General features: G+C 38.7%; 110 protein-coding genes, 2 pseudogenes and 1 other annotated feature (2 of these 113 running past the window's edge). Of the genes and pseudogenes, 10 read left to right on the top strand and 102 right to left on the bottom strand.

What is annotated here, in order from left to right; all coding sequences use genetic code 11:
• The 57 genes from BO15_RS0108935 to BO15_RS0108655 all read right to left on the bottom strand — a co-directional run.
• Window positions 1–4,006, bottom strand: partial view of a PolC-type DNA polymerase III gene (locus BO15_RS0108935; protein WP_033154011.1) — the 5' portion only. It extends 440 nt beyond the left edge of the window; 4,006 of the gene's 4,446 nt are visible here — the first part of the coding sequence; the start codon lies at window positions 4,004–4,006; its stop codon lies beyond the left edge, outside the window.
• 4 nt (window positions 4,007–4,010) lie between these two features.
• A complete protein-coding gene (ispG, locus tag BO15_RS0108930; protein WP_033154010.1) occupies window positions 4,011–5,063 on the bottom strand; it encodes a flavodoxin-dependent (E)-4-hydroxy-3-methylbut-2-enyl-diphosphate synthase in 1,053 nt (350 codons plus the stop codon).
• A 10-nt stretch (window positions 5,064–5,073) separates the two neighbouring features.
• Window positions 5,074–6,108 carry an RIP metalloprotease RseP gene (gene rseP, locus BO15_RS0108925; protein ID WP_033154009.1) on the bottom strand — a complete coding sequence of 345 codons (1,035 nt, stop codon included), beginning with the start codon at window positions 6,106–6,108 and terminating at the stop codon, window positions 5,074–5,076.
• A gap of 3 nt (window positions 6,109–6,111) precedes the next feature.
• The gene (locus BO15_RS0108920; protein WP_033154008.1) at window positions 6,112–7,260 is read right to left on the bottom strand and encodes a 1-deoxy-D-xylulose-5-phosphate reductoisomerase; all 1,149 of its coding nucleotides are present in this window, start codon (window positions 7,258–7,260) and stop codon (window positions 6,112–6,114) included.
• A 12-nt stretch (window positions 7,261–7,272) separates the two neighbouring features.
• Window positions 7,273–8,076, bottom strand: coding sequence for a phosphatidate cytidylyltransferase (locus BO15_RS0108915; RefSeq protein WP_033154007.1), 804 nt, complete (start codon window positions 8,074–8,076; stop codon window positions 7,273–7,275).
• A gap of 12 nt (window positions 8,077–8,088) precedes the next feature.
• Window positions 8,089–8,787, bottom strand: a complete 699-nt coding sequence (locus tag BO15_RS0108910; RefSeq protein ID WP_033154006.1) for an isoprenyl transferase — start codon at window positions 8,785–8,787, stop codon at window positions 8,089–8,091.
• Window positions 8,788–8,851: 64 nt separating this feature from the next.
• On the bottom strand, window positions 8,852–9,406 hold the full coding sequence (gene frr, locus BO15_RS0108905; protein WP_033154005.1) for a ribosome recycling factor: 555 nt from the start codon (window positions 9,404–9,406) through the stop codon (window positions 8,852–8,854).
• Window positions 9,406–10,110, bottom strand: a complete 705-nt coding sequence (gene pyrH, locus BO15_RS0108900) for a UMP kinase (protein ID WP_033154004.1) — start codon at window positions 10,108–10,110, stop codon at window positions 9,406–9,408. The genes frr and pyrH overlap by 1 nt, the downstream gene beginning before the upstream one ends.
• Before the next feature lie 22 nt (window positions 10,111–10,132).
• Complete coding sequence (locus BO15_RS0108895) at window positions 10,133–10,909, bottom strand: polymer-forming cytoskeletal protein (protein ID WP_033154003.1); 777 nt, start codon at window positions 10,907–10,909, stop codon at window positions 10,133–10,135.
• 20 nt (window positions 10,910–10,929) lie between these two features.
• Complete coding sequence (locus BO15_RS0108890) at window positions 10,930–11,844, bottom strand: polysaccharide deacetylase family protein (protein ID WP_033154002.1); 915 nt, start codon at window positions 11,842–11,844, stop codon at window positions 10,930–10,932.
• Between the two features lie 114 nt (window positions 11,845–11,958).
• Complete coding sequence (gene tsf, locus BO15_RS0108885; RefSeq protein ID WP_033154001.1) at window positions 11,959–12,882, bottom strand: translation elongation factor Ts; 924 nt, start codon at window positions 12,880–12,882, stop codon at window positions 11,959–11,961.
• 2 nt (window positions 12,883–12,884) lie between these two features.
• A complete protein-coding gene (gene rpsB / locus BO15_RS0108880; RefSeq protein WP_033154000.1) occupies window positions 12,885–13,616 on the bottom strand; it encodes a 30S ribosomal protein S2 in 732 nt (243 codons plus the stop codon).
• A gap of 158 nt (window positions 13,617–13,774) precedes the next feature.
• The gene (locus tag BO15_RS0108875; protein WP_033153999.1) at window positions 13,775–14,344 is read right to left on the bottom strand and encodes an endolytic transglycosylase MltG; all 570 of its coding nucleotides are present in this window, start codon (window positions 14,342–14,344) and stop codon (window positions 13,775–13,777) included.
• Window positions 14,344–15,006 (bottom strand): DUF6115 domain-containing protein, encoded by a 663-nt coding sequence (locus BO15_RS13270; protein ID WP_157752333.1) that lies wholly within the window; start codon window positions 15,004–15,006, stop codon window positions 14,344–14,346. Before BO15_RS13270 ends, BO15_RS0108875 begins: the two co-directional genes overlap by 1 nt.
• A gap of 78 nt (window positions 15,007–15,084) precedes the next feature.
• Entirely contained in the window at window positions 15,085–15,411 is a 327-nt protein-coding gene (locus BO15_RS0108865; RefSeq protein ID WP_033153998.1) for a hypothetical protein, read from the bottom strand.
• 44 nt (window positions 15,412–15,455) lie between these two features.
• Window positions 15,456–16,220, bottom strand: coding sequence for a FliA/WhiG family RNA polymerase sigma factor (locus BO15_RS0108860; protein WP_033153997.1), 765 nt, complete (start codon window positions 16,218–16,220; stop codon window positions 15,456–15,458).
• Between the two features lie 35 nt (window positions 16,221–16,255).
• On the bottom strand, window positions 16,256–16,558 hold the full coding sequence (locus BO15_RS0108855; protein WP_033153996.1) for a hypothetical protein: 303 nt from the start codon (window positions 16,556–16,558) through the stop codon (window positions 16,256–16,258).
• A 28-nt stretch (window positions 16,559–16,586) separates the two neighbouring features.
• Window positions 16,587–17,075, bottom strand: a complete 489-nt coding sequence (locus tag BO15_RS0108850) for a chemotaxis protein CheD (protein WP_033153995.1) — start codon at window positions 17,073–17,075, stop codon at window positions 16,587–16,589.
• A gap of 13 nt (window positions 17,076–17,088) precedes the next feature.
• Window positions 17,089–17,703, bottom strand: a complete 615-nt coding sequence (locus BO15_RS0108845; protein WP_033153994.1) for a chemotaxis protein CheC — start codon at window positions 17,701–17,703, stop codon at window positions 17,089–17,091.
• A gap of 12 nt (window positions 17,704–17,715) precedes the next feature.
• The gene (locus BO15_RS0108840) at window positions 17,716–18,183 is read right to left on the bottom strand and encodes a chemotaxis protein CheW (RefSeq protein WP_033153993.1); all 468 of its coding nucleotides are present in this window, start codon (window positions 18,181–18,183) and stop codon (window positions 17,716–17,718) included.
• A gap of 14 nt (window positions 18,184–18,197) precedes the next feature.
• On the bottom strand, window positions 18,198–20,294 hold the full coding sequence (locus BO15_RS0108835; protein ID WP_033153992.1) for a chemotaxis protein CheA: 2,097 nt from the start codon (window positions 20,292–20,294) through the stop codon (window positions 18,198–18,200).
• 1 nt (window position 20,295) lies between these two features.
• Window positions 20,296–21,501, bottom strand: a complete 1,206-nt coding sequence (gene cheB, locus BO15_RS0108830; RefSeq protein ID WP_033153991.1) for a chemotaxis-specific protein-glutamate methyltransferase CheB — start codon at window positions 21,499–21,501, stop codon at window positions 20,296–20,298.
• A 3-nt stretch (window positions 21,502–21,504) separates the two neighbouring features.
• Window positions 21,505–22,248 carry a flagellar brake protein gene (locus BO15_RS0108825; RefSeq protein WP_033153990.1) on the bottom strand — a complete coding sequence of 248 codons (744 nt, stop codon included), beginning with the start codon at window positions 22,246–22,248 and terminating at the stop codon, window positions 21,505–21,507.
• Window positions 22,249–22,251: 3 nt separating this feature from the next.
• Complete coding sequence (locus tag BO15_RS0108820; protein ID WP_033153989.1) at window positions 22,252–23,127, bottom strand: MinD/ParA family protein; 876 nt, start codon at window positions 23,125–23,127, stop codon at window positions 22,252–22,254.
• Window positions 23,128–24,516: a flagellar biosynthesis protein FlhF gene (gene flhF / locus BO15_RS0108815; protein ID WP_033153988.1), complete on the bottom strand. Its 1,389-nt coding sequence runs from the start codon at window positions 24,514–24,516 to the stop codon at window positions 23,128–23,130. It abuts the gene before it with no gap.
• Window positions 24,517–24,521: 5 nt separating this feature from the next.
• A complete protein-coding gene (gene flhA / locus BO15_RS0108810) occupies window positions 24,522–26,573 on the bottom strand; it encodes a flagellar biosynthesis protein FlhA (protein ID WP_033153987.1) in 2,052 nt (683 codons plus the stop codon).
• Window positions 26,574–26,600: 27 nt separating this feature from the next.
• Window positions 26,601–27,734 carry a flagellar biosynthesis protein FlhB gene (gene flhB / locus BO15_RS0108805; protein ID WP_033153986.1) on the bottom strand — a complete coding sequence of 378 codons (1,134 nt, stop codon included), beginning with the start codon at window positions 27,732–27,734 and terminating at the stop codon, window positions 26,601–26,603.
• Entirely contained in the window at window positions 27,734–28,513 is a 780-nt protein-coding gene (locus BO15_RS0108800; RefSeq protein WP_033153985.1) for a flagellar biosynthetic protein FliR, read from the bottom strand. The genes flhB and BO15_RS0108800 overlap by 1 nt, the downstream gene beginning before the upstream one ends.
• 4 nt (window positions 28,514–28,517) lie before the next feature.
• Window positions 28,518–28,787: a flagellar biosynthesis protein FliQ gene (fliQ, locus tag BO15_RS0108795; RefSeq protein ID WP_033153984.1), complete on the bottom strand. Its 270-nt coding sequence runs from the start codon at window positions 28,785–28,787 to the stop codon at window positions 28,518–28,520.
• Between the two features lie 23 nt (window positions 28,788–28,810).
• Window positions 28,811–29,665: a flagellar type III secretion system pore protein FliP gene (fliP, locus tag BO15_RS0108790; protein WP_033153983.1), complete on the bottom strand. Its 855-nt coding sequence runs from the start codon at window positions 29,663–29,665 to the stop codon at window positions 28,811–28,813.
• An 18-nt stretch (window positions 29,666–29,683) separates the two neighbouring features.
• A complete protein-coding gene (locus BO15_RS0108785; RefSeq protein WP_157752332.1) occupies window positions 29,684–30,010 on the bottom strand; it encodes a flagellar biosynthetic protein FliO in 327 nt (108 codons plus the stop codon).
• Between the two features lie 41 nt (window positions 30,011–30,051).
• A complete protein-coding gene (locus BO15_RS0108780; RefSeq protein ID WP_028236293.1) occupies window positions 30,052–30,414 on the bottom strand; it encodes a response regulator in 363 nt (120 codons plus the stop codon).
• A gap of 22 nt (window positions 30,415–30,436) precedes the next feature.
• A complete protein-coding gene (gene fliY / locus BO15_RS0108775) occupies window positions 30,437–31,612 on the bottom strand; it encodes a flagellar motor switch phosphatase FliY (protein WP_033153981.1) in 1,176 nt (391 codons plus the stop codon).
• A 1-nt stretch (window position 31,613) separates the two neighbouring features.
• Window positions 31,614–32,594: a flagellar motor switch protein FliM gene (fliM, locus tag BO15_RS0108770; protein WP_033153980.1), complete on the bottom strand. Its 981-nt coding sequence runs from the start codon at window positions 32,592–32,594 to the stop codon at window positions 31,614–31,616.
• 43 nt (window positions 32,595–32,637) lie between these two features.
• A complete protein-coding gene (locus BO15_RS0108765; RefSeq protein ID WP_033153979.1) occupies window positions 32,638–33,150 on the bottom strand; it encodes an SPFH domain-containing protein in 513 nt (170 codons plus the stop codon).
• 11 nt (window positions 33,151–33,161) lie between these two features.
• The gene (locus BO15_RS0108760; RefSeq protein ID WP_033153978.1) at window positions 33,162–34,064 is read right to left on the bottom strand and encodes an OmpA/MotB family protein; all 903 of its coding nucleotides are present in this window, start codon (window positions 34,062–34,064) and stop codon (window positions 33,162–33,164) included.
• A complete protein-coding gene (locus BO15_RS0108755; RefSeq protein ID WP_334291137.1) occupies window positions 34,064–34,870 on the bottom strand; it encodes a motility protein A in 807 nt (268 codons plus the stop codon). The genes BO15_RS0108760 and BO15_RS0108755 overlap by 1 nt, the downstream gene beginning before the upstream one ends.
• Before the next feature lie 236 nt (window positions 34,871–35,106).
• On the bottom strand, window positions 35,107–36,753 hold the full coding sequence (locus BO15_RS0108750) for a flagellar hook protein FlgE (protein WP_033153976.1): 1,647 nt from the start codon (window positions 36,751–36,753) through the stop codon (window positions 35,107–35,109).
• 89 nt (window positions 36,754–36,842) lie between these two features.
• The gene (locus tag BO15_RS0108745) at window positions 36,843–37,244 is read right to left on the bottom strand and encodes a TIGR02530 family flagellar biosynthesis protein (protein ID WP_033153975.1); all 402 of its coding nucleotides are present in this window, start codon (window positions 37,242–37,244) and stop codon (window positions 36,843–36,845) included.
• Between the two features lie 15 nt (window positions 37,245–37,259).
• Entirely contained in the window at window positions 37,260–38,213 is a 954-nt protein-coding gene (locus BO15_RS13265; protein WP_052169864.1) for a flagellar hook assembly protein FlgD, read from the bottom strand.
• Between the two features lie 16 nt (window positions 38,214–38,229).
• Entirely contained in the window at window positions 38,230–39,675 is a 1,446-nt protein-coding gene (locus BO15_RS0108735) for a flagellar hook-length control protein FliK (RefSeq protein WP_033153974.1), read from the bottom strand.
• Window positions 39,676–39,723: 48 nt separating this feature from the next.
• Complete coding sequence (locus BO15_RS0108730) at window positions 39,724–40,584, bottom strand: MotE family protein (protein WP_033153973.1); 861 nt, start codon at window positions 40,582–40,584, stop codon at window positions 39,724–39,726.
• A 3-nt stretch (window positions 40,585–40,587) separates the two neighbouring features.
• Window positions 40,588–41,043 carry a flagellar export protein FliJ gene (fliJ, locus tag BO15_RS0108725; RefSeq protein WP_033153972.1) on the bottom strand — a complete coding sequence of 152 codons (456 nt, stop codon included), beginning with the start codon at window positions 41,041–41,043 and terminating at the stop codon, window positions 40,588–40,590.
• A 13-nt stretch (window positions 41,044–41,056) separates the two neighbouring features.
• The gene (gene fliI, locus BO15_RS0108720; protein WP_033153971.1) at window positions 41,057–42,349 is read right to left on the bottom strand and encodes a flagellar protein export ATPase FliI; all 1,293 of its coding nucleotides are present in this window, start codon (window positions 42,347–42,349) and stop codon (window positions 41,057–41,059) included.
• 28 nt (window positions 42,350–42,377) lie between these two features.
• Window positions 42,378–43,265 carry a FliH/SctL family protein gene (locus tag BO15_RS13260; protein WP_052169863.1) on the bottom strand — a complete coding sequence of 296 codons (888 nt, stop codon included), beginning with the start codon at window positions 43,263–43,265 and terminating at the stop codon, window positions 42,378–42,380.
• The gene (gene fliG / locus BO15_RS0108710; protein WP_033153970.1) at window positions 43,258–44,265 is read right to left on the bottom strand and encodes a flagellar motor switch protein FliG; all 1,008 of its coding nucleotides are present in this window, start codon (window positions 44,263–44,265) and stop codon (window positions 43,258–43,260) included. The genes BO15_RS13260 and fliG overlap by 8 nt, the downstream gene beginning before the upstream one ends.
• 3 nt (window positions 44,266–44,268) lie before the next feature.
• Window positions 44,269–45,879, bottom strand: coding sequence for a flagellar M-ring protein FliF C-terminal domain-containing protein (locus BO15_RS0108705; RefSeq protein ID WP_033153969.1), 1,611 nt, complete (start codon window positions 45,877–45,879; stop codon window positions 44,269–44,271).
• Between the two features lie 26 nt (window positions 45,880–45,905).
• The gene (gene fliE, locus BO15_RS0108700; RefSeq protein ID WP_033153968.1) at window positions 45,906–46,208 is read right to left on the bottom strand and encodes a flagellar hook-basal body complex protein FliE; all 303 of its coding nucleotides are present in this window, start codon (window positions 46,206–46,208) and stop codon (window positions 45,906–45,908) included.
• 17 nt (window positions 46,209–46,225) lie between these two features.
• Window positions 46,226–46,681, bottom strand: a complete 456-nt coding sequence (gene flgC, locus BO15_RS0108695; RefSeq protein ID WP_033153967.1) for a flagellar basal body rod protein FlgC — start codon at window positions 46,679–46,681, stop codon at window positions 46,226–46,228.
• 31 nt (window positions 46,682–46,712) lie between these two features.
• A complete protein-coding gene (gene flgB / locus BO15_RS0108690) occupies window positions 46,713–47,108 on the bottom strand; it encodes a flagellar basal body rod protein FlgB (RefSeq protein WP_033153966.1) in 396 nt (131 codons plus the stop codon).
• Between the two features lie 288 nt (window positions 47,109–47,396).
• The gene (gene codY, locus BO15_RS0108685; RefSeq protein ID WP_033153965.1) at window positions 47,397–48,173 is read right to left on the bottom strand and encodes a GTP-sensing pleiotropic transcriptional regulator CodY; all 777 of its coding nucleotides are present in this window, start codon (window positions 48,171–48,173) and stop codon (window positions 47,397–47,399) included.
• 137 nt (window positions 48,174–48,310) lie between these two features.
• A complete protein-coding gene (gene topA, locus BO15_RS0108680; RefSeq protein WP_033153964.1) occupies window positions 48,311–50,383 on the bottom strand; it encodes a type I DNA topoisomerase in 2,073 nt (690 codons plus the stop codon).
• A gap of 125 nt (window positions 50,384–50,508) precedes the next feature.
• On the bottom strand, window positions 50,509–51,606 hold the full coding sequence (dprA, locus tag BO15_RS0108675; protein ID WP_033153963.1) for a DNA-processing protein DprA: 1,098 nt from the start codon (window positions 51,604–51,606) through the stop codon (window positions 50,509–50,511).
• Window positions 51,606–53,141 (bottom strand): YifB family Mg chelatase-like AAA ATPase, encoded by a 1,536-nt coding sequence (locus BO15_RS0108670; RefSeq protein WP_033153962.1) that lies wholly within the window; start codon window positions 53,139–53,141, stop codon window positions 51,606–51,608. Before BO15_RS0108670 ends, dprA begins: the two co-directional genes overlap by 1 nt.
• Window positions 53,142–53,226: 85 nt before the next feature.
• Window positions 53,227–54,234: a tryptophan--tRNA ligase gene (gene trpS, locus BO15_RS0108665; protein WP_033153961.1), complete on the bottom strand. Its 1,008-nt coding sequence runs from the start codon at window positions 54,232–54,234 to the stop codon at window positions 53,227–53,229.
• A gap of 15 nt (window positions 54,235–54,249) precedes the next feature.
• The gene (locus BO15_RS0108660) at window positions 54,250–54,786 is read right to left on the bottom strand and encodes a DUF5662 family protein (protein ID WP_033153960.1); all 537 of its coding nucleotides are present in this window, start codon (window positions 54,784–54,786) and stop codon (window positions 54,250–54,252) included.
• 7 nt (window positions 54,787–54,793) lie between these two features.
• Window positions 54,794–56,641, bottom strand: coding sequence for an alpha-amylase family glycosyl hydrolase (locus tag BO15_RS0108655; protein WP_033153959.1), 1,848 nt, complete (start codon window positions 56,639–56,641; stop codon window positions 54,794–54,796).
• Between the two features lie 130 nt (window positions 56,642–56,771).
• On the opposite strand from BO15_RS0108655, the gene BO15_RS0108650 reads away from it, so the two are divergent.
• Complete coding sequence (locus BO15_RS0108650) at window positions 56,772–57,083, top strand: DUF1292 domain-containing protein (protein WP_033153958.1); 312 nt, start codon at window positions 56,772–56,774, stop codon at window positions 57,081–57,083.
• Here the strand turns inward: BO15_RS0108650 and BO15_RS0108645 are convergent.
• Window positions 57,056–58,882 carry an ATP-dependent helicase gene (locus BO15_RS0108645; protein WP_033153957.1) on the bottom strand — a complete coding sequence of 609 codons (1,827 nt, stop codon included), beginning with the start codon at window positions 58,880–58,882 and terminating at the stop codon, window positions 57,056–57,058. The two genes, BO15_RS0108650 and BO15_RS0108645, sit on opposite strands and share 28 nt — an antisense overlap.
• A gap of 60 nt (window positions 58,883–58,942) precedes the next feature.
• Window positions 58,943–60,394 carry a glutamate--tRNA ligase gene (gene gltX / locus BO15_RS0108640; RefSeq protein ID WP_033153956.1) on the bottom strand — a complete coding sequence of 484 codons (1,452 nt, stop codon included), beginning with the start codon at window positions 60,392–60,394 and terminating at the stop codon, window positions 58,943–58,945.
• Window positions 60,395–60,548: 154 nt separating this feature from the next.
• Here gltX and BO15_RS13255 point away from each other — a divergent pair, with 154 nt between their 5' ends.
• Window positions 60,549–61,610, top strand: a complete 1,062-nt coding sequence (locus tag BO15_RS13255; protein WP_081828611.1) for a GGDEF domain-containing protein — start codon at window positions 60,549–60,551, stop codon at window positions 61,608–61,610.
• A gap of 46 nt (window positions 61,611–61,656) precedes the next feature.
• Here the strand turns inward: BO15_RS13255 and galT are convergent, their stop codons facing one another.
• The gene (gene galT, locus BO15_RS0108630; RefSeq protein WP_033153955.1) at window positions 61,657–63,150 is read right to left on the bottom strand and encodes a UDP-glucose--hexose-1-phosphate uridylyltransferase; all 1,494 of its coding nucleotides are present in this window, start codon (window positions 63,148–63,150) and stop codon (window positions 61,657–61,659) included.
• Between the two features lie 295 nt (window positions 63,151–63,445).
• On the opposite strand from galT, the gene BO15_RS0108625 reads away from it, so the two are divergent.
• Together BO15_RS0108625 and BO15_RS0108620 are read left to right on the top strand one after the other, a co-directional pair.
• Window positions 63,446–65,443, top strand: a complete 1,998-nt coding sequence (locus tag BO15_RS0108625) for a methyl-accepting chemotaxis protein (protein ID WP_033153954.1) — start codon at window positions 63,446–63,448, stop codon at window positions 65,441–65,443.
• Window positions 65,444–65,472: 29 nt separating this feature from the next.
• Entirely contained in the window at window positions 65,473–65,952 is a 480-nt protein-coding gene (locus BO15_RS0108620; RefSeq protein WP_033153953.1) for a chemotaxis protein CheW, read from the top strand.
• Window positions 65,953–65,991: 39 nt separating this feature from the next.
• Here BO15_RS0108620 and BO15_RS0108615 read toward each other — a convergent pair whose 3' ends face one another.
• The 6 genes from BO15_RS0108615 to hrcA form a co-directional block, all read right to left on the bottom strand.
• The gene (locus tag BO15_RS0108615; RefSeq protein ID WP_033153952.1) at window positions 65,992–66,717 is read right to left on the bottom strand and encodes a sulfite exporter TauE/SafE family protein; all 726 of its coding nucleotides are present in this window, start codon (window positions 66,715–66,717) and stop codon (window positions 65,992–65,994) included.
• Window positions 66,718–66,734: 17 nt separating this feature from the next.
• Entirely contained in the window at window positions 66,735–67,676 is a 942-nt protein-coding gene (locus tag BO15_RS0108610; protein WP_033153951.1) for a DUF1848 domain-containing protein, read from the bottom strand.
• Between the two features lie 10 nt (window positions 67,677–67,686).
• A complete protein-coding gene (gene dnaJ, locus BO15_RS0108605) occupies window positions 67,687–68,856 on the bottom strand; it encodes a molecular chaperone DnaJ (protein ID WP_033153950.1) in 1,170 nt (389 codons plus the stop codon).
• Between the two features lie 125 nt (window positions 68,857–68,981).
• Entirely contained in the window at window positions 68,982–70,874 is a 1,893-nt protein-coding gene (dnaK, locus tag BO15_RS0108600; RefSeq protein WP_033153949.1) for a molecular chaperone DnaK, read from the bottom strand.
• A gap of 23 nt (window positions 70,875–70,897) precedes the next feature.
• Complete coding sequence (gene grpE / locus BO15_RS0108595; protein ID WP_033154807.1) at window positions 70,898–71,515, bottom strand: nucleotide exchange factor GrpE; 618 nt, start codon at window positions 71,513–71,515, stop codon at window positions 70,898–70,900.
• 44 nt (window positions 71,516–71,559) lie between these two features.
• On the bottom strand, window positions 71,560–72,615 hold the full coding sequence (hrcA, locus tag BO15_RS0108590) for a heat-inducible transcriptional repressor HrcA (protein WP_033153948.1): 1,056 nt from the start codon (window positions 72,613–72,615) through the stop codon (window positions 71,560–71,562).
• A 244-nt stretch (window positions 72,616–72,859) separates the two neighbouring features.
• Between hrcA and lepA the strand changes: the two genes are divergently transcribed.
• From lepA to rpsT, 3 genes are all read left to right on the top strand, one after another.
• Window positions 72,860–74,665 (top strand): translation elongation factor 4, encoded by a 1,806-nt coding sequence (lepA, locus tag BO15_RS0108585; protein ID WP_033153947.1) that lies wholly within the window; start codon window positions 72,860–72,862, stop codon window positions 74,663–74,665.
• A gap of 1 nt (window position 74,666) precedes the next feature.
• Entirely contained in the window at window positions 74,667–75,869 is a 1,203-nt protein-coding gene (gene hemW / locus BO15_RS0108580; protein WP_033153946.1) for a radical SAM family heme chaperone HemW, read from the top strand.
• A gap of 158 nt (window positions 75,870–76,027) precedes the next feature.
• Window positions 76,028–76,291: a 30S ribosomal protein S20 gene (gene rpsT / locus BO15_RS0108575; protein WP_033153945.1), complete on the top strand. Its 264-nt coding sequence runs from the start codon at window positions 76,028–76,030 to the stop codon at window positions 76,289–76,291.
• A gap of 60 nt (window positions 76,292–76,351) precedes the next feature.
• Here rpsT and BO15_RS0108570 read toward each other — a convergent pair whose 3' ends face one another.
• The gene (locus BO15_RS0108570; RefSeq protein WP_033153944.1) at window positions 76,352–77,167 is read right to left on the bottom strand and encodes a PilZ domain-containing protein; all 816 of its coding nucleotides are present in this window, start codon (window positions 77,165–77,167) and stop codon (window positions 76,352–76,354) included.
• 159 nt (window positions 77,168–77,326) lie between these two features.
• Between BO15_RS0108570 and BO15_RS0108565 the strand changes: the two genes are divergently transcribed.
• Window positions 77,327–79,096 (top strand): diguanylate cyclase, encoded by a 1,770-nt coding sequence (locus tag BO15_RS0108565; protein WP_033153943.1) that lies wholly within the window; start codon window positions 77,327–77,329, stop codon window positions 79,094–79,096.
• A 38-nt stretch (window positions 79,097–79,134) separates the two neighbouring features.
• Here the strand turns inward: BO15_RS0108565 and holA are convergent, their stop codons facing one another.
• From holA to BO15_RS0108500, 13 genes and pseudogenes are all read right to left on the bottom strand, one after another.
• Window positions 79,135–80,115 (bottom strand): DNA polymerase III subunit delta, encoded by a 981-nt coding sequence (holA, locus tag BO15_RS0108560; protein ID WP_033153942.1) that lies wholly within the window; start codon window positions 80,113–80,115, stop codon window positions 79,135–79,137.
• Window positions 80,116–80,183: 68 nt separating this feature from the next.
• A complete protein-coding gene (locus tag BO15_RS0108555) occupies window positions 80,184–81,095 on the bottom strand; it encodes a radical SAM protein (RefSeq protein WP_033154806.1) in 912 nt (303 codons plus the stop codon).
• A 48-nt stretch (window positions 81,096–81,143) separates the two neighbouring features.
• Entirely contained in the window at window positions 81,144–82,913 is a 1,770-nt protein-coding gene (gene thrS, locus BO15_RS0108550) for a threonine--tRNA ligase (protein WP_033153941.1), read from the bottom strand.
• A gap of 364 nt (window positions 82,914–83,277) precedes the next feature.
• Window positions 83,278–83,559: a hypothetical protein gene (locus BO15_RS0108545; RefSeq protein WP_033153940.1), complete on the bottom strand. Its 282-nt coding sequence runs from the start codon at window positions 83,557–83,559 to the stop codon at window positions 83,278–83,280.
• Window positions 83,560–83,619: 60 nt separating this feature from the next.
• The gene (locus tag BO15_RS0108540) at window positions 83,620–84,105 is read right to left on the bottom strand and encodes an NUDIX hydrolase (RefSeq protein WP_033153939.1); all 486 of its coding nucleotides are present in this window, start codon (window positions 84,103–84,105) and stop codon (window positions 83,620–83,622) included.
• Window positions 84,106–84,112: 7 nt separating this feature from the next.
• Window positions 84,113–85,192: a lysozyme inhibitor LprI family protein gene (locus tag BO15_RS0108535; protein WP_052169861.1), complete on the bottom strand. Its 1,080-nt coding sequence runs from the start codon at window positions 85,190–85,192 to the stop codon at window positions 84,113–84,115.
• A gap of 116 nt (window positions 85,193–85,308) precedes the next feature.
• Window positions 85,309–86,100, bottom strand: coding sequence for a hypothetical protein (locus BO15_RS0108530; RefSeq protein WP_033153938.1), 792 nt, complete (start codon window positions 86,098–86,100; stop codon window positions 85,309–85,311).
• Window positions 86,101–86,632: 532 nt separating this feature from the next.
• Window positions 86,633–88,948 (bottom strand): DNA internalization-related competence protein ComEC/Rec2, encoded by a 2,316-nt coding sequence (locus tag BO15_RS0108525; RefSeq protein ID WP_033153937.1) that lies wholly within the window; start codon window positions 88,946–88,948, stop codon window positions 86,633–86,635.
• A 16-nt stretch (window positions 88,949–88,964) separates the two neighbouring features.
• Window positions 88,965–89,957: a GerMN domain-containing protein gene (locus BO15_RS0108520; protein ID WP_052169860.1), complete on the bottom strand. Its 993-nt coding sequence runs from the start codon at window positions 89,955–89,957 to the stop codon at window positions 88,965–88,967.
• Entirely contained in the window at window positions 89,957–91,393 is a 1,437-nt protein-coding gene (locus BO15_RS0108515) for a sensor histidine kinase (protein WP_033153936.1), read from the bottom strand. Before BO15_RS0108515 ends, BO15_RS0108520 begins: the two co-directional genes overlap by 1 nt.
• A gap of 12 nt (window positions 91,394–91,405) precedes the next feature.
• Window positions 91,406–92,104, bottom strand: a complete 699-nt coding sequence (locus BO15_RS0108510) for a response regulator transcription factor (protein ID WP_033153935.1) — start codon at window positions 92,102–92,104, stop codon at window positions 91,406–91,408.
• A gap of 21 nt (window positions 92,105–92,125) precedes the next feature.
• Complete coding sequence (locus BO15_RS0108505) at window positions 92,126–92,698, bottom strand: ComEA family DNA-binding protein (RefSeq protein WP_052169859.1); 573 nt, start codon at window positions 92,696–92,698, stop codon at window positions 92,126–92,128.
• A 174-nt stretch (window positions 92,699–92,872) separates the two neighbouring features.
• Window positions 92,873–93,556, bottom strand: a pseudogene (locus tag BO15_RS0108500) (DNA/RNA non-specific endonuclease); the annotation flags it as partial.
• A 96-nt stretch (window positions 93,557–93,652) separates the two neighbouring features.
• Here BO15_RS0108500 and BO15_RS13250 point away from each other — a divergent pair.
• A complete protein-coding gene (locus BO15_RS13250; protein ID WP_052169858.1) occupies window positions 93,653–94,165 on the top strand; it encodes a SprT-like domain-containing protein in 513 nt (170 codons plus the stop codon).
• Between the two features lie 14 nt (window positions 94,166–94,179).
• Here the strand turns inward: BO15_RS13250 and BO15_RS0108490 are convergent, their stop codons facing one another.
• Genes BO15_RS0108490 through argC form a run of 5 tightly spaced genes read right to left on the bottom strand, consistent with a single transcriptional unit; the run spans window position 94,180 to window position 99,098 of the window.
• Window positions 94,180–95,379 carry an aspartate aminotransferase family protein gene (locus BO15_RS0108490; RefSeq protein ID WP_033153933.1) on the bottom strand — a complete coding sequence of 400 codons (1,200 nt, stop codon included), beginning with the start codon at window positions 95,377–95,379 and terminating at the stop codon, window positions 94,180–94,182.
• Window positions 95,372–96,268: an acetylglutamate kinase gene (gene argB / locus BO15_RS0108485; protein WP_033153932.1), complete on the bottom strand. Its 897-nt coding sequence runs from the start codon at window positions 96,266–96,268 to the stop codon at window positions 95,372–95,374. The genes BO15_RS0108490 and argB overlap by 8 nt, the downstream gene beginning before the upstream one ends.
• Before the next feature lie 22 nt (window positions 96,269–96,290).
• Window positions 96,291–97,514: a bifunctional ornithine acetyltransferase/N-acetylglutamate synthase gene (gene argJ, locus BO15_RS0108480; protein ID WP_033153931.1), complete on the bottom strand. Its 1,224-nt coding sequence runs from the start codon at window positions 97,512–97,514 to the stop codon at window positions 96,291–96,293.
• A gap of 12 nt (window positions 97,515–97,526) precedes the next feature.
• Window positions 97,527–98,027 carry a GNAT family N-acetyltransferase gene (locus BO15_RS0108475; protein WP_242843762.1) on the bottom strand — a complete coding sequence of 167 codons (501 nt, stop codon included), beginning with the start codon at window positions 98,025–98,027 and terminating at the stop codon, window positions 97,527–97,529.
• Between the two features lie 18 nt (window positions 98,028–98,045).
• The gene (gene argC / locus BO15_RS0108470; RefSeq protein WP_033153930.1) at window positions 98,046–99,098 is read right to left on the bottom strand and encodes an N-acetyl-gamma-glutamyl-phosphate reductase; all 1,053 of its coding nucleotides are present in this window, start codon (window positions 99,096–99,098) and stop codon (window positions 98,046–98,048) included.
• Window positions 99,099–99,360: 262 nt separating this feature from the next.
• Between argC and BO15_RS0108465 the strand changes: the two genes are divergently transcribed.
• Window positions 99,361–100,584 carry an argininosuccinate synthase gene (locus BO15_RS0108465; RefSeq protein ID WP_033153929.1) on the top strand — a complete coding sequence of 408 codons (1,224 nt, stop codon included), beginning with the start codon at window positions 99,361–99,363 and terminating at the stop codon, window positions 100,582–100,584.
• Window positions 100,585–101,284: 700 nt separating this feature from the next.
• On the opposite strand, the gene sdaAA is transcribed toward BO15_RS0108465, so the two are convergent.
• The 17 genes and pseudogenes from sdaAA to BO15_RS0108385 form a co-directional block, all read right to left on the bottom strand.
• Complete coding sequence (gene sdaAA, locus BO15_RS0108460; RefSeq protein WP_033153928.1) at window positions 101,285–102,151, bottom strand: L-serine ammonia-lyase, iron-sulfur-dependent, subunit alpha; 867 nt, start codon at window positions 102,149–102,151, stop codon at window positions 101,285–101,287.
• Between the two features lie 10 nt (window positions 102,152–102,161).
• Complete coding sequence (gene sdaAB / locus BO15_RS0108455) at window positions 102,162–102,821, bottom strand: L-serine ammonia-lyase, iron-sulfur-dependent subunit beta (protein WP_033153927.1); 660 nt, start codon at window positions 102,819–102,821, stop codon at window positions 102,162–102,164.
• A gap of 11 nt (window positions 102,822–102,832) precedes the next feature.
• On the bottom strand, window positions 102,833–103,831 hold the full coding sequence (locus tag BO15_RS0108450; RefSeq protein ID WP_033153926.1) for an asparaginase: 999 nt from the start codon (window positions 103,829–103,831) through the stop codon (window positions 102,833–102,835).
• Window positions 103,828–104,424 carry an AAA family ATPase gene (locus tag BO15_RS0108445; protein ID WP_033153925.1) on the bottom strand — a complete coding sequence of 199 codons (597 nt, stop codon included), beginning with the start codon at window positions 104,422–104,424 and terminating at the stop codon, window positions 103,828–103,830. The genes BO15_RS0108450 and BO15_RS0108445 overlap by 4 nt, the downstream gene beginning before the upstream one ends.
• A gap of 9 nt (window positions 104,425–104,433) precedes the next feature.
• Window positions 104,434–105,174, bottom strand: a complete 741-nt coding sequence (locus tag BO15_RS0108440) for an amino acid ABC transporter ATP-binding protein (protein ID WP_033153924.1) — start codon at window positions 105,172–105,174, stop codon at window positions 104,434–104,436.
• Window positions 105,164–105,835 (bottom strand): amino acid ABC transporter permease, encoded by a 672-nt coding sequence (locus BO15_RS0108435; RefSeq protein WP_033153923.1) that lies wholly within the window; start codon window positions 105,833–105,835, stop codon window positions 105,164–105,166. Before BO15_RS0108435 ends, BO15_RS0108440 begins: the two co-directional genes overlap by 11 nt.
• A 72-nt stretch (window positions 105,836–105,907) precedes the next feature.
• On the bottom strand, window positions 105,908–106,708 hold the full coding sequence (locus BO15_RS0108430) for a transporter substrate-binding domain-containing protein (protein ID WP_033153922.1): 801 nt from the start codon (window positions 106,706–106,708) through the stop codon (window positions 105,908–105,910).
• A 191-nt stretch (window positions 106,709–106,899) separates the two neighbouring features.
• On the bottom strand, window positions 106,900–107,466 hold the full coding sequence (locus BO15_RS0108425; RefSeq protein ID WP_033153921.1) for a biotin transporter BioY: 567 nt from the start codon (window positions 107,464–107,466) through the stop codon (window positions 106,900–106,902).
• 99 nt (window positions 107,467–107,565) lie between these two features.
• Window positions 107,566–108,129: an anthranilate synthase component II gene (locus BO15_RS0108420; protein ID WP_033153920.1), complete on the bottom strand. Its 564-nt coding sequence runs from the start codon at window positions 108,127–108,129 to the stop codon at window positions 107,566–107,568.
• Entirely contained in the window at window positions 108,126–109,622 is a 1,497-nt protein-coding gene (gene trpE / locus BO15_RS0108415; RefSeq protein WP_033153919.1) for an anthranilate synthase component I, read from the bottom strand. Before trpE ends, BO15_RS0108420 begins: the two co-directional genes overlap by 4 nt.
• A complete protein-coding gene (gene trpA / locus BO15_RS0108410; protein WP_033153918.1) occupies window positions 109,612–110,388 on the bottom strand; it encodes a tryptophan synthase subunit alpha in 777 nt (258 codons plus the stop codon). Before trpA ends, trpE begins: the two co-directional genes overlap by 11 nt.
• The gene (gene trpB, locus BO15_RS0108405) at window positions 110,381–111,610 is read right to left on the bottom strand and encodes a tryptophan synthase subunit beta (protein ID WP_052169945.1); all 1,230 of its coding nucleotides are present in this window, start codon (window positions 111,608–111,610) and stop codon (window positions 110,381–110,383) included. Before trpB ends, trpA begins: the two co-directional genes overlap by 8 nt.
• Window positions 111,605–112,174 (bottom strand): annotated as a pseudogene (locus tag BO15_RS13930) (phosphoribosylanthranilate isomerase); the annotation flags it as partial. The pseudogene BO15_RS13930 and the gene trpB, both read right to left, overlap by 6 nt.
• On the bottom strand, window positions 112,161–112,955 hold the full coding sequence (gene trpC, locus BO15_RS0108400; protein ID WP_033153917.1) for an indole-3-glycerol phosphate synthase TrpC: 795 nt from the start codon (window positions 112,953–112,955) through the stop codon (window positions 112,161–112,163). The pseudogene BO15_RS13930 and the gene trpC, both read right to left, overlap by 14 nt.
• The gene (gene trpD, locus BO15_RS0108395; RefSeq protein ID WP_033153916.1) at window positions 112,921–113,988 is read right to left on the bottom strand and encodes an anthranilate phosphoribosyltransferase; all 1,068 of its coding nucleotides are present in this window, start codon (window positions 113,986–113,988) and stop codon (window positions 112,921–112,923) included. Before trpD ends, trpC begins: the two co-directional genes overlap by 35 nt.
• 178 nt (window positions 113,989–114,166) lie before the next feature.
• Window positions 114,167–114,410 (bottom strand) — a binding site (T-box leader).
• Window positions 114,411–114,461: 51 nt separating this feature from the next.
• Entirely contained in the window at window positions 114,462–115,217 is a 756-nt protein-coding gene (locus BO15_RS0108390) for a DUF4097 family beta strand repeat-containing protein (protein ID WP_033153915.1), read from the bottom strand.
• A gap of 3 nt (window positions 115,218–115,220) precedes the next feature.
• Window positions 115,221–115,343 carry the 3' end of a permease prefix domain 1-containing protein gene (locus BO15_RS0108385; RefSeq protein ID WP_033153914.1) on the bottom strand. Its footprint extends 843 nt past the window's final position, so 123 of the gene's 966 nt are visible here — the last part of the coding sequence; its start codon lies beyond the right edge, outside the window — the gene reads right to left on this strand; it ends in the stop codon at window positions 115,221–115,223.

Here is a 115,343-nt window from a genome sequence, read left to right as displayed (position 1 = left end):
AGAAGAATGCTGCATAGTATGCCAATGGATAATTGATTTTACAATAAGCAACACGCCAAGCCATCATAACGTATGCAGCAGCATGGGCTTTAGGGAACATGTATTTAATCTTTTCGCAGGAGCCGATGTACCAGTCTGGCACGCCGTGCTCTTGCATGTGCTGCTTGTAGGTTGGCCATTCATCACATTTTCCTTTAGCAACAACACCCTTACGAACTCGTTCCATGATAGTGAAAGATTCCGCTGGGTCAAGCCCCTTATGAATAAGGTAAACCATGATATCATCACGGGTACAAATAGCCTCGGTGATAGTGGCAGTTCCACTAAGAATAAGGTCCTGAGCATTACCTAACCATACGTCAGTACCATGGGCAAGTCCTGCAATTCGAACCAAATCAGTGAAATATTGAGGCTTAGCCTCAACAAGCATCTGCATGGCAAAATCAGTACCAAACTCCGGGATACCAAGTGTACCAAGTGGTGTTCCCATAATATCATCTGGTGTGATACCAAGAGCTTTTGTGCTTTGGAACAACGACATAACGTCCTTGTCATCAAGAGGAATCTTTGTAGCATCAATTCCTGTCAAATCCTCAAGTCGCTTAATCATGGTAGGATCCAAGTGTCCTAAGATATCAAGCTTAAGCAGGTTGGCATCAATCTTATGGTAATCGAAATGGGTAGTTACAATATCAGTATCCTTATTGGCTGGATGCTGAACTGGAGTAAAGGAATAGATATCCTCACCGTTTGGAAGAACTACTACACCACCAGGATGCTGACCTGTTGTAGATTTAACACCTTCAACTCCCTTAGCAAGACGTTCGTTTTCAGCGCGACGCTTTCTTATATCACGCTTTTCGAAATATTTTAAAACATAGCCAACTGCGTTCTTGTCCGCAAGTGTAGAAACTGTACCGGCCTTGAAGGTCTGGCCATCACCAAAAATAACTTCTGTATATTTATGAGCCTTTGACTGATATTCGTTGGAGAAGTTCAAATCGATATCAGGCTCCTTATCACCCTTGAATCCAAGGAAGGTTTCGAATGGAATATCAAATCCATCCTTAGCAAGAGGCTTGCCGCATTTAGGACAGATTTTATCTGGCATATCTACTCCAGAAAGTCCCTGGTTAACAATCTCCTGCACCTCTGGACCATCAAAATCTACATAATAGCAATTAGGACATCTGTAGTGAGGTGGCAATGGGTTAACCTCTGTAATACCAGCCATTGTAGCTGCAAAGGAAGAACCTACGGAACCACGGGAGCCTACCAGATAGCCATCCTCGTTAGACTTCCAAACCAGCTTCTGAGCGATAATGTACATAACGGAATATCCATTACCGATAATAGAATTAAGCTCTCGTTCAAGTCGCTCTTCTACAATTTTAGGAAGATCAGGTCCATAAACCTCATGTGCTCTGGTCTCACAAATTCGTCGTAAATCCTCTTCTGAATGTTCAATGACAGGAGGACACTTATCTGGACGAACTGGGTGAATACGCTCCACCATATCAGCAATCATATTTGTGTTTTCTACAACTACTTCATGAGCCTTCGCCAATCCAAGGTAAGCAAATTCCTCAAGCATCTCATCTGTAGTATGAAGATAAAGTGGTGCCTGCTGGTCTGCATCGTCAAAGCCCTTATTAGCCATGATGATACGTCTGTATACTTCATCCTCTGGATCAAGGAAATGCACATCGCAAGTAGCAACAACAGGCTTTTTAAGCTCGTCTCCTAATGCAACAATCTGCTTATTAATCTCCTGCAAATCCTTTACAGAATTGATGTTTTCGTATTTACGTTTATCAGAGCGAATCATAAATTCGTTGTTTCCGACAGGCTGAATCTCCAGGTAATCGTAGAAATTAGCTATACGCATAATCTCCGATTCATCTCTTCCATCAACGATGGCATCGTATAATTCACCGGCCTCACAGGCAGAACCAATAATCAGTCCCTCTCTGCATTCCATCAGCAAGCTCTTTGGAACTCTAGGATATCTGCTAAAGTAATAAAGATGGGATTCTGAAACCAATCTATAAAGATTAATACGTCCCAAATCATTCTTTGCAAGAACAATACAGTGATTTGCACGCATTTTCTTTATCTGCTCTGGGCCTGGTTTACTATGGGCATTAAGCTCTGATAAAGTGAAAATCTTTTCATTTTCAAGCTTTGTAATGAACTTCTCAAATACCTTAGCTGTAGCCTCTGCGTCATCAACCGCTCTATGATGATGCTCGTTTACAATATTTTCAGCCTTACAAACAGCATCAAGATTAAATCTTGCCATATTTGGATGTAAGTATCTGGCCATCTCTACTGTATCTACGTGAGTATAGTCGTATTCAAGGCCAAGCTGCTTACAATTGTATCTAATAAAGCTGGTATCAAATCCAGCATTATGTGCAACTAAAACAGAACCCTTACAGAACTCCATAAACATTGGAAGAATGACGTCGATTGTAGGAGCATCTTCTACCATTTCGTCCTTTATGGAAGTAAGCTCTGTTATGTTGAATGGGATTGGAACCTGTGGGTTTACAAACTCAGAAAATCTATCAACGATTTCTCCATTTACAAACTTAACAGCGCCAATTTCGATTATCTTACATGTCTTTGGGTTGAAGCCTGTAGTCTCAATATCAAATACTACAAATTCATCACGTAAAGTCTGGCCCTTATCATTGGTAACAATAAGCTTTGTATCATCTACAAGATAGATTTCGCATCCGTATATAACCTTGAAATCCCCAAGGCCCTTCATGTGATCCGCATCACAGAATGCCTGCACAACACCATGGTCTGTAATGGCAAGTGCCTTATGGCCCCATTCCTTTGCCCTACTGATAATTGTAGTGATTTCTGATACACCATCGAAATCCGACATCTTTGTATGGCAGTGGAGCTCGACACGCTTATCAACTGCAGTATCCTGTCTGGTAACTCTGAAGTCACGAATTCTGTTGATAGAATTTATTCGACCGACTGTAAGCTCCTTTGAATAAATATCCTCATCAAGCTTACCTGCTATCTTGTAGAACTCTCCCACTTTAAGAGCCTTTTCTAGCTCACGTCCCTGATCTGCATCGCTAAAGAATAGCTTAATAGAGATAGAGTCGGTGAAGTCCGTCATTGCACCAGTTCCAAAGTATCCGCCCTTCTTGGTCTCTCTAAATTCAAGAGCTGTAAGCTGTCCGCGGATAATAATTGGTCCAAGAAGCTCTCCGTTAATATCCTCCATTGGAGTAGCATTATCGAAGATTTCATTTCCATAGATACAATCTGGATCATCAGATTTAGTAAGAGGCTTGATAACTTTTGTCTCAGTTTCTTGTGGCTTCTTGCTATCTGCATCCTTTTTCTTGTCAGAATTGTCATCACCGCTATTTTCACCATCAGAAGATTCATGACTAACACTCTGAGCGTTAATAGCCGCAATTTTGTTTTCGATTTCAAGAATTGCATTCTCAAGATATTTACTTTTGACAGGCTCTTTATAGTCGAAGTCGATAACGATATTCTGATGACATCTTCGGCATAGGATTGAATGAAGAATATCAAACAACTCATGCTCTTTCTCTCTGGCAATTATCGTATCTTCGATAGTAACCTTTAAATGACCATCCTCAGTAAAATCTAAATCCGCTTTTTTATATATGTTAAAAAGAAGAGCACTTCTATCCTCTAGCTCCTCTAAAATACTATCATTGTATGAACTTAAAAGATTTTCAGGTGTATACTGACTTGATAAATCGAAATCTTCGAGGATTCGAATTGTAACACCATTATTTGGGAAGAATTGTTTTTTAATAGATTTTTCCAAATGCCAGATACGGCGTTTAGGAATAAGGGTATTGAATGTAACGTATATACGAATATCATCCTTCGAACGACCTGTACTTACCTTAGTGACAGTAGCGTCACTAAGGGCAGTATCAAGATCATTCCCCGCTTCCATATTAGGGAAAACTTCATAAAAACTCATTTGATCCATATCATTATCTCCGTGGCCAGTTTATAAGCTCCTCACGTAATGCATTAAGAAGCTCGCTCTCAGGCATCTTACGAACAACTTCGCCGTGCTTTATAAGAAGGCCTTCTCCAATGCCTCCAGCAACGCCTAAATCAGCTTCCTTCGCCTCTCCTGGTCCATTAACTACGCAGCCCATAACAGCTACTTTTATATCTAAATCTGAGAACTCTTCAACAAGATTCTCTACCTTATTTGCAAGTCCAATTAAATCTATCTGTGTACGTCCACATGTTGGGCATGAAACTACTTCAATTCCACCCTTTCTAAGGCCAAGTGTACGAAGAATAAGCTTTGCTGTCTTAATCTCTTCGATAGGGTCACCTGTAAGCGAAACACGGATAGTATCACCAATCCCCTGTGAAAGAATCATTGATAAACCACAAGCGCTCTTGATATTTCCTGCCTTGATTGTTCCAGCTTCTGTAATACCAACATGAAGTGGATGTGTTGTCTTGTCAGCAATCAATTCGTGAGCCTTAACACACATCATAACATCAGATGACTTGATACTGATTACAAGATTGTCGTATCCAAGGCGTTCGATAATAGCCACTTTATCAAGTGCAGACTCAACAAGACCTTCTGCTGTAACGCCACCATATTTTTCAACAAGATTCTTTTCTAGTGAACCTGAATTAACTCCTACTCGAATTGGAATATTCTTTGCCTTTGCTGCATCAACAACTGCCTTGATTCGCTCTTCACTTCCGATATTACCAGGATTAATACGAATCTTATCAGCTCCATTTTCGATAGCTGCAATAGCAAGTCTATAATCAAAATGAATATCCGCAACCAAAGGAATGTGAATCTGCTCTTTGATTTTACCAAGAGCCTGTGCAGCTTCCATATCAGGAACAGCGCAGCGAATAATATCGCATCCAGCCTTTTCAAGTTGAAGAATCTGTGCAACTGTTGCCTCTACATCCTGTGTTTTTGTGTTTGTCATAGACTGGATAAGAATTGGATTTCCTCCACCTATAACTCTATTTCCAATTTTAACTTCAGTAGTCTTCATAATATTACCTCTACATAAGCTTAAGAATATCGTTGTACATAACAACAACCATTAAAACCATTAACAATGCAAATCCTACAAGATTTATGCCATTCTCAATTTCCGGCTTCATCTTCTTGCCTCTAATACCTTCGATGATAAACAAAAGAATTCTTCCACCATCAAGGGCTGGGAAAGGCAATAGGTTCATAACGCCAAGGTTGGCAGTAAGAAGAATTGCGATTGATAATAGATTGATAAATACATAAAACAAGCCACTGCTAATCGATTGATCATAAACATCAGAAATGGTAGTAACAACTCCCACAGGACCTGACACTTCATTTACAGATATCTGGCCTGTAAATAGCATCTTTAAGCTAGATAATGTAACGTAAATCTGATATTTGATTTCGTAAGCTGCGTATTTCAAAACACCAATTGGTGATACCTTTTTGTATTCCGCATTCTTGATAATGCCAATCATTTTTCTGCCGGTTTCTTCAGAGTATGTTGGCACTAACTCAGTCTCATGCTTTTCACCATCACGTGAATAGACAATATCGTAACTTTCTGCGTTTGGATGTAGGAATGTGTAGATGCTAATTTCATTGTAAAAATGAACATTATATCCATTAATGCTAATGATTGTATCTCCAGCCTCCATACCTGCTTCTTCAGCCGCATACCCTTCCATAACATCAGATATGGTAGCGTCATTTACTCCTAAAGCTGCAATATAAACTACAGAAAGGATATAAGCCAAAATAAAGTTAAATAAAGGTCCTGCGAAAACGATTTGAAATCTCTCCCATAGGGATTTATTATTGAATGCTCTATCGCTGTCGCTTTCCTCATCCTCGCCTTCCATTACGCAAGAACCTCCGAATGGAAGAAGCTTTAAGCAATACTTTGTTTCGCCTTTTCCCCAAGATATCAAGGTTGGGCCAAGTCCCAAGGTGAATTCATTTACCTTAACCCCACACTTCTTTGCAAAAAGAAAATGTCCTAGCTCATGAAAAATAATTATGAAACTGAAAATTAGTATAGCTAGAATAATCTTCATTTTTTACCACCTGCTCTCAATGAAATCGTAAGTCATCTTTTCAGTTTCAAGAACCTGTTCGATTGTAGGATTCTCAATGAAATCAACATTAATCATTGCTTCTGATACGATTTCTGGAATCTCCAAAAACTTGATTTTATTATTCAAGAACTTTGCAACAGCTCTTTCATTGGCAGCATTAAAGACAGTTGGAACATTTCCACCTGCATCCATTGCATCATAAGCCAAAGATAGACCATAGAATGTTTCCATATCTGGCTTTTCAAATGTAAGTGAACCTACTTTGAATAAATCCAGAGGCTCAGCATAAAGAGTCTTACGATTTGGATAGAAAAGAGCATAAAGGATTGGCAATCTCATATCAGGTGTACCCATCTGGCCAATTACTGCTCCATCCATAAATTCAACAGCAGAATGAAGGACGCTCTGAGGATGTACCACAACCTCTACCTGGCTAAGATTTACATCGAATAGCCACTTAGCTTCCATAACTTCCAAACCTTTGTTGATCATTGTGGCAGAATCGATAGTGATTTTTGCGCCCATAGACCAGTTTGGATGCTTCAATGCATCTTCTACTCTAACGTTCTCAAGCTGCTCAAGAGTCTTGCCTCTAAAAGGGCCACCCGAAGCAGTAAGAAGAATCTTTGAAATTTTATTATGTCTCTCGCCATTTAATGATTGGAAAATAGCGCTGTGTTCGCTATCAACTGGAAGAATAGAAACACCTTTTTTCTTTGCAAGAGGCATGATTATATGACCTGCAGTAACAAGTGTCTCCTTGTTTGCTAAAGCAATTGTCTTTTTGGCATTGATAGCTGCAATAGTAGGCTGAACTCCAATCATTCCAACTACGGCAGTAACTACAGTGTCAGCCTCTTCACAAGTGGCAACAGCAATAAGTCCTTCCATTCCAAAATGAATATCTATATCCATATCAGAAAGTCTTGTCTTTAAATCCTTTGCAAGCTCCTCTGTTCCCACAGAAACAAGTGTAGGATGATACTTTCTGATTTGCTTTTCAAACAAATCTAGATTCTTTCCGCAGGACATTGCAACTACCTGCAAATCCTCTGGATTTTGTGAAACTATGTCCAATGTCTGGGTTCCAATTGAACCTGTTGAACCAAGTAAAGCTAACTTCTGTGACATTTTACTACCTCTTTATACGTAAAAATAATAAGCTAAGAAGAAAATTATAGGTGCAGTGATAATAACACTATCAAATCTATCAAGCACTCCGCCATGTCCTGGAATCAATTTTCCATAATCTTTTATTTCGAAATTGCGCTTAATTGCTGAAGCAGCTAAATCACCTACCATGGAAATAAGCGCACCTACTCCAGAAATGATAACAAGCGGAAGAATTGCAAAATCATCCATCTTGAATACTGCTGAAATAACATAGCAGTAAATCGCTGTGAATAACATTGCACCAACTACTCCACCAACAGCTCCTTCAATAGATTTCTTTGGTGAAAGAATTGGAGACATCTTGTGCTTTCCAAACAATACGCCCACGCAGTATGCAGATGTATCGCATCCCCAAGAACAAAGGAAAATAAGCCATACAATAAACTGGCCATTTGTAAGCATTCGTGTCTGGTAGAGGAATGAAAGCATCACTCCTACATAGAATAAACCAAAGAATACTGCCATAATCTGATGACTATGGAACTTTGGATAGCTAAACACAAATACAGCTAATAATAAAATCAAAAATGCAAGGACAATTACCATAACATCCTGGCAGAATTGAAATCTTAAATCTAAATAGTATGTAATGCAAGCAAGATAACCTAGAATACCAGGTAAGCTCTTTTCAACTTTAAAGATTCTATAAAGCTCAAACATGCCGATAAGTGACAAAACAAGCATTACTGCTAAAAGAACATCTCCACCTGTGCAAATAAATAAAAGTGCAAGAGCTACAAGAATAATTCCACTAATTAATCTAGTAATAAACATATATAATCCTTCCTATATACCACCGAATCTTCGGTTTCTCTTATCGTATTCCTCTACAGCCTTCTTTAATTCCTCTGGTGTAAACTCTGGCCAAGGAACTGGTGTAAAGTAAAATTCTGAATATGCTAATTGCCATAACAGATAGTTTGAAAGTCGCTGCTCACCAGATGTTCTAATCATAAAATCTGGATCAGGGATATCCTTAGTGTCTAAGTAGCCTGAAAAAACATCCTCTGTAATATCTTCTGATTTGATATTTCCAGCTTTGACATCCTCTGCAACCTTTCGAATTGCTCTAGTCATTTCATCTCTACTACCATAATTTATAGCAATAGTAAGTGTAAGACCTGTAAACTGTGATGAGTACTCTGTAAGCTCAGCAATAGCTGTTCTAAGTTTGTCATCAAGCTTTGTTAAATCGCCAATAAATCTAACACGAAGGTTATCCTTTTTGGCTGTCTTCATACATGTCTTTATATATTCCCCTAAAAGCTTCATAAGAGCTTTAACTTCATCGTCAGGTCTAGACCAGTTTTCAGTAGAGAAAGCATACATGGTAACGTATTTTACTCCTAAATCATGTGCTGCTCTACAAATGGTTTCGACATTTTTAGCCCCTACAGTATGTCCGTATGTACGAGGCATTCCTTTTGATTTGGCCCATCTGCCATTTCCATCTAGTATTATAGCTATATGCTCTGGTACGTTCATAGCACCTCCAAAATAAAATATAATGAAAAAGGGCACAATAACTGTGCCCCATAAATAGACTAGTTTAAACTGTCATAATCTCTTTTGTCTTAGCCTCAACAGCTTTATCTACCTCAGCGATGAACTTGTCAGTCATCTTTTGGCACTTATCCTCAAGGTCCTTTATCTCATCCTCAGAAACGCCTTCATCCTTTGAATGCTTCTTTAACTGGTCAATAGCATCTCTACGAATGTTACGAATAGCAACCTTTGCATCTTCACCATGCTTTTTAACGTCCTTGGCAATTTCCTTACGACGTTCTTCTGTAAGCTCTGGGAAAACTAAACGAATAAGCTTACCATCGTTTGTAGGATTGATACCAATATCAGACATATTAATCGCCTTTTCAATCTCCTTAACCAATGATGGCTCCCAAGGCTGAATCTGAATAAGTCTAGGCTCTGGAACAGAGATATTTGCAACCTGCTGAAGTGGAGTTGGAGCTCCATAATAATCAACAGTAATCTTGTCAAGAATATGTGGATTAGCTCTACCTGCTCGAATAGTAGTAAACTCGCTTTCGAGATTGTTGAAGCTCTTTGTCATTTTCTCCTCGTAAGTTGAAAGTATATTATCCATTAATCCTCCTTAACACACACAACTGTGCCATTAAATTTGCCTGAAATTGCTTTTACTATAGAATCCTCTTCATTAAGAGAGAATACATACATTGGCATCTGCTGCTCCATTGCGATAACTGAAGCAGTCATATCAACAACCTGAAGCTTTTTGTCGATAACTTCCTGAATGCTAATCTTATCATAGCGCTTTGCATCAGGATTCTTAGCTGGGTCACTGTCATATACACCATCAATTGACTTAGCAAGAAGGATAACATCTGCTTCGATTTCTACTGCACGAAGTACTGTAGCTGTATCTGTTGAAAAATATGGATGACCTGTACCACCGGCAAAGAATACAACCATTCCTCTCTCGAAATACTTGTTTGCTCTATCCTTAGAATAAAGCTTTGAGCAATTGCCACACTCAAAAGGTGTAAGCACTGATGTGCGCATGCCTGCTGCTCTGAAAATTTCAGATACATAGATACAGTTCATAACTGTAGCAAGCATTCCAATCTGGTCTGCTTTTGTACGATCAATATTTTCTGATGAACGACCTCTCCAGAAATTGCCGCCGCCGATAACGACACCAACCTGAACGCCATCATCTACAAGCTTCTTAACTTGCTTTGCTACCATCATACATGTAGCTTCGTCAAAACCAAACCCCTTATCACCTGAAAGTGCTTCTCCACTAAGCTTAAGTAATACTCTCTTCATTTTTGTAATAATCCTTTATCTATTAGATTGCGAATACGCTGTTTACATCAACATCTGAGTAGCTCTGTGAGCAGAAGCCTTCGATAACAGCGCCATTGTTAATCTGTACTGAACGAGACTTGATGTTACCCATAACAACTGCTGATGTATCAACAACTACAGGACCATTAACATCGATATCACCCTTTACAGCGCCTGCGATAACTGCAGATGTAGCTGTAATGTTACCAATGATAACAGAACCAACGCCAACCTTTGCTGTACCTGTTGTAACTACTTCGCCTTCGATCTTTGCAGCATCAGCGAAGAACTCTGAAGATGATGAGTTACCATTAACCTTACCTGTAACAACAAGCTTGCCATTACATGCAACATCTCCTACAATCTCTCCCTGTACTTCGATAGAACCGATTGATTCTACATTACCTGTAACCTTCATTCCTGCTGTAATAACTGCGTTCTCATCTGCAACTGCTTTGTTAGTATCAGCAGCATTTCCCATAACATCCATTGTTCTTGGTGCCTCCATCTTTGTTTCTTTCTTTGTCTCTGAGAAGAATGATTTTTTCTCCTCAACTGGCTCTGTAGTAACAGGAGCCTCTGCCTGCTTTTCAGCTGGTGTTTCAACCTTTTTAGTGACTTGCTCTAAAAGACCATCAAGCTTGTTAAGCTCAGACTCAACGTCAATATCGCCATCTAAGGTATTAACCATAACTTCTTCTGTAGATGTCTCTTCAGCGCCAGCCATTTCGTCTAAAGCGTCATTAAAATCCTCTTTGAAATCCTTAAAAAAGCCCATTACAATTCCTCCATAACATATTATTGTACAACGTTTACGTGCTGTATAACGGTTGTTTCATCTGTGATTGGTAAAATCATGGCCCCCTGCTCTTGTAAAGATTCAATCAATCCAGGTAAAGCCTCAACTGTCGCATTTTTATTAGAAGCATCATGCAACAATACTACAGACGTTTTGTATTTTACCACATCCTTCATTACATTATCAATAAGCTGTTCTGTTGTAAACGCAGAAGATGTAGCATCTCCCGATGCAACATTCCAATCATAATAAACAACGCCCTGATTATTTAAATAATTAATGAAAGTAGACATGCTCGTAGTGCTGACCTTATTACTGCTTCCACCTGGAAAACGGTAATATTTTGTGTCAACACCTGTAGTTTCTAAAATTAAATTATGAATTTTGTTATAATCCTGAGCAAAAGCATCCTCAGATGCATATATCTCACCAAAATTGTGACTATATGAGTGCATACCTATGGTATGTCCTTCATCTACGATGCGTTTGTATTGTTCACCGTAAAGCTCTAAATCCTTGCCACAAACAAAGAATGTAGCCTTTACATTATAATCGTCTAAAATATCTAATATTTGATCAGTGTTGCTACTAGGGCCATCATCGAATGTCAAATATACCATGGGTATATCACCCTCTTCAGCAATATTATCAACGTTATCGACTTGGTAGACATCATCCAAAATACTGTCATCCACCATCTCACTTTCATTTTCTACATCAGTAGTAACATAAACCTGATTAGCAAGATTATCCAACTGTCTCTGTAAAGAGAAAACTTCAAAAAGAAGGAAGCCCATTACAGTAATTGTAAGTAGCATAAATACTAAAACAGTAGTGACAATAAATTTTTTCATCCTGGCTACGCGTCTGCGCTTTGCCCTTTGTCTCTCAAGCCCCTCAAATGAACTCTCCAAAACAAAATCCTCCCCATAAAAATTTCTCTTTTATTTTATCACAACGATTTCTCAATATAAAGGGGGTAAAAAATAAAGAGCCCACTAAATGTGGACTCTTTAATGAAAACAAAATTATAACTGAGCTGCAACCTCTGCTGCGAAATCCTCAACCTTCTTCTCAAGACCTTCGCCTGTTTCAAAACGAACGAATCTCTTGATGCTGAGCTCAGAACCTGTCTCCTTAGAAACCTGCTCTAAGTACTTAGCAACTGTCTGCTTTCCATCCTCAGCCTTAACGTATACCTGATCAAGTAAGCAGATTTCCTTAAGTTCCTTAGATACACGACCTTCGATCATGCCATTGATAACCTTCTCAGGCTTCTGTGACTCCTTAGGATCGTTCATAATCTGAGCAAGAAGGATTTCCTTCTCGTGAGCAATGTAATCAGCTGATACTTCATCACGGCTAACATACTTAGGATTAAGAGCTGCAATCTGCATAGCAATATTTGTAGCTGCTTCCTTAGCTGCGTCGCTCTCAGCGCCAGCCATATCAACGATAACGCCGATACGTCCACCACCGTGTGTGTAAGAAACAACGAATCCGTCAGATACTACCTTTTCAAAACGACGAAGTGAAAGCTTCTCGCCGATTGTAGCAACCATCTCTACGTGTACGTCGTTAACTGTCTTTGATGAATCCTCTGCCCATGGCTGAGCAAGTAACTCATCGATTGTAGTAACATCAGACTTAAGAATCTGGTTTGCAACCTTCTCTACATATGTCTGGAACTTCTCGTTCTTAGCAACGAAATCTGTCTCTGAGTTAACCTCAAGAACAACAGCTGTATTGCCTTCAACTACAACTTTGCAAATACCCTCTGCAGCGATACGAGATGCTTTCTTTTCAGCCTTTGCAGCACCGTTCTTACGAAGGAGTTCGAAAGCTGCATCCATATCACCATCGCACTCAGTGAGTGCCTTCTTACAATCCATCATACCTGCGCCAGACTGCTCGCGAAGGTCTTTTACCATTGCTGCTGTAATAGCTGCCATAATTATGCCTCCTCTTCTGCTTCTGCTGACTCCTCAGCAACCTCGTTCATTTCACCCTGCTTTGCTTCGATAACAGCATCTGCCATCTTAGCAACGATAAGCTTAACTGCACGGATAGCATCGTCGTTACCTGGGATAACGTAATCAAGCTCATCTGGATCACAGTTAGTATCGCAAACACCTACAAGTGGAATACCAAGTGCGTGTGCTTCCTGGATACAAATGTGCTCCTTCTTAGGATCAATAACAAAAATAGCATCTGGAATACGGTTCATTTCCTTGATACCGCCGAGAACCTTTGTAAGCTTCTCCTGCTCCTTCTTGAGCTGAGTAACTTCCTTCTTTGGAAGAAGGTCAAATGTTCCGTCTGCTTCCATCTTCTCGATTTCCTTAAGACGTGCAATTCTTGTCTGAACTGTCTTAAAGTTTGTAAGCATACCACCGAGCCATCTCTCGTTTACATAGAACATACCGCAACGCTCTGCCTCTGTAGCGATAGCATCCTGAGCCTGCTTCTTTGTACCTACGAAAAGGATTGTACCACCCTGCTGTGCGATGTCGAAGATAACATCGTAAGCATCGTCTACCATACCTACAGACTTCTGAAGGTCGATAATGTGGATACCATTACGCTCTGTGTAGATGTAAGGAGCCATCTTAGGGTTCCATCTACGTGTCTGATGTCCAAAGTGAACACCTGCCTCGAGTAACTGCTTCATTGAAATAACACTCATTTTAATACCTCCTGGTTTGTTTCTTCCGCATAATTCCTCCTGACAACCACCCCGCCTACTGTAGGTTGGGAACCAATGTCAGTCCTTATGCGTGTATTTTCAACAGCTCTAAAAGTTTACCATAAATAAACCCACCATGCAACACCTAATATAAGGTGTTACTCGGTGGGTGGTGTAGTTGTTCTATGGTCTTTATTAACAAGTAAAACTATTATGTCGTCATATGTACTATCTGTTCTTACATAAAATGTACCAGATTGAATTCTATTATCAACGCCTAGTGTATTCATGTAATCGTTGAATTCTGAAGCAGAATCAACAAGTCCTGCACTATAAAGATTTGCTGCAACCGTATCAGATGATTCGCCACTGTTTACAGTAAAAGGAATGTATTTGACGGTAGTCTCAGAGCTTTCCACAACAGGCTCATTTTCAACCTCAGATTCTTCTGTAGACTCTTCTGCGATCTCTTCTTCTGTTGATTGTGCTTCTGAGTTTGCATCTTCAGGTTCTTCAGTAGCTTCTTCTTGATTTTCTTGATTTTCTTGTTCTTCAGAATCATCTTCTGGCATAACCATGCCAAGCTCTGTTGCCTTTTCGATTATTTCTTCATCAGTCATTTCCTTTGAAGAAATACCCGTACTACCAAAGTAAAAACTAATAGTAAGCAAAAGTGTCGCGAATAATACACCTATGCCTATACCTCTCATGTAATATTTCAGTTTCATTATTTGCCCTCCTGATATAATCCGAGAACAAACTTAACTTCTCCCAAGCCTCTACCCAGCTTTTTAGCAATTTCTACTTCGCTAAGACCTTCGTCATGAAGCGTTAATATTTCAAGATTGTCATTTTGCTTTGGACGAACTGTTTCATCTGCAAATTTTTCAGCTAAGGCTTCTGTAAATGATACAGGTTCACTTGGCTTAGCCTCCGTAGTTTTAGACTCAAACTCGATTTTAGCCTGCTCTAGCTTTTGCTTTTCTTCAGCTATTTCGATTTCTCTATCTCTAAGCAAATCAAGCTTCTTAGCAATGGAAGAATCCAAGGCAACAAGCGTATCCTCCAAGTCCGAAAGCTTTTTTGTCATATCTACTGCATCCTGCTGTTTTTCATTAAGCATCGAATACATGAATGTGACTTCTTTATGGGACTTATCAACAGATTCCAAAACAGTATCTGAATACTGAGAGATTTGCATAATCTTCTCATTTGTTTCTTTATCTGTTTTGCGGTCCATTTCTTCCATAGCTTCATCGATAGTAACGGAAAGCTTATCTTCCATTTCTACCTTAGCATCAGCCATTTTGTCTTTTATGATTTCTTCTATTTGCTCTTTTGTAAGCTTTTGAAGATTTTCTTTGTCTTTGCTTGATAACTTTTCAGACACAAAAAAACTCCCAATACAAAAGGCTAAGCCTATGATCAGGAGTGTAATTTCAAGAACTGTCATCTTAGTCCCCCTACGTTAAACTCTCATATCAAATGAAGGTGTGGGTTTCTCAGAGATTTTGCCGTCACCTTCTAGCTTTTCTTCTTGTTTAATCTTAGAGGGTTTGCGTTTTTTATTTCCTTCATAACCTTTGCCATTGCCTTCACGGTCATATTTATCCTCAGTACGCTTTGCGTTGTATAAATCATTGACCTGTTTGGCTTGCTGCTCCTGCTTTTTTTCGACAGTGGCTGTCAAAACTTCCTGCTGAAGCATTGGCTTTTGATCCTCATTAGCCTTAGTATTGCTAATTTCGTTGGTATTTTGGATCATTCCATTAAAATTAATAGGACTAATTGACATAACATTCCCTCCCTATGGAATACCATACAATTAAACTGCCAACACTATTTTATTAATATTCCCATATATTCTCCAAGTGAGCCTCTCATCTTTTGAAGAGCCTTGGTATGGAGTTGTGAAACTCTTGATTCAGAAACCTCAAGAGCTGCACTTATTTCTTTTAAAGTCATATCCTCATAATAATATAAAAGAATGACTTGTTTTTCTTTTTCTGTAAGTTTATCTAATGCCTCTTGTAACTTTTGAGTAAGTTCTTGCTTAGAAATGTTGTCTTCTGGCTGAATGAAATGAGAATTGTGTTCTGCTTCCATAACTGGTTCATTTCCAGCTTCAACAAATTCATTCAACGAAACAACATTAGTAACGTTAAGCTGTGATTGCCATTTCAAAAATTCATCAGAAGATATATTTAATTCTGCTGCGACTTCCTCGTCCGAAGCACTATGTCCAGTGCGAGCTTCAATAGTCTTGATTGCATCATCAATCATGCGCTGACGCTGTCTGATTGTACGTGGAATCCAATCCATTTTACGGATTTGATCCAAAATCGATCCTCTGATGCGAAGACTTGCATATGTTTCGAATTTAACATCCTTAGCTAAATCAAACTTATCAATCGCATCAATGAGGCCAAAGATACCATAGCTGCATAAATCCTCGTATTCAACGGTGTTACCCAAGTACATACAAAGACGTCCTGCAACAATTTTAACAAGCGATGCATATTCAAGTATTAACTGCTCTCTAAGCTCTGGGGATGGGCTAACCTTATATTTGTCCCAAAGCTTTTCCTTGTCAGCTGCCTTCATTTATGCCCCCTTTAGTAACGTTTAATCAGAATTATTTAGCCTTCCTCTGATTCTAACGAGTTGTCTTCTGTGGTGTCAATTTCTTCTGTTTGCCCAATATCCTCACCATCTGGAACTATGTTTTCCAATTGGTCATCAATAGAAGCCGGTGGCTCTAATGTTTTGAAGGAATAATCAAGCACCATTTTAATGATAGTTCCCATTACTAAAAAAACGGCAACTACAATAACTAAACGGCTAAGGAAAACTGAAAAACCAGCCCTTTGAACAATCGAAACCACACAAGATATAAGCGCTGCTGCTAGTGTAATTATTATAGGAATAGGCTTAGTATTCATTTGTTCCTCCAACCACTCATTATATATTTTAAATAATCTTAAGCTCTTTGCCAACTGCTTTTATATAGTACTCTCCAGTTTCACTATAGATTTCAACTGTACGACCATAGTTTAAACCGCAGTCTTCTGCAACAAGCCTAACTCCAAGCTCCTTCAGCTTCGCTCTGGAAGCCTCTGCATTTCTCTCCCCGACATTTATGCCAGCAGCGGACGCGCCAGGCATTTCAAACATCTTAGCGCCCCCTGCTATTTTTGCTACTAGCTTCATTTTGTTTGCCCCAGCTTTAAGCATGTCATCATAAAGCTTCTGTATGCCTGTATCAGCAAACTTCGCAATATTAGAATTATTACGAATAGCTGTACTATCAGGCAACATTATATGTGCCAAGCCAGTAATCTTTGTAGATGGATCATATAATGCAATTCCAATACACGAACCGAGACCAATAGTAGTCAGTGCATCCGGAGCTTTACATATTTTTAGATCGGCCATGCCGACTTTAATCATCTGCCCCATACTCTCACTCTCCTTAGATTGGTACACCAAGTGCCGTTAATATTTTTGCATAAGAATCTTCTTCTGGCATCAAAATAAAATGCCCCTTGATTCCCAAATCATCAGAGAATTCAGTATTGATCATCAGTGCATTATCTCCGAATATACCAAATTGTACTGCAGGCACAGAAAGAATAGCTGCTGCCATATCAACTGCTACAAATGGTACTGAAGGAACTATTGTAAGATTTGTAAGTCCTGAAAGTGCGGACAAATACGATCCTGCAATAATGTTTCCGATTTCCTTTATTGCTGATAAATCCATTTCATCAAATGGCTCAGAATAGCTATCATCTCTCATCATAAGCTTATTAACAATATGGTGAGCTGAAGCCATATCCATAAGGAACATCATAGAACCATCGATATCCTGTTCAACACCAAGCATAATGCCTACTATAATTTCGTCCTCTGCTCCAATCGCTGAGCCTAAATCCTCAACAGGCAAAAAAGCCACTTCTGGAACGCTCATGTCGATTCTAAGGCCAAGCATATTGGCGATGGCAGTTGTTGCATTGCCAGCGCCAATATTACCTATTTCCTTGAGGACATCAAAATATTTAGAATTAACCTCATCTAGTGTGAGCATACTTACCTCCCTTTAAGAAGCATCGTTCTCCCCTATTATTGAGCTAATTTCAAAAATAGAAATAAGCTCATCACCATTCTTTCCAACACCATTAATAAATGAGTTCTTGCTCTTAAGTGTAGAAGATGGTGCTTCAATATCGTCCTCAGATAATGAGAGAACTTCCTTAACTTCGTCTACAATAACACCCATTAATCCGCCGCCATCAAGTTTAAGGATAATAATTCTAGATGCATCTGTAAACTCATCATCATCAAGATTCATTCTTCTACGAAGGCTCATAACCGGAACAACTTCGCCTCGAAGATTGATAACTCCTCTGTAGTAAGAAGGAGCCTTTGGAACTCTTGTAATTTTACTCATACGAACAATGTTATCAATAAAGGAAATGTCGATACCATAATGCTCGCCGCCTATTTTTACTACAATGTATTGCTTTTTTTCTTTTTCAACTACATCATACATAGCTAAATCTGACATGGTCTAACCTCCTATTAAATAACTGCATTGACATCAAGAATCATAGCGATTTCACCATCACCAAGGATTGTAGCACCGCTGATGAGCTTATTGTTGTCAAGCTTACCAAGTGACTTAATAACGATTTCTAACTGGCCAATAAGGTTGTCAACGATAATACCACCAAGAGTATCACCCTTCTTACAAATAACAACTGTCATTGTATCTTCGTCGCTTTCCTTTGGCTCAAAATCAAGAATGTTATCCAAGTGGATAAGAGGAATAACCTGTCCTCTAAGGTGAATAACCTCCTTAGATTCAACGTACTTGATTTCAGACTTAGGTATATTTTCAATGTTCATAATAGAAGCAAGTGCGATTGCATATTTTTCATCTCTGATTTCAACCATCAGTGCCTGAATAATAGCAAGTGTAAGTGGAAGTCTAACTGTGAAGGTAGAACCTTCGCCAAGTACAGACTTAACAGATACATCACCGCCAAGTGCTTCGATATTACTCTTAACAACGTCAAGACCTACGCCTCGACCAGAGATATCTGTAATCTGCTTTGCCATAGAGAATGAAGGCATAAACAAGAAGTCGATAATCTCTTTCTGAGAAAGGTTCTCAGCTTCTTCTGGTGTAACAAGACCTCGCTCTACAGCCTTATCACGAACCTTGTCAGTATTGATACCGCCACCATCATCACCAACTTCGATGATAACGTTGTTGCCCTCCTGGAAAGCGTTAAGGAAAATTGTTCCCTTTTCTGGCTTGCCAGCTGCACGTCTATCTTCTGGAGACTCAATACCATGGTCAGCAGAGTTACGAAGTAAATGCTGAAGTGGATCACCAAGCTGATCAACAACAGTTCTATCAAGCTCTGTGTCCTCACCAGTCATAACGAGCTCCATTGGCTTGTTAAGTTTTCTATCGAGGTCACGAATCATTCGAGGGAATTTAGCAACTACTGATTCGATTGGAACCATTCGAACCTTCATAACTGACTCGTGAAGGTTTGTTGTAATTCTCTCAAGATATTCGATATTTTCATGTAATGTCTGGCCATCAATTTCACCAGATGCATTACTCTGTGAAGCAAGTGAGTTCTTTGCAATAATAAGCTCGGATACCTGATTCATCAAAGCATCAAGCTTTTCAATATCTACACGAATTGTACGTGAAGTAACTGGCTTATTAGCTGGCTGATTCTTGCCGCCTGACTTAGCTGCAGATGCTGCTGGCTTAGCAGCTGGCGCTGGTGCCGCTGGAGTTGCAGGTGCTGCTGCCGCTGCTGGCGCTGCTTCTGCTGGTGCTGTCTCCTCTTCCTTCTTTTCGTACATTTCTGGTGTTACCTTTTCGGCCTCTACTGATTCAATTTCTGAAACAGCCTTAACAGCTTCAAGAATTGGATCTAATTCTGCTTCTGTAGATAAGATAAATGAGAAGTCAAACTCAAATTTCTCATCTTCAATATCTGATGAGCTAGGATCAAAGGCCATAATTGTACCAAACTCTTCTACTGCTTTGAAAACAAGGAATGCTCTGGCTGCCTTAAGTAAGCACTCTTTATTGATATGAATTGTAAATCCATATAACTGTTTTTCACCTTTTAATTTTTCAATAGCCTCTGGTTCAAGCTTAATCTGCTTGAATAATGGGCCATCAGCTGAACCTGATGCTGCGTCAGCTGCTGGCTCTGCTGATTCTGTAGGAGCTGCATCTGCTGCTGGTGCTTCACCACCTTCAGCCTGTGCAAGGTAATCATTTAAAAGCTTAATAAGGGCTTCGTTTTCTTCTGTACCCTCATTAGATGTAGCTTTAACAGTATCCAAGTATGCTTCGATAGCATCCAAGCACTTGAAAAGAATATCGATAAGCGAAGAATTAACCTTTACATTATCGTTTCTTACTTCCTGGAATACGTTTTCCATATCATGGGTAAGACGCTGCATTCTCTTAAATCCCATTGTACCAGCCATACCCTTTAAAGAGTGAGCTGCACGGAAGATTTCATTAACAACATCCTTGTTCTCTGGTTCCTTTTCCAACTCCATAATATTGTCGGAAAGGCTTTGAATATGACCACTTGTTTCGTCGATAAAGATATCTAAATATTGACTTACATCCATCTTACAAACCTCCAAGTTTCTTTACTATTGAATTTGCTACTGATTTAAGTGGAACTACTTCATTTGATAATCCGCCCTGTTCCACCGCTTTCGGCATTCCATACACAACACATGTGGAAGCTTCTTGCGAAATAACGTAAGTCTTTTTGTATTGGTTCAGATATCTAATGCCCTCTGAACCATCCGCGCCCATACCTGTAAGCACAACACAAATAATCTCATCAAAACTTGATTTAGCCAATGACTGATACATTACATCTGCACAAGGCTTCAAGCTATTTACAGGTGGACTGTCATCAAGCTGACAATAAGCTGCTCGACTTCCGTCTTCGCAGATTTTCATGTGCTTACCTCCAGGAGTGATATATACAACACCTGGTTTAAAGAATTCTCCATCCTCCGCTTCTTTCACTTTGATGCCGGAGATTTGGTCGAGTCTCGCAGCAAGTGAAGCAGTAAAGCCTTCTGGCATATGCTGAACCAGAACAAGCGGTACAGATAGATTTGAAGGAAGCATTGGCACAAAAGTATGAAGTGCCTGTGGACCTCCTGTAGAACAAGCCAAAGCTATAATCTTTTTGGTTCTAACTCCGGTGCCCTTTGGTACTGTCGTTTTGTCATTAGACACTGGCTTTGCTATAGGCTGGGCTTTTGTTTCTGGTGTATTGGTTTGCGCACTACCAACTCCCCTTGTCTCTGCAAGCCTACTACGAACTCCTGCAAGCCTTTCAACAGTATTCCTTCTTGATTCTCCAATAGCTTGGGTAGCTGATGTGAACCCAGTCTTTGAAGATGATGGTTTGAAAGCTCTAGATTTAATAACATTGTGTAGAGATTCTACTAATTGTTTGCCAAAGATTTCTCTTGTCTCACCACTAGAACGAATAGGCTTAACTACAAAATCTAAAGCACCATATTCCATAGCTTTCATCGTGCTGTCAGCATCTTCTTTCAAAGAAGAGCTAATAAGAACTGCATTGCATGGTACTTTTTCATTGTAAAGCCTCTCAAGTAGTGCAACACCTGGAAGCTTTGGCAATACCATATCCAGCACAACCAAATCGTAAGAATTGTTCTTTATTTTGTTGTAAGCGTCCTCGCCGTCTGCACTAACGTCGATTACACGAAAATCATTATCCGCATTTATAATATCACAGATAATCCTTCTCATGAGTGCAGAGTCATCAACAACTAAAATCTTATACATTCTTTACCCCTGATCTTTTTTTCTTAAACGTCGGTCTTCGTCAAAAATGTACTTTATAATAGTCTCCCTATCTTCTGGCTCTTTGAACAAAAATTCTATACGATGTTCGTATATACCAGAATCGCCTTTTATTTCGGTTTTGATGCGTCTTGCTATAACATTAATTGTTTGGTCTATCGTGCGAGTCTTGAGTTTAAAAGACACATACATATATCTATCAGTATTTATATCGGTCTTTGCACTGATTTTCGCTCCACCGCCGCTTAAATCAAGTATATTACCTGATACTGGAGCTCCATATGTATTACCGTATTTTTCCAAATCATCTTCTACTAAAGCCATGTTTGGAAGAATTGCCACATCCTGAGGTATTGGTAATACCTTTACAGGAATTAAGCATTGAAATCTGAAATAATCACGTCTTTGAACCTTTGAAAGCTTAGTACTAGGAACAAAAACATATACTGGAAAGTTTTCGAGCCTACCACGCTTTGTAATTTCACCAGAAAGCTGAAACAGTCCTTTTTTTGTATTGAAAACTGCATTAAAAGGAACATTCATAGGTATAGTAACGGTACGTCCCTTTCGTGTAGGAATATGAAATATTATTTCTCCTTTTTTGGTTACGCCAAAAACGCTTGAGATATAAATACTTCGATCCTCTTCGATATTGTTTTCAACGTCAGAATTTGTGCTGGCAATTGAAAATTCAATAGGTGTGCCAGGTCTTAGATCTATAATTTCCATAAGCTATGCCCTATCCTTCAATAAAGAATTAAATATATGAGAAACACCCCATCTAAAATGAGTGCTATCATCTTTTTTCAATAGCTTTGCAGCCAATGATTCAAAATTTTTTGTAGCTCTTGAAGATGGATATTCAAGAGATACAACCTTTTGATTTCTAACAGCCTTCTCCAGCTGATTATCATAAGGCACATATCCTAAATAATCCAAATCTCCCCCCAGGAACTTTTGAACCACTGAACGCAATTTGGTATAGACTGCATTTGCCTCAGCTTCACTTTCTACTTTATTTGCAACCAAATGAACATTGGTGCCTTCCTTTGAATACTTTGGACTCTTGTAGAGGGCCTTCATCAAAGAATAAGAGTCTGTAAGTGAGCTTGGTTCTGGTGTAGATACTAAAACCACTTCCGGGGATGCAAGAACAAATTCTAGAACTTGATCTGAAACCCCCGCACCTGTATCTATTATAAGAATATCACATAAATCATTTAAAAGAGATAGGTTGTGGACTAAAAACGCAATTTGTTCACGATTTAGGTTGTTTAGCCCCACAACTCCTGAACCTCCTGATACAAAACCAATCCCCATTGGGCCTGTAGTTATAATGTCTCGGATGCTCATTCCCTTGAAAATTACATCTGATAGATTGTAATTAGGCAAGGTTCCAAACATAACCTCCACATTTGCAAGGCCAAAGTCTGCATCAAGAATGATTACTCTCTTACCCATACGCGTAAAGTGAACCGCCAGATTAACTGCCATATTGGACTTGCCAACGCCACCTTTTCCAGATGTGATGGTAATAACCTTGGTTCGTTCTACGCTTCGTATATTTTGGGCTTTTATAACGTTTCGTAAATTTTCAGCTTGATCCATTTAATTTCCTCCCAATAACTGTTTTACCAGCTTCTGGGTGTTAAGGATTTCAATGTCGTCTGGTACATTTTGTCCTACAGTAATATATGATAACTGAGCCTTTGTATATTGTTTCAAATTGAAAATATTGCCAAGGCATTTTGTTTCGTCAAGCTTAGTAAAAATCAAGTTAAAATCAGCAAATTCCATGTAGGAATCAGCAATATCAATTAAATCTCTATGTTTTGTAGTAGCTGAAAGCACAAGATAAACTTCAGTGTCATAAAATCCATCAAGGGCATTTATAAGTTTCTTGGTATCCTGTCGCTGCTCTTCATTTTTATGAGAAAAACCAATTGTATCAACAAGAATTACATCTAAATCCTCGTATTCTCTGCTCTGTTTTTTTACTGTATCAAGAAGCTCATCTGCAGAGTAAATGACATTTAATGGAACCCCAAGAATATTTGCATAAGTCTGAAGCTGATTTGCTGCAGCCATACGATATGTATCGGCTGTGATAAGTCCAACCTTTTTGCCTTCTTCTACCTTGAACTTTGAAGCAATTTTAGCAATTGTTGTAGTCTTTCCTACACCTGTAGGTCCAATAAAGAACACAACCTTCGGCCTTCTCTCTCCCGGTTCAATCTTTGTTGGGGTACCAAGTTTTAAAACCATTTTTTGGTACACATTTGAAAGCAAATTATCTAAAGAATGGCTGGTTTGTAAAACCTTATCCATATCCTCTAAGACTTGGTTGATGTATTTTTCCTGAACTTCATTTTCAAGAAGAACATTGTAAAGCATCTTTACAAATACATGATTATCACCATCAATAGATGGCTTTGAATTGCCATGTTTTACTTGGATGCTATCATCAAAGTCATTAGTTACGGTGCGCTGTGGAGCCTCCTTTTTAACGGTAGGCTGAGGAACTGGTTCGCTATAAGTAGGTGCCGCCGGCTTTGGTTGTGGTTGCACTGGACGTGCTCCTACCGGCTTAGAATATGTAGGCTCAAAAACCTGTGCTCTAGGAGCTGTATCAAAAAGAGGCTCAAAGTCTTTGTTTGTAGCATCCTGCTTTTCGAGAACTTCGTTTACAGCAGAAAATGCATCCTTTAGTTTGATAGCATCATCAGCTACAGCCTCAAAGGTGCTTGTTTTAGGCTCAGGCGCAGCTTCAGGCTGTGGTTCCTTTTGAGAAGGAACTGCAAATGCTTTTGCATCATTAGAGAATCCATCATCTTCTACAGCCGCTGTAACTTCGTATGTGTTCCCCTTAAAAAGACCACCTAGTCCCTTAGGCTTTACCACCTTTACGTTCATTATGACAGCCGCACTTCCAAGCTCCTTACGGACCTTTTCCATAGCTTCTTCTTCAGTTTTTCCCGTATACTTATTAATAGTCATTTATTCTACCCTGTTACCATGCCTACAGATGAAAGCTCAACATTTGAATCAATTTCATTGTAGGAAACAACGATAAGATCCTTTACATAATCTTGTGTTAAACCTTTGAAATACATTCGAACTATTGGAGATGTAACAACAATAGGTGTTTTACCCATATCCTCAAGTTTTTTGATTTCTTCCTCAAGGGAAGCAATAATTGCTTTAATACGTTCTGGATCAAGTGTAAGATAAGCACCTTGTTCCGTCTGTTTAATTGATGCCATAATATCCTGCTCAACCTTAGGATCAACGGTTATTACCTGAGTGACCTCGTTTGGTGCAAAATATCTACCAGATATTGCTCGTTTTAATCCCTGACGAACATACTCAGTAAGTACATCTGTGTCATGTGTAGTTGTGGCATGATCTGCCAAAACTTCGAAAATAGTAAGCAAATCTCTGATAGAAACACCTTCTGAAAGAAGATTCTGCAATACCTTTTGAACATCGCCAAGTCCAAGCAACTTTGGAATAAGCTCTTCAACAATAACCGGATTGCTCTCTTTAAGATTATCAACAAGATTTTGAACATCCTGACGAGTAAGCAATTCTGCTATATGACTTCGAATAACTTCAGTCAGGTGAGTGGCAATAATTGATGGCGGATCTACTACTGTATATCCAAGAGATTCTGCTCTTTCACGCTGACTTTCTGTAATCCAGATGGCTGGAAGATGGAATGAAGGTTCGAAAGTAGGAATACCTGTAATTTCCTCTTCTACGTAGCCAGGATTCATAGCCATATAATGATCAAAAAGGATTTCTCCTTCTGTTACCTGTATACCCTTAATCTTAATAATGTATTGATTAGGGTTAAGCTGAATATTGTCTCGCAATCGAATAATTGGAACTACAGTACCTAATTCAAGAGCAATCTGACGTCTAATCATAACAACTCGATCTAGCAAATCGCCGCCTTGATTAACATCTGCTAGTGGGATAATACCATAACCAAACTCAAGCTCGATTGGATCAACCTGAAGCAGCGAAACAACATTTTCCGGCTTTCGTATTTCCTCTGCTTCGGTTTCTTCTGCAGCAACCTCCTGCTCTATCTCCTCCTCGCCGAGAGTCTTTGACATAGAATAACCAGTAATAATAAATGCTGCACCAAAGGCAAGAAATAATACCCAGTTTAGTGGTGTTGCTATTCCAAGGAAAACCATAGCCCCACCAACGATATATAAAACCTTTGGTATTCCAAATAGCTGTTTTACCAAAGTACCAGAGAAATCTGCTGCCTTTGATCCCTTTGTAACAAGAATACCTGTAGAAAGAGATATCAAAAGTGAAGGTATCTGAGAAACCAAGCCATCACCAATTGTAAGAATACCAAACTGCTGTATTGCTTCTGCAAATGGAAGCCCCTGGTTCATCATTCCAAGAACTGTACCACCAGCAAGGTTGATAACGGTAATAATAAGACCCGCTGTAGCATCTCCCTTTACGTACTTTGTAGCACCGTCCATAGCTCCGAAGAATGCTGATTCTTCTTGAATCTTATCTCTTCGTCTTTTAGCCTCTGCATCATCAATCGCTCCGGTATTCAGATCCGCATCAATAGCCATCTGTTTACCAGGCATAGCATCCAAGGTGAATCGTGCTGATACTTCAGCTACACGCTCAGAACCTTTATTGATAACCATAAACTGGATAATAATCAAAATAAGGAAAATGATGGCACCAATAACAAGATTATTGCCACCAACGAAACTACCGAATGTTGCTACAACGTTTCCTGGATCACCTGTTGAAAGAATCAATCTGGTAGAAGAAACGTTAAGTGAAATTCTAAAAATAGTAGTAAAAAGCAAAAGTGTAGGGAAGAATGACATATCCAAAACTTCCTGCACAAACAATACATTCATCAATATAATGAGTGCTATTGATATATTGAAAGCAATCATTATATCAAGGATAAAATTGGGGATAGGAATTACAAAGAATGTAACTGCAGCAAGCAAATACAACGCAATACCAACATCAGCTTTTTTTACTGAGGCAGTTAAATCCATAAGCATCCCCCTTTCTTAAAAATATTTCTAAACAGCTTTATTTCGCTGTGTGTAAACAACTGCAAGGATTTCAGCAACAGCCTGATATAGCTCTGGAGGAATAACCTCATCAACCTCTACTGTAGCGTACAAAGCTCTAGCAAGTGGCTTATTTTCCATAATTGGAACATTGTTTTCGGCAGCCACCTCTCTAATTCGCTTTGCTAAATAGTCTTCACCTTTAGCAACAACTTTTGGAGCTTCATCCTTTTCATTGTCATATAAAATTGCAACAGCCAAGTGTGTAGGGTTTGTAATGACTACATCAGCCTGTGGCACATTTTGCATCATACGCCTCTGTGAGCTTTCCATCATCCTACGTCTCTGCTGTCCTTTTATCTGAGGATCTCCCTCGGAATTCTTATATTCATCTTTGACTTCTTGCTTGGTCATTTTCATATCATCGTTGAATTTCCAACGTTGATATGCATAATCAGCAAAGCCAAGGACAATATACACTATACTAATCTTCATGCCAGTATCGACGATAATCTGAAAAATAAGGCTAAGAGCTTGATTTAATGCAACATCATATAAGATAAATAAGTTATTAGCCTGGTCCTTAATGCTGGTATAAGCAATGTAAACAATTAAAAATATCTTTGCCAAAGCCATCAAAAGGTTAACAATTGACTGCTTTGAAAATATTCGCTTAAATCCACTAATCGGATTAAATTTATTAAGCTTTGGTTCCAATGGCTTCATAGTAGGCTTCCATCCTACCTGAACAAGATTAGCAACAAAGCCTGTTACAAATCCTATGGCCAAGAATGGTAAAAGCACGATAAAAGACTTAGCTATAAGAATTCGAAATATTCCAGTTATTGTGCCAATAGTCAAGCCATCGCCATTCATAGATACTATATCTGGTATTATAGCATATATCCAAGCAAATATATCCTCTATACGTGTTCCTGCAAATCCAAGGAACAATCTAAGTCCTAAAAAGAACCCTAATAACGCGATACCATTAACAATTTCCTTACTCTTTGCAACCTTACCTTCTTTTCTGGCATCAGAAAGTTTTTTACTAGTAGGCTGCTCTGTCTTCTCTCCACCCTCACCGTCAGGAGCAAAGAACTGAAGATTATATGGAATTAAAACCTGATAATTATCCCTCATCAATAAAGCCCCTGTATAAATAGAGTTTGCATCTTTTTCATTTCTTTGAAAATAAATGCAGCAACATCTGGTAATAGGAAAATTGTTAAGAACAATACTACAAAACCAACGATAATTTTAAGCTGTGCACCAACAGAAAACATATGAATCTGTGGGGCAACCTTAACCATAATTCCAAGTATTGCATTAAGTATCATAATTACAGCAAATACCGGAAGAATAATTCTAAATGCTATTACAAAAATTTCTGTAATAAACATAATAGTAGAACTAAGCAGAGAATCCCATCTAAAAATTGTCCCACCAATTGGAATCAGTGTATAGGCATCACAAAATGTCTTAAAAATATATCTATGCATTCCAGACAAAACCAAGAAAATCATGATGAAATTATTGTATAAGGTACCTGTAACGGAAACCTCTGTCTGAAGTGTCGGATCAAACTCCTGAGCCATGGATAGACCTATATTCATGTCTATCATGTTACCTGCCAACAGGATAATGAAATTGCAGCAATATGTACTGAACCCAATTAATAGCCCTGTTATTGCTTCCTGAACAACTAAAAAAGCATATCCTGTAACTGTAGAATAATCCAAAGCGCTAAAATCAACAACGAAATAAAGAAGCAGTGAAACAAGTGCCGAAAAACCAATTTTTACTCTGGCCGGCGTATTACTTGTGTTGAAAAAAGGCGCCACTACTACAAACATGGATATGCGGGTAAGGAGCAACAAAAAGTATTCAAAATTTTGTAATGTAAAATCAATACTAAACATCCATCTAGCCTAAGTAAATACTAAAATTTGCCCATAATTGTGTAATGTATTCCGTCAAAACTGTAAGCATCCATGGGCCGAAAAACATAAGCGCAGCAAATACTCCTACTATCTTTGGGATAAAGGTGAGAGTTTGCTCTTGAATAGATGTGACCGTTTGAAAAATACTGATTATAAGACCAATTACTAGAGACACTAGTAAAAGTGGTAATGATGTAATCAGAAGAATGTATATAGCATCCCTGATAATGTCCAAGACCTGTCCTTCAGTCATAACCTATTCTCTCCTTAATAATTCTAATAGAATGTCTTGACTAACCCGCCAATAACAAGATTCCATCCATCTACCAATATAAATAACAATATCTTGAAAGGTAGGGATATTGTGGTAGGCGGAAGCATCATCATACCCATTGACATAAGTACAGATGCAACAACCATATCAATAACAATGAATGGAACATAAATTAGAAATCCAATAATAAAAGCTGTTCTAAGCTCAGATAAAATAAAAGCCGGAACAACGATAGTAAATGGTACAGAATCGTAGTCATCTACTTCATACGAAATGCCAGCAATATCACAGAACAAGTCCAAATCCTTTGTCTGTGTCTGACCATACATGAACTCTCTAACAGGTGCAATCGCATTGTCTATAGCTTCATCCTGAGTGATTTCGCCTGCATCAAATGGATCAATCGCTTCTGTCTTAATCTGTGTAAGAACTGGCGACATAATAAACAAAGTTAAAAACAACGCCAACCCAATCAATATCTGATTTGGAGGCGCTGTATTGGTTCCAATAGCAGCGCGGACAAAATGTAAAACAATAACGCATCTGGTAAAGGATGTTAGCATTATCAGAATCGAAGGGGATAACGTGATGATTGTAAGAACTAACAGCATTCTAAGAGTAGCCGTAAAGTTTCCATCTTCGCCATCAAAGCTAAGCGTAAATCCTCCGCCTCCAACAACCTCGTCTGAAGCATTTGGCGCATTTTCTGTTGCACCGTAATCCTCATTGTCTGCCCCATATTCTGCACTATATTCAGTTGCATGTACAGTTGTACTACTCATAAAAAGGGCGTAACAACCAATCATAGCTGTGATGACTAAGCTAAAAATTACGTACGCCTTCTTGAATTTACTCATAACATTCTGCCCAATCAGTTAATTTTTCTTTCTTGAAAGATTATCCAAAATCGATTTAAAATCTACCGGCATCTGTACAGATGTATCGGTAGCATCCAGTTCTTTAAGTTCAGATGAGGATAATTCCCCTAAAAGGGTTACTTCGTCTTTACCTACTGCAACGACGAAGTATCTATCCTCACCTGCCCTAATAATCTGAACATATTTATTGGTTGCAAGTCTGATACCTTCAACGATTTCAAGATTTCTGTTGAGACCTTGAGTCTTCTGGTAGCCTGCAATCCACTTAGTAACAAATGCAGTGAGTGCTAAGACTCCTACAAATACCACTAATGCAAAAATCAATTGAAAGATGCTCTCTCCAACCGCTGAAAGAAATATCATGATTAACCGATAACCTTCTTAACAGCCTCAAGAACACGTTCAGCCTGGAATGGCTTAACGATGAAATCCTTGGCTCCAGACTGAATAGCCTCGATAACCATAGCCTGCTGTCCCATTGCAGAGCACATGATAACGCATGCATTAGGATCCTTTTCCTTGATAGCCTTAAGAGCCCCGATGCCATCCATTTCTGGCATTGTGATGTCAAGAAGAACAAGATCTGGTGAAAGTTCTGAATACTTGTCAACAGCAATCTTTCCGTTCTCAGCCTCTCCGACTACGTTGTAGCCATTCTTTGTGAGAATGTCCTTAATCATCATTCTCATGAAAGCAGCGTCATCACAGATTAAAATGTTTTTTGCCATGTCTTCATCTCCTTAAATATATTTATTCTTTGATAATTTCTGTTATTCGTACGCCAAAAGACTCTTCGATAACTACTACCTCGCCTTTTGCCACATACTTGCCATTAACAAGTACATCTATTGGTTCACCGGCTATTTTGTTTAGCTCGATGATGGTACCTGGTGCAAAATCCAAAATATCTTGGATAGTTTTGTTTGTACGACCTAATTCTACTGTAACTTCCAAAGGAACGTCAAGAATCAAGTCTATATTCTCCTGAGCAAACTGAGCTGCAAAGCCCGGTCCAAATGGAGTAAACTGCGCCGGTTGTACATTTACCTGAGGACCAGGTGCGTACATATATGGCATCATAGGTTGTCCCTGCATTGGCTGTCCCTGCATCATACTAGGGTCCATCTGAGGTGGTGCCTGCATTTGAGGCGCAGCCTGTGGAGCAGGTGCTGGTGCTGGCTCTGGAGCAGGTGCTGGAGCAGCTTCTGCAACACCGTCATCAACTATGGAATTGGAATCTGACTCCATGTTGTTAAGAACAGAGCCACACATTTCCTTAGCAAGTGAGATTGGATATAGCTGCATCATCTCACTGTCTACCAATGTTCCAATTTCCATCTTGAAAGCAATTCTTACGAAGTTGCCTTTCAAGAATTCATCAATTTCTCCACCATCTATTGTAGCCAAATCTGTAAGCTGCGCTGTTGGTGGTGAAATATCTACCATTTTGTTCAGCATAGATGAAAGCGAAGTTGCACTTGCTCCCATCATCTGATTCATAGCCTCTGAAATAGCTGATAAATGAAGATCAGAAATTTCACCATCTGTATTGGTTCCATCTCCGCCCATCATCAAATCGGTAATGACCTTAACATCATTTTCTTTTAATACAAGAACGTTGCTACCATCAATACCCTTTGTATATCCAATACGAACAACTACACAAGAATCGTCGTATCCAGATGCTAATTCCTGCCAGTTTGTTTCACTAACAACTGGTGTTGAAATCTCAACCTTTTGATTAACAAGAGAAAATAAAGTTGTGGCCGCACTTCCCATGCTTATGTTGGCAACTTCACCGATTGTATCGATTTCCTGCTCTGAAAGCTCTCCACCACCAGATGATGGCTCGCCAGCAGGGGCATCGGGGATTCCGCCACTAAGTAGTGCATTTATCTCATCCTGTGATAATACACCATCGCCCATTCTACTGTTCCTCCCTTATAATTTGTGTCACTCGAACCGCATAATCTTTGCCTGATGCTCCCGGAAGGGCTTGGAACTTCTTAATATCTCCCACGAAAACATCCAACTCATCGTCAACCTTTGTGTCAAGTCTGACTATATCTCCAACCTGAAGCTGTGAAAAATCTGCAACTGTAATTGTGCTGTTACCAAGAACTGCCTTTACAGGTATCTTAGCATGATTAATTAAAGCTTCCACAGCATCTGAATAGCTTTCACCTGTTTTCTCCTTCTGACTACTATACCAGAACTTTGTGTTCAATTTGTCCATAACTGGCTCTAAAGTTATAAAAGGTAGACAAATGTTCATAAGTCCTTCTACATCGCCAATTTTAATATTGACTGTAACAATAGCAATCATCTCTGAAGGAGAGATAATCTGAGCAAACTGAGAGTTTGTTTCAATTCGCTCTAGTCTTGGATGAACATCCAAAACGTTTTCCCATGGTTCCCTAAGCAAGTCTACGCATGATGTCATTACTCTCTCAATAATGAGAAGTTCTATTTCTGAAAAGTCTCTAATCTTATCAAGAGGTTCTCCCTCCCCGCCAAGCATTCTATCTACCATTGCAAAGCCAAGATTAGAAGCCATTTCTACGATAATATTTCCCTCAAGGGGAGAAAAATCTACAATACCTAAAAGAACTGGATTTGATAGAGAATTTGAAAATTCCATGTAGGTAACAGCCTCGGAATTCATAACCTCTACCTGTATATTCTTTCTGAGGAATATAGGCAGGTTTGTTGACAACAATCTGCCATAATGCTCAAAAATAATTTCCATAGTTCTAAGGTGTTCCTTAGAAAACTTAGAAGGTCTAGCAAAATCGTAGTTCTTTACTGGCTTTTCTTTATTATTTTTAATCTCCTCGGCGTCAAGCTCACCGCTGGTCAACGCATTAAGCAGATTATCTATTTCGTTTTGTGAAAGAACGTCTCCCAAGCTTTCTCACCACCATTCATCCCAATAATTTCTACTTGCCAGATTACTGTTTCTGATAAGTAGCACTAGAGAAGTTCACTCTAACGATAAATGAAGATTTGAATAGAGTCTGAAGCTCTTCAAGAATCTCTTCTTTGATTTCATCTTCATTGTCTATCATTTCCTGTACTGTATGTTTTTTAATAACTGAATTTATTTTATCACTAATGATATTATCCTGGGCCGATAAAGTTCCATCAGATGCATATGTAGCATAATCTTCATTTGTGCTATCCAGCGATAATGATATACCAAGCACTGCATATCCATCAACAAGATTGATTGTAAGTGTCTCGCCACCATTAACAGGATAATCTACCATATCTGCAACATCAATACTAAGAGATCCAGCTGTATCTCCTGCTTGCAAATCCAAATCGATTGCAGAGCAAACCTTTGTGATCAGCTCATTGGCCTTTTGTGTCTCAGGAATAATAGTAATTGTAAGAACCGCTGTAAGAACAAGATTCACAACAACTAGTGCCAGTATAATTACTGTAATCAAATTCTTTTTCATGATTTGCCTTTCTACTCGGCTATATCTGACGAGTATGAATTATATATTTTGATTTCTACGCGTCTATTTCTAGCGCGTCCTTCAGCTGTGCTGTTGTCAGCAATAGGTACATACTCTCCTCGTCCAGCTGATTTAATGTATGCTGGATTCAAATCTGTGACTTCTCTAATTCTATCTGCAACATAAAGTGCACGATACATTGAAAGCACATCATTGTTTTCATATGTTCCAGATGACATCGGAACATTATCTGTATGACCTTCTATCTCAATGATATTGTTATCATACTGAGCAAGTATCTTTGAAAGATTATCAACTATGGTAAGAGCATCTTCTGTAAGAACTGCCTTACCTGAATCAAACAGTAACGCACCATTTATGGTAATCATTACGTAGTTTGCATTAAAATCTACTTCAACCTGGTCTTGAAGACCATATTCACTAAGCTGACTTTCTATTTCTTCTGCAATAGATTCGCTTTCGCCTGCTCCAGCTTCCTCGAGAGCTTCCTGGGCTTCCTCTACAGAAACGCCGTTAGAACTAACATCTCCCTCAGTTTCAGCAGAACCATCTTCTGATTGTTCTCCCTCATTTTCGTTTTCACTTGCGCCTTCTTTTTCATACTGTTCATCATCACCGTCATGAACACTATTGAAATAGTCGTCAAACATCTCAAGCTGACTGATACCTGATGATATCATCTGTCCCTCACCAATTGAGGTGCCGCCCTGAGAAAAAATACTAAAGCTAGACTGAATACTTGCAATTACTTCCTGGAACTTTTCAGTATCTGTACTAGACATAGAGAAAAGTAATACGAAGAAACATAGTAGCAAGTTCATCAAGTCTGAGAAGGTGGCCATCCAGGCAGGAGAACCAGCAGGAGCTTCCTCTTGCTTTTGCTTCTTTGCCATTAGCCCTCACCTCCTCCTTCGCCTTCGCCGATAGCACCACGAGATGCAGGTGGCAAGAAGGATTTAAGCTTTTCTTCTATTACACGTGGGTTTTCACCGGCTTGAATTGAAAGTAAGCCTTCCACAGTAATACTCTTAGTCATAACCTCGAGAGAATGATTAACACCAAGCTTTGTACCAATTGGACCTGTAAGCCAGTTCGCAATCAGTGAACCATACAAAGTGGTAAGCAACGCAACCGCCATGTTAGGACCGATTGTTGATGCATCCTCAAGGTTCTTTAACATGTTTACCAGACCAACCAGTGTACCAATCATGCCCCAGGCAGGTCCCATTTCACCCCATTTAGACCAGAAGTTCGTGCATACTTTATGTCTATCCTCCATACAGTCCAAATCAGTTTCAAGAATAGCACGAACCAGTTCAGGATCAGTACCATCTACTACCAGGTTAATTCCTTTTTTAAGGAACTCGTCTTCTATTCCATTGGCAGCTTCTTCAAGCGCCAATATACCTTCTTTTCTGGAAATATTCGCAAGATTTATAATCTGAGATATGCTATCAGCTGGGCTACCAACCTTTGGTTCGTTGATAGCTAATGTGATACTCTTTAATCCTCCAATAAAGTCTGCCATTTTGTTACATGCCATACAAGAGGACAAAGAACCACCAATAGTAATAATAACTGATGGAACATCTATGAAGTTTGCCATGGCTGCGACACCACCAGAAGACACGATACCGAAGATAACCATTACGACACCGAGTACTAAACCAGCTAAAGAAGCTATATCCAAAGCAATCACCATCCTATAAAAAATTGAGTAAAAACTAGTAAAATGTATAGAAATACACGGTATACACTTTTGTGATTATTTTACTAGATTTATAAATTATTGTCTACTTTTATCAGTAAAATCGTCTCATATTATTGTGTTTTTTCCATGTCCAAACCACAAAATATAGTTTCTTCACAGAATTTTTAGATTTTCAGCAAAAAAAGCCAAGCCTTGACGACTTGGCTTTTAGAGACTATAAATTATTAACGCTTAAGGTTAATAAGTTCCTCAAGCATTGTGTCTGATACTGTAATGATACGTGAGTTAGCCTGGAAACCACGCTGTGTAGTAATCATATCAGTAAATTCTGCTGATAAGTCTACATTAGACATTTCAAGCTGACCAGTGTTCATTGATGAACCATCTGCAGAAATATCTACACCAATTCCATCAAATTCACCAGAGTTAAGTGTTGTCTTGTAGCAGTTATCTCCTATCTCTTCAAGACCTGATGCATTAGCGAACTGAGCTGCAGCAATCTGTCCTAAAAGAACTGTATTACCATTACTGTATGAACCATAAATCTTACCATTATTGCTAACAGAAAGACCTGTCATTGTACCAAGCTTTTTACCAGCGCCAAGTGATGCATCTGTCACTGTACCTCTATTACCTACAGCAGTAGATGTACCACCATTGTCGTACATTGTAAGGAGTGAAAAATCAATTGTAATGTTAGACAATGCAGATTTCTCTGTATTAGGACCGAGAAGTGATGTATTCATAGTAAGCTGTGTCTGTCCATTCTGTCCAGCAAAAGTAAGATTGCCTTCACTTGTATCGAATTGTAAATCGTAACTAATATTCTTAGTTGTAATATATAAGCTTGTAGCACTTGCACGGGTTACATTGTCAATTTCAGCATCTGTTGGAAGTCCAGCTACAACTGATGACAATGGAATTGTTGTTGTTCCATCGCTAAATCTAGCAGGTTCAGTTGCTGTAGGACCATAGTAAGTATAAGGATATGTGTTTCCGCCGTCAGTGCTCAAAGCCAAAGCTCCACCTGAGGTTGAGAACATGTAGTCCGAACCATCAACTTTTGAATAAGTTAATGTACTTGTATTCTCCTTACCAAAGATATCTGCCTTACTTCCTCCATTGTTAATATAATTAGCAAGCAAATCATTATTATCTTTATCATAAAGATTTGTAAGTTCTACAGTGTATGAACCTTTTACAGGATCTTTAAGTTTGAACGAGAACTTGGCGGTATATGCATATCCAAGATTATCATAAAGTGTAAATGCACGAACATAACCATTTGAAGCGCTAAACTGTGGATCGTTCTTATCAATAACACCTGTAAATGTAGCCTGTGTAGTAGCTTCTGGTGCACTTGTAAGATTCTCTGGGGCCATAACTCTAAGTGGAGATACTGTATCCTTCATAATTACAGGAGATCCACTTGTAGTATCTGTCTGCCATCCCATTACAAGATAACCAGTAGTTGTCATAGCAAGGTTACCATTTCCATCGATATAGAAAGAACCGGCTCTAGTAAATACATTTTCTGTACCATTATTAACGATAAAGAAATTTGTTGTGTTTGTATCAGAAAGTCTGATATCAAGAGCATCGCCAGTAGACTGAGCAGCACCCGATGAAGTAATGGAAATCTTTGTTGCTCCATTAGTAACACCAAGACCTATCTGCTTAGCATTTGTACCACCACGTGTTTCTGTGGCGCCTGATGCCTGTGAAGTTGTCTGATACATAATATCAGAAAAAGTGGTTGAAGATGATTTGAACGCAACTGTGTTTACGTTGGAGATGTTATTACCAATAACATCCATCTTTGTCTGGTGTGTCTTAAGACCAGCAACACCAGAGAAAAGTGATCTCATCATAATGAATGACCTCCTCAAAGCATATTGCTATTGAGGTGACTGTTTGTTCCTTCTGTCAGTCGGGAACAATTAGCTTCCATAAGGTCCAGCTAAACTATAACAGCACCGTCAATATTTGTAAAAATGTTTTCGTCTGATTCAGTCTGATCCATAGCTGTAACTACGGTCTGATTAGGCACATTAACGATAAATGCTAATGTATCAACCAATACTAAAGAATCAGTAATTCCCTTTTCAGACGCTTTTTGAACGCCTTCTTCAAGTCTAAGGGATTGTTCCTCAGAAAGCTTAATATTTCTATCATCAAGTCTCTGAGTGGCATGCTTTGAAAATTTTAATTCTGAAGCATTTTCAAGCTTCTGTTTAAAAATATCCTCAAAGGATGCGCCATTAAGATTGCCCAATGGTCTGGACTCTTGTGCTGGATTAAGGTAAGTTCCAGCTACCTGCTCAATGGAGGTGAAATTTGGATTAATATTTAAATTGTTCATTTTATCCCTCCTAAATTAAGCTTCTTCACCACTTACAACTTCTTCAATTGGAGATGTACCTGTTGTCTCTTCTGATTGTGTTGTACCTTCTGTGGTAGTAGTCTCTGCAACAATTGCACTAGCTGCATTCTCTTCAGCCTGAGTAGTTGTATCAGTAGATGTGTTTGTATCTTCTGATGCCTGGCTAGAAGTATCACTAGTCTGAGCAGTTGTAGAAGATTGATTTGCTGCAGCCTCTGCTGCCTTTGCTGCTTCTTCAGCCGCTTTTTTAATTGCCTCTTCTCTTTCTTTATCGGCAGCTTCCTTCGCAGCCTTAAGGTTATTAAACTGAGAAACTACGGCATTATACTTTTCAAGTGCTTCTTTTCCTACAAATGAAAGGCTATAGGCATCCATTGCATTGTAATAACTTACAGCTAATCCTACTTTTTCTTCATCTTTAAGAGTAACTTCCTCAGCCTTTGGTAGTTGATTAATAGCATCTGTCAAAAGGCTAGCTAAGTATTTAGCTGAATAGTACTCTTCATCCACTACAGAATCAATTTTTGACATGTCATACAGGTTGCCATTAACAGAAACTTTCATAGCACCATCGTCGCCTTTTTTAATAAAGTCAACCTTACCTTCGATAGTTTCGCCATCTACAGTAAGAGATACCACTTTACCCACCATGCTATTAGCTTGAATACTTTCCATACTAGCTTGAACTGTCTGAAGAGTTTCAATCTGTGTAAATGATGCAAGTTGCGATACATACTGGCTGTTATCTGTTGGTTCCAACGGATCTTGATACTGCATTTCTGCTGTCAAAAGCTTTAAAAACATTTCCTGATTGTATTCAGTACCGTTGTTTTTAGATGCTGTCTTTGAAGTAGAATTGGTAGTTTCACTCTTAGTTGCCTCTGTGGAAGCAGTTGTCTTTTTGTACTGCCCATTTGTAAGAGCACCAACTAATAAATTTTCCGCCATTTATTTCCTCCTCCCGTTATGCTTGGAAATCTAATGTATTACCATTATCTTTCATCATCTGAGCTATAAGAATATCTTCTTCCGACATGAGCCCTGTCAAATCATCCATGCTGTTAAGATTGATTCGATTGCTTCGTCTTTCCGACTGATTTGCCTGCTCATCGCGTCTTTGCTCATTTCTGGCATCTTCTTCAAGATTCTTTTCAAATTCATGTGTTCCTACAGAAACTTCAATGGAAGTAACCTTAGTAGAACTATTCTGATTCATCTCTACACGAAGATTTGCCATTTGCGACTCTAGCGCTTGTTTAACTGCATCATTCTCAGTGAAAATTCTTGCAGTTATTTCATCACCCTTTTGAGTGACTTCCATGAAAATTTTTCCTAATCCCTCTGGGTTAAGAGTCATTTCCATTGTTGTAGATTCCGCCTCATTAAGAATTCTAGCCTGTTCAACCAACTGGTTTACAATTTCTTCAGATGAAACTGTTTGACCTGTAGGAAGTGAAACCAACTGCTCTTCTGGCGAGAATTGAATTTCAATCCTTGGTTCAGCAAAAACCATTCCATCATTTCGAATAATTGGTTCTGAAGGCTTTGTAGTCTGTTTTAAAACTACGTTTTCTTGAGTTTTAGCATTAGGCTGTTCAAAAGATGAATCTTCTGAATCAGACTGCTTTGCATCAACATTTTCTTTTAATGTGATTTGCTGACTAGGTTCTGTATTTTCAGATACTGTCTTAGTATTTTCAGTGCTTTCTTCTGGCTTAACAATAGTTGTTTCAGCCTGGATAGCCACTGGCTCCTCCGGGAGTTCTTCAGCAACCTCAAGAACTTCTTCAGGATTAACCTGGGTAAGGCTTTCTTCCTTAGGCACATCCACATCAATCATTTCCTGTGAAGCATAAGAAATAACAATATCTTTTACCTCAATAAAGGAAATACCTGTTTCTTCAAATAGCTGATTTGTGAGTTCATTAACTACATCAAGAATACCTTTAAATTCCTCACTCATTACCAATGCGATAGAATCATCCTCGCCAGTAAGTGTAGCTACAAGCTGAGCTAAATCCTGAGGATTTAATAAATCGATAACTGTAAGTCCCAAAGTTTCCATTGCATTTTCAATGTCTTCTTCAGTAACGTCCAGCTCTTCCTCAATGACCGCCTTAACTTTGTCTACCGCTTCATTTACCTTTTCAACAACTTCTTCATTTACTGTATCAGGCTTTTCCTCAGTTTTGATAACCTTTGGTTCCTTTGATACGCTGAAGGATTTGTTGCTTACATCTGCTTGGTTAGAATTATCCGCAGGTGCAGGTACATCGCTAGGCTTAATGGCATTCTGCAATGTTTTGTCGAATCCGAATCCAGATTTTGGAAGCTCCGATTTAGCATCCACAAGATCCACATTGACATTTCCCACTTGAACCAGCAAGTTAGAAACATTGCTACTTGTCATGTGTTGTCCTCCTTTCTTATATTCTCTTTTCAAATTGCAAATATAAGACTAAGGCTCCATCATCTTGGTTATAATAGCTGCATTTTCTTCGGACATAGCAGCTAAAATATCTGCCCTCGTACTAGCGTCCATAGCTGAGAGAATCTCGCATACAAGATCAAAATCATCTGTCATAGTATCAAATATGGCAGCTGCATCTTTGGCTTTCATGCTTGAATATGCCTTAACATAATCTTCGATTTCTTCATCCGTCTGGATTTGAGAAACCACCTGTTTATAGATAGCTTCAGCATTCTCTGGCTCTATAGACTCATAGTAAGTCTTATATTCATTTATATCGGGTGCATTATCCGAAAAAACAACCTCTTCATAAAATTTTTCTTTAGTTTCTTCGAACGCCGCCTCGTTAGCCTTGTATTCAGCAAGCTCTGCTGAAGCTGCCTCTAACTCTGCAATATAATCACTATTTTGAGTGCCCGTTTCTTTAAGAGCTTCGATTTCTACTTCAAGCTCTTTGATTCGATCTACCGCCTCATCAACTGTAGTATATGCTGCATATTCGTCTTCTTCTGCTGGGATGTATTCCTCAATACCAGGTAAGATTCTATTAACATATGGTACATCCTTTAAAACAGGAAATAGTACTGTCGAGCCGAATCCGCCAACATCCATCTTTACAAGAAAGGCAAAAATAACAAGCCAAATAAGAATGATTAACAGCACAACAAAGCCCATGATAAGTTTGCCGCCAATACCTAAGCTCTCCTCCTCATCAGCTCCCTCTTCACCATTCTTCTTTGCATCTTTTTTAGCCTGCTTTTCAGCCTTTTTAGCTTCTTTTGCAGCTTTCTTTGCAGCCTTTGGATCTTCTTCAGTTGTGTTTCCAACTTCTTCTGTTACATCTGCCATAACTTACTCTTCCTCTTTCTCTGCATTAAAATATGAATAGCTTACCAACTCATCTGTAATCTTGCTTTCTTCGTAATCAATCTCATCCAAGAACTCTTCAAATGCATGCTCTCTAAGCTTTTCATGCATCTTGCGTTCCATCATAACTTCATTGAGCTTTTTTCTAGCAACTTCCATGGCCTTTTGTGCTTTTGAAAGTTCTATCATCTGATCACGAAGGGCAACCTTCATCGAAGAAATTGCATTTTTACAGGTCTTGATTTTACTAATATCAATATCACCAATAGAAAGCTCCTTTAACTGTCTTTCATAGCCTGCCTGCTTAATCATCAACTCTCGCAGCTTTTGCTGCTCTTCGTTGAACCTGGCAGTAGCCATTCCAAAATTAGCCTTCTCTTGTTCTTCGATTTTCTGTTTTAGCTCAAGAATGTTTTGCATTCTGTAAACAAACTTCGCCATAATTCACTCCTTATTAATCCTGGAATATAGCTGTCATTTGCTCAATAATATCATCATACTCAAATCTATCGTGTGTCTGCTGTAACAAGAATTCGTTAACAGCGTCAATCTTCTTAATAGCATAATCAATAGATTTGTTTGAACCATTTTTGTATGCTCCAATATTTATCAAATCTTCTGCTTCCTGATAGGTAGCAAGAACATTTTTAAGCTTACCTGCCACAGCCTTATGCTCCGGTGTAGCTACAGCAGACATAACTCTAGAAATAGACTGCAGCACATCAATAGCTGGGTAATGATTCTTTTGAGCCAACTTTCTGTTAAGCATAATATGTCCATCCAAAATAGAACGAGCTGTATCAGTGATAGGTTCGTTGAAATCATCACCATCAACAAGAACAGTATAAAGCCCTGTGATAGAACCAACTGCAGAATTACCTGCTCTTTCCAAAAGACGAGGCATCTCCGAATATACAGATGGTGGATATCCTCGTGTAACAGGAGGCTCACCGGAAGCCAAGCCTATTTCTCGCTGAGCCATAGAAAAACGTGTAAGAGAATCCATCATGAGAAGGACATCCTTCCCTTGGTCTCTGAAATATTCGGCTATTGCTGTAGCTGTAAGCGCTGCCTTTTTACGAATAAGGGCTGGCTTATCTGATGTGGCACAAACTACTACAGAACGAGCCATACCTTCTGGTCCCAAATCGTTTTCTACGAATTCTCTAACCTCTCGTCCACGCTCTCCTATAAGAGCAATAACATTTATTTCGGCCTTAGTATTTCTAGCGAACATACCCATAAGTGTAGATTTACCAACACCTGAGCCAGCAAAAATACCAATTCTCTGTCCCTTACCTACAGTAATCAAGCCATCAACAGCCTTAACACCCAAAGACAAAGGCTCCTTTATGATTACACGAGACATTGGATCTGGTGGGTCTGCTTCCGCAGGATAATTAACCATATTCTCAAACTGAGTTAAATCATCTACATCTGATGGAACACCAAGTCCATCTACCAGATGACCTAAAAGCTCGTTTCCAACAGCAACCTCAAGTGGATGACCAGTATTTTCAACCATACATCCAACACCAATTCCCTCTACATTCTCATAAGGCATCAAAAGCAGACGTTTATCTTTAAAACCGACAACCTCTGCTTTTATTCTTTCCCCTGAGCCCTCTACAATGATTTCACATAAATCACGTAGCTTAGCCTCCGGTCCAACTGATTCAATTGTAAGTCCAACTACTTTAACCACCTTGCCAAGAGATTTAAAATAATCTTTTTCAACAAGCTGCATTAGTGAATTTTGGTCCAAATCATTCTCCTTAATTCAAGGCTCTAATCTCTCTAATAAGATTGTCCAGTTCTGTATCAATACTGCAGTCAAATATTCCACCGTCAGTTTCAATAATACACTGGTCATCATTCAAAAGAGGATCTGCGATAATATCAAGTCCTACCTCAGCTCCTACCTTTCCTTGAATCTCCTCTTTTTTGCTCTTTATATATTCCGCATTAGCATCGCTGACTTTAATCTGCATCTGACCAGTGCGTTCAATTTTCATAATACAATGATCTAAAAGATGATATATTACATCCTTTCGGCCTGATAACTCTGCAGCAAATACATGCTCGAATACTGGAAGGCACATTTCAACGATTTCGCGCTCCATATGAAGCTCACGCTCCATATATTCATTTTGAACACGATCAACCTCTGCTCGCATTTGTTGCTGAGCATCTTGCAACTCAAGAGCAGCTCTTTGAGTACCTTCGTTGTATCCTTCTTTCTCGCCATCCTGTCTGGCAAGATTCTTCATGGCATCTGCATTAAGCTGTGCCGCATTAAGAATCTCCTGAGCCTGAGCATTTGCATCATCAATAATAGCCTGCGCTTGATTTCTGGCATCTTCCAAAAGTTCTTCCACTTGGGCAGAAACATCAGGTTCTTCCTTTTGCATGATAGTATCGGCTAAGCCTAAGAACTCATCTGCATCCATCCCATCAGGAATTTCTTCGCCAGCTTCACGCATAGCTGCTAAACGACGCTCTCTCTCTTCTTCGAGAAGCTTCGCTTTATATTCTCTTTCCTGTTTAAGAATCAGCTGCTTAGCTAATTCATTTGAGTCAATTACAAGCTGCTCAGATTCCCCTTCCTCATCTGGAAGATTTGGTGCAACCTGGAAGCCGTAAATGACATTATTACTAGACAACAAGCTCGTCTCCTCCACCTCTTGAAATTACAATCTCTGCGGAATCCTCCAGCTTTCGGATTATACCTACAATCTTCTGCTGTGCTTCCTCTACATCTTTCATACGTACAGGGCCCATGAATTCCATATCTTCCTTAATCATTGCAGCAAGACGAGAAGAAAGGTTCTTGAATATAGCTGCCTGAACCTCATCATTTGCTCCCTTAAGAGCCACACCAAGATCAGAGTTATCAACATCTCTAAGAACACGCTGAATAGCTCTATCATCAAGAAGCAAGATATCCTCGAATACGAACATCTTCTTTCTGATTTCTTCAGCAAGCTCTGGCTCTTCGATTTCCAGAGACTCCATGATACGTTTTTCTGTACCACGGTCTACTGTATTTAAAATGTTTACTACCGCATCTACACCGCCGGCGATAGTGTAATCCTGATTGATAAGTGAAGAAAGCTTTCTTTCAAGCACTCGTTCAACCTCTTTTATAACTTCAGGACTTGTTCTATCCATCATAGCTATACGTTTTGCAACATCAGCCTGTTTTTCGGGAGGCAACGCACCAATAATAAGCGATGCCTGACCTGCAGACAGATATGAAAGAATCATAGCAATTGTCTGTGGATGCTCGTCCTGTATGAAGTTCAACACCTGAGAAGGTTCGGTCTTTCGAATGAATTCGAATGGACGAACCTGCAAAGATGCAGTAAGCTTTGTGATAACATCCTGAGCTCTGTCGTCGCCAAGAGCCTTTTCCAAAAGTTCCTTTGCATAGCCAATACCACCCTCTGCGATATATTGCTGTGCAAGACAAACCTGATAAAACTCTTCTATAACTTCTTCCTTCAAGGCAGGAGAAATGCTTCGAGTATTTGCAATCTCAAGAGTCAATTCTTCTATTTCCTCTTCCTTGAGATGTTTAAATATCTGAGCAGACTTCTCTGGGCCAAGTGCGATAAGAAGTATAGCCGCTTTTTGTACTCCATTTAAATCTTCAGTAGCCATAGCTTATCCCCAATCCTCGTTTAGCCAATTTCTCAAAAGCTGTGCTACAGCCTCTGGTTTTTCGTCCACGAATTTTTCTATTAATATTCGAGCCTCAGATTTTTCTGTGTAACCAATATCTTCAAGCTCTTCTTCCTCTTCCTGTGTAGAAGCAATTAAATCGTCAATTGTAAGCTCTTGCTCCACAGGCTCCTCTTCTTCTGTACGAAGGCTTCTGAATACAACAAAGCCAAGCATTAAGAAGATGAGTGCTGCAAGTACAATCTGAAGAATATCTGTAAGTCCAATGCCTGAACCTTCAGAATACTGGAACATTGGAATCTCGTAAGCTACGATTTTAACGCTTGATGATGGAAATCCTGTAGCCTGTGCAACTACTTCCACAATATCATCTGTAACTTCAAGCTGGACTGGATCAGAGTTTTCTTTAACGAATTCATCGAATGTCTGTCCCAATTCCTCTAGGGTGCCATCGCTCTCCATCTTGTCCTGATTATAGATTGCATATGTTTTACAAGTAACAGAGATTGAAGAATTTTCAAGCTCTCTCTTACCCATTTCATCTGTATGATTTGTGATGGTTTCATCTGGAAGATAATCCTTGTAAAACTCTTCCGTTGTGCTTTCCGACTGAGTACCATCCTCTATAACGTATGTAGTGTCATCGTCATTTGAATCTGTACCAGGCACGCCACCTGCACCTGATGTGTTAGTTGAGTTAGAACCAGATTCACTATCTAAATAGCCTTCTGTACGACCTTCATCAACTGAATAATCGTATGTAACATAGCTATTTTCATCGAAGTTCATCGAAAGGTTAACACCTACAGAAATATCGTCGTAAAGATTAGTTCCTTCCAAAACTGTGTGCACTCTATCTACGATTTCACTGCTAGCTCTCTCTCTCACATCTTGATTAGCACTGGCATTTCCAGCAGCTGACGTTGCATCACCACCAGAGAACAAAACATTACCATTTGTATCCATGATAAAGATATTCTCTGTGTCATCGTTTCCAAGATTGACAGCTAAAGCTCGAGCTAAGCCGGCAGCTGTATCCCCTGAAATCTGTGCATTCAAATCAAGTGTAACATTTGCGTATGAATCTGCTTCTCTAGCAAGGATTGTTCCATCCTGCTCTGGGATAGTAAGAATAACTGTTGCAGAATTGACAGCAGCTTGTGACTCTAACATATCCTCAAACTGATTTTCAAGATAAAGTTTATATTTCTTTTGCTTGTCTGCTTCTGTTGTTGAGAAACTTCCATCTACAACATCGTTGATGGAGTATCCTGAACTTGGAATGTCATTTGAACCGAGTAAGACATTGGCATTAGCCTTGTCCTTATCCTCGATATAGAAAGTATATCCATCCTCGCTTGTCTCGTATGCAATTCCCTCATCATCGAGCAACTGCTTAACTGCCGCCGCCTGTACCCCGTCCTCGCATTGGATCAACTGAACCATGTTTGGACGTGAAATAATGACTCCTAAAATAATAAATGACACAATAACAACAGCAGTAATTGATACAATCAACACCTGCTGTCTTCTAGTAAACTTTCTCCACCATTCAAGTATTCGATTAATGATAGCTTGAATTTGTTCTGGCATATTGTTCTCCCTTTAATAATACCTAATTAGACTTGCATCTGCATAATCTGCTGATAAGCCTCAAGCACTCTATCACGAACTGCTACAGTATACTGTAATGCAATGTTTGCCTTCTGCTCTGCAATCATCAAATCATGAGTGTTGTCTGTCTCACCAAGCTGAAAAGCAACTTCTTCTTTATGAGCCTGTTGAATCTGTGAGTTTGTATCCTCTAATAAGCTCATAACAGAATTAAGCATGCTTTGAAATCCTGTATCTGCGTTCACTTTTGTCTCGCTTGATGTGACCGGCGTAGCACCATATAAACTCTGAATAGAACTAACGTCCATTTAATTCTCCTTTAATATCATCCCTGTCCAATTGAAATGCCGCTTGTAGCCATAGACTTAATAGCCTGGAATGCTGTGGTATTTGCTTCGTACGCACGGCTGGCATCGATAAGGTTAGTCATCTCTGTAACTGTATTTACGTTTGGATATCTAACGTATCCATTTTCATCAGCATCTGGATGAGATGGATCGTATTCCATTATGTAATCTGTTTCAGTGTCTTCAGACACTTTTGAAACTTTTACGCCATTGCCATTATAAGCTGCTGTGCTCTCTTTAAGAATGTTTCTAAAAGATGGAGTACCCGCCTTTAACTGTTTTTCCTGGAATGTAACTATTTTACGCGTATAAGGGCCACCATTCTCTGTGCGAGTGGTGTTGACATTTGCAATATTTTCAGCGATAACATCCATTCTGAAACGCTGTGCTGTCATGCCTGATGCAGCAATGTCAAAAGGTTGAAATAATCCCATAGCCTTTCCTCCGTTTATTTAACAATCATGATTATGAAATAACTGACTTGAAACGTCCAACTTCATTGTTAACACTGGTTGTGAGAGTCTGATATCTAATCTGTTCAGAAGCAAGCTCCACATTTTCTGTATCCATGTCAACGTTGTTGCCATCGAGTCTGTATGAGTAATTCTCATAATCTGTATATTCAATGCCATCAACATGATTTCCATCATCGTCTAAGACATTAACCGCTCTTTCCAAAGAACGCTCATGAGTGTTGATAAGCTCTTTTCTAAGGACACTCTCAAACTCTATATCCTGTCTCTTATAACCAGGAGTTGTAGCGTTAGCAATGTTATTCATAATAAGAGTCTGGCGCTGCCAGCTCACATCTGCTGTATTATCAAGTAAGTTGATATATCCGAATGCATCTGAACTAATCATATATACAATCCTCCTAGACTAATTTAATTATAAATTATATGTAAAAAAACACAAGGCTTTTTTACATCATGTAGTATATTTTATTAATTCTAAACACAAGAAATAGTGGCATACATTCATTTACTCAATCGCCACTATTAGTGTTGTATTTCGCGATAATTACATAAATATAGAATACAAATCACCATTTTATAATTACTATCATCATAAAATATTTTTGTGTTAAAGTTATGAATAATAACAAAAAAGAGACCTACAAAATGTAAGTCCCTTTAAATAAAATCCTAATTATTTATTTTTCTTAATCTCATTAAGCTCATCAAATACAACGTCATTAAGAACCTTGATGTATGTACCCTTCATACCAGATGAACGAGATTCAATTACACCAGCTGATTCAAACTTACGAAGTGCATTTACTATAACTGATCTTGTAATACCAACTCTATCTGCAATCTTTGAAGCAACAAGAACGCCTTCGTTTCCATCAAGCTCATCAAAGATATGGATGATAGCTTCAAGCTCAGAGTATGAAAGTGTAGAAATAGCGCTCTTAACAACCTGGAGCTTTCTGTTCTCTTCTGCAGACTCTTCGTTTACTGAACGCATCATCTCAAGTCCAACAACTGTTGTACCGTACTCTGTAAGGATGATGTCATCAATATCGTACTGCTTATCAAATCTGTAAACAAAAAGTGTTCCAAGTCTCTCGCCAGCAATATCAATTGGTGCAATGATTGCTGAATACATATCAATATCAGACTTTTCAAAACCTAATGTCTTTAAGTTAACATTTTCCTTTGTTGAAAGAATTGAAAGTAATCTCTCGTTTAAAAGTGGATCAATAAATCCTCCAACCTCGTCAACAATTAACTCACCAATTTCTGTAGTGTTTGGTAAGTGTGAAAGTCCAAGGACCTTACCCTTCTTAGAAATAACAAGAACCGAAGAATCCAAAATATCTGTAAGAACAGAGCAAATGTCGTTAAAAACAACCTTTGATGAATTATTATTGTGAAGAAGTTTTCCAATCTTTCTTGTCTTGTCTAATAACTGTACGCTCATTTAAAATGTATTCCTCCTGAATCTAAACACTATATTGTGCCAAATCAATCTAACTGTCGTCCCCGAACTAATGTGAAATTTGTACCAATTATAGCACCGATTAGAACAAATCGCAATAAATATCAGAAAATTTACCGCTATTTATTCTGATTTTCTACAAATCTACAATCATCATTTGCACAAACAAGTTTATTACCCTTTTCCACCATATATGTTCCACACTTTGGACACTTCTCTGTGGTTGGCTTTGACCAGCTAATAAAGTCACACTCAGGATGATTTGCACATCCAAAGAATTTTCTTCCTTTCTGTGACTTTCTAATAACAACGTCGCCGCCACACTTAGGGCATGGCACTCCTATCTTTTCAAGGAATGGTTTTGTATTTCTACATTCTGGAAATCCTGGGCAAGCTAAGAATTTACCATGAGGTCCAAATTTAATTACCATGTTTCTTCCGCACTCTTCGCAGATAACATCAGTAACTTCATCATGAATCTCAACTTTTGCAAGCTCCTCTTCTGCCACTTCAACTGCCTTTTCAAGGTCTGGGTAGAAGTTTCTTACAACAGATTTCCATTCAACTGTTCCCTCTTCAACACCGTCAAGCAGTAATTCCAAGTTTGCAGTAAATTTATCATCAACAATTATAGGGAATGATGCCTCCATAATTGAATTGACTACTTCACCAAGTTCTGTAACAAAAAGGTTCTTTGCCTCTTTTGTAATGTAATGACGCTTTAAAAGAGTTGTAATGGTAGGTGAATAGGTTGATGGTCTACCAATACCAAGCTCTTCTAATGTCTTTACGAGAGACGCTTCTGTAAAATGAGGTGCTGGCTGTGTAAAATGCTGCTTTTCCTCAAAAGAATTAAACTCAAGCTTTGTATCTTCTGTAAGCTTTGATAACGGATGAGTCTTAGATTCTGCTTCATCATCAGCTGAAACATAAATCATCATAAATCCATCAAACTTAATTGAAGAATCAGATGCTGTAAATACATGATTCTTTGCCTGAACATTTAGTGAAACTGTATCATAAATGGCATTTGCCATCTGGCTTGCCACAAATCTCTTCCATACAAGCTGATATAGTCTAAACTGATCTCTAGTAAGGCTCTCCTTGATTTCAGATGGAATCAATTCGATATTGGCAGGACGAATAGCCTCGTGAGCATCCTGAACCTTACCAGTATTCTTCTTGCTTGAATTTACAGGAGCTGACAAATATTCCTGACCATAATTGCCAGTAATGAACTGCTCAGCTGCCGCTCTCGCCTCATCTGAAACTCTTGTAGAATCAGTACGAAGATATGTGATAAGACCGATTGTTCCATGGCCCTTAACACTAACACCTTCATAAAGCTGCTGAGCAACGCTCATAGTCTTTTGAATTGAGAAGTTTAAAGCCTTTGATGCCTCTTGCTGCATTGTAGATGTAGTAAAAGGCAATGGCGCCTTCTTTTCTCTAGTTCCACGCTTAATAGAAGCGATGTTAAAATCAGCACCCTTTAAATCATTCATGATTTTGTCAAGGCTTTCCTTGTCTGAAATATCCTTCTTACCAGATGTATCACCATAATATTTAGCAACGATTGGCTTCTTTGCATCCTTAGCATCAAGCAATACATCAAGTGTGTAATATTCCTGAGGAATAAATTGTTCAATTTCTTTTTCTCTGTCGCAAATAATACGAAGTGCAACAGACTGTACACGGCCTGCCGATAGGCCTCTCTTAACCTTTGCCCAAAGAAGTGGAGAGATTTTATATCCAACCATTCTATCAAGCATACGTCTTGCCTGCTGTGCATCAACTAAATCCATATCTATTTCTCTTGGATGCTTAAGTGAATTCTTTACAGCAGTTTTTGTTATCTCATTAAAGGTAATTCTGTATACCTTTTTATCTTGTAAGTTGAGTGCGTGAGTAAGATGCCATGAAATAGCTTCTCCCTCACGGTCGGGATCAGTTGCGAGATAAATCTTATCTGCTTTCTTTACTTCCTTACGGAGTGCAGCAAGAAGCTCACCCTTTCCACGAATTGTTATATATTTAGGTTCAAAATCATTTTCTGGGTCAAAGCCAAGCTGACTTTTAGGCATATCTCGAACATGGCCCTGTGATGCCATAACCTCGTAATTGCTGCCTAAAAACTTTTTGATTGTATGCACCTTTGCTGGTGACTCCACAATGACTAGATTTTTTGCCATATTTTTTTGCTCCTATTCACAAAGAAATCGAAAATCACTATACAACATTATTTTTTTCTTTTCAAGGAAAATTTTACCTATTGACAAAACAATTTAATAATTTTCATATAAAATCCATCAACAAATCACGCTGTTTTTACGTAATTATTTTTGAACACTTCAGAAAGCAATTCAAGCCTTTCTAAAGACAGCACTACAGACAATAAATTAAGATAATCCATACCACTTTCTTCTATAACTGTGGAAATACTTTTAGGATAATCATCAAACAATTTGTATACCCTTTTCTGCTCTTCAGTAAGAATAATTTTTGGCTTCTTTTCAGCGTTAATTTTTTCAGGTTTTAATCCATAAAAATTTTGTATATCAGCTATAAACTGATCTATGTCGTATATGATTCCTGCCCCTTGGGCAATAAGTTTATTTGTGCCAGAACTTAACGAATCCCCTATTCTACCGGGAGTAACGTAAATATCCTTACCTTGTTCCAACGCAAAATCTGCTGTAATCAAAGAACCGGATTTTTCCCTTGCTTCAATTACAACAACAATATCAGAAAGTGCCGAAACTATCCTGTTTCTTCTAGGAAAGTTCATTGCAACAGGACTTGTCCCCATCTGATATTCTGAAATTATAGCTCCGCCAGTTGAAAGAATCTCTTCATATAATATTCTATTATCAGCAGGATATATTACATCACAGCCGCTTCCCAAAACAGCTATAGTTTTACCACCTGCATCTATACATCCTTTATGACCATATGCATCGATTCCTCTGGCCATACCACTGATAACGGTGTATCCATTTTGTCCAAGTTTGTCTCCAATTTGAAGAGCAATTCTTTTGCCATATGCACTGCATCGTCTAGCTCCTACAATAGAAACCGCCCTTTCCAAAGATGGAATTTGCCCAACATAATAAAGACCATAGGGCTTATCATAAATGTTTCTTAGCTTATCAGGATAGGCCACATCTTCCATTGTTATAAAGGAAAAAGGGGAATGCGAAAACTCCTCATACTCCTTAGATAAATCAAACTTGCCGCGATTAAGTATAAAAGTATCGGCTGTTTTATCATCCATCAATCCCGAATCAACCAAATCTTTTTTCGTAGCAAAATAGATATTATAACTATCGTAGAAATAATCAATAAGTTTATGTTTTCTTGAATAAGTAATATCTTCATTACGCATAAACCAGTACTGGTAAAGGTGTTTGTCCATTAGATTCCCTCCTCCCAGTAATGCTTATCAAGCCCTCTATAGCAAACTGCCTCCTGAAGATGCACAAGGCTAATATCCTGGCAACCATCCATATCTGCTATCGTTCTAGCCACTCTAAGCACCTTATGATAGGTTCTAGCAGTAAGGGAATACTTATCATACATTTCTTCCATATATTTAGCTTCATCCTCCTTTAGAGGGCAAAATACATCTATATGGCTACTAGGAATCTGACTGTTAAACTTAAAATCAAAATTCTTATATCGTTCACGTTGAATTTCATGAACCCGCTCCACTCTAACTCTTATATCAGCTGAAGACTCATTTTTCTGACGCAATGCAATCTGTGCAAAATTTAAAGTAGGTGCTTCTACGCAAATATCAATTCTATCAAGCAATGGTTGAGATATCTTAGCCAAATATCTTTGAATGGACATTCTGCTACAGTGGCATCTATTCAAATCAGGATAATACCCGCAAGAACAAGGATTCATTGCAGCCACCATTACAAAGTCTGCCGGAAATGTAAAGCTTCCAGAAGCTCTTGAAATATTTACCTTTTTATCCTCAAGAGGTTGTCTTAGCATTTCAATTGTAGATTTAGTGAACTCTGTAAGCTCATCTAAAAACAGTACCCCTCCATGAGCCAAGGATATTTCGCCTGGTTTTGGATTCTGTCCACCTCCAACCAATCCCTGAGGCGACACGGTATGATGTGGGCTTCTAAAAGGTCTTTTCTTCATAAGACCGCCCCGTTCATCAAACATACCGCAGACAGAATAAATCTTTGATAATTCTAACTGCTCATCAGCATCCATAGCAGGTAATATAGAAGGAATACATTTCGCTATCATGGATTTCCCCGCTCCCGGAGGGCCAACCATAAGCATATTATGCATGCCTGAGATAGCCACCTCACAAGCTCGACGAAGAGCCTGTTGTCCATTAATCATGGAAAAATCATATTCCATATCCTCCTGAGATGTCTCTTCCATATTGATTATTTCATCTTTGGCATCAAATACGCCTTCATTTAAAAGCTCGATTACCTCAGAAATCTGGCTTACGCCAATTGTAGTCAAATCATTTACCAGCCTAGCCTCAACTAAATTGTCCTTAGGAACAATCATTATCTGCAAATTATTTCTTCTGGCCTCCATAGCCATAGATAGCACACCATTTACAGGCTGTATTTTGCCATCTAGGCCTATTTCGCCACATAGACATATAGATGAAAGCTTCTCGCAATTAATTATTCCTATAGCAGATAAAATAGCCACAGCAATAGGCAAATCAAAGCCTGCTCCTGTTTTTCTAATACTTGCTGGTGATAAATTGACCGTGATTCGCTTAATAGGTAGCGCATAGCCTGCATTCTTAAGTGCAGCCCTCACCCTCTCCTTAGCTTCTTTCACTTCAGATGAAAGATAACCCACCATTTCAAAAATGGGCATACCTTCAGATATATCTGCTTCCACAGATATAAGCTTAGAATCAATACCGAAAATCGTCGCGGTATTTACAATACTATACAATTAAACTCCTTTTGGAATTAAAATTGAAAATAGAAAAAGACAGGAGTTATCTTAGCATACTCCTGTCTTAAATACAACATCATTATTATCTAATCATTTCTGTTAAACCAAGCTTCTTATGTACCTTGCGAAGAGTTTTATTAGCAAAATAAGATGCCTTTTCTGCATTCTCCTTGATGCAGCCATCAATATATGCCTTATCCTTTTCAAGCTCTGCGCAACGAACGTGGAATGGTTCAAGCATATCCGCTACTGCCTCACCAACAGCAAGCTTAAAATCGCCATATCCCTTACCTTCAAATTCTTTAGCAACCTCATCCATAGACTTTCCAGTAACAACACCGTAGATTTCCATAAGATTTGATACACCAGGCTTATTTTCAACATCATATCTAACTTCAGCATCAGAATCTGTAACAGCCTTCTTAAACTTGCGGATGATTGTATCCTTATCATCAATAAGATAGATTGTTGCATTAACATTCTCATCTGATTTAGACATTTTCTTTGTAGGCTCTGCAAGAGACATGATTCGCGCGCCCGCCTTTGGGAAATATCCTTCTGGAATAGTAAATACATCTCCGTAAATATTGTTGAAACGCTCTGCAACGTCTCTACAGATTTCCAAGTGCTGCTTCTGATCTGCTCCAATTGGCACCAAATCAGTCTGATACAAAAGAATATCTGCAGCCATAAGTGCAGGATATGTAAACAAGCCTGCATTAATATTATCTGCATGTTTTGCAGACTTATCCTTAAACTGAGTCATACGATTAAGCTCACCCATGTATGTATAGCAATCGAGAATCCAGCCTAACTGAGCATGTGCTGGTACATGTGACTGGAAATAAATACAGTTTTTCTGTGGATCAAGTCCAGCTGCCACATACTGTGTATATATTCTTCTTGCGTTTTGTCTAAATTCTGTAGGATTCTGTCTAACTGTAAGAGAATGTAAATCCATAACACCAAAGAAGCAATCATAGTCCTCGTGAAGATTTACCCAGTTCTTTAATGCTCCTATATAATTGCCAATGGTAAGCTTTCCTGTTGCCTGCATACCTGAATATAATACTTTTCTCTCTTTTTCCATAATGTTATCTCCAAATTACTTTTTATTCTTTAGTATATTTTTGCGAATATATTCGTTTGTCGCACTCTCACCGTGTTCAGCAAGATATGTAAGCATATCCTCCAACAAAGCCGCTGTTTTAGGATGCATCATATATTTACCCTTGCCCCTGTTGTAATATTCTAATGCGCTAGAATCGTTATACTTTTCCTTTTGATAGGTCTTGCATGCTGCCACTCTGTCACAATACATTTCAACAACGTATTTTACAGGCATCTCCATGCCAGTCATATGATGATGCTCATCCAAGCTGTAATCTATCCAATATTCAAAATGATGTTTGTTGCGTCCCTTATGATGAAGCCACGCCATAGAAACCCCTGTCTCTAATCTTTCAGCATTATTTGGACTCTGTGTACCCTGATAATACTTAGCCCCCACTCGAAACTCAACCCATGAATACTTTGATAAATCATGTAGAAGTCCCTGCATGTATAGACCTACAGCAAAGCATCCCTTTCTAACTAAACGACGATGATGGGTGATTGTTTTAAAATGTTCCCAAGCCTTCATTAAATAACTACCTCTTTCCTGGCTTTACCCCAACAAGCACGCTGATGGAATTGCCTGGAACATTAATTGATTGCTGGTCATGTATAGGCTTTGGTTCAAAATCATCAGTATCTTTAGCTGTGTTAAAGCACAAACGCCATCGTTTTCCTGGAGCTAAAAGTGGAAGTGCCATATCAACAGCATCATAGTGGAAGTTATAGCATACAAATACTTCCTCTTCTTCATCAACATAGGCACCATTATAAAGAACACCCAACGCTTTTTGCTCCTCACCGATAGACATCATCCATGGCTCGGTACCATGAAATGACATATCAGGAAGACCTAAATGTCTGTAGTCATTCATTAAAAATGGACTTTCAACTCTAATACATTTATGGTTCTTTCTAAACTCAATCAAATTTTTTACAAATCCTGTAAGTGAATCTTTGCTCTTTGTCTTTGTAAAACAAGTGTATCCAACTTTGTTGTCCTGGCAATAAGGGTTATTATTTCCAAGATGTGTAGCCGCAGCTTCATCTGCAGCCACAAAAAGTGGCACACTCTGAGAAAGCATCAACGCTGTAAAAGCATTACGCATCTCTCTGAATCTATTAGCATTGATGGTTTTGTTTGTAGTCTTTCCTTCAACTCCATAGTTGAAAGAATAATTGTTGTTAGTACCATCTCTGTTATCTTCGCCATTATCCCAGTTGTGTTTTTCACCGTATGAATATGAATCCCACAATGAGAATCCATTAACATTCGCCATGTAATTTACAAAACCATAGGCACTATTCTGTCTACGCATATGATTTGCAAACTGAACCATACTTCCGTTCATATGGTTTTCAATCTGTCTGGTAACATTCATAAATGAATCGTTATACACAAACAAATGCTTTTTACCTTTTTCATTACAAAGGATTTCCTCTGGAATAAATTCGTAGAAAATCTTTGTATCAGCCAAATAAGGTTCAGCTGCAATACGCTGAATTGGCGCATTGCATCCTACTATGTGGAATCCATCAATATGGAAATACTTAACGTAATATTTTAAACACTCTAATATAAGGTCATCTGGCGTTTCAGCAGCAAAAGCCATCTCCATAATAACTTCAAAACCACTGTTGTGAAGATTGCTAACCATGCTGCGCAGGCCTTCACATGCATTGGAAGCCCCACCAAAATAAGATGCCTTTGGTGCAAAATAATTAGCAATGCCAAATCCCCAATAATTTTTCTTACCAGAGAACTCTTTTGTCTCGGTAATCATCCCTTTAGGAGATATAAGCATTTTATTATCTAAAAATAACTCTTCGAAATCATAAAGAGGCATAATCTCAATGCTGGTAATACCCATGTTTTTCAAATATGTTTTTTTCGAAAGAAGGCCATTGTAATTTCCCACTTTCGAAGCTGCCATATTAAATCCTGCAGTAAATCCACGCATGTGAAGCTTATAAAGAATCATATCAGAAGGAGCAATTTCTACTTTTTTGTCCTTCCAGGTTTTTTCAATATGTGAAATACCAGAATATACAGCAAACTCTTTTGTCTGGCGTTCCTTAACATCTCCCCACTTATCGCGACCTACAACAGCTGTGCAGTATGGATCAAGCGCAGTTTTATCATCTTCTTTTATGAGATAACAAATCTTATCAATATCTATACCAGTAACTTCAACAGAATATACTCTTCCTACAGCAAAATCCGGTATAAGCTCTATTTCCTGTAGCTGCTTTTTTGTTTTTTTATCAAATAAAAGAATGGATGCCTTTTCCGTAGTAGATTTAATCGCTACCGTGAAAATAACACCATCCTTTGCACTTATCCTTGGACCATATTCCCTAAAATCGCCCCTTAATACCTTCATAACTATGCCTCGATTCCAAAAAGCTGTATATTAAACTCAAATAATAATTAATTTTACTAGACAATATTCCTGATGAATTATATCATAAGGACATGTCTTAAACAAATAAAATAAACAAAAGGAGTATAGAATGGACGAGAATCAAGTATTTCCAGTTGACAATGAAGACGATGATGTTGTTGTCACTTTAAGTTTGGATGATGGTTCAGAAGTGACATGTGAAATTCTCACAATCTTTGACATAGGCGATCAGGATTATATTGTACTTCTTCCTCTCGATGAAAACGGCGAGGAAAATGCTGAAGGTCAGGTATACATCTATAGATATTTCGAGGATGAAACAGGCGCACCTTCGCTTGACAACATCGAGTCTGATGAAGAATACGATGCAGTAGCTAAGAAGTTCGATGAACTTTACGGAGAAGCTTTAGATGAAGAATAATTCAGCTCATTTAAGAATCGGGATTTATCCCGGTTCTTTTTATTTGTATAAGTCAAATAAAGATTTCGCTTAGTCCTGGTAATTCCAACATAAAACAAACGCCGTTCCGCCTCCATCTCCTCTTTGGAATCCGCTTTATTACTTGGGATTATTCCATCATTTACGCCAATAATAAAAACATTTTCAAACTCCAATCCCTTGCTTGAGTGCAAAGTGTAAAGACCGATTTTATTCTTTTTATCTATTACCTTCGTTTTGTTTTCATAATCCACCTTAAGTCTCATAATATTCAGCTTATCAATGGCTTGCTTTATAGTCTTGCAATCCTTTGTCATTTCAATGAAAAAATCCAAGACATCATAATATTCGTTTACATCAGCATTTTGTTTCACTGCTTCCTCTCGCAAGAAGCTGTCATATCCCATTACATTCTTTATGTAATTAATCGCAGCGCATGGCGACATTTTGCTTATCAAATTCACATCCGCAATTAACGCCTCTGTAGCCCTGAGGCAGCCTGGATTATCTTTATAAAAGGACTTTATTCCTTGCAAATTTCCTCTATATTCCACACTTCTTCTATGTAAAAATCGATTAGGGCGATTTACGATAGCTAAAAGTCTAGCTCGCGTTTCATTTCCAATGGCAATCTGAAAGTATGCTTCCATATCGGAAATAATGAAATGAGAATAAATATTAGGCATTTTCTCTTTTAAATAAAAAGGAATTTTCTGCTCTAATAGTTTATCAACTATATACCTTGCATCAGAATGATTACGATACAAAATAGCAATTTCATCAAAGGATGTCCCCTCCCTATTAAGCTCTTTTACCTTTGAAATTATGTAATCAGCTTCATCCCCTTCGGATTTCAGTTCCTCTACACATAGTTTCCCCTCCTCAGCAGTTGCCATTATTTGTTTTTGAAAACGCATGGTGTTTTTTGATATCAAATTACCTGCTTTTTTCACAATATTAGCAGGATTTCTATAGTTATAGTCAAGAACAACAACTTTGCAATCCGGATATTGTCTTCTAAAATCATCCATTAGTTTCGGATTTGCTCCTCGAAATCCATAAATAGACTGGTCATCATCTCCTACGCAAAAAATATTGTTTGTTCTAGTAGAAAGCATCTTAATTAACTGAAATTGCAAATCATTCATATCTTGCATTTCATCTACAAGAAAATAAGAAAATCGATTTTGCCATTTTTCAAGTATTTCAGGCTTGCTATAAAAGAGTTCATACGCTTTCTTTAACATGTCATCAAAATCTATAACATGATATTTAGCTTTAAGATTTTCATAGGCTAATACAAAATCTTTAAAGTCCTTCTTGTCTACAGACTTTGGCAAATAATTATCCAACCCTCCAACTCGATTATTTATAAAAGAAAGCTCTGATGAATAGCTTTTCACAAGCAAACTATCATCATGGTCTAAATTTACCCGCGCCATAGCCTCTCTAATTATTTTTGTCCTAGTATTTTCCATGATAATATCTGTAGACTTAAAACCAATTTCTTTTTGTAGAATTCCCCAAAATAAAGAATGGAACGTCCCAAAAGTCACAGGATGAATATCATCTGATAACCTTTCGAAACGTTCCTTCATTTCTAAAGCCGCAGCCTTGGTAAATGTAATCACCAAGATTTCTCGAGCCGGTACACCAGATTCTATAAGGGCCATAACACGCCTTGTAAGCACTGCAGTTTTCCCACTGCCAGGCCCTGCCAGCACAAGACATGGCCCATTCATATGTGAAACTGCTTTTTGTTGGCTATCATTAAGATTCATAAAATATAGATAACCGCGTTTCTTTATAGAGGTTTCCCGACTCTATCTGCATGTATTAAATTATTTAGACAGCTTTTCAATAGCTGCTTTGATTCGTTTAATAGACTCTTCTTTACCAAGAATCTCCATGAGCTCAGTTGCACCGCCAGGAGTCATCTGCTTACCTGAAACAGCTGTACGTACTGGCCAAAGCACATATCCATTCTTGTACTCATGCTCTGCAGCAAATCCAGAAAGAAGTGCATATAAAGCATCATTTGAGTAGTCATCCTGTGCCTCAAGAACAGGAAGAAGTTCTTTTAAAACTGCAAGTGAAGACTCTTCATTTGTCTTCATCTTTTTATGAGTATACATTGCACTGTCATACTCAGGAACTGCATCAAAGAAATCTACATGATCCTTGATGTCAGGGAAGATTTCGATTCTAGTCTGAACCATCTTTGCAATCTTTTTTAAATCATAATCACCCTTGATGTATTCCTTGAGGTAAGGCTCAGCCATCTGATAGAACTTATCAAAGTCCATAGCCTTCATGTACTCTCCGTTCATCCACTTGAGCTTTGTAATATCAAAAACTGCTGGTGACTTTGAAATACGGTGATAATCAAACTCTTTAACGAGCTCATCTAATGAGAAGATTTCGTTATCGTTTTCAGGTGACCATCCAAGTAAAGCAACAAAGTTAACAACTGCTTCTGTCAAGAATCCCTGCTCAATTAAATCTTCATAAGATGAGTGGCCAGAACGCTTAGAAAGCTTCTGGTGCTCTTCGTTTGTAATAAGTGGGCAGTGGATATACTTTGGTACTTCCCAACCAAAAGCTTCGTAAAGACGATTGTACTTAGGTGATGAAGAAATGTACTCATTACCACGAACAACGTGTGTGATTCCCATAAGGTGATCATCAACAACGTTTGCAAAGTTATATGTTGGATATCCATCAGACTTGATAAGAATCATGTCATCAAGCTCTGCGTTATCAACTGTAATCTCTCCGTACAACTCATCTACAAATGTAGTTGTACCTGTACGAGGATTGTTCTGACGAATTACATAAGGCTTTCCAGCAGCAAGATTTGCTTCTACCTCTTCCTTTGAAAGGTTTAAGCAATGCTTGTCATAGATGTGGATTTCCTTTCCACCAATAACCTGCTTGCACTCTTCAAGACGCTTGTCATCGCAGAAGCAGTAATATGCCTCTCCTTTTTCAACAAGCTGCTTTGCGTACTTAAGGTAAATTCCCTGTGCCTGACGCTCTGACTGAACGTATGGACCGAAGCCTTTGTCTTTATCTGGTCCCTCATCATGGATAAGACCTGTAGCAGCAAGTGTTCTATAAATAATATCTACAGCACCCTCAACAAGACGCTCCTGGTCTGTATCTTCTATTCTAAGAAGAAAATCGCCGTCCTCGTGCTTTGCTACTAGGTAAGCATAAAGAGCTGTACGAAGATTTCCTACATGCATTCTTCCTGTAGGAGATGGTGCGAAACGTGTTCTAACCTTACTCATTTTATACCTCGCATAAAATCAAATTAATTTAAGACTTACATAAAAATGCAATCCTAAACTATTCTATACTAATTTTGTAAATTTTCAAGTATATACCGTTACGTTACGTAATGTAACGTTGTGTATAGTTATTTCCTGTCGTATAATCAAACTTATGTTAACTCGAAAAATAAGAAAAGATGAATTAAATAGTTTTTATCAATCCAAATTTGATTATTTCAGGGTTGTTAGTGGATATTCTGCCATATTAATCGGCCTTTTAGAGATGTCTTATTTCATCTCCGATTGCATTTTATATGGAAGATTTGCAACTGAGACAGTAATTCCTCGATTTTCCATTGTAATACCTCTTATCCTGTTTTTAATTCTTTATCCAAGAATAATTGATTACAAATGGGGAACCCTTCTATATTATTTGATGCCACATGCAGCTATGTGGTGTACAATATGGGCCATTTATCATCTGGAGAATAGGGATTATGCTCGTGAAGGCTTCATTATCATGCACTTTGCTTTCCTGGCGATTGGTTTTGCTACTCCACTAAAATACCACATAGTTTTGCACGCTCTTTTGATGGCCAATATCATTATTTCAAATATGTGGAATCATTATGAGTACTACACCATCATGTTAGCCCTTGCAATTCCGCTTTATATTGGTGTTGTTATTATGCTTTGGATTTTGGAGAATTCCTACGCGGATCAATACCTTATAAAAAAGCAATTGGAAATCAGTTCTGTCTCAGATGAGCTCACAGGCGTTAATAATCGATATATCATAAATGAAATAATTGACCCAGCAACAGATAAATTTTCATTGGAAAAAGATATTGTAGTTCTCATGTTTGACATTGACTTCTTTAAGAAAGTAAATGACACTTACGGTCACGAAGCTGGTGATGAAATTCTTAAATATGTATCTACTAAAATCAAGAATCATCTTTCAAAAGATGATTACATTATTCGCTGGGGTGGCGAGGAATTCATTATAATTCTTGTGGATTGTACAATTAATAACGCATTGCAAACAGCCGAAAAGCTTCGTTCAGAAATTGAGCAATCAGACAATGGTGTTTGTCCTATAACAATATCTATGGGACTCTGCTGCTACGACAAAAATGATACTTATCAGCAGTGTGTTGACAAAGCAGATAAAGCTTTATACTACGCAAAGAATCATGGTCGTAATCAGATTGTTAATTATTCAGACATATAAAACCTAAAGCCATCTAGCTTCTAACTAGATGGCTTTATTAATATCTTTACAAAGTATTTACAAATCTCATGAATGCTTCCATTCCCTCTTCTGTGCATTTATAAACGCCAGCACATTCAAGGACTTCACAGAATACCTTTCCAATCTCCTGCTGAAGAATTTCATTTACATTACTTTCATCAATCTTATCATAATTCTTTGAGAAGCTTTCGACCCAATCAGCATGCTTTTCAAGAACTTCGTTACTTCTTAAATCCTTGCCATTTACAATGTAGTCTGCAAGCTGCTCCATTTCACCTTTAAGTCGGCTAGGAAGAACAGCAAGTCCCATTACCTCAATAAGACCAATATTTTCTTTCTTAATGTGATGTAAATGAGCATGTGGATGATAAACTCCAAGAGGATGTTCCTCTGTTGTAATATTATTTCTAAGAGCTAAATCAAGCTCAAACAACTCTCCTCTTTTTCTCGCGATAGGAGTAATTGTATTATGCTTTTCTCCATCAGTCTCTGCAAAAATAAACGCCGCTTCGTCAGTATAACCTCTCCATGCATTCAATATATGCTCTGCAAGATCAATGATTCTCTTCTCATCCTTGCACTGAAGACGAATAACTGAAAGTGGCCATTTAACGATGCCTGCCTTTACATCCTCATATCCATTCACAGAGAATTCCTTAATAATTGGAGCTTTTTCCATTGCAAATGTATAATGACCACCCTGGAAATGATCATGGCTCAGGATAGAACCACCTACGATAGGAAGGTCTGCATTACTTCCAAGGAAATAGTGTGGGAAAAGCTTAACAAAATCGAATAACTTAACAAATGTGGCACGTTCGATTTTCATTGGTGTATGTTCACCATTGAATACGATGCAGTGCTCGTTATAGTAAACATAAGGACTATACTGGAATCCCCACTTGCTATCATTAATAGTGATAGGAATGATACGATGATTCTCTCTGGCTGGATGATTTGTACGTCCAGCGTATCCCTCATTTTCCATGCAAAGCTGACACTTTGGATATGCTGATTGTTTCGCATTCTTAGCAGCTGCAATAGCCTTTGGATCTTTTTCTGGCTTTGAAAGATTGATTGTAATATCAAGTGTTCCATAATCTGTTTCTGTGGTCCACTTCAAATCCTTCTTTACTCTATATGTACGAATATAATCAGAATTACGACTCATATTATAGAAGAAATCTGTAGCAGCCTCTGGGCCTTCTTTCTTATATATGTCATTGAACTTATCAATAACCTGTGATGGTCTAGGGCAAAGCTGATTCATAAGCTTTGTATCAAACAAATCTCTGTATGTAATAGAATCTTCAATGATTCCCCTATTAACTGCCTCATCAAGCAAATCCTTTAACACATCTTCTAATACAATATTTGATAAATCACAATCAGGATCAGTGTACTCATCTTCCTTCATGCACTCTAGTAAAAGATTTGTTGTGTAGATTCTTTCACACTCTGGTGTAAGCCCTGTATCAATTCCATACTGAACTAATTTCTTTATACTTTCCTGCAACATATTTCCCCTCCGAAATTATTGAAATATTAATATGAAGCTTGTTCATCTGGAAACTATTTTACACCTTTTCGGTTTTCTACTTCAAGTATTCTTGCAAGGAAAAATTGCAAAAATGATCATTCAAAAAAATCCAGTCGTCAACCTGTAGTTGAGCAACATAAACAAATTGGAGATAAAAAATTGTGCAAAAACACTATACATAGTTACAAAACCATGTTAATATTGCGACTCGTGTTTTGAGTATAACTTATAACACTGATAGAAAAAACATGTTCATTATTCACGGAGGAATAGAATGAAAAAGACAACAACACAGAAAACAAAAAAACAGAGCGTAAGAACAAAACTTATCTCTATTATGCTCATGGTTTCAATTGTTCCTTTGTTAGTTGCCGTAGCAATCAGCTATAACAGCTCAACTAACAGTGCTAAGGAAACAGCAAAACAGAATTTGGACTGGCAAGCAAAGTTCATCGAGTCTGAAATAGACAAGATGCTAATCAAAGCCGAGACATCACTTGGAAGCTTCGCTTCTTCTCCAGAGACAATCGCTTTCTTAAAAGGTGAGCTCGAAGATTCATCAGTAGTAAAGGCTCAGATGGTACAAATTAATGAGTCATTCAACGATGACAATACTATCGTAATGTCTAATACAAATGGTGATATGGTACTTCGTAGTGATGATGGCGAATTAAAGAACATCGGCGAAAGAGATTACTTCCAGGCTGCAATAAAGGGTGAAACTTACGTATCTAATGTATTCGTAAGCTCAGTTACAAATTCAAGAAACATTTGTGTAGCTGTACCTATCTTTGATACAAACGGTACTACAGTTCTCGGTGTTGTACATAAAACATTAAACCCAGATGATATTCATACATTATTAGCAGAAGATGCTGAGGAAGCATTCGTAGTAGATAAGAATGCTGATATGGTTGCTCACTCAGATTTTGAAATCGCAGCAACAGATGAAGCTCAGAACTTCTCTTCTTCACCATATATGACCTCAGAGGATACGACTGGTTTCTATATTAGTACAGCAAAGGGTTACCCTGTATACGTAAGCTACGTAAGAAATGCTTCATCAGGTTACGTAATCTGTGCAGCTAAGGCACAGAAGGACATTGTCGCTGAAGCTAGACAGGGCGCAATGTTAATTATATTTACTGGTATCGCTATGGTTATAGCTGTATTAGTTCTTTCTATCATTATTGCAAACAACTTCACAAAGCCAATGCTTGAGGTAAACAAGGTATTATCTGCATTAGCTAACGGTGAGTTTAAGAAAACAGATAAATTTACAAAGCGTGCTGACGAATTTGGTCAGATGATCAACAATGCAAACTCTCTTATTGATAAGCTTTCAGCTATCGTAGGTCATATTAAGGATTCTACAAACACTGTAGGTGAGTCTTCAGACGAGTTATCAGAGATGGCAAACCAGATTGCCGCTACAACAGAATCAGTAGCTGTAGCAGTACAGCAGATTGCTAGTGGTGCTGTAGAGCAGGCTGAGGAAATCCAGTCAGCTGCAGATAGCACAAACCAGATCACAACAGCTGTAGACAATGTACAGTCTTCTACAAACGATATGTCTAACCTTGCAGAGCGTATGAAGTCAGCATCAGAAGCTTCAAGCAACTCTCTTGCTACTCTTCAGGCTACAAGCTCTGAAATGACATCAAAGATTGAAGAGATTTCATCTAAGATTTCTTCAACTCAGAACGCAGTTGCAAACATCAACGAGCGTGTTGAAGGTATCTCTGGCATCGCCGCTCAGACAAACCTTCTTTCACTTAACGCTTCTATCGAGGCTGCTAGAGCTGGTGAGGCAGGTAAGGGCTTCGCTGTAGTTGCTGAGGAAATCAGAAAGCTTGCTGATGATTCAGAAAACCTTGCATCAGAAATTAGAATCCTTATGGATCAGCTTTTAGCTGAGGCAGAGCAGGCTGTTACTGCTGCTGCTCATGTTATGAACGGAAACGAGGAACAGCAGAAGGCCCTTGGCGAGACACTTTTCGCTGTAGAGGGAATGCTTCAGGATATCGAAGAAACTGTAGCTAGCGTTTCAAAGATTTCTGGCGAAGCAAACAACTGCGTAAACTCAAACACAGTAGTAGCAAACGCTATGTCATCACTCTCTGCTATTTCAGAGGAAAACGCTGCATCATCAGAAACAACAGGTGCTTCAGTTGAAGAGCTTTCAGCTACAGTTACAAACCTTGCAGAATCTGCAACTAATCTTAGAGACATCGCTGAGCAGTTAAATGAAGAGATGAAGTTCTTCAAGTAAGGTAATTATAGTCATTTGGAGGATTAGAAATGTCTAATTTAATTACTAAAACAAATAATAACGCTGACGAAAAGCAATATATTATTTTCACTTTAAATAACGAGGTTTACGGCATCGATATCATCAATATCAACACTATTATTATGATGCCAGAGATTACTGATGTACCTCTTGCTCCTGATTATATCAAGGGAATGATTAGCTTACGAGGACACGTAATTCCTGTAATTGATATGCACAAGCGTATGAACTACGGTGAGGAAATCATCACAAAGGATACACGCGTTATCGTATTTAACATCAACGAAAACGAGCAGGTTGGCATCGTAGTTGATTCCGTAAAAGAAGTAATGGTTATTTCTAGCGAAGAAATTGAATACCCATCTCCTTTCATTAAGTCTGATGAGTCATTTATTTCAGGTGTAGGTAAAAAGACAGATATGCTTATCTCTATTCTTGATATCAATTCACTTGTTGATGAAAAGACTATTGAGGAATGCGTAGCATAATATAAGAAAACGCCTAGAGCATTTGCTCTAGGCGTTTTCTTATATTATGTTCATATTATTTACTATCATAGCAATTCCTGAGATTATTAGGAATACAATTACAAGCTTCTTTACTAATTTTTCATCCAAGATATCCCCACACTTCATGCCAAGCCAAAGGCTGAAAAGCATTACCGGAGCAAGGTACAACGCCTTCTTAATACTTTCAAATGTCATTACCCCAAGTACGATATATGTGACAAGCCTAAAGGTGTTTTCAGCTATGAATACGAGGCTTAGATTAGCTTTAAACTCTGTGCTAGTCTTTGTAACTTTGCTCACAAATGCTGCCAAAAGCACACCCACACCGAACATTCCACACATAGCGCCTGCAAGTATTCCAATTACTATGTCAAATAATTTATGACTCTTTCCAGCGGAGGGCTTATACTCTCGATACATCATATCTATGCCAACAAGAGTAACCATAACACCAAAAATCATTTTAACTATATTCGCATTTACGTATCGAAGTACAAATGCCCCGGGAAGACTTCCTACTATAACCACAATAATCAAGGGAATAACGATATTTTTATCTATTTTTCTCCTGTTTTTGAAAGTCAATATTACATTTGTTGGATACCCCAGTACCAGCTCCACTGGAGAAATATTTACATTGTTTACTCCAAATCCCAGTATTGTATCAAACACTAACGTATTTGCGAATCCACATAGCCCTTTAACAAAGAAAGCGCAAAACGATGCTAAAATCCATAAAAACATTAAAATAACCACCTAATCTATATTAAATCAAAAATGCTCATCTGATTGTCAATCCAAGACTTTTGATTAGCCTCACGGATTATATCTCCCTCTCGAAATCCTCCAATTAAAAATGGAGAATTAACGTCGTGGAGTTTTTCATTTATTCTTACCTGACTTAAGTCATTATTTGCATAACAGTATTTGCAAAAATGTCTGCAGGTATCGTACGCTCCTATATCTGCTCCAAGATAGCAAGCACAGTCTGCCCTGGCAGGCTTAACATTTGATTTAGGCACATTCAAATGAGCAGAAATGGCCTTTTCATACATATCTACTGTCATGCAGCCACTGCAATCAGCTCCATATTTAGCAAGAAAATCTCCTTCTGCACATGGCTTTACAACCATATTGTTGGCTTTCGCGATACGAATAATCTCCTGTCCCAAACGAAGCTTATCTTCTGCAGATACGGCCATTGCGTCAGGAAAGTTCTTCTTTACCTTTTCATAAATATCAATAAAGCTGATTACCACATGATTGGTGTATCCTTTAAGATTTTCTGCCATCTTTGTGAAGGCTTCAATATGAAAATCGACTGTATATTTTTCATTTACAAAGATTGGATCATATCGCCAGCCAATTCGATTAATCCCCACAGTTTTAGAGAGGAATTTAAAGGACTCCATTACCTCTTTTTTATCTGGAACACCTGGCTCAATATCCTTGCCATAGGGTGTGATTGTCACATACCAATACTGACCATAGTCTTTTACTAAATCCAAATACGAAAAAAAAGGTGCTGGATTCTTTGTGCAAAAGCCAATAGCATCCACCACCTGTGGGTTTAAAATATATTTATTTACTGAACTTTGATTGTAAGGATTGCGCACACATACATAGCCTTCTCTCAGTCGGTTCGCAAACCATTCCGGAAAGAACGCCGGTATATCTGTGCGCTGCCCTGTATTAATAATCATTTTTTATCCTTTATAGATCGTCGATAGCGTCCTTTATTTTATCTGCAAAGCCCTTCTTCTTTTTCTCAGCCTTTACTGACTTTGGACCGCCAACTGTTGTGTTACCTGTAAGCTCATCGAACTTGCGAAGTGCTTCCTTTGCCTCCTTAGAAAGTCCTGTAGGAACCTGTACAACAAGTGTAACATACTGGTCACCACGAACATTTCTATTTCTAAGGGAAGGAATACCTTTTCCACGAAGTCTGATTGTTGTATCAGTCTGTGTACCAGGCTTAACCTCGTATGATACCTTGCCATCAAGAGTATCGATGATAACTTCGCCACCAAGTGTAGCCTGTGCAAATGAAATAGGTGCTGATGAGTATACATCCATATCTCTACGCTGGAAAATAGGATGATTTTTAACGATTACTTCTACAAGTAAATCGCCTCTTGGGCCACCATTTCTACCTGGCTCACCCTTCTCACGGATACGAACACTCTGGCCATTATCGATACCAGCTGGAATAGAAACAGAAATCTTCTTCTTACGAGCGACATAGCCTGTACCATTACAATCAGGACATGGAGTATCAATAACCTCACCTGTTCCCTGACAATCAGGACATGTGGTAACGTTCTGAACCATACCAAAGAGTGACTGCTGAGACATCATTACACGTCCCTTACCACCACACTTTGTACATGTACGCTTGCTTGTACCAGGCTTCGCTCCAGTACCGTGGCAAGCAGCACATTCGTCCTTAAGAACGATTTCAAGCTCTTTCTCACAACCGAAAGCTGCTTCTTCAAAAGTGATATGCACTGCTGCTCTAAGGTTTGCTCCACGCATTGGACCATTTGAAGCACGACCACCGCCGCCTCCAAAGAAGCTTCCAAAAATGTCGCCAAATATATCGCCGAAATCCATGCCAGAGAAATCAAAGCCGCCAGCTCCGCCACCGCCATTTTCAAATGCTGCGTGACCGAACTGATCGTACTGACGTCTCTTGTCTGCATCAGAAAGAACAGCATATGCTTCAGAAGCTTCTTTGAATTTCTTCTCAGCTTCTGCATCACCTGGATTCATATCAGGGTGATACTTCTTAGCAAGCTTTCTATATGCACTTTTGATCTCACTATCTGAGGCTGTCTTAGAAACTCCAAGCACCTCATAGTAATCACGTTTTTGTTCTGCCATTATTTATCAATCCTTTACATATTAAAATGCCGTGAAAAACTCCAAGACCTTCAAAGCTTACGTTTAGCCTTCCTGCTCGCGCTTGCCAAGACAATGTGTTTTTCACAGCATATCATATTTACAAATTAAACTTCCTTGAAATCAGCGTCTACGACATCATCTGCTGGGTTAGACTGTGCACCTGCACCAGCACCTGCTCCTGTGAACTGGCTCATATCTGGGCCTGCACCAGCTGCTCCGCCCTGTGCCTGTTGTGTCTGCTCATACATCTTTGCAAATACCTTCTGAGCTGACTCTGTAAGCTTCTCCTGAGCTGCCTTAAGCTCACCAATCTGTGAATCGCTCATCTCCTCTGGAGTCTGGTACTGATCAAGAAGCTTCTGAGCTGCTTCAATATCAGCCTCAACTGCTGCCTTATCAGCTGCATCAATCTTGTCACCTACTTCATCAAGAGCCTTCTTTGTCTGGAATACAAAGCTTTCAACGTCGTTTCTTGTATCAACAGCTTCCTTACGCTTCTTATCCTGAGCCTCATACTCCTGAGCCTCTTTAACTGCCTTATCGATATCTTCATCAGACATGTTAGAACCAGCTGTGATTGTAATGTGCTGCTCCTTGCCTGTTCCAAGATCCTTAGCAGATACATTTACAATACCGTTTGCATCAATATCGAATGTAACCTCGATCTGTGGTACACCTCTCATTGCTGGTGGGATACCATCAAGTCTGAACTGTCCAAGTGACTTGTTATCCTTAGCGAACTGACGCTCACCCTGTACAACGTTGATATCAACGGCTGTCTGGTTATCAGCTGCTGTAGAGAAGATCTGGCTCTTCTTTGTAGGAATAGTTGTGTTTCTCTCGATAAGTCTTGTAGCAATACCACCCATTGTCTCAATTGAAAGTGAAAGTGGTGTTACATCAAGAAGAAGGATATCGCCTGCACCAGCATCGCCAGCGAGCTTACCACCCTGGATTGAAGCACCGATAGCTACGCACTCATCTGGGTTAAGAGTCTTGCTTGGCTCGTGACCTGTAAGAGCCTTTACCTTATCCTGAACTGCTGGGATTCTTGTAGAACCACCAACAAGAAGTACCTTTGAAAGGTCTGAAGCGTTAAGACCAGCATCCTTAAGTGCCTGGTTAACAGGACCTGCTGTAGCTTCTACTAAATCGTGTGTTAACTCATCAAACTTAGCACGTGTAAGGTTCATATCAAAGTGCTTTGGACCTTCTGCTGTAGCTGTGATGAATGGAAGGTTGATGTTTGTAGTTGTAGCAGATGAAAGCTCTTTCTTAGCCTTCTCAGCTGCTTCCTTAAGTCTCTGAAGTGCCATCTTATCTGTTGAAAGATCTACACCCTCAGCTGCCTTAAACTCTGCAAGCATCCAATCTGTAATCTTCTGATCGAAATCATCACCACCAAGTCTGTTGTTACCAGCTGTAGCAAGTACTTCGATAACGCCATCACCGATTTCAATGATAGATACATCAAATGTACCGCCACCAAGATCGTATACCATAATCTTCTGCTCCTGCTCGTTATCAAGACCATAAGCAAGTGCAGCTGCTGTAGGCTCGTTGATGATACGCTTTACATCAAGACCTGCAATCTTACCAGCATCCTTTGTAGCCTGACGCTGAGCATCGTTGAAGTAAGCTGGAACTGTGATAACTGCCTCTGAAACTTTCTCACCAAGGTAGTTCTCAGCATCACTCTTAAGCTTCTGAAGAATCATAGCTGAAATCTGCTGTGGAGAGTACTTCTTGTCGTCGATGATACGACCATTGTCTGTACCCATATCTCTCTTAATTGAAGAGATTGTCTTTTCTGCATTTGTAACAGCCTGACGCTTTGCTGGCTCACCAACAAGTCTCTCGCCTGTCTTTGTAAATGCTACGATAGATGGTGTTGTTCTAGCACCCTCTGTATTTGCGATAACGGTAGGCTTTCCACCTTCCATAACAGCAACACAGCTGTTAGTTGTTCCTAAATCGATACCAATAATCTTTCCCATGATTTATTTCCTCCTATAATAACTTAGTTTGCAACCTTAACCATTGAATGACGAACTACTGAATCATTGTACATGTAGCCCTTCTGGAATTCTTCTACGACGATGTTCTCGCCAACCTCATCATCCTCAACATGCATTACTGCGTTGTGGAAATCAGGATTGAATTCCTTTCCTACAGCCTCGATAGGCTTAACACCTGCTTCCTCGAGAGTTGTAAGTAACTGCTTGTATATCATGAGCATTCCATCAGCAAATGGATCTGCCCCTTCCTCAACTGTAGCAAGACCTCTTTCGAAGTTATCAACTACAGGAAGAACCTTTTCAATGATGGCCTTTGCGCCATTTCCAAACATCTGAGCCTTTTCCTGCTCTGTACGACGACGGAAGTTTTCGAATTCTGCCATCTGACGAGTAACTCTATCAGTGAGCTGCTCTATCTGCTCATCACGCTTATCTTTTTTCTTTTCTTTTTTCTTGAATGGCTTCTTGCCATCCTTTTCCTCTTTTGTAGATTCTTTTGAAGATTCTTCTGAAGTGTTTTCATCAGAAGCTTCTGTCACATCAGCTTCGGTTTCTTCAGCCATCGCTTCCGCATTTTCCATAGCTTCTTTAACTGCTTCTTCAGTAGAGAACTCTTCCATTTTTTCTTTATTCTCTGCCACGAATTTACATCTCCTTAATTTCTTTATCCTTTATTTCTGTCAGCCTCATTTTTAAGTAGTTTATCTAGCTGACCTTTAAGACTTTTTATATTGTCAACAACATTTTCGTAATCCATTCGCTTTGGACCAACGATACCAATTGTACCTTTGACTCCTTCGCCAAGCTCATATGTTGCTGTAACAATCGAACAATCCTTCATTGTAGATATTGGAGATTCGTCTCCGATATAAACCTGAATTCCTGTGCTCTCACTTTCACTTGAACTATCATTAAGAAGCTCTATGAGTGATTGCTTTTCTTCGAATGTATCTAATAATTCAGATGCTTTCTTTGAATCAGCAAGCTCTGGATACTTGAAGATGTTGGTAGCACCTGAAGTGTAAACCTGTAAATCATCACCTTCAGTGATTGTCTCTGCTACGGTGTCAAGTACCTGTTCTACAATCTCATCATGGATACCGGCCTGCTCCTTTAATCTGGAAATAACTGCCAGATTGATTTGATCAACCGTCAGACCATTTAGGTTTGTGTTAAGAAGCATGTTAAGCTTTAACATTGTTTCATTATCAAGCGGCTTATCCACATTGATGATTTTATTCTTAACAATGTTGCCATCCATAACAACTACTGAAAGCACCTGATGCTCGTCCACAGCTGAAAGCTGAACGAACTTTAATCTATTTGAAACAACTGAAGGAGCTGAAACAAGTGTTGCATACTGTGTGTTGTTTGCCAGTGTCTTTGCTACGTTCTTAAGAAGGCTTTCCATCTTTTCAGTCTTCTCAATCATCCACTCATGCATATCTGCAACTTCTTTATCCTTCTCAGCTATTAGATTGTTTACATAAAATCTGTAACCCTTGTCTGAAGGAATACGACCTGCCGATGTATGTGGCTGAACGATATATCCCAAATCCTCAAGATCTGACATCTCGTTTCGGATGGTAGCTGAACTAAGATTCAAATCAGTGTATTTTGAAATTGTTCTTGAACCGACTGGCTCGCCAGTCTCAAGGTAATTCTTGATAATCGCATTTAAGATTTTTACTTTTCGCTCATCTAGTTCGATATCAGCCATACATTCACCTCTTCCCCGTTGTTTTGTTGTTAGCACTCATCTAATTGGAGTGCTAATCATTTTCTGATGTTAATTTACACCTAGGGTCCCCTTTTGTCAACCGCCTTAAGATATTTTTTATACTTTCTTTATAATGTTACATAATTGTTATTTTTCCTAAGCTTTGGTAATATATGAAGGCAATCATTTTTGTAAATATCTTCATTAATTTGCAAAAATAATTACATTAATATAGAGGTGTTTTATGGATCAGAGTAAAATCAGAAATTTTTGCATTGTTGCACATATCGATCACGGCAAATCAACACTTGCCGATCGTATCATACAAATGACAGGCACTCTCACTGATCGTGAGATGCAGGCACAAGTTCTTGACAATATGGACCTTGAGCGTGAGCGTGGAATCACAATCAAATCTCAAGCCGTTCGTATTGTTTACAAGGCTGATGATGGCAATGAATACATTTTCAACCTTATTGATACCCCTGGCCATGTTGACTTTAATTATGAAGTTTCTCGTTCACTGGCTGCTTGTGATGGCGCTATTCTTGTTGTTGATGCAGCTCAGGGTATCGAAGCTCAGACTTTAGCAAATGTATATCTTGCATTGGATCACGATTTGGATGTTATTCCTGTCATCAACAAAATCGACTTACCTTCTGCTGATCCAGATAGAGTTATAGAAGAAATTGAGGATGTAATCGGCTTAGAAGCACATGATGCACCTCAGATTTCAGCCAAGACAGGCCTTAATATTCACGACGTTTTGGAAGCAATCGTACATCAGCTTCCAGCACCAACTGGTGATCCAAAGGCGCCACTTCAGGCACTAATCTTTGACTCACTTTACGACCCATACAAGGGTGTTATCGTATTCTGTCGAGTAAAAGAAGGAACATTAAAGGTTGGCGACAGCGTCAAAATGATGGCTACTGGTGCAGAATTTGATGTTGTAGAAGTAGGCTACTTCGGTGCCGGTCAGTTCATTCCTTGTGATGAGCTTCCAGCTGGAATGGTAGGTTATATGACTGCTTCCATCAAAAACGTTCGCGACACTCGTGTTGGTGATACAATCACTCACGCTAATGCTCCTGCAGCCGAGCCACTTCCAGGATATAAAAAGGTTAACCCAATGGTTTACTGCGGTCTTTATCCTGCTGATGGCGCTAAGTACCCAGATTTGCGTGATGCCCTGGAGAAGCTTCAGCTTAATGATGCAGCTTTACAGTTCGAGCCTGAGACTTCTGTCGCACTTGGCTTTGGATTCCGTTGTGGTTTCCTCGGTCTTCTTCATTTGGAAATCATTCAGGAACGACTCGAGCGCGAATACAATCTTGATTTAGTTACTACTGCCCCAGGCGTAGTTTATCGAGTATACAAAACAGACGGCACAATGATTGAGCTTACAAACCCAAGCAATCTTCCAGACCCTAGTGAAATCGAATACATGGAAGAGCCAATCGTTGAAGCAGAAATCATGGTTACTAGCGAATACATCGGTGCTATTATGGACCTTTGTCAGGAGCGTCGTGGCCAGTATATTTCAATGGAATATATGGAAGAAACACGTGCACTCCTCAAATACACTCTTCCACTTAACGAAATCATTTACGATTTCTTTGATGCTCTTAAGAGCCGCTCCCGCGGATATGCATCATTCGACTACGAAATGAAGGGATACATGAAATCTGAGCTCGTTAAGCTTGATATCCTTATTAATAAGGAAGAGGTGGATGCACTTTCATTCATCGTCTTCTCTGGTACTGCTTACGAGAGAGGCCGCAAGATGTGTGAAAAGCTCAAGGAAGAAATTCCACGTCACCTTTTCGAAATTCCTATCCAGGCAGCCGTTGGTTCAAAGGTTATTGCCCGTGAAACTGTAAAAGCCATGCGTAAGGATGTACTTGCAAAATGCTACGGTGGTGATATCAGTAGAAAGAAAAAGCTTCTTGAAAAGCAAAAGGAAGGTAAAAAACGAATGCGTCAGGTTGGCAATGTAGAGATTCCACAGTCAGCTTTCATGAGCGTTCTTAAATTAGACGAGGATTAAAATGACTCCTATCGAACTATATATTCATATACCATTCTGTGTAAAAAAATGTTTATATTGCGACTTCCTTTCAGGAGTGTTTGATGAAAAAATGCAGCGACGTTATGTCGCTGCTTTGTGCACTGAAATAAAATATATGGCAAACCAGGTCCATGGCGTTGAAGTAGCTACGATTTATGTTGGCGGCGGTACCCCATCGTGGCTTTCCGAAGATTTGATGGATTCAATTATTACCACCATAAAATCATCCTTCAGAGTCAATCCATTGGCAGAAATATCCGTCGAATGTAACCCTGGAACACTATCAGCTGAAAAGCTAAATGTGTACCGAAGCGTTGGAATCAACAGACTATCCATTGGTCTGCAATCAGCAAATGACGATGAATTAAGGGAGCTTGGACGAATCCACGACTACAATCGTTTTCTCCACACCTTCGATTTAGTTCGTAAAGCAGGCTTTGACAATGTAAATGTAGATATCATGACAGGATTGCCTCACCAAACAGTGGAAAAGCTTGAGCGCACATTAAACGCAGTCACTATGCTTCGACCAGAGCATATATCTGCTTACTCTTTGATTATTGAAGAAGGTACTCCATTCTACGATAAATACAAATTCGATGCTGTTAAGCAGCACGCTGGAATGGAAACCGAGGATTTACCTACAGACGAAGAATCTTATCATTTATACAAATTCACAATGGACTACCTTGAAAAGAAAGGTTATAAACGATACGAGATTTCCAACTATGCCCGCGGTGGAAAGGTTTGCCGCCACAATATAGGCTATTGGGACCGTGTTCCATATTTAGGACTTGGTCTCGGTGCTGCTACTCTTTACCAAAACAAGCGTGCAGACAACATTCGTGACATATACAAATACTGCGAAATAGCTGAACAGATTGCAGAAGGTAAGGAAGTTCCTACCGAGTTTTCCTCTCCTTTCTATGACAATGAAAATGCCCTCTCTAAAAAAGAAGCTATGGAAGAATTCATGTTCCTTGGTCTTAGAAAAATAGATGGCGTCAATCGCTCAGACTTCTTCAATATGTTTGGAATCGATATCGAAGCAATATATGGTCCAATTATTACCGCCCTTCGAAATCAGGGCTTTATGGACGCTAAAGAGGGACGATTATTCCTTACAGACATAGGAATAGATGTAAGTAATCAGGTTCTTGCCCAATTTTTATTAGATAAGTAGAAATATTTACATTATTTCAATAAAAATATTCCCAAACTATTGACAACTAGGGATTCATTAACTATTATATTTGAGTATGCGTTGAACTGTCCGTGTCCGGCTACAACGTATTTAATTTGAACATTTTATAATTATACAAATTGGAGGTGTAGCAACACATGGCAAATATTAAGTCTGCTAAGAAGCGTGTTCAGGTAACAGCTATCAGAACAGAGCGCAATAAGGCAATCAGATCAGAGGTTAAGACATACGTTAAGCGTGTTGAGGCTGCTGTAGAAGCTGGCGATAAGGCTGTTGCAGAGGCTGAGCTTAAGGCTGCTATCAAGGTTATCGAGATGGCTGGTTCTAAGGGCGTTTACCACGACAACACAGTTAGCCGTAAGGTATCTCGTCTTTCAAAGCTTGTAAACACACTTGCTTAATTTAAATACGAAATAATAAAAGCATCGGTCCCGTCAGCCGATGCTTTTTTGTTGTTATTTTTATTCTTGCTCTTCATCTTCTTCAGACTTACTAATTTCTTCTGCTATATCTTCTTTCCAGAACTCTCCCGTCTTAATTCTTTTTATACCTGATGAATTACTCTTTCCTCTAATAGCCTCAATCTGCTTTGTAGCAATATATCTTTGTAGAAAAGCTGCATGGTCTGATGAAATAGTACACCCGCTAAAAGTACCACCATTCTCATCGTCCTTTTGGTTAATAATTCTTCCAAAAAACTTTCCTACTTCCCTTTCACCATCATCACTATTCTCTGTAAGATGTAATATAAACTCTCGATTTGGATCAATTTGAGAACCTAAAGGCTCTACGAATCCAACTCCGCAATATGATAAATCTCGGACGATAACCGAATACATTACGTCGTCCTGCTCTACCTCCATAACCTTATCAATATTAATGCGCACTCCACGACGTCTATTATATTTATTTCCCTCTTCTAATAATGGTAATACAACGTGGATTGAACGTCCTGACGAAAAAGTGAATCTATATATTTTGATATTTTCCCAAATAAAAACACCTTGATCATTCACTACTATCAAATCAAGTTTTGAAACGCTTCCAGTAAAATCTACTTCTCTAACAGAGTTCTGCCACATTTGAATAATGTTCTCTATTGGGATACCTTTATTACCAAACTTAGCAGTAAATTCTTCTTGCTCTTTTTCATCCAAAACGGCATACTCCGTAGGCAGCTCCAGTTTTTTATTCTCAAGAGTTGCTTGCACAGAGATGCGCGCCTTTTCAGTCACATCTGAAATATGTAATTTAGTAATCGCTTTACCTTTATTCATATTTTAATTTTAACAAAGAAAAAAATTCCTGACTACTAGAGAATTAGCCATTATATCCAATATCTTTCGTAACAAATACTTCACACAATTTGCATGATTTATCGTACAGTATTATGTATATTTAAAGAGGAAATATGTAAATCCAATGAGGGCGATAATTTGAAACAATACAATTATGAACTTGAGAATACATCTCATATAGAAAATGTACTGAATTCTTTGCACAAAGAAATTGGCAATGATTCTTATTCATCAATTCTATTTCATATTTACACAAATGGCATCGATACATCAGAAATTGATACTGTTATTTCTGAAATTCTTGATGCCTTTCCAACTGCGTCAATTGGCGGAACCAGCACCAACGGTGGTATTTGCGATGGCCATCTAGTTGATGAAGGAATGGTTATTTCTGTCTCTGTTTTTGAAAGCACCTCAACCCAGGTCAAATTATTCAATTGCATTCCAGGAAATGAAGACATTGTAGGGAAAAGCATATCAGATTTTATAGATTCAACGGAAAATATCGTAGCAGCCGAATTACTTATTACCCTCAAATCGATTAACAGTCATATCATTTTAAATAACGTAGAAAAATGCCATAAAGATATTTTCGTATTTGGTGGAGGAAGTGCCGCCGTCACAATATCTGATGAAAATACCTGTGTAATAGATGAGAATGACATCTCTCCTAATGGTGTCCTTGTGATAACCTATTCCGGTCCAGATTTTCATATCGATGTGCACCATGCAATAGGCTGGAAGGCATTAGGCAAGGAATTAAAAGTCACCAAAATAAAGGGCAAACAGCTATTTGAAATCAATAATATCCCTGCTGGCAAATTATATAGCAAGTACTTGGATATCCAGGCTGATGAAAACTTCTTTTCAAACATATTGGAATTCCCAATAATGTCTCATCAGCATGGCAATGAAGTATTACGATTACCTTTTTCATGTAATAACGAAGATAACTCTATTATTCTTGCAGCTGATATCGACCCAGGAACTCCAATCAATCTTTCCTACGGAGACCCTGATGTAATCAAGGAAGACGTAATTGCTCTTGTAAAAAAAGTAAAGACCTTCGCACCACAAGCAATATTCTTGTATAGCTGCGGAGTCCGACGACTTTACTGGAAATACCTTATCAACAAGGAAACAGCACCATTTGCAGCCATCTCTCCAACCTCAGGATTCTACTCAAGCGGAGAGATTATGCGCATGGGGGACCACATCATCGAGCATCATGTCACATTGATAGCAATTGGCATGCGTGAAGGTGAAAAGGCTATTGTTCAGCCATCATTTAATGGCGACAAAGCTCTGCCTATACCAGAAGAGCAAAAAATGCACAGTCAGGTTTCTATGGTACGTCGTTTGGCCAACTTTATTAACGTCACAGCTGCTGAGCTTCAGGAGGCCAACGAAAAGCTGCAAGAGATTGCAGATACTGACGAACTAACAGGATTATATAATCGCAGAATGCTCAACAAGCTTGTTTCAAACGCCATTGATAGAGCGAATAAAAACGGCTTTGATATGATTATAGGTATTGTGGATATTGATAATTTTAAAGAAATTAATGATACATATGGTCATACCATGGGTGATATCGTTCTAAAAGAGCTTTCCAAGCAGCTGGATAACGAAGTTGAAAAACTCCCTAGCGGAATTATCGGACGCTGGGGCGGCGAAGAATTTATGTTTATCGCCCCTACATTAAAGCTAGATGAAGTTTTATCCAATATTGAAGAAGCCAGAAAACGAGTCTCCAGCATAAAATTTGATGGAATAGACTCTCCTACTGTAAGCCTTGGGCTTACCGCTTTCATCGCTGGGGATACTGCCGAATCAGTATTCAAGCGAGCAGATTTGGCTCTTTATGAAGCCAAGGAAACTGGTAAAAACAAGACATGTATAAAATAAAAAATAAAGCTCTGTCCCATGCATAGGGACAGAGCCTTTTATTTACCTGCATATTTCATAATAATAAGTTCTACAGCCAGCTTTTCATCCAAGCGACCAGTCTTAAATTGCTCTTCGAAATCAGCTGCATCATTCAATAGATTTGTAATTTCCCTTGAAGAAAAATTGTTAGCCAGCTGCATTGTACGCTTCACAGCAAAATCTGGCATTCCCACTTTGCTTGCAATAGTTCCAGCATTATTGCCGTACGCTGAAAGCTCCTTAATAACCTTCATCTGTCTGAACTGGCGAACTATCATAGTCAGGATTCTCATAGGAGGTTCCTTTGCAGAAAGCATATCCTGATACAAGTCCAATGTCTTTTTCAAATCCTTGGCAGAAATAGCATTTAGCATATCGAAAATCTTTGTCTCGACTCGGGCAATACAGATAGCATTGACGTCCTCCAAAGTAATCTGATTCCTATCCCCTACATAAGAAACAAGCTTATCAAGCTCCGTAGCCATGTTATCCATTGAGTCGTGAGTCATGTTCAAAAACTGAGACCAGGCATCTCGCTTCATTTGTTTGCCAGCAGCATTGAGCTGACCTCCAACCCATTTAGCCAAGACACTTTCATTAGGCATATTCATCTCTATGTCTCGACCTGCAGCTTTTGCTGCCTTATATAGCTTTCCTCTTTTATCTGCAGAAGGCTCAACAAAAATAAATATAGTGAAATCCGGAATACTAGATAGATAGTTGCCCAAATCCTCTGGCATCTTTTTGCCGAAACCACTATTTTCTATAAGAATGACTCTGTGCTCAGCAAAAAATGGCATTGTCTCAGCCTGATCAATAACCTGGCCTACGTTGATGCCATTGTCCTCGTATTTGGTGAAGTTCATATTATCCCCTTCATTTACAAGAGCCTTCAAAAGCTTATTCTTGTATTGAAGCTTTAAATAGTCTTCCTCACCATAAAGCAAATATATATTTTGAAATTGTCCTGAACTAATATCTTCATCTATACGTCTCATAGGTAAAAGTATAGCCTAAATCCAGATTAACTACTAGTGAATATTAAAAAGAAATAATATTCAATAAACTAGTCCCATTCGTTAGAAAACTCTGGAATAAAGCTCTCCTTCGCTACTTTTCTATCCTGTATAAAGGCATTTTCTACGCCCAAATCCAAAGCGTAATTAATAAGGCTATCGTATTCACGTTTGGTAACTCTTCTATTTAATTCTGGGTATTTTGAAGCTATATGAGGCATAGGTGTATACTGGCTCATCATGCTGATAAAAATACTATCATGATAATTATCAAACAAATATTTAATAATCGCTTTTGCATCCTTTACGTGACCTGGCAGTAAAAGCTGTCTAACTATGACACCTGATTTAACAAAGCCTTGCTCGTCAAACTCCACTGATGGACACTGACGAACCATCTCAGCAATAGCAGCCTTTGCAACTTCCGGATAATCTGATGCATGGGAATAATTTCCAGCCAACGCTTCATCCATATATTTAAAGTCAGGCAGATATACATCCACTATTCCTTTTAGATGCTTTAATGATTCCACCTTCTCATAACCACTGGTATTGTAAATTACAGGGATTTCAAGACGACTACCATCTTCCAAACCAGCTTTAGCCAGCTTCACCGCTTGAACAATCTGTGGAATATAGTGAGTGCCTGTTACGAGATTTATATTGTTTGCACCTTGTTTTTGGAGCTTAACAAACTGACGCGCCAACTCTTCTACAGAGATTTCCTTGCCCACTTTTCCATGGCTAATCTCTTCATTCTGACAAAACACGCAATGAAGATTACATCCTGAAAAAAACACAGCTCCGCTGCCGCTTTCCCCTGAAATACATGGTTCTTCCCAATAATGCAAGGCGATTCTGGCTATCTTAAGCTTATCAGATACCTGACATATTCCCTTTAAATTTGTTCTATTTACTTTACAATCTCTAGGACAAAGCCTACATTCATTCATATTTTCCATAATAAACAAAAAGTGCCTGGCATAAAAACCAGGCACCATATCTTTTAATTATTTATTGCGACCCTTTGTCTTGATTTCATTAACAATAAGCTCTACAAACTCATCAAATGAAACTGTTGTAGTGCCTTGCTCGCCGTGAAGTCTGTATGAAACTGTTCCTTCAGCCTCCTCATTCTTACCAAGTACAGCAAGATAAGGAACCTTCTGAATCTGTGCTTCACGCATCTTGTATCCAAGCTTCTCTGAACGAGTATCAAACTCAACACGTACATCGGCATCGTTAAGAGCATCAACAAGCTTCTGTGCATATGCATTAAGCTCTTCATCATCATTCTTTACAGGAAGCACCTTAACCTGTGTAGGTGCAAGCCAAAGTGGAAGATTTCCCTTTGTCTCCTCAAGAATGTAAGCCATAAATCTATCAAGTGAACCAAGGATAGCTCTATGGATAACTACAGGTGTCTGCTTGTTAGACTCTGCATCTGTGTATGTAAGATCAAACTTAGCTGGTAAGCAGAAGTCAAGCTGGCATGTAGAAAGTGTAATCTCGTTACCAATAGCTGGCTTAACATTAACATCAAGCTTTGGTCCGTAGAATGCTGCCTCGCCGATTTCCTCTGTGAACTCAATACCGATTTCTGTAAGAGTCTCACGAAGAGCCTGCTCTGCTGTGTTCCACATCTCATCATCCTGGTGATACTTCTTTGTATCAGCTGGATCACGAAGTGAAAGAACACATCTGTAATCTGTGATACCGAAATCTTCGTATGTGCTGAAGATAAGATCACAAACGCCCTTAACCTCGTCCTTAATCTGCTCCTGTGTACAGAAGATATGTGAATCGTTCTGGCAGAAGTGACGTCCTCTCTCAATACCCTTAAGTGTTCCTGAAGACTCGAAACGGAAATCGTGAGCGATTTCAGCAATACGAATTGGAAGCTCCTTGTATGAGTGTGGACGGTTAGCAAAGATTCTCATATGATGTGGGCAGTTCATTGGACGAAGGACAAAGTTCTCACCTTCTACTTCCATAGCTGGGAACATGTTCTCCTTGTAATGATCCCAGTGACCTGATGTCTGATAAAGCTGAACTGTACCAACGCATGGTGTCATAACGTGAAGGTAACCAAGCTTACGCTCTTTATTACGGATGTAATTCTCAAGCTCTGTCCAGATTGTGTAACCGTTTGGAAGGTACATTGGAAGTCCCTTACCAATTAAATCGTCAGCCATGAAAAGCTGCATATCCTTGCCAATCTTTCTGTGATCACGCTCTTTTGCTTCCTCAAGAAGTGCAAGATGCTCATCAAGCTGCTCCTGTGTTGGGAAGCAAACACCGTATACACGGTTAAGTACCTGATTGTTAGCATCACCCTTCCAATAAGCACCAGAGTGCTTAACAAGCTTGAAGTAACGGCAAAGCTTTACGTTATCAACGTGAGGTCCACGGCAAAGATCAGTGAAATCTCCCTGATCGTAGCAAGAAATAACTGTTGAATTCTCGTCCATATTATTGATAAGGTCTACCTTGTAAGGATCGTCCTTGAACTCTTCCAAAGCCTCAGCCTTAGAAATCTCACGACGATAAATCTTAGCTCCTGTCTTAGCGACCTTCTTCATTTCTTTTTCGATTTTTGCGATATCCTCATCTGTAAGCATAACATCGCCAAGGTCCATATCATAGTAGAATCCTTCCTCTACAACAGGACCAACCCAAAACTTAGCATTTGGATAAAGATGCTTTACAGCCTGTGCCATCATATGAGCACATGAGTGATTGAGAGTGTTTAATGCCTCATCTTCTTTGAAATTAACCATTGCTTTTCTCCTTTTAAAATGTAATGAAATCTTAGTACATTACCAAGGGTGTAAAATAAAAAACACCCATAGGAAAGCTACTTCTAGCAATCCTAAGGGTGCATCATTCATTTTAATACACGGTTCCACCTTAGTGTTTCACTCATTTTGTCTTTAACGGAACTACCCGGAGGCGCTTCACCAAATGGCTTCTACGCTCAGCTCGAGAATGGTGTTCATAAATGCTTCCGCTAGACGCTTCCAGCCTAGGCGTCCTCTCTCTTAGCTTTCACAAATACTACTGTTTCTGTCATCGCTTTTCGTGTCTTATCCTACCACAAAAATACTGTTAAATCAATAAAACAGTTTGGTTATATTATATTCATTAAAGTCGCTCTATAACTCTTTTTGCCCAGTCAAGCTCCCATTTGATTCTTACGTTCAAAATCTCAGCCTGTTGATTTAAAAGATTATCAATTGTCTCTTGTTTTGAAGTCATAAGCTTCATATCTTGGCAGTTTTCGTACATGTCATTGTACTGAGAGACCTTGTTTCTATATTCATTTTTAAGCATGGAAGGCACGCCCTCTTTGCCGTATATGCTCTCAGCCTTCTCATGCACCTGTGTCATCTTGTCGTATAATTCTTTTAGTTTTTCTTCGTTCATTTTTAGTCCTTATAATTTATTTTGATCGCATTGTATTAGGCGATTGTTCAAATGCTGTGATTAGTTTTCATACTGTCCTTCAAAGATAGTATCTAAAAGGTTATCCTCACCATCATATACCAATTTTAGTGAGAAAAACTCACATTTTCCTTCCTGGTCCTGATTCTTTAAGAGCTTCAAGAAAGCCCTGTCGCCCTCCCAAAGATTTAGGTCCATCACTTTATCAATATCAACCCAAGTCAGCTCACCTTCGCTACAAGATTCTGCCAAAGTGCCATTGAAATCATCACTGGTGAAAAGTATAGCATGCTCAGTCTCATCACCCATAACGAAAGTGATATAGCCTCGCATTTTTACAGAATTTAGTATCAATCCAGTCTCTTCAAACACCTCTCGCTTAATGCAATCGGTTGGAGACTCCCCCTCTTCCACATGTCCACCAACACCAATATATTTTCCAGCATTGATATCATGCTCCTTCTTGGTGCGGTGAAGCATCAAATATTTATTATCTTTTATTAAATAGCATAAAGTTGTAAGTGTCATATTTTTCCTATTCTATATACTCCAGTAACTTTTTGCAGCGCTCCATTGTGGCACTGGCATAAGTATCATTATATGCAACAGACGCAAAACTACCACCATCATATTCGTCCGCTGACTCTTGTGCTTTGGCATCTCTGTCCTTTAACCATTGCCTCTGTTCTTCAAGAATCTTGTTAAATTCAGCCTCATCTGTGTTGTACTTTATTACTCTCCAAATATTATTGAGGCAATCATCACTAATTCTTACCTGTGAAGAAGTTATTTCAACCATATCAGAAGTAGTTAACGCTTCAGAGAGCATATCGCTATAATAATCATAGCTGTTTTCTGTTGTATTATAGAAGCCTTCAGCTTCTTTCTTTGCAGAAATTCTCTCACTGCTGACAATACCTTGATTTTCTGCTACATTTACTAATGCCAAATTGTCTAATGTATCCTGCTGCTCTTGATAGTCTATAAATAACCATCTCTGTACTTGTTCATCAATTTCCGAAACAGGTTTACCTGGCATATAAATATCAACCTCATCTGCACCACTAAGGGCATATGGCGAAAGTGGAACATATTTCACTCCATCAGAAATATACTCCTTATCATCATTAAGAATTGTAATATCCTTCATCTGCATTTTATAAGTATATTCGTCCACCTTTTGAATATTCTCAAAATGTCCTTCGTAGTCGCAATAATATCGAATGCCATCTGGATAATCTTCACCAGTATCACCCATATCAGAATCGTGATAACTGCCATGAAAATATCCATCTTTTTCTATATCAAAATCATCTTCCCAACCACCAGCTCCGCTGGAAAACGAATAGCTATACTTCGCTAAATCTGCAAATGTGATTGTAGAATCATCAATATCTTCGCTAGTTTCTGAAGCGTTGCCATTATCACCACTTGAATCCTTTGAGCCCTCTACCTGAATCTCGTTATTTTCATTTAACTCTGTAGCTGTATCATCTAATTCTTTTCTATTTGATATGAAGAAAATGCAACCTCCAGCTAGTAATAATAAAACAAAGTCAATTATCAAAATAGTCCTAATTCTTTTTTTCTGTCTTTTCTTATGTTGTGTTTTCATCTAGTATTCTCCCTTTCTGTCTACAACATCACTAAAGACATTGTATTACAAACAATTTATTTTTTCATCCAAGAACCACCGAACAATTACTTAATTTAGATTACACACAAGATAAACTACAACAAAAATAACTTAATTTTATGCTCAATCAAATTCACATCTAAATTTATTCCATAGGCCTCTGTAGATATTATTAGATTTTCTCCGGAAATAATTCCAGATTTCTCATATCTTGCAATCTTTTCTAGATTTTTATCTGAATATGTATTATCGGATGTTAAGCCAAAATGTTCCCAAAAATAAGTCTTCCTTTCTCGTAAGTTCAATAGTGCAAAATCGGGATAACACTTAATCCCATTATATAGAACTATTTCAGGCTCATATTGATAAATAACTCCGTGTTTATATAACAAATCTGCAAGTATCTTTTCAGATTTAGACCTTACTTCCTCACCATTGTTTGTCGTATAAGATGATAACTTTTCATATTTATTTTGTGCTCCACAATACTTCTCATACCACTCTTTAATATAATCAGCATCTGATTTGATAATAGGATTTATCAATTGTTTTCTTCCATCAGAAAGCTTTTCATACAAATTACTGACACTTGCAGAATTATATTTTGATATAAACCTTTTTATTGCCATCTCCTGTCCATGAAGATTTGTTAGCATTTTTTCGTAATAATCTTTCTGCGCTAAACGTTTTGCTATATCCTTATCCGCTGCAGGAATATACTCTAAATCATCATCTGCATCCCTATAATAGTATTGGTAAATGCCATTGCTTTTCTTCAATACAAGAGTTTTATCTAGAAGATCACTATAATTTGATAGTTCATTCAATACAAATTTTTTCTGTTCTGTAATTTGTGTTAGTTCCTCTTTTAATACTTCTATATTCATACTTTTAATTTCTTTCTTTTATCAAAAATACTATTTTTCCACAAGATAGTAAGCATTCACTCATGTCCTACTATCTAAATCTAGTTTTTCTCATTAGATAGTAAGAAATCTGTCATGGCTTACTATCTATAACTCTTTTTTCTTACTAGATAGTAAGAATCCACCAGTTCCTTACTATCTAAATAATGTTTTCGTCATCAGATAGTAAGATTTCCGTCATGGCTTACTATCTATAACTCTTTTTTCTTACCAGATAGTAAGAATCCACCAGTTCCTTACTATCTAAATAATGTTTTCACCATCAGATAGTAAGAAATCTGTCATGGCTTACTATCTATAACTCTTTTTTCTTATTAGATAGTAAGAACCCGCCAGCTCCTTACTATCTAAATAATGATTTCGCTATCAGATAGTAAGAACCAGCTCATTCCCTACTATCTAAGCGCAAAAATCAACTATAGGTTCTTGTGGGCTTTTTCCTTAAGTAGCCCACAAGAAGTCATAGATAGTAGCTCATCCAGAATAGGCATAACTACCGTATAAACACATCAACTCCCCCTGTACTCGCTCTCACGCGGCCGGAGTCCATGGTGTAATATATGGTTCCAGCCGCGTCCTCAATGCGTTCAACGGCTTCTGCGGCTGGATGGCCGTAGCGATTTACCTTGGCGCAACTGATAACAGCAACATCAGGTGACAATAAGGACAAAAACTCTGAATCGGAGCTGAATCGACTGCCATGATGGCTGACTTTTAGAAGATCAACATGGCCTACATTTCCCGACTGGGCAATAGCTATCTCTTGCTCAGCTCCTAAATCGCCTCCAAAGAATCCTGAGTAATCAACAGTTCCATCACAGTCCTTGTCATACTCCATCAATAATGCCAGGGACAGTGCATTAATATCATCACTGAAAGTGCCATCAAATGGATATACGCAAGTAAATGTGAGATGTCTACTACCACACTTATCTCCCTGGTTCATGTATAGAACATTGGTTCCATTAGCTTTACATAATTCCAGTAACTGGCTCAAAGTATCGTCACTAGGTATCTCTGCTGAAAGCACAATATTATCGATTCTATACCCAGACTCAAGTAGTTCTAATACTCCTGATACATGATCCATATCCATATGAGACAAAAACCAATAATCAATATGACTAGCTCCTTTATATTTAAGAAAAGGCATCAAGGTATATTTTCCAACCGCGTCCGAGCTTGTACTTCCACCATCAATGCAAAACCTGACTCCATCTTGTGAAGAAATATATATTCCATCCCCCTGTCCTACATCCAAGATATCCACTTCGAATGATTGTTTAGAAGGGATGAACCATGTGCAAATAACAACTATGAAAAGGGCCATTGTAACAAGCATTTTACTCCGTATATACGATATTCTGGTTCTTGGATTAATTAGCTCAGCATCAATATGGCTATTAAACAATTCAGAAAGCCGCCATGCCAAAAATATTAACCCGTAATAAATGACAATTCTTAGAATTCCCCGATACCCAACGATTGCATTAGCATTTGGTAGTTTCGAAAACATTGACGCTATCATCTCAAAAATGTAAATAACAAAATGACATGGCATCAGAATAAGCTTTCCCAATGGTAAATAGATTAGTCCAAGAAAGCCACCAAACAACCCTAGCCCAAGCAGCACTGGCATAAGTGGCAAGATTAATAAATTAAGCATTGAAGAATAAACCGGAGTTTCATGATACATTTGAGTAACAATGGGAAGCATGGCCCCGTATATACCAATAGAAAAAATAAAGCTAGATACGAAATATTCAACAATAACTCTATGGATTGGCTTTTTAATTGCTTTTCCAAAGCCGTCATCTGATTTCATAAGCTTCTTTCTTTCGTTACAATACTTTCCATATATCCCACTTAAAGGCAGCGCTACATACCAAATACCAAGAATTGCTCCAAAGGAAAAAATAAAACTTCCATTTCTGATAAGCAATGGATTTCCCAGGAGTAGAAAATCCGCCACAACAGCCAGCGCTGTCAGAGAATCATATGCCTCTCCGAGTATATCCGCCAAAAGAAATATCAAAAACATGCAAATCGCTCTCACTGAAGATATACTTCCCCCTGTAAGTAATCCGTAAAAAACAGCCACAATTCCAGCAATACTTCCAGCACATATAAAGCTTTTTCCTCTTCGCCTCAAAAGCTTATAAAGCGACATACAAACCACAGATACATGAAGTCCAGAGACAGCCAACACATGCGCCACCCCTACAGTTTGGAAAAGTTCGCGCAAATCACCTAATAGGTCCCCTTTATTACCAATGGCGATGCTGGATAAAAAGCCCGCTTCCTCACCTGGCAGAGCCCAGTGATAAACCCCATCAAGCGCTTTGCTAAGCTTATATAAAATATCTTTGCCTGATAATAAACCACAGTCGTAGCCTAAAATTTCAGGATTAGACAGCTCAAAATACAGCCCCATTGACTGATAATAATTGTTCATATCAAAAGCGCCATCATTTCTAGCAGTCATAAAATGACTAACCTTACCTTCTATATTTAGTTTGCAATAATTTGGGATTTCATCTGAATTAAATTTGAAAATAAAAGATGTATTTGAAAGTCTACCAATTTCAGAGTCCACGGTAGCATTTCTTACATAATAGAGTACACTGTCGTTTTTGATTTCCTTATGATAAATCATGCCAACAGCCTGCACCTGGATGCCATCCGGCATACAATCAGCTGCATCAGCTTTAGTATAGACCCCAAGGAAATCCCAGGGGCCATATACACTAAAAGCAATTGTTATTATTATCAACAAGGAAATCTTACAAAGTCTTCGACCTCGTAACATATATCCTCCTTGTTAACTATTGTTCTTCTGTTTCGGTATAGTCAAAATCGCTATCATCTTCTAGATAAAGCTCTTCGTCTTCTTCCTCTTGATCAACAAGCTCGTTGATAATATCCTCGTTGCGAGAAATTGACGAAGACAAGTCCACATCCACGTTGGAGATATGTGGAGTATCTCCATTAACCAAAATCTGTACCTGCTTTATATTGTCCAATTCTGTCAATGAGTTTACGATTGAGTATACAGTAACATTTTCAGTGACACCTGTTACTGTAGACTCAATAGCAGCGTCAAAGTTGACTATACATACTCCATTTTCTGAAACAGAAATAGAATTAAGCTTTGTTCCTGGTGGAATCGCTGAAAGGAGCTCATCTGAATCAGGGCCCTTCAATAATTGTTCTATAACAAGTCTCTCAATCGTAACATTACGACTGTAATAAACCTCTCTTGTTTCTGCCACCGTAGACATACCGTCCGCACTAGCAAAATATAAAGTCAGTTCTGATGAAAGTAGAGAGTCTGTCTCCTGTCCAAAATCCTCAATAAAAGTATCTGCTGTCATTGCACCTACACTATCACCATTTGAATCAGCAAGTGGCGCATCATTTACATAGATAGAAACAGATTCCACACCATCAATCTGAACTAACGTTTTTACGATAGCAGCTCTAACAAGAATCTCTGTGTAAGTATCTAATGAGTCATAGCCTCCAACTAAATATAGGCTAAGATTACCATCATTAATCTCCCAGCTTTTTGCTTCAACTTCTGATGGGATTGTATTGATATAATCTATATCATCTGGAGATTCAGCCAGCTCGTTAATAGCTTCTTCTACCATCTCAGCTGTGTCATCAGACTGGAATGTATAATCCTTAGGAACAATGCCCGCTTTATCCGACTTAAGGTAATAAATTTGATAGTCAGATTTTTCAGTCTTAGAACCACAAGAAACCATTGAAAGGGCTAATGTAATTGTAAGAATTAAACTAAGTAGTCTTTTCATTAGTGCACCTCCTTTTCAATGTAGTTCAGAGGAATTCGCACATCAAATGTAGAGCCTTCGTTGAGCTTTGAGCGAACCTTGATTTCACCATTGTGCATAGCAATAGCGCTCTTGGTAATTGCCAAGCCAAGACCTGTTCCACCGATTTCTCTAGAATGAGATTTATCTGCACGATAAAATCTTTCAAAAATATGCTCCACTGAGTCCTCAGGGATTCCAAGACCATTGTCTTCAACCTTGATATAGAAGAATTGGTGATCTGAATTTAATGAAATATGAACCCATCCACCTTCGTTGTTGTATTTAATGGCGTTTTCAACAAGATTTGTGATAACCAATGTAAACTTGACCTCATCCACCTCTGCTACAACTGGTCTAAATGATTCGTAAACTACCTCAATATCAGATTTCTCTGCAATAGGCTTAAGTCTCTTTAGAATATGCTCAATAAGCTCATTGATATTTACAGCTGTAACATTAAGCTGTGCGCCACTCTTATCCATTCTTACAAGGCTAAGAAGGTCATTGATAATCTTGTTTTCTCTATCAATCTCATCACCAATATCCAGCATGAATTCCTTGTACATTTCGATTGGTACATCTTCTGAACCATTAAGAGAATCTGCCAAAACCTTCATAGAGGTAAGTGGTGTTTTAAGCTCATGTGATACGTTTGAAACAAACTCCTGACGAGACTCATCTATAGAGTGCAGCTTTCCAATTACTTCGTTAAACTTTGAAGAAATATCCTGTAACTCTGTGAATGAATCCTCCTCTGGCATTTCGCTTGTGTATTCGCGAACAATTGCATCCAACGACTTAGACATGCGCTTCATTGGCTTTGTAAAGTGAATATGAGAAAGCACAGCAATAATAAGTGTCAAAGAAACAATAATGATCTCGCCTATTAGCATATAAGAAAGAAAAGTATCTTCATTTGTAAGGATGTAATCCATTGATTTGTTAATAACCAAAACACCAACGGTCTCTCCCTCTGAACTGGTAAGAGGAACTGTAACAATAAGATAATTGGTAAGCTTATCATAGTAATACAAAGATTCACCTTGCATTGAATAGATAATATTTTCCCAAATAACAGTCTTTCCAATGTCAGCAGAGAAGGAATCTCTCACTATCTTTAAAGCAGAATTCACCACTAGAATTCGACCATTATAGCTCTCCGCTACTGCTTTAAGTTGTGTATCAAGTAGTGAATTATCGTCTCCTGTAAGATAACCGCTTGTTACAATTTGGCTATTATAGGAAATGGCCTCTGCCATAAGATTTGTTGCATCAGTTCTGATAGAAACTGATTCGTATGCACGCATAGAAATAGGCACACAAACCACAAATGGAATGATGCCTACGCAAATGATAATAAATGCTATTTTAAAACCTATACTGCGAAAATAACCGTGACTAAATAACTTTTTCATTAACAACCCACTTTACATGTAATAGTAGCCAACGCCCCACTTTGTGCGAACGTATTTAGGCTCCTTTGGATTTGGCTCGATTTTTTCTCTGAGACGTCTAACATGGACATCTACTGTTCGCTCATCACCAGGGTAGTCTTCTCCCCAAATAGTGTGGAGCAAATCCTCTCTTGAAAATACTTTCTTAGGATTAGTGACAAGTAAAAGAAGCATGTCAAATTCCTTTGAAGTAAGATTATATTCAACACCAAGAATTGTAAGACGGCGATTGCTCTTATCTAAAACTAAATCGCCATTCTCTACGATGTTTTCCTCTGCCTTATGATCAGTTGCCACAGGCTGTCCCAAAGCTGCTCTTCTCATGATTGCTTTGATACGCGCCTTTACTTCAAGGATGTTGAATGGCTTAGTAATGTAGTCGTCTGCGCCGTACTCAAGACCAAGGATTTTATCCATATCATCGCCCTTAGCAGTAAGCATAACAATAGGAACATTAGAAAACTCTCTAATGCTTTGACAAACCTCAAATCCATCAAGCTTTGGAAGCATAACGTCAAGAAGAATCATATCGTATGAATTGGCTGAAGCTAAATCAAGAGCCTCCTGTCCATCATAAGCACAATCCACTTCCATACCATCCTGCTCAAGAGAAAATCTAATTCCTTTTACAATTAGTTTTTCATCATCAACTACTAAAACTTTTTTAGCCATAACAATCCTCTATACTATTCTCTAAATTTTGATAAGTGAATTAATTTGGTTGAAAATACCATCGCCTATTCCTGAAACATTTTTTATATCCTCTATCGAAGAAAAATCTCCGTTAGCCTCTCTGTAGGATACAATTTGTTTTGCTTTTGCCTCTCCAATTCCAGGTAATGACTGAAGCTCAGCGGCGCTGGCTGTATTAATATTGACAAGTCCGTCGTCCTGCTGTGACGATGCAATCATCTCTTGCTTTAGTGCCTCGGCTTCTTCTATCGTATATACGTATAGCTTCTGTCCGTCCTCAAGTACTGATGCCTGATTAATATCGCTATCGTCTGCTGAATCTAACAGACCACCTGCAGCTTCTATCGCTGCATAGACTCTGGAGCCAATTGGTAATTCGTAAACATCAGGATTCTCAACAGCACCTGCAACTTGAACAAATATAGTTTCCGGCAATAATTCCTCAACCATCTCTTGCTCTTTAGGTGTTTCTTCTGTGGAATCTACTAGCTCCGTTGATTGAAAATATGATGCTTGACCGCATCCTGTAAATAAAAAAATGCTACAACAAGCAATAAATAAAAATCTCTTCATGTAATCTCCTATAATTCTCTGTAGGAGACTCCAATATCGTCCTGCTTATTGTAGCTAATTTTTTCATATATTACAATAGTTTTACAAAATGTTGTAATATCAAAATAATTTTGACATAATTTCAATAATTTAATGTTTTTTATAGATATAAATCTATTCATTAGACTCGCTAGTTAGCTGGCTTTCACCAGTAGCATAGTCGATAGTTATTCCTGGCTGCACATTGTAACAATATACATTAAACATAACTCCTGTCCCTTGATCTTCTACTGAATAAGCCTCCATTTGAACCCCTGAAGCCACCAAATTATCTCCATCAAATACAGGTGTCACTCTGTATAAAACATGATTTCCTGTCTCCTCTACATATTCTGCAACCTTATTTTCAAAAGGAAGCATTCCCTCAACATTTAGATATCTAGTGCCAGTAATAAGATTCTTCTCATTGGCATTCTCACCACTTAGCTGGTATCCAATAAGATGGCATCTATTGTAAAGATAATTTCCATCTACATATTCATGATAATTTACAGTATGCCATCCACTAGGTTTTACACTTCCTATTTCGCCTCGCTCTTCTGTAGGCATAAGCTCCTGGCATATATTTGCATAGGCTACTCCACATCTGCCTAAAGAATCCAGTTCACTATATGTTTCAAAAGCATCAGTACGAGTCAAATCTTCCTCTGAAAAATATGGCACATTGTCATTTACAATTGTATAAGGATTATCAGTATAATCTACTATCTCATTATTATCATTTGTATCATTACCTGCATTACTAGTTCCATAGTATAAATAATCTGCTATGCATAACACTGATACAATCAAAATCGTATATAATTTTTTCTTTCTCATTCAAGTCCCTCCTCGCAGTCTTGCCTTATATATAATCATAACATATGATACAATTCCAATATCAGACTTGACATAAAAATCAAAGGATATACAACGTTGAAGGATTTTGAAACATTAAAAGAAAAGTGCATAGATGAAGTTACTCATCTTGGAATCAAATTAGGAAACATTTCATCTTGGAAAATTAATACTAGAGCAAAAACTCGCTGGGGACTTTGTAAATTGAACCCAGATGGTAGCTACTCAATAGAAATAGCAGCCAGGCTTTTAGAAGATGATAGAATTTCTGAAACAGCCTGCAAAGAAACTATAATTCATGAATTACTTCATACCTGCAAGGGCTGTATGCGTCATACTGGAAAATGGAAATATTACGCAGAAGTTGTAAATCAAGTGTACGGTTACAATATAAAGCGTGTTACTCAAGGTATAGAAAAAGGCGTTGAAAACTACGAAAGTAAAGAAATGAATGTAAAATATGTCTTCACTTGCGGCAACTGTGGTGCCACAATCTACCGCAAGCGAGACTCTAAATTCACTAAATATTACAGATACTATGGATGTGCCAGATGTGGCGCATCAGCTTGGTCTAGAAAAACTGTAGGATAAAATTTGCTTTTTGATTACACAAATTGCTCAAATACTGCTTCAATCTTCTCTTTGAACAAATCGATGTCCTGTTCGTTTATTACAAGAGGTGGAAGTAAACGCAGCACATCTGAGCCTGCTGAAAGTACAACCAAATGCTGCTCTAACAATGCTTTACTTACAACCTCTTTTACCGGAATTGTAAGCACAAGTCCCTGCATCAAGCCCATACCTCTTCGTTCTGTAATAAAATCGTATTTATTAACAAGATTATCAAGAACCTGCTCCAAATACGGTGTAATCTCCTTTACATGATCGATTAGTTTATAATCCTCAAACATATCAAACACTTGAGAAACTGCTGCAGTACAAAGTGGATTGCCACCATAGGTTGTTCCATGATCTCCCGGCTCCAGAGAGCTCTGGGCCACCTTGTCTGTAACGGCAAATGCTCCAATTGGAACACCATTACCAAGAGCCTTTGCAGTAGTGAGAATATCAGGCTTAATTCCATACTGTTGGAATGCATACATGCTTCCTGTTCTTCCCATGCCGCACTGAACTTCATCGAGAATCAAAAGTATATCTTCCTCATCACAAATCTCACGCACTTTCTTCAGGAAAGTCTCATCAGCTGGATATAGACCGCCCTCTCCCTGAACGGTTTCCATAATAATTGCGCATGTCTTATCACTAAGATTTGCAAGAATACTACCAAAATCATTAAATGTTGCAAATTTAACTCCTGCCATTAAAGGATAAAAAGGCTCTCTGTAATGCTCTGTTCCTGTTACTGAAAGAGAACCAACTGTTCTACCATGGAATGAGTTTTCCATGGCAATGATTTCATAATCCCCCGGTCCTTTCTTCGTATATGCGTATTTCTTTGCAGTTTTTAAAGCACCTTCTATAGCTTCAGCCCCTGAATTTGTAAAGAAAACCTTATCCATTCCAGATGCCTTTGTAAGCTTTTGTGCTGCCTCTATCATAGGTACATGATAATAGAGGTTTGATGTATGCGTAATGCGTTTTAATTGAGTTGTAAGAGCAGCCTCATAATCTTCATTACCATATCCAAAAGCCATAACACCTATTCCAGATGCGAAATCCAAATATTTCTCATCTAGCTCATCATATAAAAACACGCCTTTTCCATAATCAAATATAACTGGAAATCTATTATATACATGTAATAAACAATTATCTGCTGCCTCTATATATTCCTTCTTATTCATTGTAATACCTCGTATCCTTATCTCCAATAATAGCTGTTCCAATTCCCTTGTTAGTAAAGATTTCAAGAAGAAGACAATGTGCTATTCTTCCATCCAAAATATGCACACGACTAACTCCCTGTTCAATAGCTTCGATGCAATTGTTAAGCTTTGGAAGCATTCCTCCGCCAATATATCCATCACCAATCAAGTCCTTGGCTTCCTCAACAGTCAGCTCAGAAATTAGTGAATCTGGATCATCCTTATCCTTATAAACTCCTTCAATATCTGTAAGAAAAGCAAGCTTCTCGGCATTTACCGCTTTTGCGATAGCACATGCAGCATCATCTGCGTTGATATTGTAAGTAACAAAGTTCTCATCCATTCCAATAGGACAAACGATTGGGAGAAAATCATTTTCAAGTAAATCCATAATTATCTTTGGATTCACCTCAGTGATTTCTCCTACAAAACCAATATCCTGGCCATCAGAAAGCTTCTTCTGAACCTTCAAAAGGCCGCCGTCCTTTCCTGATACACCAACTGCATTTACTCCCAGGGATTGGACGTTCTGAACAAGTGATTTGTTAACCTTGTTTAAAACCATCTCTGCAATTTCCATTGTGGCTTCATCTGTTTTACGAAGACCATTAATAAATTCGGGCTCCATTCCTGTCTTTTCAACCCAACGGCTGATTTCCTTACCACCACCGTGAACGATGATTGGCTTGAATCCAACAAGCTTAAGCAAAGTAACATCCTGAATAACCTGCTTTTTGAGCTCTTCGTCAATCATGGCACTTCCGCCATATTTAACAACAATTATCTTTCGATTAAAACGCTGAATATATGGTAATGCTTCAATTAAAACCTCTGCCTTGTCCATAACAGCTAACATGCTCTTGTCCATTGTGTTGTCCTCCCAGTTTTTATTATGAGCGATAATCTGCATTAATCTTTACGTAATCATAGGTCAAATCACAGCCCCATGCTGTAGCCTCTGCATCACCTTCATGCATATCTACAAATACTGTAACAGCATCAGCTTTCATAATTTTAAGGGCCTCTTCCTCATCAAATACAATAGGTGTTCCCTTATCAAAAACCTTTAACTCTCCATTTGCACTCTTAAAGAAAAGCTCCACGTCATTCTGGTCAAAGTCTGCTCCAGAATATCCCATTGCACAAAGGAAACGACCAAAGTTTGCATCACATCCAAAGATTGCAGCTTTTGAAAGATTTGAACCAACTATCGCACGTGCCAATGTCTTTGCATCTTCTTTCGACTTGGCATTTACGATGGTTGCTTCAAATAATTTGCTTGCTCCCTCTCCATCGGCAGCCATTGTTTTAGCAAGACTAGTACAAACATATGAAAGTGCTTCTTTGAATGTCTCGTAGTCCTTACCTTTATCAATGATTTTCTTGTTGCCGGCCAAGCCATTTGCCATGCAGATAAGTGTATCATTTGTGGATGTGTCTCCATCAACTGTAATCATGTTAAAGCTATCTGCAACCACATCGCTGACTGCTTCCTGCAGAAGCTCCTTTTCAATATCAAGATCTGTGCCAAGGAAAGCAAGCATTGTACACATATTAGGATGAATCATTCCTGAGCCTTTGCTCATTCCGCCAAGCTTTACTTCCACACCATCTATCTCAAATGAAACTGCAATCTCCTTATTTACAGTATCAGTAGTCATGATTGCCTTTGATGCTTCTGTTCCTGCATTTACACTTCCATCAAGCTTTGGTGCCATAGCTTTTACCCCAGCCACAAGCTTATCAACAGGAAGCTGCATTCCGATTACACCAGTAGATGCCACTGCTACAGTATCGTAAGGTACACCAAGGACCTCCTGAACACCTCTTGCTGTAGCTTCACATGCATTAAAGCCTTCCTGACCTGTACAGGCATTTGCAATACCTGAATTTATAACTACAGCCTGAACTGGCTTGTCAGATTTTACAATTTTCATATCCCACTGGACGCAAGCTGCCTTAACCACATTAGTTGTGAATGTTCCAGCAGATACACATGGCACCTTTGAATAAACCATTGCCATGTCAGTACGTCCCTGATATTTAATCCCTGCTGCTGTGCTTGCTGCCTCAAAACCTTGTGCCGCTGTTATGCCACCATCTATAACCTTCATTATATGTACTCCTTAACTATTAAATTTGATTATATTCTCGTCATTTAAAACGAAATCGTATGTGTTGTAATCTCCGCGCTCTCTCCATCCCTCTGCATGCCAAAAATGATTTCCAATTTCATTTCCAGAAAAGGCAACCAGCTGAACCTTATTGATTCCTTCGTTTTTCAGACGAACCATTGCCGATGTAACCATAGCTTTTCCTATACCGTGTTTGCGATAATCCTCATGAACACAAACATGATAAAAGCTTCCATGGCGACCATCATGTCCAGCAAGAATAGAACCAACTATTTTGCCATCAACCACCGCCACTACAGATGTATTTGGATTCCTTTTTATGAACTTTAAGATTCCATCTTTTGAATCATCCAGGCTTCGCATTGCAAATCCATGAATTGTTGTCCAAAGTTCATAAACCTCTTTATAATCAGACTCTTCCATGGTGCGAATTTGATACTCTGTATATACACCTAAATCCATTGAGATCTTAAAATTTTCCTGTACAACCATACTTACTACCCCTATTACCTATGGGAACATTGGTGCAAAATCAAGTCCCATCTTTTCATCTAAACCAAAAATAATATTCATGTTCTGAACAGCCTGCCCTGCAGCGCCCTTAACAAGATTATCAAGAGCACCCATCATAACGATTCGGCCTGTTCTTTCATCAATCTTGCAGCTAACATCTACAAAATTACTTCCTTCAACCCACTTTGTTTCAGGACACTCGCCATATTCAAGAACTCTCACAAAGAACTCATCATCATACATGTCGTGATAAGCCTTCATAACCTGCTCTTCTGTAGGAAGCTTCCCGTCCTTTTTAATAAGAGTTGCATATTCTGTAACAAGAATGCCTCTATTCATAGGAACAAGGTGTGGTGTGAAATTAATCATAATCTCCTGCCCACATGCATAACCAAGCTGTTCTTCGATTTCAGGTGTGTGGCGATGTGATGTAACTCCATATGCCTTAATGCTTTCATTTACCTCGCAATATAGATTAGGAAGCTTTGCTCCTCTGCCTGCACCACTGGTTCCTGACTTTGCATCAATAATAATTGATGTAGGATCAATAAGACCTGCCTTTACAAGTGGATAAGCTGTAAGTATCGAGCATGTTGTGTAGCAACCAGGATTTGCAATAAGTCTTGCTCCTACTTCCTTATCTCTATTGATTTCGCATAATCCGTATACTGCTTCCTCAATAAACTGAGGGCTCTTGTGCTCAATGCCATACCACTTTTCATATGTAGCAACATCCTTAATACGATAATCAGCAGATAAATCGATTACTTTACAATTGCTAAGAATTTCTTCTGTAAGAACACCTGCTAAATATCCCTGAGGGGTTGCTGTAAAAATAACATCTACTTGCTTTGAAAGCTCAAGAATATTATCATCCAAGCATTTATCTTCCACCAAAGTGAACATGTTCTTATATATAGAAGCAAATCTCTCATCCACATATGAACGTGAACCATACCATACGATTTCAGCCTCTGGATGACTATATAGAATTCTTACTATTTCTGCTCCAGCATATCCTGTAGCACCGATAATACCTACTTTAATCATAATTATGCATTTCCTTCTCTGTTATTTTTGTACAACTGCATTCATTGTATAACTTTACTTTCACGAAGTAAAGTGTTGTAGCGTAAAAATATGAATTAATATTGCATAAATATACATTAATTATTTCGGTATTTCAACGTTAAAATTAACTAAATTTATTTTTATGCTTTTTTCATGTATAAATAACCCTTGAATTTATTACTTTATTGTAGTACAGTATTTTCAGACTATAGAACAATAAATTCAAAAGGAGATATACATTATGGCACAGGAAAAAGTTGTACTTGCATATTCAGGTGGTCTTGATACCACAGCTATCATTCCATGGCTTAAGGAAAACTATGGATACGAAGTAATCTGCTGCTGTATCGATTGCGGACAGGGCGAGGAATTGGATGGCCTTTCAGAAAGAGCAAAAGCATCTGGCGCTTCTAAATTATATATAGAAGATATTGTTGACGATTTCTGCGACAACTACATCATACCTTGTGTACAGGCAGGTGCTATTTACGAAAACAAATACTTACTTGGAACTGCTATGGCTCGTCCAGGTATTGCTGCAAAGCTTGTAGAAATTGCTAGAAAAGAAGGTGCTGTTGCAATCTGCCATGGTGCTACAGGAAAAGGAAACGATCAAATTCGTTTCGAGCTTGGCATCAAAGCCCTTGCACCAGACATCAAAGTAATTGCTCCATGGAGAAGTGATAAGTGGAAGCTTCAGTCTCGTCAGGATGAAATCGACTACTGTAAGGCTCACGGCATTAATCTTCCATTCTCTACAGACCAGTCTTACAGCCGTGACAGAAATCTCTGGCACATCAGCCACGAAGGACTTGAGCTTGAAGATCCATCTAAGGAGCCAAACTACGATCATCTTTTAATGCTCACTACTCCACCTGAGAAGGCTCCAGACAAGCCAGAATATGTCACAATGACATTCGAAAAGGGTGTTCCAGCATCAGTAAATGGAAAGAAAATGAAGGTATCAGATATCATCAAAGAATTAAATGAAATTGGTGGTAGAAACGGGGTTGGTATTGTAGATATAGTAGAAAACCGTGTTGTAGGTATGAAATCTCGTGGCGTATATGAGACACCAGGCGGCACTATCCTCATGGAGGCACACGCTCAGCTTGAAGAGCTTTGTCTCGACCGCGCGACAATGGAAATGAAAAAAGAAATGGGTGCCAAGCTTGCACAGGTATGCTACGAAGGCAAATGGTTCACACCTCTTTGCGACGCCATCCAGGCATTCGTAAAATCAACACAAGAATACGTAACAGGCGAAGTTAAGTTCAAGCTCTACAAAGGCAACATCATCAAGGCCGGAACAACTTCTCCATACTCTCTATACTCAGAGTCACTTGCATCCTTCACAACTGGCGACCTTTACGATCACCACGACGCCGAAGGCTTCATCACACTTTGGGGCCTCCCACTTAAGGTCCGCGCCATGAAGCTTGCCGAAAACCAAAAGACTAAGTAAAACATAGATACCCCCAGGCCACCCCAACGTGGTCCAGAGCCCCAGGGCGCCAGGGTACGTCGCAGATTTATGATTATCTAAATGTGTAGTCGCCCATATTTATTAGTAGGTGTTCTTACAAAGTTTTACAATTCTATCGATAAGGTATGGGTGGAGACGGACAAACACTACACTTAGTAATCATCAGTCTTAAACTAGCTTTGTATTTATTACTATTTGCTTTGGAGTGAACTTAGAAAAATAAAAAGAGATATTTGATATGAATTGGCAGCTGCCGCTAGGACGGCGGCAGCAGTGGTCACTTGAAACAGGACGTTGAATGTGCCACGGTGCCAATTTATACAAATATCTCTTTTTTATTTTTTCTTGGTGAGCGAAGTAGCAAAAGTAATAATACAAAGACTAGTTAAGACTAGATGATTATATAAACTACATTGTCCGTCCCACCCATACATTACCTTCGAATAGTAAAAGCTTCGTAAGTACACCTACATATGGGCGACTTTACACATTAAGATAATCTATAAATCTGCTCCAATGATACCCTGGCTCCCTGGGGCTCTGGCCCCCGTTGGGGTGGCCTGGGGTAGCTGTTTTACTCTACGTCTTGGAGGGCTGACTCGTAATCTGAAAAGATGGGTCATAAAGACCTTGCATTTGATTACCCATGTTAGCTACTCCTTCCACATAGTAGTTTAATTTAATGTGTTAAAGCATCCTTAATTTTCTGTCCAGTTACTGTTCCAGCGACTCCACCTTTACCAGTTTCCTTTATATTAGGATTCATATCCTTTCCAACAGCGCTCATGGCATCAAACACTTCATCTGCAGGAATTCGACTTTCAATACCAGCCATAGTAAGCTCTGCTGATGTAACTGCATTCATAGCACCACAAACATTTCGTTTAACACATGGAACCTCTACCAGGCCTGCTACAGGATCGCATGCAAGACCAAGAAGGTTTTTTAGAGCAAGTGCTGCCGCATTAGCACTCTTTCTGCCATTACCTCCCTGAAGATATACAAGTCCTGCTGCTGCCATTGAGCTGGCTGCTCCGATTTCCGCCTGACAGCCACCTTCAGCACCGGCAAGTGATGCTCTAGCTGCTATTACCTCACCAACTCCTGCTGCTACAAAAAGAGCCTCTGTCATCTTTTCATCAGTAAGTCCTAATTTCTCCTGGGCTGCTATAAATACTGCTGGAACAACTCCACATGAACCGGCTGTAGGTGCAGCAACAATTCGTTTCATACATGCATTACCCTCAGCAACACGAAGAGCTAATTCCATAACACGGCCTGCAAAATCTCCAACTAAAGCATTACCACTGTCAAGGTATTCTCTAAGAAGACCTGCCTCACCGCCTACTAAGCCGCTGTTGCTTTTCACTGTCTTGTCGTAATTAAGGGCAGACTCCTTCATTGCTGTGTACATGCGCTTCATATTTTCAAAGGATTCTTCCTCTGAAACTGCGCGTTCTTTGTAATCGTCCTGCTGAACTATCTTCCAGAAAGAAACTCCGCTATTCTCTTCTAATTTACAAATCTCTTCTACTGAATCAAACATCTATAATCCTCTACTCTGGACAGTAATATGAAACCTTCATAATACCTTCTAGTTTTTCTAATTCTTTGATTGTGCTATCTGGTACACATTCATCACACTCAATTACCATAACAGCTTCTCCACCACGCTTTTTACGATAGAGCTGCATAGTGGCAATATTAATATGTTCTATACCAAGAAGTCTTGTAACCTCAGTAATGTATCCTGGCTTATCAACATTATGAACTATAAGTGTAGGGCTTTCTCCGGAGAAGTTGGCCTTCACTCCATCAAGCATAACTACCTGAATACGTCCACCACCGATGGATGATGCAACTACTTCCAGGCTATGACCTGAAACGCCATGCATGATTACCTTTGCAGTGTTAGGGTGAACATCACCTAAATCAGCTGCCTGAATTGTGAATTTAAAGCCCATCTCCTGTGCTACATCAAAGCTTTCTGGTAACCTTTCATCGTCACAAGCCATACCTAACAGGCCACCTACTATGGCTTTATCAGTACCATGACCTTTGCCTGTTTCTGCAAAAGAACCATGCAAAAAAATCTCTGCACTTTCGATTTTTTCTGCCATTAGTTTATTACAAACATTTCCAATTTTGGCTGCTCCTGCTGTATGAGAGCTGGAAGGACCTACCATAACCGGTCCAATAATATCAAATAGATTCATTAAAAAATCTCCTAATAATTTTTAAGCTCACCGGCAATATTTAAAGAAAAATAATCCTTTATTTCAGATGGATTGCTCGTCTTACCAAGAATCCACATAAGCTTTGTAAGGGCCGCTTCACTTGTCATATCCTGAGCCTGGAGTACTCCGCTTTCGAGAGCTCTCTTACCAGTCTCGTAAACATCCATCTTTGAGCCTTCGTATCTACACTGAGTACCAACTACAACAGTCATACCATCAGCAATAACCTTCTCGATTGTGCTGATAAAATCATGCTTCAAAAATGGCATGCCACCAATTCCAAATGCCTCAATGTAAAGTCCCTTATATCCCTGCGCAGCGATTGATTCAACAAGGCTTCTATGAATGCCTGGGAACATTTTCAGCATACAAACTTCTGTAGAATAATTGTTTTCCAAATGGAATACACCGTTTCTAACAGGTATTGTGCTATCGTCAATATTCATTCCAAGGGAGCTGATTTCAGCTACATTTGGATAGTTGATGCTCTCGAAAGCATCAAAGCTAAGGGAACGAACCTTTGATGCTCTGCATCCAAGCATAACCTTTCTATTGAATGCAACAAACACTCCTGCTCTGCCACTTGCTGCCATATGAATGGCACAACGCAGGTTTTCCATAGCATCTGCTATAGGGTTTGTAATAGAAAGCTGTGAGCCAGTAATTACAACCGGAATGTTTATGTTTTGAAGCATAAAAGAAAGCATAGATGATGTATATGCAAGTGTATCTGTTCCGTGGATTACAACAATTCCGTCGTAATCGTTGCGCAATTTGCCTATATGCTCAGCCAACTTACTCCAATCCTCAGGGAAAATATTAGCACTATCAACAGCCATAAAATCTTCTATTTCAAAATTAATATCACCTGACACCACGTGAAGTTCACGTTTCATATCCTGTGTTGAAAGTCCTGGTGCCAAGCCACTTTCCTTCATTACAGAAGACAAAGTTCCGCCAGTATTAATAATAAGTATGTTCCTACTCAATGATTTATCTCCTTCGCTGTATCACAAATGATATCAACGCATTTTTCAAGCCCAAGTGTTGAGCTCTTTAAGCACAAATCATAAAACTCGGCATTGCCGAATTCTGTTCCTGTATAGTGCTTGCAGTATTTCTTTCTTGCCTTATCCACATTGTGAAGCTCCTCGCGAACCTTTTCCTCTGTGGTGCCTGGCATTTTCTCCATCATTCGCTTCACACGGAAGTGCTCTGTACCTGAAACGAATACATGAAGAGAATGATCAAATTCCTTAAGAATGATGTTGGCATTTCTGCCGACTATTACACAATTGCCTTTTTCAGCAACCTTTCTGATTGCTTCCTTTTGAGCATTGTAAAGACGCTCATCAAGTGGCTTGTTGTAGAAATCAAATAAACTCTGTCCCAAGCCAAACTCTCTTGGTACCTTCTCATCAAAGTATCTAACTTCTTCAGGACTAAGATTACCTGATTCGATTGCTGCTCTGATAATCATATCCTTATCACAGTAATAGTAGCCCAAACGCTCAGCTACTTCTTTGCCGATTGTTCCGCCGCCAGCACCAAACTGACGGCTGATTGTAATTATGTTTTTCATACGCCCCTCTTATAATACCTTATTTAAGAAATCTATGGTTCTAGCTTCCTTTGGATTAAGCAATACCTCTGAAGGTGTGCCCTCCTCGATGATGTAGCCACCATCCATAAAAATAACTCTATCTGCTACTTCTCTAGCAAATCCCATCTCATGAGTAACAATAACCATTGTCATACCATCTGCAGCCAAATCCTTCATAACCTGAAGAACCTCTCCTACCATTTCTGGATCAAGAGCTGATGTTGGCTCATCGAAAAGCATAATATCTGGCTCCATGCAAAGTGCACGAGCGATAGCAACACGCTGCTTCTGTCCACCTGAAAGCTGACTTGGGTAGCTTGATGCTTTGTCCTCAAGGCCAACCTTTGCAAGCATTTTTTTAGCACGCTCTTCTGCTTCAGCCTTAGAGCACTTCTTAAGCTGAACAGGTGCAAGTGTAAGGTTATCAAGTATGTTTAAGTTGTTGAAAAGGTTAAAATGCTGGAATACCATTCCAATGTTTTCTCTAACCTTATTGATATTGATATGCTTATCTGTGATGTTGTTCCCGTCAACAACAATGGAGCCTGCAGTAACAGTCTCAAGTCTATTTAAGCAACGTAAGAATGTAGACTTTCCAGATCCTGAAGGGCCGATTACACAAACAACCTCACCCTTAGTAACATCTGTAGAAATATCCTTTAATACCTCTAAGTCGCCATAACACTTCTTAAGATTTTTAACACTGATTTTGATTTCTTTATCTGCCAACGTTTAATCTCCTTTCAAGAACCTTTGCACTACGTGAAAGGATTGTAATAACTATAAGATACATAACACCAACAATAGCCCATGTCTGGAATGACATGAATGTGTTTGCCTGTACGTTCTTTGCTGTGTTAACAAGTTCTGGAAAACCGATAACTGAAAGAATTGATGTATCCTTAAGTGTAATAATGAACTGATTGATGAATGTAGGAATCATTGTCTTGATGGCCTGAGGCAATACGACCTTGCGCATAGCCTGTCCATATGTAAGACCAAGAGATCTGGCAGCCTCCATCTGACCTTTATCAACAGACTGAATACCTGCTCTGATAATTTCTGCCATATAAGCACCACAGTTTAAAGCAAGACAGATTGTACCTGCCTGAAGTGCTGTCAAACTAACAGAGAAACCTCCAATGATGGTATTAAATAAGTAAGGAATACCAAAATATACAAAGAAGGCTAATACAATCATCGGAACTCCTCTGATTACATCAACGAAAATCTGTGAAATTACATTGCTTACTCTGTTCTTGACTACACCCATAATTCCGAAAAGCATACCAATAATGCATGCAAAGAATAAGCCTAGTAATGCAAGAAGCAATGTTCTGCCCATAGCAATAAGAAGCATTGGACCATAAACTGAAATAATAGTTAACATATAAAATAAACCCTTTCTAACTGGTTTTATAAATAATAAGGGCAGGTAAACCCCTGCCCCTTTAATCTAATACTATTCGCCTAAGTACTTTGCAATGATTTCATCGTATGTGCCGTTTGCCTTGATATTTGCAAGACCTGCATTAAACATATCAACAAGCTCCTGGTTGTCTGAGTTGAAAATTGTAAATCCGTATTCAGCAGGATCGTTACCAGTGTTCTCAAGAATCTTCATTGAGATACCAGTATCTTTAATATTTGAAGCCATAATTGGAGTGTCATCGAAGCAAGCTGCAACCTGACCACCTACAACTGCCTGATACATCGTAGGAGAATCCTCAAAGTATGTGACAGTGAAGCCATACTCACTTGAAAGGCTCTCAGCATAAGTAGCACTCATTGTACCTGTCTTAACTGCAACTGACTGTCCCTTTAAATCTTCAAAACCTGTAATATCAGATGATGCCTCTACAGCCATAGACTGATTTGCATCATAATATCCATCAGAGAAAACCCATCCAGATGCCTTTCTTTCGTCTGTAATAGATGCACCCGCAATCATTCCATCTGCCTGTCCTGCCTGGCATGCTGCAATTGAAGCATCCCATCCAAGAGACTTAAGCTCGTAATCGAATCCCTGATCCTCAGCGATAGCTGCAAGGATATCTACATCAATACCTACGAAATCTCCATTGTCATCTGTGTACTCAAATGGCTTAAATGAAGTATCTGTAGCGATAACCCATTTCTTATCTGAACTAGTAGCAGCATCTGCACCTTGTTCAGTTGCACCCTGTTCTGATGCGTTTCCACATCCAACCATTGCAAACATTGTTGCAAATGCCATTAATAATGCTAGTGACTTTTTCTTCATTTCAAAATCTCCTTCCTGAAAACTGTGTCAATAAACACAGAAATTATTTTAGCATTTTTGTAGCTTTAATGCACTACTATTGCTAATTTTAGAAAAAGCGCCTGCTAAACCTATAGCAGACGCCTTTGTCTTCGTTACGCAATAATATACCTTTTTTTAGAAAGGATTTCAACCCAAATTTATTTCATAACTTATTTAATTACTGGTCTAACTCTTCTTGCAAGTACAAGTGCAAGTGCAAGCTTTACTAAATCAGGAATGATGAATGGGAAAACACACCATGAAAGTGCTGTCATTGCCCCAATTGCACCAGCATCCCTAGAGTAAACAACCATGAACCATACTGTTCCAAGTGCATAGCAAGCTGCAAGTCCAATGACAAGTGCTAGGATTTCAACTACAAGTGTCTTCTTGAATAGCTTAGTAGCCACAATGTATACAAGACCTGTAAGCAAGAAACCAATAATATAGCCACCTGTTGAACCAAGAACTACACCAATTCCCCCCGAAAAACCAGCAAATACTGGAGCACCTACTGCTCCGATTAAAATGTAAACCAATACTGAGAGTGTTCCTCTCTTGCCCCCAAGAAGGGAAAGCATGGCAAATACTGCAAATGTCTGTAGAGTAAATGGCACTGTTGTTGGAATGCTAATCCATGAGCATACTGCAATAAGTGCTGCTCCAAGAGCAATATATGCAATATCAAGTGTTTTAAATGCTGATTCTTTTGTTGTTAATGTGCTTGTGTTATCCATATTGCCTCCCTCTAATACTTTAATTTTTTCACCTGAATAACAATATCAAAACACCAGCTAATTGTCAACCTTTTATCATTCTATGGTTGACAATTATTTTTACGCTATAAAGTTTTCTATCATTCTTTTTCCATCAGTAGTCAAAATAGATTCCGGATGAAACTGTAATCCGTATACTTCATATTCCTTATGAGCAACAGCCATAATCTCCCCATCTTTGGTAGTAGCAACAGCTTTTAACACTTCTGGTAGAGAATCTTTATCTGCAGCTAACGAGTGATATCTAGCAACATCCACTGAATTTGGGAGCCCTTTAAATAACTTGCAGCTATTGTCAACCTGAACTCTGGATTGTTTACCATGCATTAATTCTTTTGCATAAGTGACATTTGCTCCAAAAGCTTCGCATATTGCCTGATGTCCCAAGCATACTCCCAAAATTGGTATTTTACCGGCGAAGTGGGTGACAATCTCCTCGCATATTCCAGCTTCACTAGGCTTACCTGGTCCCGGTGAAATAATAATATGGCTAGGATTTAGTTTTTCAATATCGGAAATACGAATTTCATCATTTCGGCAAACCTTAATATCTGGCTCAATTTCCCCTACCAGCTGAAAAAGATTGTATGAAAAACTATCATAGTTATCTATTAATAATATCATGCCAAACCTCCCTCAGCGTGGCTTACAGCATTCACTACTGCCTTCGCCTTATTGATGCATTCAATTGCTTCATTTTCTGGAACAGAATCATAAACAATACCTGCCCCTGAACGAATACAAATTTTATCGTTCTTTTTATATACAAGTCTTATCGCTATGCACACATCCAGATTTCCTGAGAAATCTATATAGCCAAGGGCGCCTCCGTAAATACCACGCTTGCTCTGCTCTAGCTCTTCGATTATCTGGCAGGCTCTAAACTTTGGCGCGCCAGACAATGTTCCTGCTGGTAGAATTGCGTCCACTGCATCAATAGCATCCTTATCATCTGCCAAGTGTCCAACAACTGTGGAACCTATATGCATTACATGGGAATACCTTTCTATTTCCATATATTTTTCCACATTTACAGAACCAATACTGCTTATTTTTCCAATGTCATTTCTGCCTAAATCCACAAGCATATTGTGTTCTGCACGTTCCTTTTCATCTGCCAAAAGCTCCTTTTCAAGAGCTGCGTCTTCAGCTTTACTTTTCCCTCTTGGCCTAGTTCCAGCAAGTGGAAATGTGCTTACCTGCTTTTGTTCTACCTTCACCAGTGTCTCTGGCGATGCACCAGCTATTTCTATATCATCGCTAGAAAAATAGAACATATATGGAGATGGATTGCTGGCTCTCAAAAGGCGGTATGTATCAAAAAGACTTCCTTTCGCTTTTGCGGTAAGAGGATTAGAAAGGACAACCTGGAAAATATCCCCTTCCTTAATATAATGCTTAGCCTTTTTTACCATTTCACCATACTCTTCTTTTGAAAATTTTGGCTTGATTCCAGTCAAAAGTGAAAGAGGCTGAAATGTTGCTTTATTCTGGCTTAGCAAAAGGCTCTTTATCTTTTCTAGGCGATTATTTGCTTCATTGTATAAGCTTTCCAAATCATCAGATTCATCCAGCATTACACCGGTAATCAAATATATTTTCTGCTTAAAATTGTCAAAAGCAATTACATCGTTAAAGAGCATCAAATCCATGTCTTTAAAATCATCTTCTCCATGATTCTCAAGCTTAAGCTTTGGCTCAGCATATTTGATGTAATCGTATGAAAAATAACCTACTAATCCACCTGTAAAAGTTGGAAAATCCGATAACACTGGACTTTTGTACTGGCTAATAATCTCACGTAATGTTTCCCCTGGATGAGATACAGTTTTTTCCTGAATTAAGACTTTACTATCTCCCTTATTTTCCTTTATAAAAAGGTGTCTGTCTTGGCAGGTCACCTCCAAATTAGGGTTGAATCCAAGAAACGAATATCTTCCCCAGGTTTCTGTCTGACTGGCACTTTCCAATAAATAGCACTGATGGCTGGCCGCTTTGATTATTCGAACAACTTCTATTGGCGTGAAGCTGTCGGATAACATCTCAATCATTACAGGAATTCTTCTATATTCTCCGCTTTTTGCAAGTTCTTTAACCTGCTCAAAACTAGGATGCATGGTAGGCCTCCTTCATTGATTTAACAAATTCTCCTACATGCTTTGGAGCATCTTTTCCATACTCCTCTACCACTCTAACAATCGCAGAACCAACAATAGCTCCATCAGATATATCAGACATCTTGGCAGCCTGCTCTGGAGTAGATATACCAAAGCCTACCGCGCAAGGTACATCTGTATTTTTTCTTACTCTATCAACTACTGTTTTGATGCCTTCATTAAGCTTGCTTCGAGTGCCTGTCACACCGAGGCTAGAAACAATATATATAAATCCCTTTGCCTCTTTTGTAATCATATCGATTCTATCCTCAGAAGTATGAGCAACCATCGATATAAAATCTACGCCATGCTCAGATGCCACTCCTTCAAACTCTTCCTTTTCTTCAAAAGGTACGTCTGGAAGGATAATTCCATCAATGCCAACCTCCTGACACTTGCCAAAAAATCTGTCTGAACCATAAGAAAAAACAACATTTGCATAAGTCATAAAACAAAGTGGAATCTTCACTTCCTTTCTGACCTCTCTTACCATTTCAAATACATCATCTGTTGTGATTTTATTCTTCAAAGCTCTAATATTTGCTCCCTGTATTACAGGACCTTCGGCCGTTGGATCAGAAAAAGGTATTCCAAGTTCAATCAAATCTGCACCATTCTTTTCAAGCTCCCTGATTATTTCTTTTGTTGTTTCTAAGTCAGGATCTCCACATGTGATAAATGGTATAAACGCCTTTTTATTTTCGAATGCTTTTGAAATCTTACTCATGGATATCCTCCCCTCTATAACGTGCGATAGCAGCACAATCCTTATCGCCTCTACCTGAAACAGTAACTATAATGATCTGGTCTTTTCTCATTGTAGGAGCAAGCTTCTTCGCATATGCGATAGCATGACTTGACTCGATAGCTGCAATTATTCCCTCTGTCTTTGCAATATATTCGAAAGCATCAACAGCCTCATCATCAGTAACTGGCACATATTTTGCACGTCCTATGTCATGCAAATATGCATGCTCTGGACCAACACCTGGATAATCAAGGCCTGCCGAGATTGAATATACTGGTGCAATCTGACCATATTCGTCTTGGCAGAAATATGATTTCATTCCATGGAATATACCAACTTTTCCAGTATTTACTGTTGCAGCTGTTTCAAATGTATCTATTCCTCTACCTGCTGCCTCGCAACCTATCAGCTCAACATCCTTGTCATTAATATAGTGATAAAAGCTTCCGATAGCATTGCTTCCACCACCAACACAAGCGATAACCACATCTGGAAGTCTTCCTTCTTTCTCAAGAATCTGTGCACGGCTCTCCCTAGAAATAACAGCCTGGAAATCTCTAACTATTGTTGGGAATGGATGAGGCCCCATTACTGAACCAAGGCAATAATGTGTATCATCAATACGTGTTGTCCATTCTCTCATTGCCTCTGAAACTGCGTCCTTTAATGTGGCAGTTCCACTGGTTACAGGAATTACCTCTGCGCCGAGAAGTCTCATTCTATAAACGTTAAGTGCCTGACGCTCTGTATCTTCCTTGCCCATAAACACAACACATTCCATTCCAAGAAGTGCTGCCGCTGTAGCTGTTGCCACACCATGCTGACCTGCGCCTGTTTCAGCAATAAGTCTTGTCTTGCCCATCTTTTTAGCAAGAAGAGCCTGTCCCAATACGTTGTTAATTTTGTGGCTTCCAGTATGATTTAAATCCTCACGCTTAAGATAGATTTTGGCTCCGCCTAAGTCTTCTGTCATCTTCTTTGCGTAATATAAAAGGCTTGGTCGACCAGCATATTCATCAAGAAGTTCCTTCAACTCTCTATTAAACTCTGGATCATCCTTGTAATGATTGTAGGCTTCCTCCAGCTCCATAACTGCATTCATGAGAGTCTCAGGAATATACTGACCACCATGAACACCAAATCTGCCTTTGCTCTTTGCTGGAACTGCATCCTCTCTTACCGCTTTTACGAATTGATCCATTTTGTATCCATCCTTAAGATGATCGGTCTCAATACCAGAGCTAACGTCAACACCATATGGCTTTACAGTATCAATGGCTTCAGCTACGTTTTCCTGATTTAACCCGCCTGCAAGAATAAAAGGTCTATCTATGTATGTTAGAAGATTTAAATCCTTAATTCTGTTTCCTTCTCCATTTCCAGCATCAAACATAATCATATCAGCACTGGATTTTTCTGCCTTTATAAGCTCTTCTGCTGATGTAACCTTAAATGTTTTGATAACAGGAATATTGTTATCCATAAGAGATTTAATGTAATCCTCGTCTTCATTTCCGTGAAGCTGTGCTACATCAATAATGTTTTCTTCGAATAAGCTTTCAACTTCCTTCTCTGGTGCATCAACAAATACACCTACCGCTTTTATTTCAGGATTTAACATACTCTTTAACTTTTTTGCCTGCATTCGACTAACGTTTCTCTTGCTTTTCTCACAAAAAACAAATCCAACATACTCAGGCTTAAGCTCATTCGCCTTTATAATATCTTCTTCTCTTGTAAGACCACATAGTTTAATTGTTGTCATCTTCATCACCTCTTAATTCTTTAAGCTTTCCCTTCTTGTCAGTTGCTTTCATAAGTGTTTCACCAATTAAAACTGCATCAACACCTGCTTCTTTCAGCTGAGATATATCCTCTGCTGTTTTAATACCACTCTCTGATACAAATATCACCTTGTCATCTACAAGTGCTTTTAATCTCCTGCTATTTCCCGTATCTACTGAAAAATCCTTTAGGTTTCTGTTATTTACACCTATTATTCTAGCCCCTGCCTTTGCTGCCATCTTTACTTCAGCATCATCATGTGCCTCCACCAAAGCACTGATTCCAAGACTATCGCATATACGAATGTATTCTCTAATTTGCTCTTCTGTCAGGATGCTACAGATTAGAAGTACAGCGCTAGCGCCTAATACCTTTGCCTCGTATATCATGTACTCATCTACAGTGAAATCTTTTCTTATAATAGGAATTGAAACCGCATTTGCGATATCCTCTAGATACTTGTCACTTCCCAAAAACCACTTTGGTTCAGTCAAAACAGATATGCAATCAGCCCCCGCCTCTTCATATGCCTTTGCTATTTCCAAATAGTCAAATTCTTCTGCTATGATTCCCTTTGAAGGAGAAGCTTTTTTACATTCACAGATAAAGCTCATACCTGGCATTGCCAATGCTTTTTCAAATTCAAAATCTCCCTTTGGAAGACTCAATGCTTCTGCTTTTATTTTTTCAAGTGACTTATATTTCTTGTTTTCTTCTACACGAAATCTAGCATGCTCCGCTAACTGCTCCAGTATATTCATCACTCTTATCCTCTGATATCTTGTTGCTTAAAAGTATGAATTTTTGCAATGTTTCAAAAGCTTTTCCAGAATCTATTATTTCTCCTGCAAGCTCTACTCCTGCTTTAAAGCTTTCAGCCTTTCCTCCAATGTAAAGAGCTGCTCCTGCATTAAGAAGAACTGCATTTCTTTTATGTCCCTTTACTCCATTCAAAATATCCCTTGTAATCTTTGCATTTTCCTCTGGAGTTCCACCCTTTAAATCTTCTTTAGCGCATTTTTCAAATCCGAAATCCTCTGGCTCAATGATGTAAGTTTTATACCATCCATCTCTTATCTCACAAACTTTTGTTGAGCTGCTCAATGAGATTTCATCTAGCTTATCCTGACCATAAACTACCATGCCACGCTTTACCCCAAGGTTGATAAGTACCTGCGCAAGTGGCTCTACCAGGTATTCATCGTAAACACCAAGCAATTGCATTGATGGAACTGCCGGATTTGTAAGTGGTCCTAGGATATTAAATACTGTTCTAAATCCAAGCTCTTTTCTTATTGCACCTACGTACTTCATTGATGTGTGATACTTCTGAGCAAAGAAGAAGCACATCCCCACTTTCTTGAGAAGCTCTACGCATTTTTCTGGATCCTGACTGATGTTTACTCCAAGTGCTTCCAAACAATCTGCTGTACCACAAAGAGAAGATGCTGCTCTATTACCATGCTTTGCGACCTTCATTCCTCCTGCGGCAGCTACAAGTGCTGATGTTGTTGAAATGTTGAAGCTATGGGCGTTATCTCCACCTGTTCCAACGATTTCAAACACCTCCATTCCTGTTTCAACCTTTGTAGCATGCTCTCTCATAGCAGCAGCACAACCAGCAATTTCATCAGTTGTCTCCGCTCTTGCACTTTTTGTAGAAAGTGCAGCCAAAAAAGCCGCATTCTGTGTAGGTGAGCTTTCGCCATTCATAATCTCATTCATTACAGTGTAGGCTTCCTCGTACGTAAGGTCCCCCTTGTTAACAATTTTCTCAATCGCTTCTTTAATCATCTCGTAATCTCCTTCCCTTCTGTCAGAGACTTTTTTTATTTCCAAAGTGCCAGTAGATGACAAGCTCTTGGTGTTACTCAAGGAGCCAATCTCGCGACGGAGTAATACCAAGGCTTGTAATCGTAACTGAAACTTTGGAAATAAAAAAAGTCCCTGACAGAAACCATTAATAGTTTCCATCAAGGACGAAATTATTCTTCCGCGGTGCCACCTTGAATTCATAGGATAATCCTATGCTCTTATCAGGATACCATCATATCCCTGGCAACTAACGTATGCCTTACGTCGTGCAATACTCTGACCAAAGTCATTTCCTCACGCCCTCAGGAGTCCATTCCCAAATTGCTATCATACCGCATCCCACCATCGCGGCTCTCTCCTATGAATCACAAAGAGGTACTCCTCTCCCTCATCGGTTTACTGCTTTATTGTGTTGAAGTAATACTACCATTCCGCAATTCTGTTGTCAATAATTAATTTTTCCATCTAGATCCATTAACTTTAATGCTACCAAGCTCACAATCTAAATCAAAATCTACTTTATTTGCATCAGGAACTGTAATATCAATGTCTCCCATCTCACAGCTAGCTGTAATCTTTTCAAAGTCTCCATTAATATCAATGCTTCCCATATCGGCATCAAAAGTACCACTTGTTGCAGTAACAGCTTCCATTTCAACAGCCCCTGCGTCTGTGGTTACATTTACTGTTTCAAAAACAGATTTACTAACATCTATGTCGCCTGCATCTGCCTCTATAACAAAGTCATTTGCAGAAACCTCATTGATATCGATATCCCCAGCATCAGCATCAATCTTCAATGTATCGAAGTTAACTCCGTCAATATCAATATCTCCTGCGCTAGCAGTAATATCAGCTGTGTCAATCATTGTGCCCTTAGGTAAAGTAATTTTGATGTAGCAATCTTTCAGATTTCTTACGTTAACAGTATATTTCTGCTCGATTGTTAAACATTCATCTTCCAATGTAACCTTTGGTTCAACATTCTTTTGATAGTTTGTATTTACCTTAAATTCATCACCATATTCAATATATAAATCTGCGGCATCTGCATCCACTTTTACAGTTTCTACACTGTATTTAGAAAAATCATATTCTGACTCTTCACTACGACCACTTGAAAAAGGAGCAAATCGAATAATGCAAGCACCTACAACTATAATTAATGTAACAATCCATATTATTAACTGAAATTTCTTTGTAGTCATTTCTTAATCCTCCTTTACAAGTGCAATCTTAAATACTTTATGAGCAATAGCTGCTATAACCCAAATTATCCATGTAGAACCCCAATTAAAGGTTGTGAAACTGATAATAAGATATAGGCATGTAAC

It is taken from the genome of Pseudobutyrivibrio ruminis HUN009 (assembly GCF_000703005.1).
Taxonomy (GTDB): Bacteria; Bacillota; Clostridia; order Lachnospirales; family Lachnospiraceae; genus Pseudobutyrivibrio; species Pseudobutyrivibrio ruminis_A.
The sequence above is the reverse complement of the archived record's forward strand: the minus strand, read 5'-3'. Positions and strand labels throughout refer to the sequence as shown.

What these genes read in the sequence shown, in the direction of transcription:
- BO15_RS0108535 (WP_052169861.1), bottom strand. Translation starts at nt 85,192, where the DNA reads ATGAAAACACAACATAAGAAAAGACAGAAAAAAAGAATTAGGACTATT.
- fliP (WP_033153983.1), bottom strand. Translation starts at nt 29,665, where the DNA reads ATGAGTAAATTCAAGAAGGCGTACGTAATTTTTAGCTTAGTCATCACA.
- sdaAB (WP_033153927.1), bottom strand. Translation starts at nt 102,821, where the DNA reads ATGAATCTATTTGATATTATTGGACCGGTTATGGTAGGTCCTTCCAGC.
- lepA (WP_033153947.1), top strand. Translation starts at nt 72,860, where the DNA reads ATGGATCAGAGTAAAATCAGAAATTTTTGCATTGTTGCACATATCGAT.
- BO15_RS0108705 (WP_033153969.1), bottom strand. Translation starts at nt 45,879, where the DNA reads ATGCCAGAACAAATTCAAGCTATCATTAATCGAATACTTGAATGGTGG.
- trpS (WP_033153961.1), bottom strand. Translation starts at nt 54,234, where the DNA reads ATGGAAAAAGAGAGAAAAGTATTATATTCAGGTATGCAGGCAACAGGA.
- flgB (WP_033153966.1), bottom strand. Translation starts at nt 47,108, where the DNA reads ATGATTAGTTCAGATGCATTCGGATATATCAACTTACTTGATAATACA.
- BO15_RS0108920 (WP_033154008.1), bottom strand. Translation starts at nt 7,260, where the DNA reads ATGTCACAGAAGTTAGCTTTACTTGGTTCAACAGGTTCAATTGGAACC.
- BO15_RS0108855 (WP_033153996.1), bottom strand. Translation starts at nt 16,558, where the DNA reads ATGAATACTAAGCCTATTCCTATAATAATTACACTAGCAGCAGCGCTT.
- rpsB (WP_033154000.1), bottom strand. Translation starts at nt 13,616, where the DNA reads ATGAGTGTTATTTCAATGAAGCAGTTACTCGAGGCAGGTGTTCACTTT.
- BO15_RS13265 (WP_052169864.1), bottom strand. Translation starts at nt 38,213, where the DNA reads ATGGCGGAAAATTTATTAGTTGGTGCTCTTACAAATGGGCAGTACAAA.
- BO15_RS0108860 (WP_033153997.1), bottom strand. Translation starts at nt 16,220, where the DNA reads ATGAAGGCAGCTGACAAGGAAAAGCTTTGGGACAAATATAAGGTTAGC.
- BO15_RS0108620 (WP_033153953.1), top strand. Translation starts at nt 65,473, where the DNA reads ATGTCTAATTTAATTACTAAAACAAATAATAACGCTGACGAAAAGCAA.
- flhA (WP_033153987.1), bottom strand. Translation starts at nt 26,573, where the DNA reads ATGGATTTAACTGCCTCAGTAAAAAAAGCTGATGTTGGTATTGCGTTG.
- BO15_RS0108825 (WP_033153990.1), bottom strand. Translation starts at nt 22,248, where the DNA reads ATGGAAATTATAGATCTAAGACCTGGCACACCTATTGAATTTTCAATT.
- BO15_RS0108765 (WP_033153979.1), bottom strand. Translation starts at nt 33,150, where the DNA reads ATGAAAAAGAATTTGATTACAGTAATTATACTGGCACTAGTTGTTGTG.
- fliI (WP_033153971.1), bottom strand. Translation starts at nt 42,349, where the DNA reads ATGCAGCTTGTTGAAAAAGATTATTTTAAATCTCTTGGCAAGGTGGTT.
- rseP (WP_033154009.1), bottom strand. Translation starts at nt 6,108, where the DNA reads ATGAAGATTATTCTAGCTATACTAATTTTCAGTTTCATAATTATTTTT.
- ispG (WP_033154010.1), bottom strand. Translation starts at nt 5,063, where the DNA reads ATGAAGACTACTGAAGTTAAAATTGGAAATAGAGTTATAGGTGGAGGA.
- frr (WP_033154005.1), bottom strand. Translation starts at nt 9,406, where the DNA reads ATGGATAATATACTTTCAACTTACGAGGAGAAAATGACAAAGAGCTTC.
- fliJ (WP_033153972.1), bottom strand. Translation starts at nt 41,043, where the DNA reads ATGGCGAAGTTTGTTTACAGAATGCAAAACATTCTTGAGCTAAAACAG.
- fliQ (WP_033153984.1), bottom strand. Translation starts at nt 28,787, where the DNA reads ATGACTGAAGGACAGGTCTTGGACATTATCAGGGATGCTATATACATT.
- BO15_RS13255 (WP_081828611.1), top strand. Translation starts at nt 60,549, where the DNA reads ATGTTAACTCGAAAAATAAGAAAAGATGAATTAAATAGTTTTTATCAA.
- dnaK (WP_033153949.1), bottom strand. Translation starts at nt 70,874, where the DNA reads ATGGGAAAGATTATTGGTATCGATTTAGGAACAACTAACAGCTGTGTT.
- BO15_RS0108915 (WP_033154007.1), bottom strand. Translation starts at nt 8,076, where the DNA reads ATGTTTATTACTAGATTAATTAGTGGAATTATTCTTGTAGCTCTTGCA.
- BO15_RS0108730 (WP_033153973.1), bottom strand. Translation starts at nt 40,584, where the DNA reads ATGGCAGATGTAACAGAAGAAGTTGGAAACACAACTGAAGAAGATCCA.
- codY (WP_033153965.1), bottom strand. Translation starts at nt 48,173, where the DNA reads ATGAGCGTACAGTTATTAGACAAGACAAGAAAGATTGGAAAACTTCTT.
- rpsT (WP_033153945.1), top strand. Translation starts at nt 76,028, where the DNA reads ATGGCAAATATTAAGTCTGCTAAGAAGCGTGTTCAGGTAACAGCTATC.
- BO15_RS0108645 (WP_033153957.1), bottom strand. Translation starts at nt 58,882, where the DNA reads ATGAATCTTAATGATAGCCAACAAAAAGCAGTTTCACATATGAATGGG.
- pyrH (WP_033154004.1), bottom strand. Translation starts at nt 10,110, where the DNA reads ATGAAGAGAGTATTACTTAAGCTTAGTGGAGAAGCACTTTCAGGTGAT.
- trpC (WP_033153917.1), bottom strand. Translation starts at nt 112,955, where the DNA reads ATGAATATACTGGAGCAGTTAGCGGAGCATGCTAGATTTCGTGTAGAA.
- BO15_RS0108760 (WP_033153978.1), bottom strand. Translation starts at nt 34,064, where the DNA reads ATGGCAAAGAAGCAAAAGCAAGAGGAAGCTCCTGCTGGTTCTCCTGCC.
- sdaAA (WP_033153928.1), bottom strand. Translation starts at nt 102,151, where the DNA reads ATGTTTGATTCAGTAGAAGAGATTTGTAAATTAGAAGAGAATAGCGGA.
- hemW (WP_033153946.1), top strand. Translation starts at nt 74,667, where the DNA reads ATGACTCCTATCGAACTATATATTCATATACCATTCTGTGTAAAAAAA.
- trpA (WP_033153918.1), bottom strand. Translation starts at nt 110,388, where the DNA reads ATGAGTAAGATTTCAAAAGCATTCGAAAATAAAAAGGCGTTTATACCA.
- BO15_RS0108745 (WP_033153975.1), bottom strand. Translation starts at nt 37,244, where the DNA reads ATGAACAATTTAAATATTAATCCAAATTTCACCTCCATTGAGCAGGTA.
- BO15_RS0108430 (WP_033153922.1), bottom strand. Translation starts at nt 106,708, where the DNA reads ATGAAGAAAAAGTCACTAGCATTATTAATGGCATTTGCAACAATGTTT.
- hrcA (WP_033153948.1), bottom strand. Translation starts at nt 72,615, where the DNA reads ATGGCTGATATCGAACTAGATGAGCGAAAAGTAAAAATCTTAAATGCG.
- BO15_RS0108475 (WP_242843762.1), bottom strand. Translation starts at nt 98,027, where the DNA reads ATGGTTGTACAGGAAAATTTTAAGATCTCAATGGATTTAGGTGTATAT.
- fliG (WP_033153970.1), bottom strand. Translation starts at nt 44,265, where the DNA reads ATGGCTACTGAAGATTTAAATGGAGTACAAAAAGCGGCTATACTTCTT.
- thrS (WP_033153941.1), bottom strand. Translation starts at nt 82,913, where the DNA reads ATGGTTAATTTCAAAGAAGATGAGGCATTAAACACTCTCAATCACTCA.
- BO15_RS0108875 (WP_033153999.1), bottom strand. Translation starts at nt 14,344, where the DNA reads ATGAAACTGAAATATTACATGAGAGGTATAGGCATAGGTGTATTATTC.
- BO15_RS0108845 (WP_033153994.1), bottom strand. Translation starts at nt 17,703, where the DNA reads ATGCTCACACTAGATGAGGTTAATTCTAAATATTTTGATGTCCTCAAG.
- BO15_RS0108840 (WP_033153993.1), bottom strand. Translation starts at nt 18,183, where the DNA reads ATGTCAGATTTAGCTATGTATGATGTAGTTGAAAAAGAAAAAAAGCAA.
- BO15_RS0108780 (WP_028236293.1), bottom strand. Translation starts at nt 30,414, where the DNA reads ATGGCAAAAAACATTTTAATCTGTGATGACGCTGCTTTCATGAGAATG.
- BO15_RS0108650 (WP_033153958.1), top strand. Translation starts at nt 56,772, where the DNA reads ATGGACGAGAATCAAGTATTTCCAGTTGACAATGAAGACGATGATGTT.
- grpE (WP_033154807.1), bottom strand. Translation starts at nt 71,515, where the DNA reads ATGGAAGAGTTCTCTACTGAAGAAGCAGTTAAAGAAGCTATGGAAAAT.
- BO15_RS0108865 (WP_033153998.1), bottom strand. Translation starts at nt 15,411, where the DNA reads ATGTCAATTAGTCCTATTAATTTTAATGGAATGATCCAAAATACCAAC.
- gltX (WP_033153956.1), bottom strand. Translation starts at nt 60,394, where the DNA reads ATGAGTAAGGTTAGAACACGTTTCGCACCATCTCCTACAGGAAGAATG.
- BO15_RS0108525 (WP_033153937.1), bottom strand. Translation starts at nt 88,948, where the DNA reads ATGTTACGAGGTCGAAGACTTTGTAAGATTTCCTTGTTGATAATAATA.
- BO15_RS0108835 (WP_033153992.1), bottom strand. Translation starts at nt 20,294, where the DNA reads ATGGATGTAAGTCAATATTTAGATATCTTTATCGACGAAACAAGTGGT.
- dprA (WP_033153963.1), bottom strand. Translation starts at nt 51,606, where the DNA reads ATGGACAAACACCTTTACCAGTACTGGTTTATGCGTAATGAAGATATT.
- BO15_RS0108520 (WP_052169860.1), bottom strand. Translation starts at nt 89,957, where the DNA reads ATGAAAAGACTACTTAGTTTAATTCTTACAATTACATTAGCCCTTTCA.
- galT (WP_033153955.1), bottom strand. Translation starts at nt 63,150, where the DNA reads ATGTTGCAGGAAAGTATAAAGAAATTAGTTCAGTATGGAATTGATACA.
- BO15_RS0108555 (WP_033154806.1), bottom strand. Translation starts at nt 81,095, where the DNA reads ATGGAAAATATGAATGAATGTAGGCTTTGTCCTAGAGATTGTAAAGTA.
- BO15_RS0108850 (WP_033153995.1), bottom strand. Translation starts at nt 17,075, where the DNA reads ATGGGGCAGATGATTAAAGTCGGCATGGCCGATCTAAAAATATGTAAA.
- argJ (WP_033153931.1), bottom strand. Translation starts at nt 97,514, where the DNA reads ATGAAGGTTATAGATGGTGGCATAACAGCGGCACAAGGTTTTGAGGCA.
- trpB (WP_052169945.1), bottom strand. Translation starts at nt 111,610, where the DNA reads ATGGATCAATTCGTAAAAGCGGTAAGAGAGGATGCAGTTCCAGCAAAG.
- fliE (WP_033153968.1), bottom strand. Translation starts at nt 46,208, where the DNA reads ATGGACGTTAGTTCTATTCAGAGTTTATATGGTGCTACGCCGGTCACA.
- BO15_RS0108490 (WP_033153933.1), bottom strand. Translation starts at nt 95,379, where the DNA reads ATGAATAAGAAGGAATATATAGAGGCAGCAGATAATTGTTTATTACAT.
- BO15_RS0108910 (WP_033154006.1), bottom strand. Translation starts at nt 8,787, where the DNA reads ATGAACGTACCAGAGCATATAGCTATAATACTAGATGGAAATGGCAGA.
- flhF (WP_033153988.1), bottom strand. Translation starts at nt 24,516, where the DNA reads ATGACTATTAATAAGTATACGGGAAAAACTGAAGAAGAAGCTATGGAA.
- BO15_RS0108435 (WP_033153923.1), bottom strand. Translation starts at nt 105,835, where the DNA reads ATGTTAACTATTATTTCAGTTTATGGTCCAATGCTTCTTATTGCTATG.
- flgC (WP_033153967.1), bottom strand. Translation starts at nt 46,681, where the DNA reads ATGGGATTATTTCAACCTTTTGACATTGCTGCATCAGGCATGACAGCA.
- tsf (WP_033154001.1), bottom strand. Translation starts at nt 12,882, where the DNA reads ATGGCAGCTATTACAGCAGCAATGGTAAAAGACCTTCGCGAGCAGTCT.
- BO15_RS0108615 (WP_033153952.1), bottom strand. Translation starts at nt 66,717, where the DNA reads ATGTTTTTATGGATTTTAGCATCGTTTTGCGCTTTCTTTGTTAAAGGG.
- fliY (WP_033153981.1), bottom strand. Translation starts at nt 31,612, where the DNA reads ATGGGCGATGGTGTATTATCACAGGATGAGATAAATGCACTACTTAGT.
- BO15_RS0108465 (WP_033153929.1), top strand. Translation starts at nt 99,361, where the DNA reads ATGGCACAGGAAAAAGTTGTACTTGCATATTCAGGTGGTCTTGATACC.
- BO15_RS0108820 (WP_033153989.1), bottom strand. Translation starts at nt 23,127, where the DNA reads ATGGATCAAGCTGAAAATTTACGAAACGTTATAAAAGCCCAAAATATA.
- argB (WP_033153932.1), bottom strand. Translation starts at nt 96,268, where the DNA reads ATGGACAAGAGCATGTTAGCTGTTATGGACAAGGCAGAGGTTTTAATT.
- BO15_RS0108570 (WP_033153944.1), bottom strand. Translation starts at nt 77,167, where the DNA reads ATGAATAAAGGTAAAGCGATTACTAAATTACATATTTCAGATGTGACT.
- BO15_RS0108390 (WP_033153915.1), bottom strand. Translation starts at nt 115,217, where the DNA reads ATGACTACAAAGAAATTTCAGTTAATAATATGGATTGTTACATTAATT.
- BO15_RS0108445 (WP_033153925.1), bottom strand. Translation starts at nt 104,424, where the DNA reads ATGAAAAACATAATTACAATCAGCCGTCAGTTTGGTGCTGGCGGCGGA.
- BO15_RS0108660 (WP_033153960.1), bottom strand. Translation starts at nt 54,786, where the DNA reads ATGAAGGCTTGGGAACATTTTAAAACAATCACCCATCATCGTCGTTTA.
- BO15_RS0108425 (WP_033153921.1), bottom strand. Translation starts at nt 107,466, where the DNA reads ATGGATAACACAAGCACATTAACAACAAAAGAATCAGCATTTAAAACA.
- BO15_RS0108545 (WP_033153940.1), bottom strand. Translation starts at nt 83,559, where the DNA reads ATGAACGAAGAAAAACTAAAAGAATTATACGACAAGATGACACAGGTG.
- trpD (WP_033153916.1), bottom strand. Translation starts at nt 113,988, where the DNA reads ATGATTAAAGAAGCGATTGAGAAAATTGTTAACAAGGGGGACCTTACG.
- BO15_RS0108530 (WP_033153938.1), bottom strand. Translation starts at nt 86,100, where the DNA reads ATGAATATAGAAGTATTAAAAGAGGAACTAACACAAATTACAGAACAG.
- BO15_RS0108625 (WP_033153954.1), top strand. Translation starts at nt 63,446, where the DNA reads ATGAAAAAGACAACAACACAGAAAACAAAAAAACAGAGCGTAAGAACA.
- BO15_RS0108515 (WP_033153936.1), bottom strand. Translation starts at nt 91,393, where the DNA reads ATGAAAAAGTTATTTAGTCACGGTTATTTTCGCAGTATAGGTTTTAAA.
- trpE (WP_033153919.1), bottom strand. Translation starts at nt 109,622, where the DNA reads ATGCATCCTAGTTTTGAGCAGGTTAAAGAACTTGCAAAAAGCGGAGAA.
- BO15_RS0108510 (WP_033153935.1), bottom strand. Translation starts at nt 92,104, where the DNA reads ATGGCTAAAAAAGTTTTAGTAGTTGATGATGAAAAACTAATTGTAAAA.
- argC (WP_033153930.1), bottom strand. Translation starts at nt 99,098, where the DNA reads ATGATTAAAGTAGGTATTATCGGTGCTACAGGATATGCTGGAGCAGAA.
- BO15_RS0108750 (WP_033153976.1), bottom strand. Translation starts at nt 36,753, where the DNA reads ATGATGAGATCACTTTTCTCTGGTGTTGCTGGTCTTAAGACACACCAG.
- BO15_RS0108655 (WP_033153959.1), bottom strand. Translation starts at nt 56,641, where the DNA reads ATGAAGGTATTAAGGGGCGATTTTAGGGAATATGGTCCAAGGATAAGT.
- BO15_RS0108895 (WP_033154003.1), bottom strand. Translation starts at nt 10,909, where the DNA reads ATGGGCTTTTTTAAGGATTTCAAAGAGGATTTTAATGACGCTTTAGAC.
- topA (WP_033153964.1), bottom strand. Translation starts at nt 50,383, where the DNA reads ATGGCAAAAAATCTAGTCATTGTGGAGTCACCAGCAAAGGTGCATACA.
- cheB (WP_033153991.1), bottom strand. Translation starts at nt 21,501, where the DNA reads ATGTATAAGATTTTAGTTGTTGATGACTCTGCACTCATGAGAAGGATT.
- BO15_RS0108505 (WP_052169859.1), bottom strand. Translation starts at nt 92,698, where the DNA reads ATGAAGAGATTTTTATTTATTGCTTGTTGTAGCATTTTTTTATTTACA.
- BO15_RS0108735 (WP_033153974.1), bottom strand. Translation starts at nt 39,675, where the DNA reads ATGACAAGTAGCAATGTTTCTAACTTGCTGGTTCAAGTGGGAAATGTC.
- BO15_RS0108420 (WP_033153920.1), bottom strand. Translation starts at nt 108,129, where the DNA reads ATGATATTATTAATAGATAACTATGATAGTTTTTCATACAATCTTTTT.
- BO15_RS0108800 (WP_033153985.1), bottom strand. Translation starts at nt 28,513, where the DNA reads ATGTTTAGTATTGATTTTACATTACAAAATTTTGAATACTTTTTGTTG.
- BO15_RS0108610 (WP_033153951.1), bottom strand. Translation starts at nt 67,676, where the DNA reads ATGATTATTAATACAGGGCAGCGCACAGATATACCGGCGTTCTTTCCG.
- flhB (WP_033153986.1), bottom strand. Translation starts at nt 27,734, where the DNA reads ATGAGGGATAATTATCAGGTTTTAATTCCATATAATCTTCAGTTCTTT.
- holA (WP_033153942.1), bottom strand. Translation starts at nt 80,115, where the DNA reads ATGAGACGTATAGATGAAGATATTAGTTCAGGACAATTTCAAAATATA.
- dnaJ (WP_033153950.1), bottom strand. Translation starts at nt 68,856, where the DNA reads ATGGCAGAACAAAAACGTGATTACTATGAGGTGCTTGGAGTTTCTAAG.
- BO15_RS0108540 (WP_033153939.1), bottom strand. Translation starts at nt 84,105, where the DNA reads ATGACACTTACAACTTTATGCTATTTAATAAAAGATAATAAATATTTG.